This is a genomic window from Brevibacillus sp. FSL K6-0770 (assembly GCF_038000275.1).
In the GTDB taxonomy this organism is placed as follows: domain Bacteria; phylum Bacillota; class Bacilli; order Brevibacillales; family Brevibacillaceae; genus Brevibacillus; species Brevibacillus parabrevis.
In genome coordinates, this window is the sequence record NZ_JBBOBQ010000001.1 from 2,438,540 (window position 1) to 2,553,107 (window position 114,568).

A 114,568-nucleotide genomic window follows, 5' to 3' on the forward strand; every position below is an offset into this window, starting at 1 on the left:
TTGTTTTGATGCTTGTCGGATTCATTTTGATGGAATCGACCTTTGCGAGAATGGATCACAAGACGATTTTTGAAATGAACAAAGAGCAGATGAACCCGGTCGGGACGATGGAAAAAGTGCGGGTAGAATACACGATGCCTGCGATTGTCGCTCCTGCCGATTCCAAAATCGTGCAAGCCGGACCGATGAATCCGTGGTTTGCTGCACCGAGCTGGATGGAAGGAAAAGACGCTGCCCGCAAACTGAATACGATGCTGTGGTCGGTCATCACGGGTGTGATTTTGTACGGCGGACTGCGCCTGATTTTCCGCAAGCGTCTGGGTGCTTTGATCCAGCCTTCTGTAGAAGGAATCGAGCCGGATTTGCTGGATGAGATCAGCTACCGGGCGATCAGCATCGGCTATCCTGTCTTCACGCTCGGTGCTTTGATTTTCGCCATGATCTGGGCACAGGAAGCATGGGGACGATTCTGGGGCTGGGACCCGAAAGAGGTATGGGCATTGATCGTCTGGCTGTTTTACAGCGCGTACCTCCATCTGCGCCTTTCGCGCGGGTGGATCGGCGCGAAATCGGCCTGGATGTCTGTCATCGGATTCGTTATCATTTTAATTACGCTGGTCGTGGTCAACCTGGTCATTGCCGGTTTGCACTCCTATGCAGGCGTGTAACATACCCCTTCAAAAAGCTGGTGATTTTGCCAGCTTTTTGGACTATATTCAAATGAGTACGATAACATGAGGCCAAGAGGTGTTTTTGAATGGAAAAAATGGCACGAATTTTGGTAGTAGACGATGAGGAGCGTATCCGCCGCTTGCTTAAAATGTATCTGGAAAGAGAGAACTTTCTGATTGACGAGGCTGACAACGGCGAGCAAGCAGTAGAAATGGCTGTTGGCAGCGATTACGATATTATTTTGCTCGACTTGATGCTTCCCGGGATGGACGGGATTGAGGTATGCCAGCGCGTGCGCGAGTTCAAGGCGACTCCGATCATCATGCTGACGGCAAAAGGCGAAGAGACAAACCGCGTCCATGGCTTTGAAGCAGGCGTGGATGACTACGTGGTCAAGCCGTTCAGCCCGCGAGAGGTCATGTATCGGGTAAAGGCGATTTTGCGTCGTTCCTCCGCTACCGCCTACCTCAAGACGGAGACGTTCAACAGCCATTCTGTGCTCGTCTTCCCTGAACTGACGATTGACCACGACGCGCACAAAGTCATTGCGAGCGGACAGGAAGTCAGCCTGACGCCGAAAGAGTACGAGCTGTTGCACTATCTCGCTTTGTCGCCGGACAAAGTGTTCACGCGCGAAGAACTGCTCAAAGACGTGTGGCACTACGAATTTTTCGGTGATTTGCGCACGGTGGATACGCACATCAAGCGTCTGCGCGAAAAATTGAACCGGGTTTCTCCGCAAGCGGCCAACATGATCGCCACTGTCTGGGGAGTCGGCTACAAGCTTGAGGTGCCGAAATAAGTGGACGTTATTTTTCGCAGCGTTGTCGGAAAGCTATGGATGACGATTATTGCTTTGTTTGCACTCGTTTTGACGATATTCAGCCTGTTGCTGGTGCAGTCTTTTGACAGCTTCTACAGCAACCGCCAGACGAAAAATCTGCAAGAGTTGGCGGAAGGGCTGTCGACAGGACTGGCGGCCAGCACCGACAAGCGCGGGGCGCTGGAGATGGCTTCGACGTTTAGTCTCGTTCACCATACCGGAATGCTGGTCTTGAACGACCAAGGCCAGGTGATTGGCAAAAGCGAAGGAACGGGCCTGCCGAACATTCCGGTTGAGCAACTGTTGAAAGACCAGACTTTACACCTGGCTGATGCATTGGCTGGCAAGCATCCCGCTCCGCAACGCATTTATTTGCAGGTGGCCTCGAACAACCCGAACGATCACATGAGCAGCGTGCAAATGCTCGCAGTCGCCGTCCCGCTTGAGGAAAGCCCTGGCAAGCAAGGGGCGGTCGTGATGTACCAGGCCATCGAAGACTTTGATGATACCGTAAACGAAGTGAGATTTTTAATTTTTGTCGTCGGAGTTATCGCCTTCGTTGCTACCACCGTGTTTGCTTTCTTCCTGTCGTCGCGGATTACGATTCCGCTGCGGCAAATGAAAGAGACGGCCCATCGGATCGCGGAAGGCGATTTCCATGCGGAAGTTCCGATTAAAACCGCGGATGAGACAGGTGAGCTGGCCGCATCGTTCAATACGATGGCGAGCAAGCTGAACCAGCTGGTCGATGCCTTGTCCAAAGAAAAGGAACAGTTGGCAAGCGTATTGCGCTCGATGGTGGACGGGGTTGTCATGATCGACGCGAACGGGAAGGTTGCGGTGACGAACCCGCCAGCCGAACGCTTTTTGCGGGACTGGGAATATGAACACCAGGACGAGCCTGTGCCGTTGTTTACGTTTTACCAGCAGGTGGTGCAGACAGGGCAGGAGGTCATCGAGGACATTCCTGTCCAAGGGCGCATTTGGGCGTTGGTGATGGTGCCGCTGAATGACCGGGAACAAATCCGCGGGGCGGTTGCGGTGTTGCGCGATATTACCCAGGAGCGCAAGCTGGACAAAATGCGCAACGACTTTGTCGCCAATGTTTCGCACGAGCTGCGTACACCGCTGTCGATGCTGCAAGGCTACAGCGAAGCGATCGTCGACGATATTGCAACGTCGCCTGAAGAGCACAAAGAGCTGGCGCAGATCATTTACGACGAGTCCGTGCGCATGACGAAGCTGGTCAACGAGCTGCTCAGTCTGGCGCGGATGGAAGCGGGACACGTGGAGCTGTTCCAGGAAATGCTGGAGCTGCGCCCGTACATGGAGCGAATCCACCGCAAGTTTACCGGGTTGGCCCGGGAACGCGGAATTACGCTGTTGCTGGAAGTAACGACGACACACACCGATGTGAATATCGATCCGGATCGGATGGAGCAGGTGCTTACCAACCTGATCGACAACGCGCTCAGACACACGCCAAGCGGCGGCAGTGTCACGATTCGCGCTCGCGGAGACAAGACTTTGCTGATCGAGGTCAGCGATACGGGCAGCGGCATCCCGCAAGAGGACTTGCCGTTTGTGTTCGAGCGGTTTTACAAAGCCGACAAGGCGCGTACGCGCGGGCGAGTCGGCGGCACAGGTCTGGGCCTGGCGATTGCGAGAAACATCGTCGAGGCACATGGAGGTACGATTGGCGTGCAAAGCAAATTGGGAGAGGGCACGACATTTACGATTGCCTTGGCGTTGCAGGCGAAAAATAAATAGGAGTGTAGAGAGAAAATGATCAAAACGATCTTGTTTGATGTGGATGGGGTTATGCTCAGCGAAGAACGCTATTTCGATGCTTCCGCTCTCACGGTTTGGGAGCTTTTGTTCAGCCCGCAGTATGCCGGTTTGCAAGGCGAGTCGTTTCATCCGGCGCCAGCGGAAGCGGTTATCCGACGCGTTCGCGAGCAAGTGTTTGTGCAGGATGAAGTGCTGAACTTCATCAAATCTCGTGGCATCAACTCAAACTGGGATATGGTCTTTCTCGCTGTTTCCTACCAGTTGGTCCGATTGATCGAAAGGCTTGTGCCGCATGTGCCGGAAGCGGCAAGTTTGCTTGCTGACGAGCTTGGACGGCAAGAGCTTGCCCGTCTGCGGCAGTGGGCAAACGACTACACTCCTGATTTTGCAGTCGATTACGCAGCAATTCTCCCTGATTTCGCCAAAAGCTCAGCGCAAAAGGCGGATTTGCTGCTGTATGTGAATCAATTGGCAAAAGAGTGCTGCGGGGTCGAGACGGACAAGTTTTCGGCAAACTGCGCGCTGTGGCAGCTAGTGCAGGAAACGTTTCAAGAATGGTACCTTGGCGATGAGCGCGTAGCGGCTTCCATTGGCCGTGAGACGATGCAGCCAGGCAAGAAAGGTTTTTTGACCGACGAGATTCCCATTGTTCCCCCGACAGAGATGGCGGAGCTGTTCCGCGTGTTGAATGAGCGCGGGTACACATTGGGAATTGGCACGGGGCGTCCGACGATTGAGACGCATGTCCCGCTGCGGGCGATGAACCTGCTGGAATGGTTTGATCCGAATCGGGTTGTGACAGCCTCGCATGTTCTCGAAGCAGAAGAGGCACACCCCGACTATGTGCCCTTGTCCAAGCCGCATCCTTTTTCGTACGTAAAAGGCTTGCTCGGTCTGGAGACGCCGCATAGCGATGTGCTTCGTCATCCTCTGCCGATCGAGAATGGAGAGGAAGTATTGGTAGTGGGAGATTCCCTGGCCGATCTGCTGGCGGCGCGCTCCATGGGCTGCCAGTTCGCCGCCACGCTGACGGGATTGTCTGGTCAAAAGGCGCGCAGCAAGTTTGCGGAAGAAAAGGCCGACTACATTTTGGATGACATTCGCGATCTGCTGACGGTCTTGAACGAAAAGTAAATAAGGATGGCTGAGACGGTTTGGCGTAAGCAAGTTGTAACATTGCTCTCTCAACAATCATCCAAAAGGTTCCCATAGAAAAAGACTCCACCGTACTTCATCCCGGTGGAGTCTTTTTGCCATTGCTCAGGAATCAAGCCCAGCGCAACGATGTTAGGCATTGAAAGCGGAAGGCGTGGATGAGAAACGCGTTTTTCATATCCTCACGAACGATAGCTTCATAAGTGCCGTCCTCCCGCGAGTAAAACATGACATCGGTATAATCGCGGTTCTCATCGAAAAACTGGCGAACCTGCTTTAGCCGCGCTCGCATTTCTTCCGATTTTACTTCGATGACATAAGTCGTATCCTGCTGCGAGGCACGTTCCTGAATACTGATCATTTTTTCATCAAATGTGTATTGGAGCAAGCATAGCCCTCCTCACCAAATAAAATAGCGCAAGTAGACGTACAAATGCGAGACGACGATCGACATGATCATCAGCGGGAAAGCCACCTTCATGAAGCTGACAAAGCCGATGTGATGGCCTTCCTTGGCTGCCAGCCCTGCGACGATGACGTTGGCGCTGGCTCCGATGAGCGTTCCGTTTCCACCGAGGCAGGCGCCGAGAGCAAGGCTCCACCAAAGCGGCTCCAGGTTGGTGATGCCCAAAGCGCCCATTTCTTTGATCATCGGGATCATCGTGGCGACAAACGGGATGTTGTCGACAAAAGCGGAGGCAATGGCGCTCATCCACAAAATCAGCAGGGAGGTCTTCAACGAATCGCCGCCTGTCAGCTGGATCGCCTGACTCGCCAGCTTGGCAATCACGCCTGTTTCCACCAGCCCCGACACGAGGACAAACAAGCCGATGAAAAAGAAGATCGTATTCCACTCCACTTTGCTGATCGCTTCCTCCAAGTAATGCTCTCCGGTGATGAGGAGAAGCAGGAAAGCGCCAGTGAGCGCAATCGTGGCCGATTCGAGATGGAGCGCGCCGTGCAGCATGAAGCCGACAATCGTCAGAGCCATTACCGTCAGCGATTTTTTCAGCAAGACCGAATCCGTGATTTCGTCGCGCTCATTGAGCTGCATGATTCGCGCACTCAACTCAGGCGACGTATGTAGTTGCTTGCGATAAATGAACACGAGACACAAGATCGTCAGCGCCATGATGATGACAATGACCGGGCTTAAATTGACGAGAAACGCCATGAAATCCAGTTCTGGAACCGAACTGCCGATCATGATATTGGGCGGGTCACCAATCAATGTCGCTGTACCACCCGCGTTCGATGCGATAATTTCGCTGATCAAAAACGGGATCGGATTCAGTTCCAGCTGTCTGGCGATGCTGAAAGTAACCGGAACGATCAGCAGCACGGTTGTCACGTTGTCCAAAAAGGCGGAAGCAACAGCCGTGATGATGCTCAAGTACACGAGGATGCGAACGGGCTTGCCTTTTGCCAGCTTGGCGGCGCGAATCGCCACGTATTTGAACACCCCGGTTTTAGCCGTCACCGTCACGAGGATCATCATCCCGATCAACAGGCCCAACGTGTTGAAATCAATGTGATGTATCGCTTGCTCCTGCGAGACGATGCCAAACAGAACCATCAAAATCCCGCCGCATATGGCGACGATCGTCCTGTGCAATTTTTCGCTGATAATAAATGCGTAGGTAACTAAAAAGATGCCGATGGCGAACAACGCCTGGTTCGTCATAAGAAACTCCTTTCTTGGTGTAAAATCATCTCGTCCCATTATAGCGCTAACAAAAATAAGGGTAAAGGAAAAGACCCGGCAGATGAATAGCCAGGTCTTTTTGGCGATCAGAAGCAAAAGGGGAGGGCCCCTGTCTACAGTTCGATTTGCGTAACGCTTTTCACTTCAGCCAGCTCGCCCATCGTATCGAGCAGCTCAGGCGTAAGCGGCTTGTCAACGGAGAGCATCATAATCGCATCTCCGCCAATGTCGCGGCGGCCCACTTGCATCGTTGCGATGTTCACGCTGTTTTCGCCCAAAATGGAACCGACGCGTCCGATTACACCAGGGCGGTCGTTGTGGTGAATGTAGAGCAAGTAGCCTTCTGGAGCCACGTCGATCGCAAAGTCGTCGATTTTGACGATGCGCGCGCCGTATCCGTTGAGGCGCGTACCAGCAACGGTGCGAGTTTCCTGCGTCGTTTTCAGGCTGACGGTCAGCAGGTTGGTAAAGCCTTTGTTTTGCGCCGTTTTTTGCTCCGTAACGGTGATGTCCCGGACTTTTGCCAGAAGCGGTGCATTCACGTAGTTTGCAACCTCGCCCAGACGGAAGGACAAAACGCCTTTCAAGACGGTGCGGGTCAGCGGCGAAGTATCCACATCGGTCAGCTCGCCGCTGTACTTGATCGCGACCTCGGAGATCGAGCCAACCGTGACTTGTGCGAGGAAATGCCCCAGCTTTTCGCCCAGTTGGAAGTACGGTTGCACCTTTTCCATGACGTGCGCAGGGATGGACGGCAAGTTCACCGCGTTTTTGAACGGCTCGCCGCGCAGCACCTTCAAGATTTCTTCGGACACATCGACCGCCACGTTTTCTTGCGCTTCGACTGTCGATGCTCCCAGGTGAGGAGTGGTAACGACTTGCGGCAAACCTACGAGCGGGTTGTCTACTGGCGGCTCTTCCTCAAACACGTCCAGGGCGGCTCCGGCAACTTTGCCGCTTGTGATCGCTTCGTACAGCGCCTTTTCGTCGATGATCCCGCCGCGTGCGCAGTTGATCAGGCGGACGCCTTCTTTCATTTTGGCAAATTCGCGCGTGCTGATGATGTGGCGGGTTTCTTTTGTCAATGGGGTATGCACCGTGATGAAATCTGCTTGACGGCAAATGTCATCGACAGTGGCATGGATGACGCCCATTTTTTGCGCGCGTTCCTCGGTCATGAACGGGTCGAAGCCCATGACGCTCATGCCGAATGCTTTGGCGCGCTTGGCAACTTCAGAACCGATCCGGCCCATTCCGACTACGCCGAGCACTTTTTTGTTCAGCTCGACCCCTTGGAAGCTTTTGCGATCCCATGTTCCGTCCACGAGTTTTTTGTGTGCTTGCGGGATGTTGCGGGCGACTGCCATCAGCATGGCAAAGGAATGCTCCGCCGTAGAAATCGTATTGCCGTCCGGGGCATTGATGACCGGAATACCAGCTTGCGTAGCTGCGGCGATATCGATGTTGTCTACGCCGACCCCGGCGCGTCCTACCGCCTTCAAATTTTTTCCGGCCTGGAGAACTTCCGCTGTCACTTGTGTCTGGCTGCGGACGAGCAAAGCGTCGTAATCGCCGATGATTTCCAAAAGCTCGGCAGGGGAGAGGCTGGTTTTGCGGACGACTTCCACGTCCTCGGCGTCCAGCAATTGTTGAATACCAAATTCGCTAAGTGGGTCAGTAATCAGAACTTTATACATGTGCGATGAGCACCTCCTGGGCAGCTTTGACACCGGCACCCAGCTCGACTGGGGCACCGATTTGGTGAAGCGACATTTCAATGGCAGAGATCACTTGCAGAACGTCGAGCGGTTCGCAGTAGCCCATGTGTCCGATGCGGAAAATTTTCCCCTTCATGTGCTGTTGTCCGCCAGCGATGGTGATGTTGTACTGCTTCGTCAATACTTTGCGCAGCGCCTCCGCGTCAAAAGCGCCTTGTGGGTCGCAGGAGGTGACGGTGGCAGCGGCATAGGCGTCTTCGGCCATCAGGTTGACGTTCAGTGCGCGCATGGCAGCGCGGGTCATGTCGCGCATCAGCTCGTGGCGCTTGATGATTGCAGGCAGCCCTTCCTCATCGAGTATATCGAGTACCTCGGCCAGACCAAAAATCAGGGAAACGGCCGGAGTGTACGGTGTTGTCTGATCGGCGAGGCTTTTCCGGTACGCTTTCAGGTCGAGGTAGAAAGCGAGCGGCTTGTTTGCCTCAATGACTTTCCAGGCTCGTTCGCTTGCAGCGAGGAAGGCGAGACCTGTCGGCAGCATGAACGCTTTTTGCGAGCCCGTTACGAGGATGTCGACGCCCCAGGCATCCATTTCGCAAGCCACTGCGCCCAGGCAGCTGACTGCATCTACGATAAACAGGGCATCGGAATGAGTGCGGATCGTTTTCGCCAGCTCGGCAATCGGATTTTGCACCCCGGTAGAAGTCTCACAGTACGTTGCGAAAACAGCTTTTACTTGCGGCTTTTCTTTGAGAAAAGCTTCGACCAGCTCCGGTGTAACAGCTTCGCCCCACGGTACTTCCAGGCGGTGGGCAATCACGCCGTAACGCTCGCATATTTTCGCAAAGCGTTCGCCGAAAGCGCCGCTGATGAGCACGGCAGCTTCATCTCCGGGTTGCAGCGTGTTGACCACGCCTGTCTCCAGCGCGCTGGTTCCGCTGCCTGCGAGGATGTACACGTCTTGGGTCGTGCCGAAATAAGGTTTCAGTCTTTCCGCCGTGCGTGCGAACAGAGCAGAGAATTTGCCGCTGCGGTGTCCAATCATCGGCTGGCTCATCGCCAACTGCACGCGAGGGGGGATGGGGGTAGGGCCTGGAATGCGCAAAATCAATTTGTCAGTGAACATGTCTCTCTCCTCCTAAATAAATCAATAAAAAAACCTCCCGTTCTCACACTGCTCCTATTACAGAACAGTGAGGGACGAGAGGCTTGCTTCGCGGTGCCACCCTCATTCGCTCTTCTTTTCTCAAAAAAGAGCCTTGGCAGGTACATGACCTGTAGAGATAACGGATCTACCGTTCGCGCCTACTTGTGACGACTTCATCGCCTGTTCGACGCAGCAGCTCAGAAGTGCTTATCTGTGGAAGAAACCGCCGATTTGCAGCAATTCATCGGCTCTCTGAGGATTTCTTTGGCACAGCATTTCTTCGTCATCGCTGTTGGTGATGTGGTGTTTCCTAAGATTTGTACTTAAGATATCACGGCAAAATGACAGCGTCAAGCAGAAAAACAAGAAAAAATGAACGATGCCAAGAAAAATAGATTTATCGTTCGTGAATATTAGTTGATTGGAGTGTGTTTAATGGTCAAAAACAACTTAAAACCGAACGTTAAGATATTAGTCTCACAAAAAATGGGAAAAACGCGCGAGAATGTTCGGTTTTTCTGCATGATTTTATCTTACCGAAAAATCAAAAAATAAGAAACGGGAAAATGCCGACTGTCCGTTCAGAATGGCGGAGTAGTGGAAAAAAACTGAAAAACCTCTTACATACAAAGTACGTAAGAGGTTTGGTTGCTGGAATACTATTCCACTTTGATAGAATCGGTCGGGCATCCTTCTGCGGCGTCGCGAACGTCGTCTTGAAGGATATCCGGGATTTCAACGCTGTTTGCGTTGTCATCCAACTTGTTGAACGCAAGGCCCTCGTCGTCGTAATCAAAGACGTCAGGAGCCGTGGCGCCACAAGCACCGCAAGCAATACAAGTGTCTTTATCTACCCATGTAGTCATCGTGGTTTCACCTCCCGTTGCGAAGTGGTACGTCCACTATCATAGACCATTGTATGCTCTTGTTCACAAGATTTCAAGATTGAATCAGTCTAAAAATGTACGACTACTTGTAAAGCGGAATTTCAGGGGTACTTAGGACAGAATAAAGCTTGCCATTCAACTTTTTGAAATCACCAGCATGGACAGCATCTGTGGCGTTCAAAACCTTCACTGCCGCGGCCACGTCCTTGATTCCCAGCGTTTGCGACTCAGTAGAGGCCAGGAGCAGATCCAGACGCGCGGTCAAGTCTTCCGGATTGTAGCTGCCCCATTGTTTGTTCGCCGACATAAACAAAGCAGCCAGATAGGTCCGGTAGTGGAACGGATACTGCTTCCACTGTTCCACAGAAACGGTCGCAGGCGCTGCTTTTGGCATCGGCTTTTTCTCGACGTAGGCCGATTCCCAGGCAGCAACCGAATGGTAGACCATTTCCTGGGCCGTCAGCCAGCTGTTTTGGGCAAGCGTCAAGCCGGAAGCGATGACGGCAGGCGTTGAGGCATTACTATTCTGAGCGGATCGGATATTCTCCATACTATCCAAATAAGCCCGTACACTGTTCGTAAATTGCGTGTGGGCCTGTGCCAGCAGTGGGGAGGTCGGGAGCGGCACGGTTTTGTCCAGGTCTTTGATCGTCTGATCGGCTTGTTTCTCCAATTGCTTGAGCGCATCCGTGCGCGCTTTTTGATCGAGGCTGCCCCAGTTCGCCATCGTTTCGAAATGCGCCTGCTTCAGTTCAAGCACGGGAGCGTAAACCGCATAATAAAACCGGATGAAGTCCTGTTCACTGTAAAGCTTTTGTTCACGCAGCATCTTTTCCTTTTCGGCTTCTTTTTGTTTGGCTTCCATAGCTGCCGCTTGCTCGGCCTCAATGGATGTCTTCATATAATGTGCGCCGAAAAAAAATCCACCAACGGTACATGCAAGTGTTATGATGATCATGTACGCCATCATAAATTCTGACTTTTTCAATCGTTTTGTCATAAAGAAATCCTCCAAATCCAATCCAGTGAAAAGTGTGCAGTCGTTAGGGCCGCAAAAAGAATAAAAGAACAATAGCAAGGAGTACACATGAACAGTCAAAACAGTGTGGCAGAGGAACGAGAGCTTTTATGCGCTGTCGCTCTGAATGCGATGCTTCCTCTGGCGAACGAAAGAACGCTTCAGGCAGCTTACTACATCCTTCGCGGCAGAAAAGCAAACCAGACTCTTCAGGATGTGCATTTGTACAACCTTTATCCGTATTATCGGATGTTTCCCGGTTTTTCAAAAGAGGATTGGGATAAAATTGTTGCAACTTTGTTTCAAAACGACTATTTGCAACCGTGCGAAGGGGAGGGACCAAGTCCCAAACCGACGTTTTTGGTCACGGCGAACGGACGCCAGTTTGCCGAGCATGCTTATGAGAAGTACGGTTTTGCTGTCTGGTTCGCGCCGTTTACCCGCTTTGATTTGGCAGCCCGCATCGAATCGTTCTGGCAGCGGCTGCACTTGCTTGTGCAAACTGTATCGCAATTGCTTGGAAAAGATCTTGGATTCGTGCCGGTCGTGATGGACAAGTCCGTCCAGCAGTGGGTAAAAGAGCAGGTCGGGCCAGCGAGGTTGCGGGAAGCATGGGAAGCGGGGCTGTCAGAGGAGCTTTTCCGCCTGTGGGAGCCGTTGCAGCCGCAAGTGCAGGAATTGTTGGTCGCTCAGCTATCTGGCGTCTCGCAAGTGGGGAAGACGCTCGGACAGCTGGCGAAGCAAAAGCAATCGTCCAAAGTGTATCTCACGCTGCTGTTTCGGTACGGGCTGGCTGCCTCCATTTTGCGACTGAGCGAGGAGAAGCAGGCATTTCCCCTGCTTTCACGGCTCGTCGTCCAGGAAAACAAGCTCGATCCACGGCTGAGCGACAGCGCGGCCCGCACGTATGCTTTGGTCCAGCGAGGAATACACAAAGCAGAGATTGCTGCGCAAAGACAAGTGAAAGAGAGCACCGTCGAGGATCATTTGGTGGAGATCGCCTTGCGCTGCCCGGAGTGGGACGCTGCGGATTACTTGTCTTCGGAAACGCGCGCGGCGATTATGGCCGCCAGCGAGCAGCTACAAACGAGCAGACTCAGACTCATCAAGGATCGTGTCGGCCCGACTGTCAGTTACTTGCAAATCCGGCTGGCTTTGGCCCGCAGGCAGGAGGAGTCGAATGAATAACGAATGGCAGCAGCAGTTGCAACAGCATTTTGGCTACGGGGAATTTCGACCCGGTCAAGAGTCGATCATAAAGAGGGTGCTGGCGGGAAAAAGCGTGCTTGGCCTGATGGCAACGGGCGGCGGAAAATCGGTGACCTATCAGCTTCCCGCGTTGTTGTTGCCGGGTATCACGGTGGTCGTTTCCCCGTTGATCTCGCTGATGGTCGATCAGGTGCAGCAGCTGCGAACGAAAAGAAAAATTCCGGCTGCCTATCTGAACAGCACACAGGAAGCGGCAGAAGCGCGGGAAGTGCTGCAAAAGATCGCGTCCGGCCAGTGCAAGCTGTTGTATATCTCGCCGGAAAAGCTGCAACAGCCGTATGTCCAGCAAGCGCTCAAACGCGCCACTGTCTCCCTTTTTGCCATCGATGAAGCCCACTGCATCTCTGCGTGGGGCCATGATTTTCGCACGGACTACTTGCGCTTGCCTGATACGGTCAAACAACTGGGGAACCCTCCCGTTTTGGCGGTGACCGCGACAGCTACCACTGCGGTACGTGAGGAAATTTGCTCCCTGTTTGGCATTGACCGGGAAAATGTGGTGGTGCAAACGCTCAATCGCGCCAACATTGCCTACGATTTGGCGGAAGTCGGCGGCGAGAGCGAGCGCCGCCAGCTGACCTTTGATCTGATTGACCAGCTTGCGGGGCCGGGGATCGTCTATTGCAGCACGCGCCAGGCGGTAGAGGTGCTCGTGGCAGCTTACCAGCTCGAAGGAAAACGGCACGTAGACGGCTATCACGGCGGCATGAACAGCATGGAGCGAATGCTGATCCAGACGCAGTTTCTGGCGGGAGAGCTGGATGTCATCATCGCCACGAACGCTTTTGGCATGGGCATTGACAAGCCGGACATCCGCTATGTCATTCACTACCAGCTGCCCGCCAGCTTGGAGGCGTATTCGCAGGAAATCGGCAGAATCGGGCGGGATGGCCAGCCTGGCTATGCGATGCTGCTTTACTCCCAGGACGATATCCACCTTCATCAGTACATGCTGGACAAAGAATATCCCACACCCGCGCAGATTCAGCAGTTTTGCCAACTTTACGGTGCGGGAGCGCCTCCCGATCCAAAAGCACTGGCTTCGATTGACATGTCTGAGGAAATGGCAGCGATGCTCACGTTTTATACCGAAAGAGCACTGGTCAAGGCGCAGGTGAGCACGACGACGGAAATGGCGAATCCTGTGCAGGACATTTGGCAGGAGACGGAAAAACGCAAAGCGGTCAAACAGAAAAAGTTGGCTGAGATGAGATCGTACGTACTGACGGATCGTTGTCTGCGCAAGCATTTGAATCAATACTTCGGGGAATCCGACCTCGGCTTTACCCGCTTTTGTTGCTCCCGCTGCGGCTTGCAGCGGGAAAGCTACGAAGGCAGACAGACAGCGCTTTTGCAAAGAGAAGCACAAAACAGTTGGAACTTGCGGCAGGCGTTGGACATGCTTTTGCCGAAAAAATAAGAAGGAGAGATTACGCAAGTGAAAGAAAGTGGGCTAGAGGTGGATGAAGCCACGCTGCGCATGAATCTGTGGCTGACGCAAGGATTGGTCTTGGCAGCAGCGGCGATAAGCAGCTTCTGGGTCCACGGATGGAAAGGCACGCTCGGCCTGTTCAGCTTTCAAGGCTGGCCGGGAATAGGGATTGCGTGCTGTGTAGCAGTAGGCATCGTTGTGCTTAACCTGGTCATGGAGATTTTTTTACCCAAGCGCTGGCAGGACGATGGCAGCTTGAACGAGAAGATTTTTGGAGCCATGTCTCCGGGCATGACCGTCATGATCTGTGTGATCGTCGGATTTGCTGAGGAGTGGCTGTTTCGCGGCGTGATCCAACCGTTTGCCGGAAATGGCTGGACGAGCTTTCTTTTTACGCTCGTGCATGTGCGCTATTTGAAAAAGCCGCTCCTGATCGTAAGCGTATTTGGCACTAGCTGGCTGTTGGGGATGCTGATGGAGCAGCAAATGACAATATGGCCGCCGATTGTCGCCCATATTGTCATTGATGTTTCGCTGGCGTTTTATTTGCAAAGGACACTCAAAAAGGCAAAGGGGGAGGAAGAGTGAATCTGGAAATGAACCAATTGCCGCCTCGACGCTCCCGGCATAATCGGACAAAAACGTCGTCGGTACGGTTTAAAACATGGGTCAAATCAGGACTCTTCGTATTCGGGATTTTGTTTTTCGGATTGATTGGCTTTGAACTGTATAAAGCGAACGTTGCCCGCAGCACAGAAGGAAACACGGAAGCCGTAGAGACACAAGCGGTTAGCGAGAGCGACGAGACGGTGGCGAAGGCGGAAAGCACTCCAACTACATCAGAGAGCGAACCGACTTCGGTTGTTCTTCCGGCTACGCCTGCCGAGACATCAGCAGCAGCCGAGCAAAAAGGGACAGAGGAAGCGACCAGCAAGCCTGCTCCTGCCCCTGTGGAGCCAACTTCGGGCGTTTCTGCCACCCCTGCTCCGGCCACTCCAGTCGCGAGCAGCACTCCGGCAACCACTCCCAAAAAGGAAAACAAGCCCGTTCAGACGCAAGCCAAGCCACCAGCGGCGCCCGCGACGGCAACTCCTGTGCAGAAGCCGGCAGAGACGGCGCAAAAACCGCGAGTCGTCAAGCATGTCGTGCAAAAAGGCGAGACGCTGTTCATGTTGTCTCGCAAGTACTTCGGCAACAATTCCAACGTTTCGCGCATCGCCAGATATAACGGCTTTCATACGCAGGCACAGCTTGTAGAAGGAAAAGTCGTGCTTGTCCCGCTCGCTCCGTAATGGTTTCGGAGCGCAGCGGTTATGCTAATGGCAAACCGTTGGAGCAGTGGGGGACTTGCGATGTACGATACCATCATTGTAGGCGGCGGAATTGCAGGACTCCAGACGGCAATTCAGCTCGCCAGAAGCTTGCGGCGCGTGGTCGTGATCGATGCGCCGGGAGGACGATCAGCAGTCGCCAAAGCCTACCGGAACATCCTCGGATTTTCCGAAGGGGTCAGTGGCGATTTTTTTCGTCAGGAAGGGCAAAAGCACGCGGCCCGGTTTGGTGCCGAGTTCATCGTGGATGAGGTTACAGACCTTTCAGTTGCTGCGAATGGAGAGTTTTTCGTGACAGTCAAGGGTCAGGCCAATAAACTGCGGGCGAAAACGCTGGTCATGGCAACGGGAATGGCCGATCCTTTCCCGGCAATTGCCGAGCTGCGCGACTGTCTTGGGCTATCGGTATTCATTTGCCCGGATTGTGACGGCTATGAATGTGTCGAGCAAACAACAGCGGTTATCGGCGATGGCAAGCACGCTGTCCGGATGGCCGAGGAGCTGTCGTATTACACGCGCAGTCTGCTCGTGATCAACCATGGGGGCAGCGCGGTCAGCGACCAGGAGCATGCCATCCTCAACCGTCTGAAGATCGACTACCATGAAGCGCGGGTCGAACAGTTGGTGCAAGCCGATGGCCTTCTGCAAACCGTGCAGCTTGCTTCCGGCGAAAAGCTGGCTGTGTCACGGGCGTTTTTGGCTTTCCCTGGTGCGACGGCCAAGACCGGACTGTTGCAAGCCTTTTCTGTACATATCGATGAAAAAGGCCACGTAAGAACGAACCCGCGCACAAAGGAGACGGATCATCCCAACGTTTGGGCAGTCGGGGACATCGCTTGCCACTCCCAGCAGGTTGCAATCGCCATGGGAGACGGCGCGCAGGCTGCTATCTGGATTCACAAGCGGCTGCGCGAACAGGAAAACAAGGCGTGAAGCGGACGCAGAAAGACAAACGGCAAAGCGAAGGGGCAACAGGAGAGCGAAAAAGGATTGCGCGAGAACAAACGCCCAAGCATGCGGCGTTTTTTTCTGTTCGGACTAGGCGCGCCCGGAACCCGAACGAGCGGGATTCAATATATATGGGGGGAAGATAAAAATCGGGAGGCTTCGAAAAATCATGCTGGTCATGGGGAGGAGCTTGTTCGTCGGACTTCTGGCATGGCTATTGGGAAGTGCTGCCCAGCAGGTTTTTCCTGCGAAACATTTGCATGCAGAGCGAATCGGGGATTGGGTGTCGATGTTTCTGTTTTCGCCTGTGGAGATCATTCTGTCCGCGCTTTTGTTCATCGGAGCTACTGCCTTGCTGTTCGGGCTGTTGCATTTTCACATCAGCCAGTACCTGTACGGCCGCATGCTGCAAACGGGCTGGCTCCATGGACCGTTATGCTTCTTCTCCTTTTTTGTCCTGCTGATCCAATTTGTCAAAATGCCCGTTCCCACCTTCCTGGCGGCCACAGTCGCGCTCATGATTGGATGGCGATAACGCGAGCAGCTTTTCCTGGGAAAGCGCAGGAAATGACAGGCTGCTACAAAGTTTGCTTTTCAAACGTCCGAATCGACACGTGTGTGCGAAAGTGCACGAAGAGCCGCGTAGAGTGTCAGGTGGCTATGTTCCCGCTACTAAATGTGATATGATAGGACTACCCCGGATTTTCCCAAATGCGAAAAAAATGGTTGAATGCAGCGCAGGCATTCGTCGGAAAATGCGGAGAACTCTTACAGGCTCAGCATCATATTTTGTAGTACGACTGGATGGCGAGGAGGGACAGTCATGCGTGTTGAACGCCTTGGTCAAGACAAAATACGAATCTTTTTAACGTTTGACGACCTAACAGAGCGCGGGATAGAAAAAGAAGACATGTGGCGTGACATTCCTAAAGTTCATGAACTGTTCAACGACATGATGGAGCAGGCTTATCACGAGTTAGGGTTTGAAGTGTCAGGGCCTGTTGCAGTTGAAGTGTTCGCCTTGCCAGCTCAGGGTATGGTCGTGATCGTTACTCGCGGCAAAACAGGCTCAAAGGACGGAAAAGAAGAAGAATTCGAGGACGAGGAAGTATATGAATTAGAAGTCACCCTAGAGGAAAGCGATCTAATCATTTACGCCTTCCGTGACTTTGAGCATATGGTTGAAGCTGCCCACCGTATCAATGCTTTGCTGACCAATGGAGGGGCGGCCTACTTCTACCAGGGGAAATATCATCTGGTGTTAGAAGAGGTGGAATTGGATCAGGAGCGATACCACAAATTGATTGCGATTCTCTCTGAGTACGGGGAAGCGACGCCGACAACGATTTATGTCCTGGAAGAATACGGCAAGGTTGTCGTTGCCGACGATGCTGTCAAGGAAATATGCAGACATTTCACGTGAGACGCAAGGAAATGGTGAAGTGCCTGGGAGAATAAACAGCACCTAGTGGCTACTAGGTGCTTTTGCTGTCTCGATTATTTTCAGACGCCCATGCCTTCGAACAAGTCGGCTTCTTTTTTGTCAGCGGAAACGGAATAGCTAGGCAGATTGTGCCAGGCCAAAATGTAGTGGTTGCTTGGCGGAACCACGTCAAATCCGCCGGAAGGAACACCCGGGAAGACGCGCTCTACCGAGAGGTGCTGCGTTTTGTGCGCACGCAGGGCGGCTGCCACTTGCGGTTTGTACTCGGGAGCGTTGATGATGGTAGTAATGTTCTCGATCGGATCGGAAAACGGCGGCTCGATCGCTCCGAACGGTCCATTGGAAGGGCGTGTCGCGTAGTAGAGCTTGCGCACGCTCGTCTCAGCACCCAACGTCTGGACAGCCTTGGTTGTGGCTTGGGAAATCGCCTGATGGTCCGGGTGTCCCGAGATGCCATGCGGGGCAAACGTAACGAGGACAGCAGGCTGCAATACCTCGATCGCTTGATGAATGCGCTTGACCAGCTCGTCGACGGGCACTGTATTCAACAGCTTATCCTGATAATCCCACAGCTCCACGCTCGCAAGTCCGAGAAGGGAAGCAGCCTCTCGCAATTCCTGCTCGCGGTATGCGGGCAATTGTTCGATGGAGCAAAGCGGGGGATTGCCTGGCTTGCCAGCTTGGCCTCTCGTAGCGCAAAGCAAGTGGCACTCTGCCTTGTTTTCCTGGGTGTATTTGGAAATCGTGATGCCGGACGCGAAGGTTTCGTCGTCTGGATGAGCGTAAACGAACAAAATGTTATTTTTTTTCATAAAAACGCCTCCATGAATAAACTTCCAGAATTACTGTTTCCATTATGACATAAATCGATGGGTTCGGTAATGAAAGTGTGCACTTTGGGAACACTACAACGACCAAGCAGTGTGCGTTTTTAGGGACAGGAAGCCGCGTCCGGGCCATTCGTTTGCTGATACAAGCGGCTGGTAAATAGTTGTATTTATATGCAGGCAAACAGAAGAAAACGTTTTCGAAATGGAAAAAAAACTTTTTTTCGCTTCTCATACCTGATACAAGCGTGTATACTAAAGGCTGCATTGACCGATAACATTTTTGAGGTGGTAAGTAATGGGTAATCAAGACGTGGTAACCGAAAGCACCGAAGGGAAAGAAAAGCAAGAAACATTGAACTTGCTGCACTCGACTCAAACGGTGATCAAGGAAGCACTGGATAAACTAGGTTACCAAGAATCGATGTTTGAACTCTTGAAGGAGCCGCTACGCGTTTTGACCGTACGCATTCCGGTTCGCATGGATAACGGCGAAGTAAAGGTGTTTACGGGCTATCGTGCTCAGCACAACGATGCAGTTGGTCCGACCAAGGGGGGCATTCGTTTCCACCCGGAAGTTACTGAGGATGAAGTTAAAGCACTTTCTATCTGGATGAGCCTCAAAGCCGGTATCGTCGACCTGCCATATGGCGGTGGTAAAGGCGGTATCATTTGCGACCCGCGTGAAATGTCCTTCCGTGAACTGGAAAGACTGAGCCGCGGTTACGTTCGCGCAATCAGCCAACTTGTGGGTCCAACGAAAGACATTCCGGCTCCGGACGTCTTCACGAACTCGCAAATCATGGCATGGATGATGGACGAATATAGCCGTATCCGTGAATTTGACTCGCCTGGTTTCATTACCGGTAAACCGATTGCACTTGGTGGTTCGCATGGACGTGAAACAGCAACAGCCAAAGGGGTTACCATTTGCATTCGCGAAGCAGCAAAACGCCGCAACATCGATGTAAAAGGTGCACGCGTTGTCGTTCAAGGTTTTGGTAACGCTGGTAGCTACCTGGCGAAATTCATGCACGATGCAGGAGCAAAAGTAGTAGGTATCTCCGATGCTTACGGCGCTCTGCATGATCCAAACGGTTTGGATATCGACTATTTGCTCGATCGTCGCGATTCCTTCGGTACCGTAACGAAGTTGTTCAACAACACCATCACGAACAAAGAGCTGCTTGAACTGGATTGCGACATTCTCGTACCAGCGGCTATCGAAAACCAAATCACTGCTGCAAACGCTCACAACATCAAGGCGCAAATCGTCGTAGAAGCGGCTAACGGCCCGACTACACTCGAAGCAACCAAGATTTTGACTGAGCGCGGCATTCTGCTTGTACCAGACGTACTGGCAAGTGCTGGTGGTGTAACCGTTTCTTACTTCGAGTGGGTACAGAACAACCAAGGTTACTACTGGAGCGAAGAAGAAGTAGAAGAGAAATTGGAAAAAGTAATGGTTCGCTCGTTTGAAAGTGTTTATTCCCTGTCGCAAACGCGCCGTGTGGACATGCGCCTTTCCGCTTACATGGTCGGTGCACGCAAAATGGCAGAAGCTTCTCGCTTCCGCGGCTGGGTTTAATCAAACAAACGACCCTCCATATATTGAGAAGAAACAGGCTTCGCCTCATGTGGGCGAAGCCTTTGTTTTTTGGTTGAACAAAAGCGGAAAAGCAATGAAAACCCCCTCCTTGTCGAAGCAAAGAGGGGGTTTGTTCATTTCATTTTTATTGATCAAACAACTTTTGCAGTTCCTGGAAGTCGCGCGTCGTCTGCAAGGTGACGATCAGCTTGAGGCGAGCTTTTTGACCATTCAGACCGTTAGAGAAAATAATGCCCATTTCTTTCAGCTTGCGGCCGCCGCCTTCGTAGTCGTAAATGTCCTGAACTTGTCCATTGTAGCAGCGGGACACGAGCACGATCGGGATTCCGCGATCCAGCAGTTGCTGCAGCGTCGGGATGATCGCTGGCGGTAGATTGCCGAGACCGAATGCTTCGATGACCAATCCGTCAATCGGTTGCTCCAGCAAAAATTGCAGCCAAGCTGGCTCCATGCCGGCAACGGCCTTGATCAGCGGCACATTCGCATCGGCGTGGGTGATGTTGTAATGCTCGCGATCCAATGGAGCGTGATGATACTGCACGCTTTTTTTCGCGATTGTTCCGATCGGGCCGTATTGCGGCGATTGGAATGTGGCGACGTTGCTCGTATGGGTTTTCGTCACATGGCAAGCGGCGTGGATTTCATCGTTGAACACGACAATCACGCCTTTGTTCAGACTGGCTGGATCAGCGGCAGCGCGAACGGAGGAAATCAGATTGACCGGACCGTCAGCGCCAAGCTCGTTGCTGCTGCGCATAGCCCCGGTAACAACGATCGGAACATTGACGGAAAGCGTCAGGTCAAGGAAATACGCTGTCTCTTCCAATGTATCGGTTCCGTGCGTGATGACGACCCCATCATACTGCTCCTGGCGAAATTCTTCTTCGATTTGCAGACGCAAGTCGTTCATGATCTTGGGAGTCATGTGCGGGCTTGGCAAATTCAGTACGTTTTTCATGGTGACGTCCGCGTAACGCTCTAAAAAAGGAAGGATTTTGTTTACAGCTTGGTCATCCAGCGGTTTGACGCCTTCTGTGTCATCTACGGACATGGCGATCGTGCCACCAGTATTGACTACCAATATTTTTTTTGTCATGATCTCTCTCCTGTAGCGGGTTTTCATCAACCATTATTCATGGTACGATGAATAACAGCCTTGTGTAAAGGAGCAATAAAAGATGATCGCAATGATCGGCGCGGCAATTGCCCCCGGTATCGCCATCATGAGTTATTTTTACCTGCGTGACAGTCTCGAACCGGAACCGATTTCCATGGTTATCCGGTCGTTTATCTTTGGGATGCTGCTGGTGATTCCGATTATGGTACTCCAGTACATCATGCAGAATGAATGGAACTGGCGGAGCGGAATTGTCGCGGAAATCATCCAGTCCGCTGTAGTAGAAGAGTTTTTCAAATGGATGGTCATCTTTTTCACAGTCTACAAGCATGTGGAATTTGATGAGCCTTACGATGGAATTGTGTATGCAGTCGCCGTGTCGCTCGGTTTTGCCACTTTGGAAAACTTGTTTTATTTGATCATCAACGGGATGAATATTGCCTTCTGGCGCGCCTTTTTGCCTGTCTCCAGCCACGCGCTTTTCGCTGTATGGATGGGCTATTATTTGGGGCGGGCCAAGTTCTCGCAAAACAGCAAGCAGGAAAAAACGTTTCTCTGGCTGTCCATCGTCCTGCCGATTGGACTTCACGCTTTGTACAACGCCATTTTTCTTTCGATCCAAAACTGGCTGGTAGTCATCGTGCCATTCATGCTGATCCTTTGGTGGCAAGGCTTGAAAAAGGTGCAGCGCGCTCATGAATACGGTTCTAAAAATCTTTCTTCGCGTCCACAATAGACGATAAGGAGGAGACGAGACGTGCTGAAATCCGAACGAGCAAAAGTGACCATTCAATGCAATGTATGTGGAGAAAAATTTACCCTCCGCGGTCGCAGGGGACCAGGCGGGCAAGTGGAAACGGGATTCAAGCAATGCTTGTGCGACAACGACCAGCATTTTCGCATTGACGAATCGTAAAAAACAAATAGCAAGCCAGACAAAAAGACCGATGCCAAGCGTATCGGTCTTTTTGTGCTGGAAGCCTCTGGATTGGCGATTCCTCTCGCATTTTCATGCATAATCCATTCTTCCTCCACTAACACTATGCAAAGATTTCAATTCATGCCAAGGAGGACTTATGCCGTGCAAAAAATCTGGATCGCAGGTGTGCTGATCTTGTTCGTGGTGGCAGGCTTTTGCGGGTACGAGATTTTCTCCAATGAAAACAGCGCGGTGGCCGCACGCGGGACACAGATGGCAGCACCGGCAAAGCAAAGCCAGACAAAGTCCAAAGCGAGCTTTCATCCTTCGCGGATATCGGAGAACGACCTCAAGCTGATGGCGAATGCCGTGTACGGAGAGGCCAGAGGAGAACCGTTTGAAGGCCAGGTGGCGATTGCTGCCGTCATTTTAAACCGCGTCAAAAGCCCGTCCTTTCCCGATACGCCATCGGCTGTCATTTTTGAGCCGCGAGCATTCACGGCAGTGGCGGACGGGCAAATCTGGCTGGCCCCGAACGAGAGTGCGCGCAAGGCTGTCAAAAATGCATTGAACGGGTGGGACCCATCGGGAGGCTGCACCTACTACTTCAACCCGGTAACAGCGACGTCCAAATGGATTTGGAGCAGGCCGCAAGTCAAAAAAATCGGGAAGCATATTTTTTGCAGGTAAAGGCTTTTCAATCAGAATAGAAGGAGTGGCAAGGGATGGTATATGGAGCAACGGCGCGCGTCTTGTTACCCATAGCCTTGGTTGCCTTGGTGGGCGCGGGGATGTGGGGGTACCAGGAGCACAACGAAAAAAACTCGGTTTTGATCAAAGCGGAAAACTCGTATCAGCGGGCTTTTCACGACTTGACTTACCATATCGACAAATTGCATGACGAACTGGGCAAGTCATTGGTCGTCAATTCCCGCCGGCAAATGACGCCGACCTTGACCAACGTTTGGCGACTTGCCTACGCAGCCCAATCGGATGTGGGCCAGCTTCCGCTTACGTTGATGCCTTTCAGCAACACAGAGGAGATGCTTTCGCGTGTAGCCGATTTCTCTTACCGGGTTGCTGTGCGCGATTTGGACAAGGAGCCGCTTAGCGACAAGGAGTACGGCACCTTGAAAAGCTTGCATAAACAAGCCCAGGACATTCAGGACCAGCTTCGCAACGTCCAGGCCAATGTCATCGACAAGCAACTGCGCTGGATGGACGTAGAGACGGCGCTCGCGTCAGACGACAAGAAGTCGGACAACACAATCGTAGACGGATTCCAGACGATCGAGAAAAAAGTGCAGGAGTTTCCGGATTTGGACTGGGGAGTGGGCATCCAGAGCCTGGACAAGAAAAAACAGCAACGAATCCAGGGAATTGACGGCAAGCCCGCCACCGCTGAGGATGCGAAGAAAAGCGCACTGGAATTTTTGCGCATCAACGCGTCTGACGCCAAGGTGGAAGTCGATGAAAACGGAAAAGGACAAACGTACACAGCTTACAGTGTCCGCGTCATTCCGAACGGACAGAAAGCGGCGATCAACCTCGATGTGACCAAACGCGGCGGCAAAGTCGTCTGGATGATGAACGAGCGTGAGATCGGGGAAGAAAAACTCGATATGAAGCAAGCGCAAGAGAGAGGCGAAGAGTTTTTGCGCAAGCATGGCTTCGGGGATATGGTTGTTTCCGAGATCGACAGCTATGACCGCAATGCGCTGTTCACGTTTGTGCCCGTCCAGGATGGCGTGCGCATCTATCCGGATTCCGTGACGATTGAGATCGCGCTGGACAACGGAGAAGTGACCGCATTCAACTCTACGGAATACTTGTTCAATCACAAACAACGCCTGCTGTCCAAGCCGCGTCTGTCCAAAGAAGAGGCGCGCAAAAAAGTAAATCCGAGCGTGAAAGTCACCAGCGAGCGGCTGGCTTTGATCGAAGGGAAAAATGACGGCAAAGAAGTTTTGACCTGGGAGCTGACGGGCAGCTTTGAAGGAAATTCATACATGGTGTACATCAACGCCATGAACGGCGACGAGGAAGAAGTCGTGAAAATGGAGACTGGCACAGACCGGGAGAATCAGCAATAAGCGCGGAAAAATGCAAGGGGAAAGCTGAATTTGACGGCTTTCCCTATTTGCTGATTCGAAAGAAAAGAGTATATAATGAGGGGGTGAGAGGGAAAAGGAGGAACATTTGCTATATGATGCTTCCACGAGTAGGACAAACCATACGACTTCACTTCACGGGTTCCTCTGAAGAAGAAACAGAGTTGGATGCTTTCAAAAGCCGCGTCACCGACTTGACAGAAGAGGTAGCTTCTATCGAATTGCCGACCAGTGAAAACACGGGAAGAACCGGGGTATTTCGGCCCGGCACAAGCTGCCTGGTCTGGTACGTAGGAGAGGACGGCTCTCGCTATGAGTTCCATACCTCCATCGTCGGCAGAGAAAGCGCGCATATCCCGGTGCTGTTGTTGCAATTGCCGAATAAAGAGGAGATTGTGCGCACACAACGGCGCAATTACTTGCGTATCGAAACGACGCTGGACATCGCCGTAAAGCATCAGGACCCGATGCGGCGCTATCATTTTTTGGCGCGAACGATCGACATCAGCGGTGGCGGTCTGTCTTTCAGTTGCGACGAGTCCTATCGTTTGCGGGAAAAGGATTTGCTCCAGGTCTGGATATCGCTGCCTAGCCGAACTGGCCAGGTGCAGCATGCATTTGCCGAACTGGAGGTCGTCAGACAAAAGGCGCCGGAAGAGAAGGGCTTGCATCAGTGGATATCAGGGAAGTTTACGAATATCAGTGAACAGGATCGGGTAAAAGTGGTTAGGGCGTGTTACGAAAGACAGCTAGAGCTTCGCAAAAAAGGCGTCGAGGATTGACGCTTTGCCAAAAGGAAGTGACCCCATTGACCAGTCAGTACGACGAGCGTTTTCGCCGATTTTCCAGACGGGTAGAGAAAGGCATCATGATTGGAATTGTGGCCTGCGCCATCGCGCTGACAGCCGGGGAAATCCTGATACAATACGTTCCTGCTCGCGCTTTTCTGATCGAGACAGAACGCTTGGAAGGCGTGTCAGACAAGCCCTAAAGGTTTGCGCATGCTTCCATACTATGGTACTATTATAGATAACATAGAAAACGGCAACGATCGTTTTCGTAGACCGTTTACGGTCATATGTGTGTTTTTCTCCACATGAATGGGAACAGGCTTCGGGCAGAAGCTTTTCTTGTTTTACTCCCTTTCTGAACTACTGTACATAGCAGGTGAGAAGTGAATGAACATAGCAATTGATGGACCTGCGGGAGCAGGGAAAAGCACCGTCGCACAGAAGGTGGCAGGGCAACTGGAATACGTCTATATCGACACGGGTGCCATGTACCGTGCTCTTGCCTGGGGCGTTTCCCACGAGCAGCTTCCGATCAGCGACGAGTCCGCAGTTTCTGCGCTTTTGAAAAACAACAAGATTGGGCTGGTGCGCCAAGCTGGTCGCCAACGCGTGTTCTGGAATGACATCGACGTAACGGATCAGATTCGTTCCACAGAGGTCAGCCAGTACGCCTCTATTGTAGCGAGCTACGGTCCTGTTCGCGAACAAATGCTGGTACTGCAGAGACAGCTCGCCGAACAAGGGAATGTGGTCATGGACGGCAGAGATATCGGAACACATGTCCTGCCTGATGCCGAGGTGAAAATTTTTCTGACAGCTTCCAGTCGTGAACGAGCAGAGAGACGATGGAAAGAACTGCGTGAAAAAGGAACCGAGACAGACCTTGCCGAGCTGGAAAAAGAAATCGAGGAGCGGGATCGTCGGGATACACAGCGAGAGGTGGCACCGTTGCGCCAGGCGGAAGATGCCGTTTTGGTGGATACAACAGGCATGTCGATTGAGCAGGTGGTTGATCACATCTTGCAAATCTGCGAGCGAACGGGAGAGTCTGCCAAGTGACCTATTACCGTTTATTCCGCGGAATATTCCGCATCATATTTTCGCTTGTCTATCGTTGGCAAGTGATTGGGCGTGAACATATACCTAAGGAAGGCCCGGTGATTTTGTGTGCCAACCACATTTCGCTCTGGGACCCGCCTTTGCTCGGGTCCGGAATTGAACGACAGGTACATTTCATGGCCAAGGAAGAGCTTTTTAAAATCCCGGTATTATCTTTTCTAATCACGAAGTTCGGCGCTTTTCCCGTCAAGAGGGGCGCGGGTGATCGGGCGGCAATCCGCACGACGCTCAAATTGCTCGAAGATGGAAAAATCTTTGGAATTTTCCCTGAGGGAACCCGCAGCAAAACGGGTGAACCGGGAGAAGCGATGTCAGGCGTAGCGATGTTTGCGCTCAAATCGCAAGCCGCGGTCATTCCGGTGGCGATTGTCGGGCCGTATCGCGCTTTTCGTCCGATCAAGATCGTCTACGGAAAGCCGATTGATCTCGCCAGCCTGCGCGAAGCGAAAAGCAGCGCTGAAGTGCTGAAAGAGACGAGCGACCTGATCATGACCCACATCAAAGAATTGCGGAGCCAGCATCTTCCCTAAGTCCGGTATAGAATTGACAAAGGGACGAATACTACAATTGCTGGAACTTACTGGCTATGTCAGTGCTAACTGCCAGCCTTCGGGCGACAGTAAAAAATATACTTGCTCCCGCTTCGTGTAATGTGGTTGCTTACAACCTGTACATAGATGGCCTGGGACTGGATGGTATTCAAGGAGGTTTTTTGGATGATGGATGAAACAAACGTAAGCTTGACGGATGCAACAACCATTTCCGTAGGGGATGTCGTAAAAGCGACGGTAACGAAAGTCGAAGACAAACAGGCTCTTGTGGATGTGGGCTACAAATACGATGGCCTAATTCCGATCAGCGAGCTTTCCCCGCTGCACGTAGAAAAAGTGGCTGACGTCGTTTCGGTTGGCGACACGTTTGAAGTGAAAGTAATCAAGCTCAATGATGAAAAAGAAGAACTCGTCGTGTCCAAAAAAGCTGTCGCGATGGAATCTTCCTGGGCTGATCTGGAGCAAAAAATGCAGGCTGGCACCATCATCGAAGCAACCGTAAAAGAAGTAGTAAAAGGCGGCCTGGTTGTAGATGTAGGCGTTCGCGGCTTCATTCCTGCATCCATGGTAGAGCGTCACTTCGTAGAAGATTTCTCCGATTACAAAGGCAAGTCCCTGACGCTGAAAGTGGTCGAGATGGACAAAGAGAAGAACAAAGTGATTCTCTCCCACAAAGCGGTGCTGGAAGATGAAGCAAAAGCGCAAAAACAGTCCATTCTGGATCAAATCCAAGTAGGTCAAGTGCTGGAAGGAACCGTTCAACGCATGACTGACTTTGGCGTATTCGTGGACATCGGCGGAGTAGACGGTCTGGTGCACGTATCCGAGCTGGCTTGGAACCGCGTTGAAAAACCGTCCGATGTAGTGAAGGAAGGCGACAAAGTACAGGTGAAGGTGCTCAAGATCGACCGTGAAAATGAGCGCATTGGCCTGAGCATCAAGGAAACGCAAGCAGGTCCTTGGGCGAAAGTAGCGGAAGAGTTCAAAGCAGGCTCTGTGGCTACTGGTACGGTTAAACGCCTTGTTTCCTTCGGTGCTTTTGTGGAAGTGGCTCCTGGAATCGAAGGATTGGTTCACATTTCCCAAATCGCGAATCGTCGCGTAAACACTCCTGGCGAGGTGCTCAAAGAAGGTCAGGAAGTGCAAGTGAAGATTCTCGATGTCGTTCCGCAAGAGCAGCGCATCAGCTTGAGCATTCGCGCGGTTGAAGAAGAGCGCGTTGAGCAGGCAGAGCGCGCAAGCAAGCGTGAGCAACAACAATTCACGCAAGAAAACAATCAGCCTATGGGCGTGACGCTTGGTGAACTGTTTGCCGATCTGAAAGACAAGTTCAAGTAAGCGGTATAGACGTGAAATGAGGGGGTACGCTTTTGCGTATCCCTTTTTGCTTGGCTGTCAATCAGAGAGGAAAGATAGTTTGACGGGAGGGATACATGCATGGATCGATCCACACGGAAGCTCGATCATATTCGCAACGCGCTGGCAACGGCTGAAAACGGGACAAACTGCTTCGATGATGTCAGTTTTGTCCCAAACAGTGTGCCGAATACAGGATATGAGGAGACGAAGCTTGCGACGGAGTTTGCCACTTTTCGTCTGCCATCCCCTTTTGTCATTAACGCAATGACGGGGGGAGCCGAGGCGACGACGCCAATCAATCAAAAGCTTGCAATTATTGCCAGAGAACGGCAATTGGCGATGGCTGTCGGTTCGCAAATGGCGGCGCTCCGGGACCCGTCCCTAGCTTCCAGCTATCAGATTGTCCGCAAAGAAAATCCACACGGGATCATCTGGGCCAATGTCGGGGCAGAGGCAACGGTTGAGCAGGCGAAAGCAGCGATTGACATGCTGGAGGCGGACGGCCTGCAAATTCATCTGAATGTGATGCAGGAGCTGTTGATGCCGGAGGGAGATCGCGACTTCCGCGGCTATTTGGAGCGCATTCAAAACATCAGCGAAGCAGTAAACGTCCCGGTCATCGTCAAAGAAGTCGGGTTTGGCATGACAAAGGAAACGATGCGCAAACTGCTGGAAGCCGGAATCCGCAGCATCGATGTCGGCGGAAGGGGCGGAACGAATTTTGCCAAAGTGGAAAACATGCGGAGCAGTCACCCGCTGACCATGTTTGAAGACTGGGGCTTTACGACTGTAGAAAGCTTGCTGGAAGCGGACAGCCACATCCACGCCCAGTCGTCCGTTATGGCGACAGGAGGCATACGCCACGGGCTGGATGCATTCAAGGCAATCAGCTTGGGAGCGAAAGCGGTCGGTGTGGCCGGAGCTTTGCTGCGGTTGATTCATACAAAATCGCTTGCAGAATGCCTGGAGGAAGTGGACGCGTGGCATCATCAGATTCGGGTGGCGATGACGGCGCTAGGGATTGTGCAGCTGGCAGACGCAATCAACGTGCCGCTTTTGGTTACAGGGAAAACAGCAGAGCGCGCCCGTTTGCGGGGAATCGTGCTTGATCAGTTGGCCCAGCGCTAAACACGGACAAGCGGGTGATTCATGAAAGGGGAGCGCTTGAGGCATACTTTGGGGAGACAACCACAATTTTGAGGAGATGAACATGAACGAGGGAACCATTGCGCTTCTCATCCAGTGGTCTCTGCTTTGTCTTGTCTGGATGGGAAGCTTTGACGCGCAGCTGCGGGAAATGAACATGGAAAGAAGACGCGTGCTTGCCGTGCTTTGTGCGTTTCTGATCTGCTCCTTTGTCAGCTGGAAATTGTTCTTCGCTCCCATCCAGGTGAGTCTCAGCGGAACGTTGTTGCCCCTTTTTGCAAGTGTGGTCCTCTACACGCGCCTCCCCAAAGCGACGAGAAGACTGTATGTGGTAGGTGCGTTAGGCATCTCTGTCATGGTCTTTTGGCTGCGCTGGCTGTTTTTTACCGATCCGATCCTGCTGTTTTGGGACGAGCGGGTCATTGTGCCAGGAATTAGTGTTGCGGTTGCCTTTTCCATCAGCAAGCTGAACGCGGCCCGGCTGTTCGCGCTTATGCTTGCGCTACCGATGGCGGATGCTCTCCACACGCTCTATTTTTGGCAAGCTTCTGGCACGTGCAGCCTGGGGACGGATTATGCGCAAGATCTTTTGTGGAGCGGCATCTCCTTGCTGGGGCTGGTCAGTTTGCTCTGGTCTGCCATTCGTCGGCTGTTTGGACGGAGAGAGACAGAGCCTTCCCATTCCGACACAGGCAGGTGATCGCGAGTGTTTAAAGAGCTGTTAGCCAATGAATTTGTCGTTCCTTTGACGATTGGATTCGTCTTCGGAATCATGTGCAGAATCAATTTGCTGCGAACGGATTATCGGCAATATCCGACCTATCCGCACGGAAAAATTATTCATGTTTCGCTCGGCGTAATCGCTTCGGCATTGGGGGCACTGGCTGTTCCAGCCTTGCTCAAGGAAAACTATACGGCCGTTACCTTTTTAACCGTGGCCGCTCAACAGTTCAGGGATGTGCGCAACATGGAGCGCACGACGCTGACGGAAATCGACAAGCAAGAACTGGTGCCGCGCGGCGGGCCGTATATCGAAGGGATCGCCATGGTGTTTGAAGGCCGCAACTACATGGTGATTTTTACGTCGCTGGTGGCGACGACTGCTACGATTTTGTTCAACTGGTGGGGCGGAATCATTGCCGGAGTCATCGCCCTTCTCATCTCGCGCAAGCTGCGTTCGGGAAAGACGCTCTCCCTGATCGCCGAGACGAGTCCGGCAGAGGTGCGGGTGGAAGGAAAGGATTTGTACGTCGGGGATATTTACATCATGAACGTGGGACTGGAAGATGCGCAGAACATCATCCGGGAGCATGGCGTTGGGTTTATTGTGAGTCCAAAAGACGCCAATGCCAAGGTGACGATCGCCCATCCCGGCCAGCGACAGGCGATTTTGCATGATGTCGCCACGCAGCTTGGCGTGTACACCGATACGGGGGAGCCTTCCTTGACCCCACTCGTGAAGCGCGACCTGCAATCAGGGCGGCTCGGCGTATTTTTGCTGCCGCAAGAAAAAGACGCGGAGCATGGCAAACAAGTCATCGATGCCGTGCCGATTTTGGAAAGCGTCTTCCGAATGCCGCAAAAGACCAAATTAGCGAAGAAGGAGCTGTAGACCATGACCGGGACCATTTTGGCCGTGATTACCGTGAACAAGGAGAGAATCGCGGGCGGAGCGCCCATTTTCATCGAGTCTACGCACGAGAGCATGCAGCAAACAGCCTTTACGCTGGAAAAGATTCTGGACGCCATGGTGCATGAGGTGAGCAAGGATACCCTTATCATTGTTCGTCACAAGTAGTGTATGGTATGATTAGCTAGTCAAAACGTAAATGAGAGAGAGTGTTGTTGATTATGGGATTACCTGTGGTAGCCATTGTGGGGAGACCCAACGTGGGGAAGTCCACGATATTTAACAGACTGGTCGGCGAGCGCATCGCGATCGTGGAGGATATGCCGGGAGTAACCCGTGACCGCCTGTACGGCAAAGGAGAATGGTTAACCCATACTTTCCACGTCATTGATACGGGCGGGATTGAGTTTGGCGAGACCGATGAAATTCTCACGCAAATGCGCTATCAGGCTGAGCTGGCGATTGATGAGGCCAACGTCATCATCATGATTACCGACAGCCGAACAGGCGTAACGGACGCTGACCTTGAGCTGGCTCGCATGCTGAACCGTACGGGTAAGCCAGTTGTTCTGGCTGTAAACAAAGCGGACAACCCGGACATGCGTGCCGATATTTACGACTTTTACTCGCTTGGCTTGGGTGAGCCGTTCCCGGTTTCCGGCAGCCATGGTCTCGGCTTGGGCGACATGCTGGAGGAAGTGGTTCGCTTTTTCCCGGCGGAAGACGACGAGGAGCGAAAAGAAGACGTCATCCGCGTGTCGATCATCGGACGTCCGAATGTAGGGAAGTCTTCCTTGACCAACGCCATTTTGGGCGAAGAGCGCGTCATTGTCAGTGATGTCGCAGGTACTACGCGCGATGCGATCGATACTCCGTTTGAGCGGGAAGGTCAAAGCTACGTTCTCGTTGACACGGCGGGTATGCGCAAGCGCGGGAAAGTGTACGAGACGACGGAAAAATACAGCGTCATGCGCGCCATGCGTTCCATCGAGGACAGTGATGTCGTTCTCGTTGTCATCAACGGGGAAGAAGGCATCATCGAGCAAGACAAAAAAATCGCCGGTTATGCCCATGAAGCTGGTCGCGGCGTGATCATCATCGTCAACAAGTGGGATGCCATTGAAAAAGACGACAAAACGATGCAGCGCTTTACCGAGCTGATCCGCGAAGAGTTCAAATACCTCGATTACGCGCCAATCATGTATGTATCAGCCAAATCCAAGCAGCGTGTTCACACGATCCTTCCAAAAGTAAACGAGGTAGCGCAAGCACACTCGATGCGCATTCCGACCTCCGTCCTCAACGATATCGTTACGGATGCAACGATCCGCACGCCGCCGCCATCTGACCGAGGCAAGCGTCTGAAAATCAACTACGCGACGCAAGCGACAGTCAAGCCTCCAACATTCATCCTGTTTGTGAATGATCCGGAGCTTATGCATTTTTCCTATGAGCGCTACATAGAGAACAAAATCCGCGAAGCATTTGTCTTTGAAGGTACTCCTGTTCGGATATGGACGCGGAAAAAAACGTAGGGAGAGGAAACCGCCATGGTGTTATTAGCCTGGGTGCTCAGCTATTTGATCGGCTCAATTAGCTTCAGCTATCTTATTGCCAAAAAAGTTGCAGGAATTGATATTCGCTCACATGGCAGCGGGAACGCAGGGGCGACGAATACGCTTCGCGTGCTGGGGAAAGGTCCGGGTATTGCCGTACTGATCCTTGACGCACTAAAAGGGTTGGCGGCGATGGGAATAACACACCTCATGACAGGTGATGCCGCTGCCTATGCAGTAGCGGGCTTGTTTGTCATCGCGGGGCACAATTGGCCTATCTATTTTGGATTTCGCGGGGGAAAGGGCGTTGCAACTACGCTCGGCGTGGTGCTCGGCTTCTCTCCCCTCGCCTTTTTGATTGCAGCGGTACTGGCTGTGCTGGTTATTGCCATTACCCGTTACGTCTCCCTTGGATCGCTTGTCCTCGTTACGGTAATTCCTATTTCTTTGTACCTGCTGGATAAACCGATTTCCTTTGTTTGGACAAGTTTGGTAATCGCGGTGTTTGCGTATGTTCGCCATTATAACAATATCCAAAATCTTATAGCAGGTACGGAACGGAAGCTGGGAGACAAGTCCAATCGCAAGCTGGGATAGATCTGAATGGGTCTGAATCGTTCTCGCAGAACGAAGGATGGAGGGGGATCTATTGAGAAAAGAGGTTACAGTAGTCGGTGCAGGTAGTTGGGGGACGGCTCTCGCTTCTGTGTTGGCTGAAAACGGCCACCAGGTTCGGCTGTGGGTGCGCGATTCCAAACTGGCTGACGAAGTGAACGCAAAGCACACCAATGCCAAGTATTTGCCTGAAGTGAAGCTCGCCGAAAGCATCGTGGCGACAACGGATCTGGAAGCGGCTGTTTCCGGCAAACCGATTGTTCTCTTGGCAGTGCCTTCGCACGCCATGCGGCAAATTTGCAGGCAGTTGGCACCGTTTTTACATAGCGACACACTTTTGATCCATGCCACAAAAGGCTTTGAGTTGGAAAGTCTGAAACGGATGTCTGAGGTCATCATGGAAGAGGTGCCTCGCGAAATATCTGGACGGCTTGCCGTCTTGTCCGGGCCGAGCCATGCAGAAGAGGTAGTCCGCAGGCAGCCTACTACGGTCGTGGTTGCATCCGAGTCGGAGGACAGCATGCTGCGTGCGCAAGATCTTTTGATGAACGCCAATTTCCGGGTGTACACCAACCCGGACTTGATCGGAGCGGAAATCGCCGGGGCGTTGAAAAACATCATCGCACTCGGAGCGGGCATGTCAGATGGGCTGGGGTTCGGCGACAACGCAAAAGCGGCGCTTTTGACGCGCGGCCTGGCGGAAATCAGTCGCCTCGGCATCAAGCTTGGCGCTATGCCGCTTACTTTCTCCGGGCTGGCTGGGGTCGGTGATTTGATCGTGACGTGCACGAGCCGCCATAGCCGCAACTGGCGCGCAGGCTACATGCTCGGACAAGGCAAAAAGCTCGATGACGTCTTGGCGCAGATGGGCATGGTAGTCGAAGGGGTGCGTACGACACATGCGGCACACGCGCTCGCACAGCGGGAGCAGGTTGAAATGCCGATCACGTCCGTTCTGTACGGCATCTTGTTCGAAGGCAAAGAACCGCGCCAAGGGGTAGAGGAACTGATGGGCAGAGGAAAGACGTTTGAAATGGGCTATCTGAATCCGGATGAGACGCAAGCGTAGCGTTTCACACATTTAGGCTCCTGCACATACGATAGGGTGAAAGCCCAGATGCAGGAGGAGAGCGCAGATGAATAACAATCTTTCCAAGCGTTTTTTGGAGCGTTTGCAGGGAAAAGGCAGCGAGAAGGTCGACGAGGGCAAATTGCGGTCGCTTGCGAGTCAGATGAAGCGCAGCGACTTTGAGGATGAAGCAAAGCTTCGGCAAATTTTGCAGACGCTCGCGACCATGAGCGGCAAACAGCTCAATCCGGAAAAGGAAGACAAGATCATCGAGATGTTCCGCAACAAGGAAATCAATTTGAATGACATGTCATCCTTGTCCAAGCTGCTAAAGTGAGAGAAATGGGCGATTATGCCCGTTACCTGCTGTCAAAAGCATCATACAGTAAAATTAGGAACAATCATGGCTCTACAGGGACATGGCTGACCTACAGATACCAAGAAAAAAAGAGGGATCTCATCCCTCTTTTTTTCGTTGCTTGCTTGAGCCGCTCACCGTCTGGGTCAACAGGTTTTGCACCAATGGAGATTGCAGCAGGCCGAGAATTTGCCCGATGTCAATGTTGCCGAGCGGGTTTCCTGAGCCAGAGCCTGAGGCTGCGCTCGATTCCTGGGGTGTTTCCACTGCTTTGGCTGTTTCTTTGCCCTTTGCATTGTCTCTCGCCGTTTCCACGTTTCCTTTGCGCTTGGTCGAGACTGGTTTTTCGGCAGCAACTTCCGGTTCAGCCGTACGTTTGCCCAGGTTCTCGATGATTTCCATGGCACCGTACAGCGTATCCATCGTTTCTTCCACCTGGCGAATCGTGGTGCTGATCCCTTTGATGTTGTTGCGCATTTTGGAGACGGAGGATCTAAGGTCCACGGCTGGCAAGATTTTTTTCGGGGTAATGGCTAATGAGACGTCGGCCACTTGGTCGCTCAATTTTTTGCTCGGTATGGGAGCGTACGGGTTTCGCCATTTTCGACCATTTACTTTGTTGCTCAACATTCATCCCTCCCATGGGCGGATTCATCAGAATAGTCTATGCGAACGTCCAGATAGAGGTTCACAAGGTCAGACGAGAGCTGGGAAGTATGGTATAATGAAGCAAAAAATGCAAAGGATGCTGCAAGCCAGATGTATATCGATCCTATGACGAAGATGAACATTTCACTACTGGCCATCGGCCTGATGTTCGTCTGCAATTTGTTGATGATCTTTGCCAGAAAAATGACGAATGCGCTTGTCAGATTTCTCGTGAAGACTTGCGCTTTCCTGATGTTAATCGCGGTATTTGTCATGATTTTGATCGTGATTTTTGTGTAAGGGGAGGATAGGGGATGTCTCAGGTAACACTGATCACTCGCTCAGGAACGTATGAAGTGCCTGTGGAGTTGAATGAGACGATCGTTGCGATTGCCAAAAAACATAAAGTTCCGTGGGGGCATGCTTGCCAGAGAGGCGTGTGTGCTCAGTGCCGCACGCAAGTGGTAGAAGGCGCGGAGTACCTGAGCGAGATCACGAGCGAGGAAAAGCTGCGCCTGCGCAAAGCAGAGCGGGCCGAAGGGTTCAGACTTGGCTGCCAAATCAAGATCGTCGGGCAAGGAACGGTGAAGCTGGCCCATCGCCCGTATTGAAAAAGGAGTGACGACATGGGGAAGGTGACTTTTCTTCCCGGCGGTAAAAGCGTGAAAGCGAGGGCGGGCCAATCGCTTGTCAGTGTTGCTGGCAATGCCCGGATCGTGATCCCGCAAAGGTGTGGAGGCCACGCCTCCTGTCTGATGTGCCGTGTCATTGTGGAGAGCGGAGAACTTGCTCCTCCTACCGTGCTGGAGCTGCGCAAAATGCCGGAGCAGGACTTGCGGCAGGGGCTGCGCCTGGCTTGTCAGGCCAAGGCGACAGAGAACGACTGCACGGTCCGAATCCCGGAGAGCCGGTTAAAATCGGTGGTGGCTGCGGCACTTGAGCGACAGCGCTTGGAAAACGAAGAATGAGGGTTTGAGGTGTATACATAAGATGTGGCAATCATGGCGTAAAACTTTCAAGCTGACTATCAGCTTGTGCATGCTTTCTGTTTTGTTGTCCGGATGTTTGTATCCGAACGAGCGGAAGGCGGAAAATCAGGTGCCCAGCTCATTTTTTCTGGAGGCGGCGCAAAAAGGTATCGACGAGTTCAAAAAAGATACCGCTGTGCTCCCGATTGTGACGAAACCGCTGGACACTCCCATTTTTGAGAAATACGAGATTGATTTTCGCAAAATGATTCCCAAGTACATCCCGGATGTGCCTGGAAACGCCTTTGAAAAGGGCGGACTGTACAAATACGTCCTGATTGACGTGGAGACGAAGCCAACCGTCAAGCTCATCCATCTAGGGGCTGTCAGCACGGTTGCCGATGTACAGACGGCTGTAGACCGCTATCGCGGCTATTTTAACAAGCTGCCGGTGCAAGCCGACCTCGGCAACGGCTACTACTCGATCGACCATACGGAGATCGGTGTGAAGGCGTGGCAAGTGCCATCGACCATGGGCAATTATTTGCTGCCGCTGGTCATGAATGCGGATGGGCAAGTAGGAATTGACTACGCGGCAGATATTGCGACGATGCTGCGCGAGAACAAAGCGACTGTCACGCCAAACACAGACCCGAGATACGTCCTGTCGCGCGTATCGATGTTTGTTCCCGCCAAATCGTTCCCGTACGAGTTGGTAGACGGTGAGCCGAGGCTGCTGCAAATCAAATAGCGAACACAAAAAACAACTCTGATCGGAGTTGTTTTTTTGTTCTAGTTGGTCCAGTCGCACATATACTTGTACTGTCCACGAAACTAGTACGAGATTCCCTACGAAAATACTGACGGTCAGGGATAATTCGGAAAATCGGTCATAGTGTAAAAATAGACAAATAGAAGGAGGTCATCGATGGTGGAACGAGTCGACATCTTTAAAGACATTGCCGAACGGACGGGCGGAGACATCTACCTCGGGGTAGTAGGCCCGGTTCGTACGGGAAAGTCGACCTTTATCAAACGGTTTATGGAGCAGGTCGTCATCCCGAATATCCAATCGGAAGCAGAGCGGATCAGAGCGACAGATGAACTGCCGCAGAGTGCTTCTGGCCGAACAATCATGACGACAGAGCCGAAGTTTGTTCCGAACCAAGCCGTAAACGTACATGTGACAGAAGGACTCAGCATCAATGTCCGCCTCGTTGACTGCGTAGGTTATACGGTTCAGGGGGCAAAAGGCTTCGAGGATGACAACGGCCCACGAATGGTGAACACTCCGTGGTATGAGGAGCCAGTGCCATTCGAGGAAGCAGCTGAAGTCGGAACGCGTAAAGTCATCCAGGAGCATTCGACTATCGGAATCGTTGTTACGACAGATGGCAGCATCGCGGAAATTCCGCGTGTAGGATACATTGACGCGGAGGAGCGGGTCGTCAATGAACTGAAGGAAGTGGGCAAACCGTTCGTCATCGTGGTGAACTCGACGCGTCCACGCTCTGACGAGGCGCAAAACCTGCGTTTGCAGCTTCAGGAAAAGTACGACGTGCCAGTAGTGGCCTTGTCTGTCGATCACATGACAGAACAGGAAATCCTCCTCTTGATGCGAGAAGTGCTGTTCGAGTTCCCTGTGCATGAAGTAAACGTGAACCTGCCTAGCTGGGTCATGGTGCTGGAGAACGGCCACTGGCTCCGTCAGAACTATGAAGAAGCCGTACGTGAAACCGTGCAGGATATCCGCCGGTTGCGCGACGTGGACCGCGTCGTCGGCTTCTTCAATGACTATGACTTCGTGGAGCGGGCGTCTCTTGCGGGAATGCACATGGGCCAAGGGATTGCGGAGATCGACCTGTTCGCGCCGGATGAACTGTATGATCGCATCCTGATGGAAATCGTGGGCGTCGAGATCAACGGCAAGGACCATTTGCTGAAGATTATGCAGGAATTTGCCCACGCCAAGCGAGAGTACGACCAGGTAGCGGAAGCCTTGCATATGGTGCGCAGTACGGGCTACGGAATCGCTGCTCCGTCGCTGCATGAGATGACCTTGGACGAACCTGAGCTGATCCGCCAGGGACCGCGTTTTGGCGTCAGACTGAAAGCGACTGCGCCATCCATTCACATGATCCGCGTCGATGTCGAATCGGAATTTGCTCCGATCATCGGGACCGAGAAGCAGAGCGAAGAGCTTGTCCGTTACTTGATGCAGGACTTCGACAAAGATCCGCTGTCGATCTGGAATTCGGACATTTTCGGCAGATCGCTGCACTCGATTGTGCGGGAAGGCATCCAGGCAAAAATTACGATGATGCCGGACAATGCGCGGTATAAATTGCAAGAAACATTGGGGCGGATCATCAACGAAGGCTCCGGCGGTCTGATTGCCATCATACTTTAAGGACTAGGTAAATAGACCTAGACAATTGATTCCAAAAGGGGGCACCCGGCGTGACGGGATGCCTTTTTTTCTTGTATTTCGTTCAATTTCGACAGGAGGGGCTTGAATTTAAGAAATCGGTGTATTACTATAAGCTTGTCAGATCGGTAAATACCACCAATCGTGTATAAAACGCTTCGTTTCGGTTAAGAAAAATAATAGCTAGGACTTGGTGTTCTTTGAGGGGAGGTGAAGAAAATGAACAAAACAGAATTGATTGCAAAAGTGGCTGAAACCACCGAACTCACCAAGAAAGATGCAACTAAAGCAGTTGACGCTGTTCTCGATGCAATTGCTGATGCTTTGAAAACTGGTGATAAAGTCCAACTGATCGGCTTTGGTAACTTCGAAGTTCGTGAGCGCGCGGCTCGTAAAGGTCGTAACCCACAAACAGGTGAAGAGATCGAAATCGCTTCCAGCAAAGTACCTGCGTTTAAACCAGGTAAACAACTCAAAGACTCCATCAAGTAGTTGTTTCTTTTGAGAACGAAGCACTTACATAAAAAAATCCACATTGATGAAATGTGGATTTTTTTTAACGTCCGGGATGCGAACGTTTGTGCACGTGAGGACGGCTGCCCTTTTTGGTTGAAGACAGGCAACAAAGGGCGGACAACTTTGGCTTGGTGTACATACAGTTGTCTTGTCAGATGTTTTTGTTTTTTTGAAATGAGTATGGTAAGATTGGCGTGGGTTCGGCTGCGTACAACGGAGCATGACAAACGGATCTGGTCAGGGCCAGCCGGAGAAGCCGCAAGCTTCGCAAACGGGATGGGCCGCTAGGTAGGAGGTACAAATAATGAACGTTGATTTGGATAAAATTCAACAGGCTGTCCGCATGATTCTGGAGGCGGTCGGAGAAAATCCCGATCGCGAAGGATTGCTGGATACCCCTAAACGCGTCGCAAAAATGTATGCAGAAGTATTCGAGGGCATGCATATCAACGAGGAACAGTACTTTGAGACCGTTTTTAGCGAAGATCACGAAGAAATGGTTTTGGTCAAAGACATTCCTTTTTACTCCATGTGCGAGCATCACCTGGTTCCGTTTTTCGGCAAGGCGCATGTGGCCTACGTTCCACGCGGTGGACGGGTTGTCGGTTTGAGCAAGCTGGCGAGAGCGGTTGAAGCAGTAGCCAAGCGCCCGCAGCTGCAAGAGCGAATTACGACGACGATTGCCGAGTCGATCGTCCGCAAGCTTGACCCTCATGGCGTGATCGTCGTGGTTGAAGCAGAGCATATGTGCATGACCATGCGCGGCGTGAAAAAGCCCGGCTCGAAAACGATCACCTCTGCGGTGCGCGGCATGTTTGAAAAAGATGCGGCGGCGCGTGCAGAAGTATTCAGTCTCATCCGCTCCTGATCGGACAGGCGCTAGGCCTGGGATGAACTGCCAAATCCAGCAATTTTCTATTGACTCTACAGGTAAAATATTGTAAAGTACAGATGTACAGTCGGGATGTGGCGCAGCCCGGTAGCGCGCACCCTTGGGGTGGGTGAGGTCCAGGGTTCGAATCCCTGCATTCCGACCATCTGAATAAAAAACCAGGAAGCCTTTTGCGAGGCTTCTTTTTTTGTTCTTGACAATTGCCATTTTTGCTATTGGCTTCCTGATCTTTCTTTTTTATAATAGTAGGGAGACAAGCAAGGGAAGGGTTGTTTAGTGCCATGAAGGTGCCTGTATCGCTTCAGCCGTATTTACAATCAACACAGCAATCCTATTCAAGCAATCGCGCAGCTTCCTCCTTGTCCTACGGGGAGCAGGATCTCTTTTCTGATGTGTTGCAATCACAGTTGGCGCAAGGACAGCGCGTCATCTCCTCGCAAGAGATTTTGGCCAAGCTCGACGGCAGCAGAGAATGGAAGCTGGCCGCAGACTATGAGTCAGAGTTGAATCCGACGATGGAAAAAGGAGCAGCGGTTGCTCCCGGAGCTATTTTGGAGAAAATTGAACGAACCGCCAAATCGCTTGGCGTCGATCCCGATTTGATCCGGGAAGTCGTCAGAGCCGAGTCGAATTTCAATCCGAATGTCGTGTCCAAAGCGGGTGCCAAAGGTTTGATGCAACTGATGGACAAAACAGCACAGGCGATGAGTGTCCGCAATTCATACGACCCGGATGAAAATCTGGCGGGTGGAACGAAATATTTGAAATCGCTTCTCGACCGCTACGACGGCAATGTCAAGGTGGCGCTGGCGGCGTACAATGCAGGTCCGGGCCGGGTAGGCCGGCTGGGTATCGACAGTGACGAGGAGCTGGAGGCAAAGTACAGCCAGCTGCCTCGGGAAACGCAGAAGTATGTAGCAAAAATCATGGGCCGTTTGGAGACAGACGGGACATCATACTAGACGAGGCGCATCACGCACTGGTCAGGAGGAAACAACTTGTCACAGCCAACAATCAACCAGGACTATTTTGTCGTCAAAGCCAAGGAAAACGGCGTGCATGTCATCGGGCTTACGAGAGGCTCGGACACCCGTTTTCATCACACAGAAAAGCTCGACAAGGGCGAAGTGATGATCTTTCAATTCACGGAGCATACTTCGGCCATCAAAGTTCGGGGAAAAGCCGTCATTTACTCGCAGCACGGTGTTGTCGATACGACAGAATAAACAGCTCCAGCGGAAAAGCAGGCATAGCCTGCTTTTTTTGTTTGTACAATGGTGAAGAGGAGGGATGTCTATGCCGCGCCAACTGCTCATGGCGATCGCTGTTTCCACTTTTCTGGCTCTGATGCTGTCGATGGTCCCGAGTGCTTTATGGAGGCAGGCAGATGTGCCCACTTTTCAGACATCACACCCTGTTCAACTGAGCGAGCGAAATGTCCTGGATTTGTTTACATTGACGCCCACACATTATAAAATGAAGCGTATAAAATGGGAAAATCCGTCGGTTTATGTCGATTTGATCGTGAAACCGGGTGAAAAAGTGGATGAAAGTCAAGTTTATCGTGATTTTTACGGATTGACATACGGCTTGCTAACGCACACGGATAATGTTGGTCAAGTGTATTTCCGTTTGCTGGAAGAAAGCGAACAGCCAAAAGAGTCGAGACTCCTTGTTGCCATTCAAACAACTGGGACGAATTTGAAGTCATTTTCCAAACCGGCGGCGGAGATCGCCGATGTGGATTCGTTTGTGAAAAACACATTTCCCGTGCGAATCGATCCGTATTTTTATGAGAGAATTAGTCCCTGATGGTAGAAGTATGGTATGATAGCAAGGACGGCCTTTTGACCGGATGGTAAAGGTAGACGGAAGTGTACGGAACAGGCAGACATCTTTAGGTTGCGCAGCTTGTGGAGGAGGACGCATGAGCAAAGAACATACCCCCTATGTAGAAGAGGTTCGATCGATCATCGAGCAGATCTACAAGCGAACCACCCATTCCTATGTAGAATATTACGTGGACGTTCCTTCCATGGCGGAGAATCGCCTGGAACTCTTGTATTTGTTTTTGCTGGAGCAAGGCATGACGAAGGAACGGGCATCCATTTTCTGCACAGCGACTGGACTTGTCCAGCTGGGACTGGACATGCATGAAAATGTGGAAAATCAATACGAACATTCCTTGAGCGCAGAGCGAAACAGACAGTTGACTGTGCTCGCCGGAGATTACTACAGCAGCCGCTACTACAACCTGCTGGCGGAAACGGGCGAGATTGAAGCGATTCAAGTGTTGTCCGGAGCCATTCAGCGCGTGAATGAAGCCAAAATGAAGCTGTACATTGCGGGACGCGATTCCAGAAGCTTGTCGGATGAAGGGTACTGGGAATTGCGCAACGCCATCGACACAGGTTTGTACGTAGCAATCGTAGAGAAGTATGCCGATTCGGATGATCGCCGCCGCCTGTGGGTCGATCTGATGAAAGAAACGGCCAAGGTAGAAAGCGTTATCGGAGAGTGGGAGCAAATCAAGTGGCAAGAGCAGGTTCCCTTTGGTTTTGCTCGTTTTTTGCTGCAAAAACCGGGTGCTACGCTTGCCCAGGTACTGTCGGGCGTTGAGATGAAAGCCATGGAAATGATCGGCATGTGCGAGCAAATGGTGCGTTCGCTGCCAGCAGAAACACGCAATGTGCTTGCTTCCATAACAGCTCGTTACTCCCATCGAGTGAATCGCCTGAAACGAGTTATTGAGGAGATGTAGCCTAGTGGACCAGACACAAATGAACGAGAAGGCAAAATACGTTCACTCTGTATTTGAAAGCATCGCGAGCGACTACGACAAAATGAACAATGTCATCAGTTTTGGCAGCCATCTGGCCTGGCGCAACTACACCATGAAGCAGATGAACATTCAACCGGGCCATACCGCATTGGATGTAGCCTGCGGCACGGCGGACTGGACGATCGCGCTTGCCAAAGCGGTGGGGAAAGACGGCCGGGTGGTCGGGCTCGACTTCAGCCAGAACATGCTGGATGTAGGCGCGTACAAGGTGGCGAATGAGGGAGTCAGCAACAACGTCAAGCTGGTGAATGCCGATGCGATGAATTTGCCTTACGAGGATAATACATTCGATTTTGCCACGATCGGGTTTGCCCTGCGCAACGTTCCGGATGTGCAGCAAGTGCTCAATGAAATGGCGCGCGTAGTCAAACCGGGCGGGAAAGTCGTTTCTCTGGAAGTGTCCAAGCCTCCATTCATTCCGTATCGCAAGCTATTTTACTTATACTTCTATAAAATTTTGCCATTGATTGCGAAAATGACCGTGAACAAATACGAGGAATATGCCTGGCTTCCGCACTCGCTGACCAATTTTCCGGACAGTCGTGAGCTTGCCGGGATGTTTAGAAAAGCAGGCTTGGACCCGGTTCAAGTCAAGCTGTTCATGGGCGGCGTATCCGCGCTGCACATTGGCACGAAGCCGTAACCGCCTCGACAACAACGGTATTTTTTCAGTAGATAGGAAGTGTCATAGATGGGTCTACGTAAATTGAAAATCATCTTGGAAATGATAAAATTCGAGCATTCCCTGTTTGCTTTGCCGTTTGCTTTTATGGGGGCGGTTTTGGGAAGTATTGTAGTGGAGAAGGCGTGGCCGACCTGGATGGAGATTTTCTGGGTGACGGTTGCGATGGTCGGGGCGCGCAGTGCAGCAATGTCGTTGAATCGGCTGATTGACCGCGTCATTGACGCCAAAAACCCGCGGACAGCTACACGAGCGATTCCGGCGGGGCTTATTTCCGTCCTGGAAGTTGTTTTGTTTATCGTCGTTTCGTTCGCCGTGCTGTTCATTGCGGCGTTCCAGTTGAACGATTTGGCAGTCAAGCTGTTGCCGCTTGCTGTGTTTGTCCTGGTGCTGTATTCCTACACCAAACGCTTCACCTGGCTGTGCCACTTTGTTTTGGGAGTAGCAATCGGGTTCGGACCGTTGGGAGGATGGGTCGCCACGACAGGCCAGGTAGACGCGGTTGGCTTGCTCCTGTTTGTGTCCGTTCTGTTTTGGACGGCGGGCTTCGATATTATTTACGCCTGCCAGGATGCTGACTTTGACCGCAAGGAAGGGCTGTTTTCCATGCCGAGCCGCTTTGGGGTTGCCAGCGCCTTGGTTGTGGCGAGACTGTGCCACATCATCACTTTTGTTGGACTGATGTCGCTGTATGTAGTGGCTGACTTGTCGATCTGGTTCCTGCTCGGCGTACTCATTTCCGGTGCGATCCTGATCTACGAGCACACGCTGGTGAAGCCGACGGATTTGTCCAAAGTAAACGTTGCGTTTTTCAACATGAACGGCATTTTGAGCGTAGTCATGTTCGTGTTTACTATGATTGATCTGGTGATCGCATGAGCCAACAAAAATGGGTAGTCGGAATTACAGGGGCAAGTGGCGCGATTTACGGTGTGCGTGTGGTGACCGAGCTTTTGCGCGCAGGTCATATCGTTCACTTGATGATTACCGAGGCAGGCTGGCAAGTCTTTCACGATGAGCTGGACTGGCATTCAGACGACCGGGAAGGTTTGCTGCGAGAAAAGCTGCAACAATCCTTCCCGGGAGAGCTGCACTACTGGGGGCTTCGCGATTTCAACTGCCCGGCGGCGAGCGGATCGTATCGCTGCGACGGCATGATCGTGGTTCCGTGCTCGATGGGAACGGTTTCCGGGATTGCACACGGCGCTTCGGGCAATTTGCTGGAACGCGTCGCTGACGTTATGATCAAGGAAGGCAGACGACTGGTCCTCGTTCCGCGGGAGACGCCGCTCAATGCGATCCAGCTGGAAAACATGCTGACATTGAGCAAGCTGGGTGTGCGGATCTTGCCAGCCATGCCTGGTTATTATCAAAAACCGCAAACGATGGATGACTTGATTAATTTTGTCGTGGGGAAAGCTTTGGATGCACTTGATGTACCACATTCGCTGTTTCGGCGTTGGGGGGAATAGACGCATGCAAAAGTCTTTGCGGATCGGGCAAATCTTGTATACCAACGTACTGCCTGTTTACTATTATTTTGAACAAGCAAAATTCGAGGATCGCATCGCGTTCATCCGCCAGGTGCCTGCCCAGTTGAATCTGGCGATGGCCAAAGGCGAGATTGACATGGGGCCGATTTCCTCGTTTAGCTATGCTGAGCATGCCTCCCAATATGTGGCATTGGCAGACCTGTCTGTCAGTGCCAACGGGAGAGTAGGCTCCCTTTTCTTATTCAGCAAAAAGCCGATTGAGCAACTGAACGGGGCCAAAATTGCCCTGACCAACACGTCGGCAACGACAGTGAACTTGCTGAAAATCATTCTCCACAAGTTTTACGATTACGAGATCACCTACGTTACACAAGAGCCGAATCTCGCACACATGCTGCAAGATGCGGATGCTGCCCTGCTCATTGGCGATGATGCGATTACCGCAGAGCGGACAGCTGGTGAGCTGCACGTATACGATCTCGGCGAATTGTGGCACCGCTTCACAGGCTATTCCATGACGTTTGCCATTTGGGCGCTGCGACGCGAGGTGATTGACGAGCATTTTGCGTTGATTGCGGAAGTGCACGCCTCTTTTTTGACGAGCAAGAAGAAGACGAAAGCAAATCCTGGCCCGTTGGTCGATTACGTATGCACGCATTTTGGCGGGACAAAAGAGGAGTGGCTTCGTTACTTCGCGGGACTGCAACACGATTTTGGCGAAGTGCAGCGGGTAGGACTGGAGTATTATTACCGATGCGCGGCAGAGCTGGGGCTTCTTGCGGCACCCGCGACAGTCGAGTTGTGGCAGGCGGATGGCCACAAGACCAATATTACGCTTGCGAGATAGGTGGAACGGATAACGGATGAACCTAGTCGATATTTACTTCAAGATGAAAAAGGATGTCCAGTACATTGAAGATGAGCTGGAAAAATCGATTGATACGGATGTGCGGGAACTGTATCAGTCCTCGACTCATTTGCTTAAAGCTGGGGGAAAGCGCATTCGTCCGGTTTTTGTGCTGCTCGGAGGCAAATGGGGCAAGTACGACGTAAAAGTATTGAAGCATGTAGCTGTGCCGCTTGAGCTGATTCATATGGCTTCGCTGGTGCACGACGACGTCATTGACGACGCCGACAAGCGTCGGGGCAAAGACACGGTGCGCATGAAATGGGACAACAAGGTGGCGATGTACGCAGGCGATTACATTTTCGCCCGTGCGCTTGCAGTCGCTTCCCAATTGCCGAATCCGAAGCTGCACCAGATTTTGTCCAGAGCGATTGTCGAGGTGTGCAAAGGCGAGATCGAGCAAGTCAAGGATTTGAACAACTGGGATCAAAACTTCCGGACGTATTTGCGCAGAATCAAGCGGAAAACGGCGCTGCTCATTGCGATCAGCTGTCAGTTGGGTGCCGTTGCCAGCGGTGCCACTGAAGAGCTGGTACGCAAAATGTACTGGTACGGGTACAACGTGGGGATGGCTTTTCAAATTACCGATGACATTCTCGATTTCACCGGAACGGAGAAGCAGTTGGGAAAACCGGCAGGGAGCGACCTTTTGCATGGAAACATCACGCTGCCAGCCCTTTACACCGCTTTTCATGGCAAGGCGAGCGGACAGTTCCAGGAGTGGATCAAGCAAAATACGTTTTGGGAGCACACGGACGAAGCGATTCGCCTGGTGCGCGCCGACGAAGGAATCGCATTTTCCCAGCGGCTGGCCGAGCGCTATATTGCCCGCGCGCATGCCATTATAAGCGATTTGCCCAATACGCAGGCGAAAACATCGTTGACAGGAATTGCCAATTTTATCGTCGATCGCAAATTTTAATGAGATTTTAACGGTCTGACTGTTGCTTGACCACCCCAGTTTTGATAAAATTTTCGTTGGTGTTGTATACACCAATACATAGCTTTGATGGAGGCATACTTACAATGGAAAAAACATTCCTTATGGTAAAACCTGACGGCGTACAACGTAACCTGATCGGAGAAATCGTATCCCGTTTCGAGAAAAAAGGCTACCAACTCGTTGGCGCTAAGCTGATGACTGTAAGCCGCGAACTGGCTGAAGAACATTATGCTGAGCACAAAGAGCGCCCATTCTTCGGCGAACTGGTTGACTTCATCACTTCCGGTCCTGTATTCGCTATGGTATGGCAAGGTAACAACGTGATCTCCACAGCTCGTGCTATGATGGGCAAAACAAACCCAGTAGATGCAGCTTCCGGCACAATCCGTGGCGATTTCGCTACTTCCGTGGGCATGAACATCATCCACGGTTCCGATTCCCCAGAAAGCGCTGAGCGTGAAATCGGTCTCTGGTTCTCCGCTGAAGAAGTTCTCTCCTTCGAGAAAACAATCCAACGCTGGATCTAAGATATCACCACAAAAACCCCTTTTTGGGGTTTTTTCTTTTTTTCGTCAAAAACTCCCGCGAAATGGATAGGAATTTGGCGAACGATAGCGAAATGATGAACAACAGGTATGAAAGGGGGTACGATTCTGAATGGAAGATAAAGACTTTCTCCAATTTATTGCAAGCGTTAAAAAAATGACCGGAATTGATCTTGCCCTCTACAAGGAAGCACAGATGAAGCGGCGCCTGACTTCGTTGCGGCAAAAGCGGGGCTACGGCACGTTTGTCCAATATTTTGATGCGATTGCAAAGGACAAGGAGCTTTTTTACGAGTTTCTCGATCGGATGACGATCAACGTCTCCGAGTTTTTCCGCAACCCAGGTCGTTGGGAGGTGCTGGAGAACAAAATTTTGCCGCGGCTTGCCAAGCAATCGTCGCGTGTCAAGTGCTGGAGCGCGGCTTGCTCCACTGGCGAAGAACCGTACACGCTCTCCCTGATTTTGCTGCGCAAGCGTCTGGATGCTACGGTGCTGGCATCGGATATCGATGAGGGCGCTTTGTCCAAGGCAAAGCAAGGCGTGTACACAGACCGTTCCTTGCAAGATTGTCCGAAAGAGCTTGTGGACAAATACTTCGTCAAAGACACGCTCAGCTACCGGATTTCCGAAGAGGTGAAAAAGCGTGTCACGTTCAAAAAGCATAACTTGCTGGCGGATACGTTTGATACCCAGTTCGATTTGATCATTTGCCGCAATGTGATGATCTATTTTACAGAGGAAGCCAAGCACGAGCTGTACCACAAATTCAGCCGGGCGCTCAAACCGGGCGGCGTGCTGTTTGTGGGCAGCACGGAGCAAATCTTCCAGCCGCAGCAATACCAGCTGGAGACGGAAGACACATTCTTTTACCGAAAAATGGGATGATTCTCTATGGCCGTGTGTATAACTCTGCTCCTTTTTCCCAAGACTAGGAATACTTACTTTGCCAAGGGAGGCAGCAGATGGATAAGCACAAGGTCATCGAAGCATACCGTCGGGGTTTGATTACGTTGCAAGAATGCGGACAAATACTTGGGGCTGAAAAAACTCAGCTGGATGATTTGATACGTGTGGATCATTCCAGAAGGCCGCTGAGCCCCAATCCATTTTTGATGGTCGATCCTTTCTAGTCAGCGCCATCTGCAAGCGAAGCGCTTCTCCATTGGAGGGGCGTTTTTTCTTCAAGCGAAAGGTTTTCGCGTAGGATTGTACTTTTTGTGTTTCCAGAGCGAGACAGGTATGATATTATAGCGCTTAAAAGTGATAAAGGACAGCGACCCGAACCGGAAGGAACTGGGGACATGAGCTGCCTGGAGGATGGAGGAAGGAAGAGATGCGTTACTTGACAGCGGGGGAGTCCCACGGACCGCAGCTTACAGCGATCATCGAGGGAATCCCAAGCAACTTGCCGATTTCCATTGAGGCAATCAACGAACAGCTGGCGCGCCGCCAAAAAGGTCACGGGCGGGGCCGGAGAATGCAAATTGAAAAGGACCAGGTGAAAATTTTGTCTGGCGTGCGCCACGGGTATACGACAGGAGCACCGATCACGCTGGTTGTTGAAAATAAGGATTGGACGCACTGGCAGACGATCATGAGTGCCGAGCCGGTAGAAGAGGGCGCAGAGGAAAAACGCCGCGTGTCTCGCCCGCGCCCAGGCCATGCTGATTTGAACGGTGCGATTAAATATCATCAACGGGATATGCGAAATATTCTGGAACGTTCCAGCGCCCGCGAAACAACTGTGCGTGTTGCGGTCGGCGCAGTAGCGCGTCAATTGCTCGCCGCTTTTGGCATCCAGATCGGCGGACAAGTGTTGCAGATCAACGATGTCGTGGCAAAACGCCAGGAAGTCAGCCTGGAAGAGCTGATCGCCCGCACGGAAGAATCACCTGTCCGTTGCCTGGACAAAGAAGCGGAGCCGCTTATGATGGCAGCGATCGACAAGGCCAAAGAAGACGGGGATTCTCTCGGCGGCGTGGTTGAAGTCATCGTGGAAGGCGTGCCGATCGGCTTGGGCAGCCACGTGCAATGGGACCGCAAGCTGGACGGACGACTCGCTCAGGCGATCATGAGCATTCAAGCCTTCAAAGGCGTGGAGATCGGAATCGGGTTTGAAGCTGCGGATTTGAAAGGTTCCCAAGTTCATGACGAGATCGTTTGGAACGAGGAAACAGGCTACAGTCGCAAAACAAACCGGGCAGGCGGACTGGAAGGCGGCATGACCACAGGCATGCCTGTCGTTGTCAGAGGTGTGATGAAGCCGATCCCGACGCTGTATAAGCCGCTGATGAGCGTCGATATCGACTCCAGAGAGCCGTTCTCGGCCAGCATCGAGCGCTCCGACAGCTGCGCGGTTCCCGCAGCGAGTGTCGTGGCAGAAGCTGTGGTGGCATGGGAAATCGCCCAAGCGATGTGCGAGAAATTCCCGAGTGATTCCATGGACGACATGATTGAAAACGTGCGTGAATACCGCGCGTACACGGAGAAATTCTAATGGATACCAACAGACTGACAGTAGAGCTGGGAGAGCGTTCCTACGAGATTGTGATCGGTGATTCTCTATTGCAGCAGGTGCCTGGTTTGCTTGCGGAGGCAGGGGTTGTCTCCACAAGCAAACTCATGATTATAACAGATGAGCACGTGGCGGTTCGTTACTTAGAGCCGCTGCGTGATGCTCTGCGCGCTGCCGGATACAACGCGACAGCGAGCGTAGTGGAAGCGGGCGAGCAATCGAAAAGTCTTCCAGTCTATGAGCGGCTGATGACCGAAGCGATTCAAGCGGGATTGGATCGCCAATCTGCGATTCTCGCATTGGGCGGCGGAGTCGTGGGAGATTTGGCTGGCTTCGTGGCGGCTACGTTTATGCGCGGCATTCATTTTGTCCAGTTGCCGACTACTTTGCTTGCCCACGACAGCTCCGTCGGAGGGAAAGTGGCGATCAATCACCCATTGGGGAAAAACTTGATCGGCGCTTTTCATCAGCCTCGCGTCGTGATCTATGACACAAAAGTGCTGCACACTTTGCCCAAGCGTGAAGTGGCTGCCGGCTTTGCCGAGGTAATCAAGCACGCCCTTATTTCCGATGCTTCCTTTGCAGATTGGCTGGAGGAGAACGCCGCAAGCCTGTGGGAGCTTGATTCAGAATTGTTAGGGAAAGCGATTGAAAAAGGCTGCGCAGTGAAGGCTGCGATTGTCTCTGCTGACGAGACGGAGCAGGGCCCGCGGACGCTATTGAATTTGGGGCATACGTTCGGGCATGCGTTTGAAGCGTTGTCAGCTTACTCCACGCTGAATCACGGCGAAGCGATTTCAATCGGGATGTGTCTGGCTGCCAAACTAGCGGAGCGAATCGGTCTTGCGCCAAACGGTGTGTACGACCGCACGAAGCACTTGATTGGTTTGTACCATTTGCCTACGGCTTGGCCAAAAGGACTGCTGCCGCAAGATGTACTCGATGCGATGAAGCGGGACAAGAAGACCGTTGGCGGCAAGCTTGCCCTCGTATTGCCTAGCGCAATCGGGCAGGCGGAGATTGTGAAAAATGTAGACGAACAGCTCATCCTGACAGTAATGAGTGAAGAAGCGGGGGCTTTGTAATGGGAATGCGAGGAATTAGAGGCGCAGTCACGGTGGAAGCCGATACGCGAGACGAGATTGTCTCTTCCACGAAGTGGCTGCTGGAAGAAATGGTTACGCGCAATGAAGTGAATCCTGAAGAGATTGGCAGCATTATCATCACGACGACAGAGGATTTGTGTGCGACATTTCCCGCCCAGGCGGCACGTCTTCTTGAAGGGGAAGCGTGGCAGTATGTTCCCCTGATGTGCGCACGCGAAATTCCTGTACCAGGCAGCTTGCCGCTCTGTATACGTGTCATGATGCATGTCAACACAGAGAAATCGGCAAAAGAGATTCAACACGTCTTCTTGCGGGATGCTGTAAAGCTTCGACCTGATTTGACAAATCGCAGTTGACAATCAGGGCGCTCTCTTTTACCATAAGTGAAACGAGAGCGCCTCGTTTGTTCGTGAAGAGCCAATTCCGGCTGAGATGAGAATGAGTAGAGCAGAGTAGAGATGAGTTAGGTTGAGGAGAGAAGAGCAGGCTGGGTACATATTTATCTACCCGATCCAGTTCTTTTTGCTGGATTTTTTTGTATATTTTTTTCTCCCCCTACCTCTCGCTCTAGACAGCGGGTGGTGAAAAGACGGGTGTCTTCGTCCTTTTCGCTCCCACTAAAAAGGAGATGAGAGTTCCATGTATTTTCCCTCCCTTGCCGAAGTCAAGACCCTTTCGGCGTCGTATTCCCTGATTCCTGTGAGCTTGAAACTTCTGGCTGATCAGGAGACTCCTATCCGTTTGTATCAGAAGATTCGCACCAGCGATTCGTTTTTGCTGGAAAGCGTAGAAGGCGGCGCGCGCTGGGCACGCTTTTCCTTCATCGGGATGAACCCTTTTCAGATCGTGGAAGCAAAAGGAGCAGACATCTCCGTTGTGTCGCGAAGCGGTGAGCGCAAAGCGATGACAGGCAATCCCGTCGACTTTTTGCGCGAGGAGACAGATCGCTTCAAAAGCCCCAAGCTGCCGGGCTTTCCCCGGCTTAGCGGCGGAGCGGTCGGCTTTTTTGGCTACAATACGCTGCGCTATTTTGAAAACCTCCCGGCCCATCGCAAGGAAGCGGTTCAAGCTCCTGACATGCGTTTTCTGTTCGTCGACGAGATGATCGCGTTCGACCACCTGAAACAAGAAATTCAGTTGATCGTGAATTTGCACGTCGAGCCAGGAGATTCGCCAGCCATTATTGACGAAAAATACAGGCTAGTCTGCGAACGGCTGGAGCAATTGGCGGAAAAAGTCACCGCTCCGCTGGAACAGGACAGCCGGATTCAAGTGGCAGTCGATTCGCCCAAACCGCTGCAGGTCGAGCCAAACATGAGCCGCGAGCAATACGAGCGCATGGTCGAACAGGCGAAAGAGTACATCGCCGCAGGAGACATTTTTCAGGTCGTGCTCTCCCAGCGCTTTTCCGTGAAGACCGATGTCGACCCGTTTGCCGTGTACCGGCTGCTGCGTACGCTGAATCCTTCTCCGTACATGTACTACCTCGAATACGCAGGCGAGACGGTGGTCGGAACATCTCCTGAGCTGCTCGTGCGGGTGGAGGATGAAAAAGTCGAGATGCGCCCGATTGCCGGGACGAGAAAAAGAGGCGCGACACCGCAAGAGGACGAGGAGCTGGCCGCAGACCTTTTGGCAGACAAAAAAGAGCGGGCCGAACATTACATGCTGCTCGATTTGGGCCGAAATGACGTCGGCAAAGTCTCCGCGTACGGAAGCGTGCAAGTGGAGGAGGCGCTCGTCATCGAAAATTACTCGCATGTGATGCACATGGTATCGCATGTGACAGGCAAGCTGCGCGAGGGACTGCACGCGTTTGACGCCCTGTTGAGCGCCTTTCCTGCGGGAACTGTCTCAGGCTCGCCGAAGCTGCGGGCGATGGAAATTATAGCCGAGCTGGAACAGGATGAGCGCCATTTGTATGCGGGAGCGATCGGCTACATTTCCTTTGACGGCTCGCTCGACAGTTGCATTACGATTCGCACTTTGTTCTTCCAGGATGGATACGCGCATGTGCAGGCTGGCGCAGGCATCGTGGCGGATTCCATTCCGGCAAGCGAATATCAGGAAACGGTAAACAAGGCGGCCGCGATGATTTCGGCCCTGGAAAAAGCAGAACAGCTATTTGCGCGCAAGGAGGAATTGCTATGCTGACCTATGCACTGGAACAAATTTTGCAAGGAAGCGATTTGACACGAGCAATCGCTGAGGAAGCAATGGGAGAGATCATGGACGGCAAAGCGACTCCTGCCCAGATCGGCGCCTTTTTGGCCAGCATGCGGCTCAAGGGAGAGCAGGTTGAGGAAATTATCGGGTTTGCCCAGGCGATGCGGGCACGAGCGATGCGTTTTCCGATCGATCATCCCGGCTTGGTCGATACGTGCGGCACCGGAGGAGACGGCAGCAACACGTTCAACATCTCGACGGCGAGTGCGATTGTGGCGGCAAGCGATGGCGTGCGGATCGCCAAGCACGGCAATCGTGCCGTATCGAGCAAGAGCGGCAGTGCGGATGTGCTGGAAGCGCTGGGAGTTCCGGTCAACCTGTCGCCAAAAGAGGCTGCGGATTGCTTGCGTGCTACCAATCTGTGCTTCCTGTTTGCCCCGCTGTACCATCAGGCGATGAAGCATGCAGCCGGACCGCGCAAGGAGCTGGCTGTACGCACCGTGTTTAATTTGCTCGGCCCTCTGACCAACCCGGCAAACGCCAGTCACCAACTCATGGGCGTCTACGATGCGAAGCTGCTCCCGACGGTTGCGGCTGTACTGCGAGAGCTGCACGTAGAGCGGGCGCTGGTCGTGGCTGGCTCGGACGGACTCGATGAGCTGACCGTGACGGGAACGAGCCAGATCGCTGAACTGCGAGATGGCCAGATTCGCACGTACGAGATCGATCCCGAGCAGTTCGGATTGCGCCGACACGATAAAGATGCGCTGCGCGGCGGGGATTCGAGCGAAAATGCCGAGATCATTCGCGATGTATTCGCTGGCAAGCGCGGTGCGGCACGCGACATCGTGCTGTTGAATGCAGGAGCGATCCTCTACTTGTCTGATCGCGTGCGTTCCATTGAGGCAGGAGTGATTCGGGCGGCAGAGCTGATCGACGACGGACTGGTCATGCGCAAGCTGGAGCACATCCGGCAAATTGCAGGAGGAATGATTCATGCTTCTTAACATTGTGGAAAAGAAACGCGAAGAAATTGCTCACCTGAAACAAGCGACGACGATCGCAAACTTGCTTGAGCAAGCGAAAAACCAGGATCGTCCGCGCGGCTTCCATCAAGCGCTTGTGCAAAGTTCCCGTCCAGTCAGCGTCATCGCAGAAGTGAAGAAGGCGTCTCCGTCCAAAGGGCTGATTCGCCCGGATTTTGAGCCGCTGCAAATCGCGCAGGCGTATCAAGCTGCCGAAGCAGAATGCTTGTCCGTCTTGACCGACGAGACATTTTTCCAAGGAAGTCTGGCTTATTTGCAAGGCATCCGCGAAGTGGTAAACCGTCCGCTCCTGCGCAAAGATTTTCTCATCGAGGACATCCAGGTCGTGGAAGCGCGGGCAGCGGGCGCGGATTGCATTTTGCTCATCGCGGCGATTCTCGATCACGAGCAACTGCGGCATTTGTATCAAACCGCAGAAGAGCTGGGGATGGACGTGCTCGTCGAAGTGCATGACAAGCCGGAATGCGACCGCGTATTCCGGGCGATCGAACCGAAGCTGCTCGGAATCAACAACCGGAATTTGCGCACATTCGAGACGAATCTCGCTGTGACAGACGAACTGATTGGCGGACTGCCTGCCTCGTTGACAGTCGTGAGCGAAAGCGGCATTTCCAAAGCGGAGGATGTCGAGAAGGTAAGGAGAGCAGGAGCGCGCGCCGTTTTGGTGGGAGAGCATTTCATGCGTCAGCCAGACGTAGCGCAAGCGGTGATCGAGCTGGTTGGAGCGAAAGCGGGGGTGAGTTTGTGACCCGATTAAAAATTTGCGGGATCAAACGCCCGGAAACGCTTGCGCTTTTGAAAGAGCTGGATGTCGACTACGTGGGCCTGGTTTTTGCCCCGAGCAAGCGCAGGATCGACGCACGGACGGCTGGAGAGCTGCTTGCAGCCGTCCCGGCTCATCCGCCAGCGGTGGGCGTGTTCGTCAACCCGACGCTGGACGAGTTGGCGGCGGTGCTGCAGGAAGTGCCGCTCGCTGTCGTGCAGCTGCACGGGCAGGAGACGCCGGAATTTTGCCGTCAAGTGCGGGAACGTTTTTCCGTGGAAGTGTGGAAAGCGCTGGCTGTCGGCGGCGAAGAGGATGCAGCCCGGGCGATTGGAGCGTATCAAGGGATCGTAAGCGCCTTTTTGTTCGATACGTATGACCCTGCCCAAGCCGGGGGAACCGGGAAAAAGTTTTCGTGGGAGCAGATTCCTCTGTTGAAGGCTGCGTGCCAAGCGGCTGATTGCATCATCGCGGGCGGCATTCACGCCGAAAATGTCGGAGAGCTGCTCGAAACGTATCAGGCCCCTGTGATCGATGTGTCCAGCGGAGTGGAAACGGATGGAGAGAAAGACGGAGAAAAGATAAAAAAACTGGTGGAGAGGGTGAAGGCGCATGCCAAGCAATACACAGACAACCGCGCGGGTCGTGCCTGACGAAAATGGACGTTTTGGAGCGTTTGGAGGGAAATTCGTACCGGAAACGTTGATGAACGCTTTGTACGAGCTGGAGACTGCTTTTGAGGAAGCGCGACGTGATCCACAGTTCGTAGCAGAGCTGAATGAGCTGCTGAGCAAATACGCTGGGCGTCCTACGCCGTTGACGTACGCTGAACGGTTGACGCAAGAGCTTGGCGGGGCGCAAATCTACCTCAAGCGCGAAGACCTCAACCATACCGGGGCGCACAAACTGAACAACGCGCTCGGTCAAGCCCTTTTGGCAAAACGGATGGGCAAAAAATCGATTATCGCGGAAACAGGAGCGGGCCAGCACGGTGTCGCGAGCGCTACCGTGGCAGCGAAGCTGGGGCTTTCCTGCAAAGTATTCATGGGCGAGGAAGACATTCGCCGTCAGTCGCTGAACGTGTTTCGCATGAACTTGCTCGGAGCGGAAGTCATTCCGGCGGTATCGGGTTCGCGCACACTCAAAGACGCGACGAATGAAGCGATTCGCCACTGGGTTTCTCACGTAGAGGAAACGTTTTACGTCATCGGATCGGTCGTCGGCCCCCATCCTTATCCGTACATGGTCCGCGAGTTCCAGAAAATCATCGGAGAGGAAACCCGGCGTCAAGTGTTGGAACAGCTCGGCAAATTGCCCGACGAAGTGGTCGCGTGCGTAGGAGGCGGAAGCAATGCGATCGGCATGTTCTATCCGTTCATCCAGGATGAGTCTGTTGCGCTGCGCGGCGTGGAAGCGGCGGGAAAAGGAATCGATACGGACAAACACGCGGCAACCTTGACGCTTGGACGTCCAGGAGTGATTCACGGCTCGCTTACCTACTTGCTGCAAGACGAGCATGGACAGGTGCAAGAAGCGCATTCCATCTCCGCCGGGCTGGATTATCCGGGTGTCGGCCCCGAGCATGCGTATTTGAAAGATACGGACAGAGTGACGTATACGTCTGTCACAGATGCGGAGGCGCTGGCGGCAGTCGAGCTTTTGTGCCGGACGGAAGGCATCATCCCCGCGCTGGAGAGCGCTCATGCGATTGCGGAAGTGATCAAGCGCGCTCCGCAAATGTCTCCTGAGCAAGTGCTGGTCATTTGCCTGTCGGGGCGCGGAGACAAAGACGTGTTGACCATTCAGGAAGCGTTGGCAGAACGGACAGAAGGAGGCGAGGCGTAATGACGGCAGCTACCAATCGAATCGACCGTTTGTTTGCGGATCGCAGTCGCAAGCGTTTTATCCCGTTCATTACGGTGGGCGATCCAACTATCGAAGCGACTTTTCAGCTTGTGACCGCCATGGCGGAGGCCGGAGCCGATGTGATCGAGCTGGGCATACCTTACTCTGACCCGCTGGCAGACGGCCCTACCATTCAGCGAGCTTCCCAGCGCGCACTGGAAAACGGCGTGTCGATTGCAGACGCTTTGCAACTGGTGAGCCGTTTGCGCCAGTCGAAAGTAGAAGCGGGCATCGTGTTGTTCTCCTACTTCAACCCGGTGCTGCAATATGGAGTCGAGCGGTTTTTTGCGGAAATAGCGGCACACGGGGCAGATGGCGTCGTCATTCCCGATTTGCCGATTGAAGAAAACGGCCCTTGCGTTGCGGCGGCGAAGCAAAACGGCCTTCATGTCATTTCGCTGGTCGCGCCGACTTCCGAAGCGCGCATCCAAACGATCGGCGAACAGGCGACAGGCTTTTTGTATTGCGTCTCGTCGCTCGGCGTGACAGGGGCGAGGACGGATTTGCGCGAGGATTTGGCAGACTTTTTGCAGCGGGTGAAGGCGAGTACGAGTGCGCCGACTGCTGTCGGATTCGGCATTTCTACACCAGAGCAGGTGCGGGCCGTGGCTCCTCATGCGGACGGGGTAATCGTGGGCAGTGCGATTGTGCAGCAGATTGAAAACTACGAGAACGAACTGAAAGATCCGGCACGAATGCCAGATGCTGTTGAAAAAATAAAAACGTTTGTACATCAGTTGGCGAGTGCGCTACAATAGTGGGAAAAATGTGACTGGAGTGAACGTGGATGCAACCGAAGCAACGCATACTCAATGCCCCGGTATATCAGCCAGGGAAACCCATTGAAGACGTCAAACGGGAGTTTGGTTTGACAGAAGTGATCAAGCTGGCGTCCAACGAGAATCCTTATGGCTGCTCGCCAAAGGCAAAGGCAGCTATTGCGGAACAACTGGACAATCTCGCTCTTTATCCGGACGGCGCAAGCCTCAACCTGCGCTGGGACTTGGCAGATGCCCTCGGTGTGAAGCCTAGTCAACTGATCTTCGGAAATGGCTCCGATGAAATCTTGTTGATGATCTCTCGCGCTTTCCTGAGCGAAGGCACGAACACCGTCATGGCTACGCCGACGTTCTCCCAATATCGCTCCAATGCGATTATCGAAGGGGCAGAGCTGATCGAGGTTCCGCTCAAGGATGGCGTGCACGATCTGGAAGCGATGGCGGCTGCCATCAACGAGCAGACGAAAGTCGTCTGGGTATGTAATCCGAACAACCCTTCCGGCACGATCGTTACGGCGACAGAGCTGGAAGCGTTCCTGCAAAAAGTGCCGAGCAGCGTTCTCGTCGTCATGGATGAGGCTTATTACGAGTATGTCGTTGATTCCGCGTATCCGCAAACCGTTCCGATGCTGTCCCAGTATCCGAACCTGATCATTTTGCGCACGTTCTCCAAGATTTACGGCTTGGCAACGCTGCGCATCGGCTACGGCATCGCCTCCGAAGAGCTTGTGTCCGCTCTGGAGCACGTCCGCGAGCCGTTCAATACCGGAGCGCTTGGTCAGGTGGCAGCACGTGCGGCCCTGCACGATCAGGAGTTTGTCATCTCTTGCCGCGACCGCAACCGCGAAGGCTTGAAGCAATTGACTGACGCATTCGACGATTGGGGACTTTCCTACTTCCCGACGCAAACCAACTTCATTTTGGTAGACCTGAAAATGGATTCCGATGAAGTATTCAAAAAGCTCTTGATGAACGGAATCATCGTTCGCTCGGGCAATGCGCTCGGCTTCCCTGGATATCAACGGATTACAGTGGGAACAAAAGAACAGAACGAAAAGATTTTGTCTGTGCTAAAAGAAATCGTAACTGGCGCATTGAAATAACGGACACGAGATGCCGGGCGTTCCCCGGCATCTTTGTCTACGCGCATATGAGGAAGGACAGGAAGTGGAGATGAAAAAAGTAACCATCACTGTAATCGGTGTCGGATTGATTGGCGGTTCGATCGCTTTGTCCATGCGACGTGACCCCAATATCCGTGTTGTCGGTTACGATGTACGACAAGAACCATTAGATAAAGCGTTGACACTTGGAGTGATTCACGCTGGAACGACTGATTTGCAAACGGCTGTCCGCGAAGCCAATGTCATTTTCCTCGCAGCCCCCGTCGAGCAAATCGTAGCTACACTGCGCTTGTTGCAAGACATGGAGCTGCAACCAGACGTCATCGTCACAGACGTGGGAAGCACCAAGTCAGGCATTGTCAGACAGGCGGTAGAAGTCATTCCGCCGCATGTGACGTTTATCGGCGGGCATCCGATGGCCGGATCGCACAAATCAGGCGTGGAGGCGGCTTCGGACAGACTGTTGGAAAATGCCTACTACGTTTTGACGCCAGCCCCTGGCACGGCAGCAGAAAAAGTGGAGCGTTTAACCGAGCTTCTCTCCCTCACGCGGGCAAAAGTAGTACAGATGGACGCGGATTCCCACGATCAGGTAGTGGGAGCAGTCAGCCATTTCCCGCATGTCCTGGCATCTGCTCTGGTCAACCTGGTCGCCGGATACGACGAAGAGAACGCGTGGCATGCGCGTCTGGCCGCAGGCGGCTTCCGTGACATTACCCGCATTGCTTCGAGCAATCCGCGCATGTGGCGCGACGTATTGCTGCAAAACCGCGAGCATATTGTGAAGATCGCCAAAGACTGGGCAAAAGCTTTGGAAGATGTCGTCGAGCTTGTGGAAGAAGGCGACCCGGATGGAATCGAGCGGTTCTTCCAGACAGCCCGCGACTTCCGCGACGGTTTGCCTGAGCGCAAAACAGGAGCTTTGCCGCCTTTGAACGATTTGTATATCGACATTCCTGACCATCCAGGGGAGATCGGGCGCATTACGACGTTGCTCGGTGCGAAGCAAATCAACATCACCAACCTGCAAATCAGGGAGACGCGTGAAGATATATACGGTGCGCTGCGCATCACCTTCCATTCCCAGGAGGAGATGGAAAAGGGGGAGGAACTTCTCCGCTTTTTCGATTACAATGTATACAGGCGTACATGAGCCTGGTCGCGCAAACACGCTTTACAACGAAGACGCTTCACAGTATGACTAACGGGTGAAGAGAAAAAGGGGAGTGGCACTGTGCTTCGAGTTCGTCCAGCAAAGAAAATAGCAGGAACCGTACGTGTTCCGGGAGATAAATCCATTTCGCACCGTGCTGTCATGTTCGGAGCCTTGGCAGAAGGCGTTACGACGATCGAAGGCTTCCTGCCTGGCGCGGATTGCCTCAGTACGATCAGTTGCTTCCGCCGCATGGGCATCGAGATCGAGCAGCAGGGTGACAAAGTAACGGTACAAGGCAAAGGCTGGTACGGCTTGCAAGAGCCGATGCAGCATCTGGATGTAGGCAACTCCGGCACCACGATTCGCCTGATGTCCGGCATTTTGGCGACACAGCCGTTTCATACGGTCATGGAAGGCGACGAGTCGATTGCCAAAAGACCGATGCGCCGTGTCATCGGACCGCTGCGCCAGATGGGGGCAAAAATTGACGGCAGAAAAGACGGGGAGTTTACCCCTTTGTCCATTCGCGGCGGCAAGCTGCAAAGCATGGCGTACCAGTCTCCGGTCGCGAGCGCGCAAGTCAAATCGGCGATTTTGCTCGCCGGCTTGCAAGCAGAAGGCGTGACCAGCGTAACCGAGCCGCACTTGTCCCGTGACCATACGGAGCGGATGATGCAAGCGTTTGGCGTTTCTGTCGTTCGCGATGGGCTGACGGTGTCTGTAGAGGGCGGTCAAAAGCTGACCGGACGAGCTATTTCCGTCCCGGGCGACATTTCCTCTGCGGCCTTTTTGATCGCGGCGGTCATGGTAGTGCCAGGCAGTTCGCTTTTGATTGAAAATGTCGGGATCAACCCGAGCCGTACAGGCATCATCGACGTGGTGAAAGCGATGGGCGGAAGCCTGGAGCTGCAAAACGAGCGAATTGTCAACGAAGAGCCGGTCGCCGACCTGCTCGTGACCCATTCGCAGCTGCACGGGATCGAAATCAGCGGGGATATCATCCCGCGACTGATTGACGAGATTCCGGTCATTGCCGTCATGGCTACGCAGGCAATCGGGCAGACGGTCATTCGTGATGCAGAAGAACTGAAAGTAAAAGAAACCGACCGGATCGCTACAGTCGTGAGCCAGCTGTCCAAATTCGGAGGCCGGGTCACGCCGACAGACGACGGAATGATCATCGAAGGACAGACAGCCTTGACAGGGGCGATTATCGACAGCATGGGCGATCACCGTATCGGCATGGCGATGGCGATTGCTGGCCTTGCTGCGACAGGAGAGACGGGGATTGAGAACGAGGAAGCGATCGATGTATCGTTCCCGGGCTTTGAAGAACTGCTGAAAAACATCAGCCAATAAGGGAACCGGAGAGAGAGCCTGCTGTTGACGAGACAGCAGGCTCCTTTCTATATGAGCAATTGGGCCTAAAACAGGAGGAACTGCTCTGACGTTTTTTAGCAAAAATGATTTGACAAGCGCTTACATTCCGTTTATTATAAAAATACAGTATGGTTTCTCTCCACTCCTATCCAATATTATAAAAGCACACATGTGCTACCGCCGTTTGAATGCGCTTACAATCAACGGCGGTCTTTTTTTTTGTGAAAAACGTCTCGACGTTTTTCATGAAACGGGATGTGACCGCTTGCGGTCAACAAAACGGCCATGGCCGTTTTGCATTTTTCCCCTTTTCCGCGCATATGCTCGTACAAATCGCAGTGCGATGCGAGGGTCGGGAGGGGACAAGCATGTCGGAGCAAGGAATGGTCATTCGAGGGGGAGCCGTTGTTACTGCATACGGAATCAAGGAAGCGGATTTGTGGGTGCACGAAGGAAAGATCGTCCGCATCGCCAAAGACACCTTGCCCAAGACGACAGGCGAGACTGCTTTTGCCGAAGTAGACGCGTCCGATATGTATCTTTTGCCTGGCTTTGTCGCACTGCCGACACAATCTTTATATAAAATAAAAGATAGGCACACATACATAGAAGTGATGCAGGGATTTGTCAGGAGCGGCTGCACCAGTTTCGCCGACGTGTTTTTGCACGAAAGCTGGATGAGCAAGCCGCAGATGGAATACCAGCAAACCCGCCATTTCAACAGTCCGCTGGATTACGTCTGGCATGTCGGGATCGGGGCTGACCAGCTACAGGCGAAAACGGTGGCGAGATACGGTGAACATGGCTTGGCGGCCTTTCACGTATCGGTTCGCAGCCCAGAAGAAATTTCCACAATAAAATGGGAAACGCTTTTGCAACTTCATACGTCTAAACAAACGATTCTGCATTTGCACATACAAAATGATGCGTCCGTAAAAAAAGAACAGCGTGATCAAATTCGGCAGCTTTGGCTGGACGCTACTAAATACTGGAAGGTGCGTACCGTCATCGCTGATCCGTCAGTGGCCTTTGAAACAAGAGAACACGATCCGTTTTTGCACATTTTTCGTTTGCCAACAGAAGTGACAGACCGGGCCATTCGCCACATGCACCAGCACTTTTACGACAGTTGGCAAGTCGCTGCTCCCCTTCACGATGTTCGCATTGATTATCGCCGGAGATGGTATTCGCCGGAAAGGTTGCTTTGTCTACTCGTCAGACTTGCTTCGACAAACGTTGCCAAGGCAGTCGGGCTTTATCCGCAAAAAGGGAGCTTGACACCAGGGGCAGACGCTGATATTGTCTTCCTGAAAAAGGAAAACTGGTTGACAAAGTATGATCTTTCCACTATTCTCAATTTTAGCGAAATGCATCTTCCAACATCTGTTATGTCGAACGGTAAATGGTTGTATCGAAACGCGCAGTTTAGCTCGTCTGTTGGGATGGGCAGACGCCTTTTCGACACAAAGCCCTACGCATATGTCATTTAACCCCAAAAATGGGGGTTTTTTCGTGAAGGATTCCCGCAGTCTGACGAGAAAAAGAATCGTAAGGTCGCGCAACTTTTTACATCCCCAGCAGTCTAATGTTACAAAGGCCGCTGAGGGATCGGAATCGCAAGGAGGTAATCCTGATCATGACCGATTCCCAGCTTATCCGAGAAATTAAAGAAGGTAATCTGGAATGCTATGCTGAACTGATTCGTCGATATGAAAAAAAGATCCTCTCATTTGTCACTCATCTTTTGCGTCAGGCACATCTGGAGCATATTGCTGAGGATATTTGTCAGGAGACGTTTTACAAGGCGTATAAGAGCATTCATTCTTTCCGTGATGTAGAAGCAACCTTCTCTACTTGGCTCTATACGATTGCCCGTAACTCTGTACTCAGCGAATTGCGCAAAAGCCGCAACTCCGACGTGTATCTCGATGATACACTGCAAGTGCCGATGGCATCTCCCAAAACTTTGCCCGAGCAGGTTTTGTTGCGCAACGAGCGGGAGAGCATGGTCAGACTGGCTATTAACAACTTGCCGGAGAAGCAGCGCTCAGCCTTGATTTTGCGAGAGTACGAACAAATGGATTACACAGAGATCGCCACGATTCTCGATTTGACCGTCAGCTCCGTGAAATCCTTGCTGTTTCGGGCACGCCAAAGTATAAAAGGCCAGCTGGAAACCTACATCCTGGACCCTCAATTGGATGAAGCTGAAGGGATGAATCGATGATGAAATGTGAAGAAGTTCAGGAAATTCTGCCTGAATACGCCGAAAATCTGTTGTCAGAGGTGACACAACGCCGTGTTGATCACCATATGGCATCGTGTTATGCCTGTCGTGCCGACTATGAAATCTGGTCGGACAGCGGGGAGTGGATGGAAATGGACAAGGAAGAGTACCATTCCGTTACGCCTTCCCGTTCCATTGTTGATGCTGTCATGGCCCGGATTTTGTCCGAGGAGCAATGGGCGATCCCGATTGGCAGAAAAATTTTCAGTGTAACAGCCAGAATGAGACGCATGGGAGCAAGTGTAGCCGTTTTGTTGCTATTGTTGTTTACTTTTACTTTATATGTCAATTCCACTTCCACCGAGCAAGCCAATTCCCTCGTGATCAACGGGGAAGTGATGGCGATGAACACGCCAAAAGCGCAAGTCATCTCCTCTTCCATGCAGACAGACGATGGTACATACGTGGTAGAAGCACAGCCGCTCACTTCGCAAAGTGATGCACTGGCTAGTGCGACCGCCTCGATCGTTCCGCTGGATGGAAAACCGGCAGCAACAGATTCAGCGAAGCCAAACTACCCGATTGTGCTCAGTGTGTTCGGGATTTTGATGACCGTATTGACAATGAGCTGGCTTACACGTGCATAATGGTATATGATCAAGAGAAATGAAAAGACCGTCTTAGGACGGTCTTTTGTGGCTATTCATCCAGAATACGGCCTAAGCATAATACATATGAGGTGAGCACGATGCCAAAAAAATGGCTGTATGTCATAGATGAGGCAATTAAGCGAATTGAGAACGACGAAGTGGAACTGGGTTTGACAGCCTTGCAAAAAGTGCAGGAGCACGGGGCTGACTTGCCTGATGTCATGATGTATTTGGCGGAAGTGTGGTACCGTCTGGGCCATTTGGACGTGGCAGGCAAACTGTTGTCGGAGGTTCTGGAAAACAATCTGCAGCTAGACCCTTCCTTGCGCAGAGAGTGCCAATTGCTGCTTGCCGAAATCGCGCTTGATTCCAGTGATTTTGAAACGGCGCAGCATTTGCTCTACGAGTGCAAAGAATCGGGCTATGACAGCATTCAGCTCGATTTGCTATTGGCAGATTTGTACGCGCTGCAAGATTTGGACGAGGTGGCTGTCAAATATTTGGAGCAGGCCAGACAAAAAGAGCCTGACAATCAGGACATTTTGGCTGCGCTCGGCAACCTGTATTTCCGCATCGGGGAAGATGAAGTAGCGATGCAGCTTCTGGAGCAGGCGGGCAGTGAAAGTCTGGAGCTGCTCTTGACCAAAGGACGCTCGTTGGCGCAAAACGGGCAGTTCGAGCAGGCGTATCAAGTATTCCGCCAGGCGCTTGTGCTCGACCGCTCGCCGGAAGTGCTGTATGGAGCGACACTGATGGCTTTCCACGTGGGACGACTGGAGGAAGCGGTGGAGCTGGTAACCACGCTGCAAGCCATTGACGAAGAGTACGTGGCTTCGTACCCGCTGGCGGCAGACATTTACTTGTCGCTGGGCAAAACCGAGCAAGCTATCGACGCCTTGAAGCAATACGTGACGCTGTCCGGCTTTGACCTCGATCAAATTCGCCGACTGATTGCGCTGTTGACGCAAGCGGGACGATACGACGAAGCGAAAGAATACCAGCAATTGCACGATCAGTGGGATCACGAAACAGAAGAAGAGTAAGCGAAAAAAGCTTCAGCGCATAAAAAAATCGACGAACAGGAAGTCACTCATGTGGCTTCCTGTTTATTTTTCCGCTTATTGGCAAGAATGAGGGATACAAGAAAGCCATCGCAAAGAAGGGATGCACAGATGAACTTGGCTGAGATCTTGGTCTACACCGATATCCGGCAGCTCCATCAGATTGCCAACCACTACGGATGCGAATGCAACCCTCATTCCAAAAACGAATTGATCACTTCTCTCTTGTCCAGTCTGCGTCACCGGTTGACAATCTCTCAGGAAGTAGCGCAGTTGTCTCAAGCCGAAATACACTTTTTGCTGCAGCTTTTGCTCGACAAGCGAACCGTCATGTCGCTGGAGGATTTGCTCGCCAAAGCGGGCGTGGCTCTTTTGGCAGCAAAAGAAAAAAAGCAGGATTCGGCAAGGCAATTTGTCGCGGCGGCGATGAAAAGAGGCTGGATATTTCCTGCCAAAAGCAAAACGGTCGGGCAGTATCAAATCCCGTTGGACATCCGAGAACCTTTCATACAAGCCTGGCTCGATCAGTGGCGCGAGGAGAACGATCTGGTGATCCCCGGCCCGCAGGCGTACAGGGACGAAGGAACGGCTCTTTGCGACGATATCATGCAATTTTTACAATTCCTTCAGCAGGAGCCTGTACCGCTTACGGCTGAGGGAGGCATGTACAAACGGCATCAGCAGCAGTTGTTTCAATTTTTGTACGTGAAGGAAGAGCCGCTTTTGCCGCAAAAATGGCGCTTTGGATACGGGCTGCACTTCGATGTATACCCGGATCGCTTCTCTTTGCTTTACGACTTCTGCTACTACAACAAATGGATGGAGGAGGCGGAGGGGAGAGTAGGCATTACCGAGGCGGGACGGGAGCGGTTGGAACAGCCGTATTCCGATCAGCTTTACCATGATGTGATCCGCTTCTGGATGCGATTGTACAAGCGGGCGATCCCGAATTTGCCGATGCTTGTCCAGTTGATTCCGCTCATCGCCTCTGGCGGCTGGGTGCGGCAGGAATCGCTGCTGCATACGCTGGTTCCCTGGATCAAAGAGTTTTACTACGATGCACCCGCAGATATTTTGATCAATCGAGTCTGCAAAATGATGGTGCATCTCGGATTGCTTCGAGTCGGCCAAGACGAGCATGAACAGTGGTTGTACACTGCCACCTATGCGAGCCAGACTTGGCTTCGAAAATACAACGGCTTTACGGAAACGACTATTTTATTGAAGTGAGGGATGGGTATGGAGTGGCCAAATTTCTATTCCAACGCGTACGGAACGAACAATCAAATGGTGTCCGGGTTGCTGTCCGAGATGGTAATCGACGAGCAAATGCGGCAGTACCGCAAGCGGACGCTGTACCAGGAAATTGACGAGGCGTTGGCTACCAAAAACAAAGAGCTGTTCATCCGCCTGACGGGCGAATTGAAAGAGATCATGGCTTACGAAAAGGCGTAGCTGCCTTGGCCGGAAGCTGTGTTGCGAGACTTTGCCGATTCATGGTACGCTAGTTTCCAGAATCTACACGAGAAGAGGAGACGGCGTTATGCAATGGAATGTAAACGAATTTGAAAATTGGGAGGAGCTGCGACCCTATGTGGATACCGCGCTGCTCCCTCTTTATTTGTACAAGGACGGTATCGGGGTAGAAGAACACGTGCTGCGCATGAACTATTTGCTGAATATAGCGGCAGGCATCGAACAGCGGCTCAAGGGGCGAGTTCTTCTGTTTCCGCTCAGCTATCAGTTTGCAGAAGCGAGTCAAGGCCAGAAGACGCCGCGAGACTTCGCTTTTTCAGTCGGATTGCATTTTTCGCAGGACAAAATTCGCTTGGACGAGCAGGGGCAGGAAGGCTGTCTCATGCTTCCGGTCGGAGAAGAAGATCTGGACTCAGCCTTGCGTTTTGAAGTGACTGTGGATGTTTTGGTCCAGGAAATTATTCGTCTGTGGCAGCGAAAGACGGCGCAATAGAGAAAGCGTTTTCCGGTAATACTACAGGAAAACGGGAGGGACAAGGAGCAAATTTTGACAAAATGGCAACAATCTATCAGCAGGCAGGGGTTGGCTTCTACCATGCCCGCTGGACATTCTTGACATCTTTATAGGCGTTAGCTATGATTGGGATTGACCTAGTGTATATGTATGAAAACGCCATCGTAGCGCTATTTTACAGGATAAGGAGGGAAAAAAGAGATGGGAGACAAACGCGAAATTTCCAGACGTACTTTTTTGAACTACGCTCTGATGGGAACTGGCGGGTTCCTTGCTGCGGGTATGATCACCCCGATGATTCGCTTTGCGGTTGACCCTTTACTGCAGGGACATGCAGGTGGAGATAAAGTAGCAGTTGGTTCTCCAGATGAATTCAGCGCAGTACCTAAGCGCGTTGAATTTAAGGTACATACCAAGGACGGTTGGTATGAATCCGAATCTACGTTGTCTGCATGGGTAACCAAAAACGACAAGGGTGAGATCCTTGCTCTGTCCCCAATCTGTAAGCACTTGGGCTGTACCGTTGACTGGAATACCAGTCCGGAACATCCAGATCAGTATTTCTGTCCATGCCACTTGGGCCGTTACACGATCAACGGTGAACACATCTTGGGTACACCGCCGACAGCATCTCTTGATGAGTACGAAACAGAAGTAAAAGACGGCAAGCTTTATTTGGGTAAGGTAAAGGCAAATCCTCGTCCGGGGGTGAACGGCTAAGATGTTACAAAAAATGTATGATTGGGTCGATGAGCGCCTGAATATCACTCCGATGTGGCGCGACTTGGCCGACCACGAAGTACCTGAGCACGTGAACCCGGCACACCATTTCTCTGCTTTCGTTTACTGCTTTGGGGGCCTAACGTTCTTTATTACGGTTATTCAAATCTTGTCTGGTATGTTTTTGACGATGTACTATGTACCAGACATTATCAACGCCTACGAGTCTGTTAAATACCTCCAGAACGAAGTTGCATTCGGGGTAATCGTACGCGGTATGCATCACTGGGGCGCGAGCTTGGTCATCGTGATGATGTTCCTACATACTTTGCGTGTTTTCTTTACAGGTGCATACAAAAAGCCTCGCGAGCTGAACTGGGTTGTGGGCATGCTGATCTTCTTCGTCATGCTGGGCCTCGGTTTCACAGGCTACCTCTTGCCATGGGACAACACCGCATACTTTGCGACAAAAGTAGGTTTGGAGATTGCAAACTCCGTTCCGCTCATCGGTCCGTATGTAAAAATGTTGCTCACAGGTGGAGACATCGTAGGTGCGCAAACGCTTTCTCGCTTCTTCGCGATTCACGTATTCTTCCTGCCAGGCGCATTGCTCGGCCTGTTGGGCGCTCACTTTGTTATGATCCGTTCGCAAGGTATCTCGGGTCCACTATAATGGGTCTTCGATAAAAAGGAGGAAATAGCATGGCAAAACAAGATAAAGATGCTACCTTCGTCGGAGATTCCCGAGTATCGGCGAAGCGTATCCCTAATATTTCTCCATCCTACTCCGACTTTCCGGGAAAAAATGAGCCGTTCTGGCCTAACTTCCTGCTGAAAGAGTGGATGGTGGCAGCTGTTTGCTTGGTCGGCTTCCTCGTGCTGACGGTTTCTCATCCATCGCCGCTGACTGACAAGGCAAACCCGAATGATACGTCATTCGTTCCGTTGCCAGACTGGTACTTCCTGTTCCTGTACCAAATGCTGAAATACCCTTGGGCTGCGGGAGATTGGGTAGTCCTCGGTACGATCATTATTCCGGGTATCGCCTTTGGCGGACTGATGCTTGCTCCTTGGCTGGATACCAGCAAAGAGCGCCGTCCTTCCAAGCGTCCGGTAGCAACTGGTTTGATGCTGACAGCTCTGGTAGGCGTTTTCTACCTTACGTGGGCTGCGGATCACGAGCACTCCCTGAGCCATCCATCCAGCAAGGATTCTGGTGGCGCTGGTCATGGCTCCAACGCAACGGCTCCGGCACCTGCTGACACCAGCTTTACAGCAGATGCGGTATGGAAAGCTCAAACAAGCTGCATGGGTTGCCACGGCAAAAACATGGAGGGCGGCATGGGTCCAAACCTCCAGAAGATCGGTGAAAAATACGATGCAACGCAGATTGCCGATATCATCAAAAATGGTAAGCCACCTGGAATGCCAGGCGGCATGATCAAGGATGATGCGGAAATCACGAAGTTGGCCGAGTACATGGCAACCTTGAAATAAGCTAATAGAGAAAAAGCTGGCTGACGATGCGGTCAGCTTTTTCTTTAGCGGCGTACACAGCGGGAGACGATAAACATGATCTGGATATGGGAGTGGTTCAAGCATTCTTTGGGGAAAAGATGGTTTCTATGGACGCTGTTTATCGTAAACCTGCTGGGAACTATATACGGATTCATCTGGTATAAAAACCAGCTGGCAGAAACGCCAGCGTACTTGACTCCTTTTGTCCCAGACAGCCCAACAGGTAGTGGCCTTTTTACTTTGGTCATCCTTACCTATTTGTTGGGTCGCCACATCCCGGTACTGGAAGCACTGGCAGGCATCACGAATTTCAAGTATGGTGTATGGGCCGTTTGCATTATCTTGGCGGGTTGGATGATGGGGAATGAAGTACGCTGGACAGATGTGATGTTAATTATTTCACATGCTGGAATGGCGGCTGAATCGGTGCTGTATGCACGCTTTTACAAATTGAGCATCCTGCCAGTGGGGATCGCTGCGCTGTGGACTTTAAACAACGACTTTTTGGATTACGTGATGGATATCCACCCATGGCTGCCGAGTGTGCTTGACCCGTACGATGGTTTCGTCGGGCTGTTTACTGTGCTTCTCAGCCTGGTATCCATATCGGTTATTTGGATTGCAAACAGCAAGCACACGATAAACAAGGTCTAATCTTGTCCTCCTTTCCATAGGCTGTACTAGGGGAAGGAGGTTTTTTGCGTTGAAGAAAAACATCCGGTTTTTACTGTTCTTTTTGGCGATCGGATTGTTTTTGTCCTGGCCGATACACAGTTTGTACTCCAAGCTGAATCAACCGATCGAAGCACAGCAATTAGTGGCTCTGGATCAGATTGCCAATGATTTTTTGAATTACGCAAAAAAAGGGGATATTGAAGGCGCACAAGAGCGGATTGTGCAACTGGCGGAGAAGTTCCCGAACCAGCATTTGACGTCTCCGCTCAAAATCGAGAGCCTGAACGCGGTAACGCAGTCGATTTTGGCGGCGAAAAAAAGCTTTTCTTCTGCCAACGTGAGCGAGCAGCAGCTGTTGTGGCACGCCACGCAAGTTCGGGTAGCGATTGATGCTTTGACGCATGAACATCAGCCGATGTGGCGCAGCTATTATCCCTCTCTTGTCACCCAAGTGCAAAACTTGCAGCAATCTGCGGTAGAGCGTAATTTCACCCAATTTCGCGAGCAGTTCGACGAGAATTATCGGCTGTTTTTGGCGATCAAACCGGGCATGAGCATCCAGCTGCCGGAGGAGCAATTGGCTTCGATTTCCTCGGCTTACGATGTCATTTCCAAAGAGATGAGAAACGCGCAAATGGACTGGCAGCTCATCAGGGAAGCTTTGCGCGATTTGAACGGTTCCATCCAGACGGCATTTGTCGGCGAGGAGAAGAGCACCTTTGCCCGCCTGATGATGCGGCCTGATTCGCCCATGACGATGCTGCTCTCGATTGCGATTGCGCTCGTTGCCGCTTTGGCTTATGTGGCGTGGAAAAAGTACGATGGCGAAATTCGCTCCACCTGAAAATGGAAGGAAGCGTACACAAAAAACCTTGCCCTTATGCTCAGGCAAGGTTTTGTTGCGTTTGAAGCTTTAATCATGCAGCGGCTTTTTATTCTCATCAAGCGTAAAGCCTTCGCCCAGCACCTCGTGCACGTCATTGACGATCACGAAAGCGTGCGGATCAATCTCTTGCACGATGTTTTTAAAGCGCATGACTTCGTTGCGGCTGACGACGACGTAAATCACTTTCTTTTCTTCCCCGGAGTAGGCTCCTTTACCCGCCAGAAGCGTTACGCCACGGCCGAGATCGAGAATTTGCTTCGAGATTTGCTCGGCGTGATTGGAAATGATGGTTAGCGCTTTTCCGGCGTAAGCCCCATCCTGGAAAAAGTCGATGACGCGCGCTGCGATAAATACGACGACGAGCGTGTACATCGCGCTCTCCAGGTTCAAGTAGATGAGCGATGCGCCGATGACGAGGATGTCGCCGAAAAACAGCGTTCTACCCATGCTGACACCCATGTATTTTTGCAGCAAGCGGGCGATGATGTCTACTCCGCCAGTCGTTCCGCCATAGCGGAAAATAATGCCCAAACCGACGCCGACAGCTACACCAGCGTACAGGGAAGCGAGCAGTCGATCTTTCATCACGAGCGGCATGACGCCGTCAAAGACGGAGAGAAAGACGGAAAGGGCGACCGTTCCTAAAATCGTGTAGAAAAAAGACGTGCGGCCGAGAATTTTCCAACCTAACAAAAACAGCGGTACGTTCAAGACGAAGAAGACAATCCCTTGATCTACGACCGGGAACAATAGCTTGATCAAAATGCTAATCCCCGTGATACCGCCCTCGGCAAGATGGTTGGGGATGTTAAAGGCATTAATGCCGAATCCCATGATGGCAGAACCGATAATGATGGCGATGATGCTCTTTAAACGGATGTTCATAGTGTCCTCCTGTTTTGCCGGAGCCGAAATGGATGCTTTTTTGTCCGACATGTTGTGCAGTTGTGCGAGCGAAAACCTTGATGCCTGAGGGTCATACGAAAGCCATTATAAATGACCGATTATTTGATTGTCCATATGTTGGAAGAGGAAGTATTGAGATTTGGCAAACGCAGCCTTTTTGTGTACGATAGGTGAAAGAGAGAAGGATGAAAACAACAAAGGAGTGGGCGAATGGAACGGCAAAAAACGATGCAAGAAATCCAGCAGGAAGTGGACCAATACATATCGCAATTCAAGGAAGGGTATTTTTCACCGCTGTCCATGCTGGCTCGCATGACGGAAGAAGTCGGGGAACTGGCACGGGAGATCAATCATTTTTACGGCGAAAAGCCCAAAAAGAAAGACGAAGGCGAGAAAACGGTCGAAGAAGAACTGGGCGACGTCCTGTTTATTGTGATCTGCTTCGCCAACTCGCTTGGCATTGATTTGCAGGAAGCGTTTGATCGTATTATGCACAAATTCAACACACGCGATAAAGATCGCTGGACAAGAATTGAGGAGAACGATCCGCATGAATAAACAAATACGGGTAGCGGTGGCGGGCGCCAACGGACGCATGGGACAGGAAGTTGTCAAAATGCTGGCGCAGGACGACCAGATGATCTATACCGGCAATCTGGATACGCGCCTTGACGCGGAACAAATTGCCAAACAAATGGAAGAAATGCAGCCTGACGTGCTTGTCGACTTTACGACACCGCATAGCGTGTACAAAAACATGGAGCTGTGTTTGGCACACGGCGTTCGACCTGTGATCGGGACGACCGGGTTGACTCCCGAGCAGTTGCAGGAAATGACCGATCGTTACAAAGAAGCGGGTCTGGGGGCGATCATTGCTCCGAATTTTGCGATTGGGGCCATTCTTTGCATGAAATTTTCCGCGATGGCAGCCAAGTACATGCCGCATGTGGAGATCATCGAACTGCACCACGACCGCAAGCTGGATGCGCCAAGCGGCACAGCACTAAAGACGGCGGAAATGATCGCTGCTGTGCGCCAGGAGCTGAAGCAGGGACACCCGGAAGAAGTGGAGACGATTCCGGGTGCGCGGGGAGCCGAGTACGAAGGTTTCCGCATTCACAGCGTCCGCTTGCCGGGAATGGTTGCTCACCAGGAAGTGCTGTTCGGTGCGACCGGGCAAACGTTGTCGATTCGCCACGATTCCATCAATCGCGAGTCGTTTATGCCAGGCGTCAACTTGGCGATCAAAGCTGTGATGAGCATGTACGGCTTGATTTACGGGCTGGAACATTTGATTGATTAAACGTTTGATTAAAAAAGCGATCTCTATCGAGACATAAGGGAGAGTTTCTCGTGAAAATTGCATTGATAGCGCATGATCGAATGAAAGAAGAGATTGTCCAATTGGCAACGGCCTACGAGTCGATCCTGGCCGAGCATGAGCTGTATGCCACGGGTACGACAGGCGCAAGAATCATGGATGCCACTTCGCTGAAACTCACCAGATTTTTGTCAGGACCTCTGGGAGGCGACCAGCAAATCGGGGCGAAAATTGCCCGAAACGAGATGGACCTGATTATTTTCTTGCGTGATCCGCTTACTTCGCAGCCGCATGAGCCGGACATTATTGCGCTGCTCAGGCTGTGTGATGTGCATAAAATTCCGTTTGCCACCAACCTTGGGTCTGCGGAAATCATGCTCAAGGCGCTGGAGCGCGGGGAGTTGTCCTGGCGCGAGGTGCTGCACGAGGAGAATGAGGCATGAGTTCACTCGACATTTTGGCGATTGGTGCGCATCCTGATGATGTGGAGATCGGCGCGGCGGGGAGCCTGCTTTTGGCGGCGCAATCCGGGAAGCGTACAGCGATTCTCGATCTGACGTACGCCGAGCTGTCGTCGAATGGCACGGTGGAGCGCAGACAACAGGAAGCGGCTGCGGCTGACAAGCTGCTAGGGGTTGCGGCGCGCTACAATTTTGGCTTGCCTGACCGCGGGCTGGAGAGCGTCAGGGAGCAAGCGATCGAGCAGGTCGTGAAGCTGATCCGCGAAACGCGTCCGCGTACAGTGCTCGCTCCGTATTTTTCCGATCGGCATCCCGACCATGAGAGTGTAAGCCGCATCGTGCGGGAAGCTATCTTCAATGCGGGTATCCGCAAGTATTTGCCTGATTCGGAGCTGCCAGCGTATCGCCCTGCTCAATTTCTGTACTATTTTATTAATTCGACGGTCACACCCCAGTTTGTGGTCGACATTACCGCGATCTACCCGCAAAAAATGGAAGTGCTCCGCTGCTACCGCAGTCAATTCGAACTGGAAGAAGGCAGTGTGCAGACTCCGTTGACCAACGGGTATCTGGAATCGGTCGAGTATCGCGAGCGCTTGTTTGGGCAACAAGCAGGCGTGACGTATGCAGAAGGATTTGTCAGTGCTGCGCCTTATGTATTGAACAGCTTGTAAAAAGGGGTGACACCTAAGAAATGAACATTGGGATTACTTGTTACCCATCTTTGGGAGGCTCAGGGGTTGTCGCGACAGAGCTTGGCAAGCTGTTGGCGGAGCGCGGGCATCAGGTGCATTTTATTACCGGCGGGATGCCTTTTCGCCTGGGAGCCTTTCATCCGAATATTTTTTACCACGAAGTAGAAGTGAACCATTATGACGTGTTCAAATATCCGCCGTACGATTTGACGCTGGCAAACCGGATGGCGCAGGTGGCCAAAAATGAAAAGCTGGACTTATTGCACGTACATTATGCCGTGCCACATGCGCTGTGTGCGTTTTTAGCGAAACAAATGGTCGGGGATCATCTGAAAATCGTCACGACTTTGCACGGGACCGATATTACCGTGTTGGGGTATGACTCGAACTTGAGCGACATGATTCGCTTCGGCATTGAGCGCAGCGATCTCGTGACGGCTGTATCCAAAGATTTGATCAAGCAGACAAAAGAGCTTTTGCACGTCGAAAAAGAAATCGTTCCGGTGTACAACTTCGTCGACAAGCGGCGCTACTACCCGAAAGAGGTAGAGCACCTGAAAAAAGTGTTCGCTCCAAACGGGGAGAAAATCCTCATGCACATATCCAACTTCCGTCCGGTCAAGCGCGTTCCGGATGTCATTGACATCTTTGCGCGAGTCAGGCAAGAGATGCCTGCGCGTCTGATCCTGATTGGGGAAGGACCGGAGATGGGGGCCGTCCGCAAGCAAATCGCCGAGCAAGATTTGACAGAGGACGTATGCTTTTTGGGCAAACAGGAGGACGTAGCGGAAGTGTTGTCCATGGCAGACTTGATGCTCTTGCCGTCGGAAAAGGAAAGCTTCGGCCTGGTTGCGCTGGAGGCAATGGCGTGTGGCGTTCCTGTCGTGGCTTCCGTGGCTGGCGGGATTCCCGAAGTGGTTGTCGATGGCGTCAACGGCTTTTTGCGTCCGATCGGAGACGTCGAAGGCATGGCGCAAGCGGCGATTCGTCTGTTGCAAAATGAAGAAATGTATCGCCAGTTTTCCGCGAACAGCATCGAACGCTCCTGCAAAACGTTTTGTCACGAAACGATTGCCTCCGAGTACGAGGCGCTCTACGCCAAGCTGCTCGGATAAGCACTCGATACGGGCAACAACAGCTATTGGCGGGACAATCGGCTTTTCACCAATTGATGCAACTTGGATACAAAAATGAACAGCCCATACAAAAATCTCATGAGTGTCGCCTCCTCATAACATCGGGTGAACCATGCGAGAAAGGGGGGAGCGGTATGACGCTCCATCTGGCAAACCGGGTTCTTGAGACGTTGGAGAATCACGGATTTGAAGCTTACTATGTCGGCGGATGCGTCCGCGATTGGCTGCTGTCTCGGCCCGTGCACGATATAGATATATGTACGAATGCCCATCCTGGCGACGTCATCCGCTTGTTTCCCGATCACGTTCCGACCGGACTCAAGCATGGGACAGTGTCTGTCAGGATCGAGGGGCAATTTTTTGAAGTGACGACTTATCGGACGGAAGGCAAGTATGAAGACTATCGCCGTCCGGCAGACGTCCAGTTCGTGTCCGATCTCAGACTGGATTTGGAGCGCAGGGATTTTACGATGAATGCCATGGCGATGAATCGGATGAAAGAGCTTCAGGACCCGTTTGGCGGTCAGGCAGATATGGCAGCGCGACTGGTCAGGGCCGTGGGACAACCGCTGGAGCGCTTTCGGGAAGATGCGCTGCGATTGCTCCGAGCCGTTCGCTTTGCGGCGCAGCTCGGTTTTGCGATTGAGGCCAGGACGCTTGCTGCCATGAGCGAGACGGCTTCGCTTTTGGCGCATATCGCTGTGGAGCGTGTCCGGGAAGAGCTGAATAAAATGCTCGGCAGCCAAGCCCCGCAAATCGGTTGCGATCTGATCAACGAAACGGAACTGTTTGGCTATTCGCCTGTCTTGCAGCGATTGTTTCGCGATTCGGCTTCCGCATTTTGGCGGAGTGCGCATGTAAACAGTCTGCCGCAAAAATGGGCGCTTCTGTTCTACGCAGCGCAGTTTACCTCCGAGGAAGCGATCGCTGCCTGCCAGCTTTTGCGAATGTCCAAGCGGGAGACGGAAGCAATCGGTTTTTTTGTGGAGCAATTGCGGCATTTGCAACCGGAGTGGGATCAGCCAAAACCGCTTGAGTGGGGGCAGTTGTTGCTCGAAGCAGGCTGGGAAAAATGCGAGCAGCTCGCCCAGCTTTTGCTGGCATGCTGGTGGAATCAGCAGCCGCAAGCCATGCTGGAGAGCCTGTCCGAACAATATCACGCGATGCCGGTCAAAACCATGAAGGAACTTGCGATAACCGGGCTTGATCTGCAACTCGCCCTGCAAAAGAAACCGGGGGAATGGATTGTCCACGTGTTGCGGACGCTGCTGCGGCAAGCGGCCCTGCACGGATTGCCGAACACCCCCCATGATTTGATTGAAGCTGCAAAGAAAGAGGTTGCGCAAGATGAACATTAAACAAGTCATTCTTCAAGCCTTTCGCGATCAGCCGGGACGCTTTATTTCCGGCGAAGAGCTGAGCCAGACGTGCGGCTGTTCGCGAACAGCGGTCTGGAAGCACATCGAGGAGTTGCGGCGGGATGGGTACGAGGTAGAAGCTGTCCGCAAGTCGGGCTATCGCTTGCTTGCAGCGCCTGATCGGCTGTCTGCGGCAGAAATCATGGCGGGGCTGTCTACCGCGCGGATCGGACAGCATGTCATCGCCCATGACGAGGTCGTCTCCACGCAGCCGCTCGCGCACGAGGCTGCGGCAAAAGGCGCACAGGAAGGCACGCTCGTTTTGGCGGAGCAACAGACGGGAGGAAAAGGGCGGCTGGGACGTCCCTGGCACTCTCCGAAAGGGACAGGCATCTGGATGAGCCTGATCGTCCGCCCTGCGATCCCGCTGCCGAAAACGCCGCAGATGACCTTGCTGACAGCGGTGACTGTCGCGAGAACGATTCGCGAGGAAACAGGGCTTCCTGTCAAAATCAAGTGGCCGAACGATATTTTTATCGGGGACAAAAAAGTGTGTGGGGTATTGACCGAGCTGAACGCGGAATCGGATCGCGTCAATTACTTGGTGATCGGCATTGGGCTGAACGCCAACAGTGTACAGGCTGACTTTCCCGAAGAGTTGTTGTCTATCGCGACTTCTTTGCGAATCGAGTCAGGCACTCCGATCAAGCGCGTTTCGTTCATCCAGCGCTTTTGCCAAAACTTCGAGGAAGAGTACGACCATTACTTGCGCGCAGGCTTTGCGCGTGTGAAGCAAGAGTGGGAAGCCAACTCCTATTCGATTGGCCGCTGGGTAACCGTCCAGACGATCTCGCAAAAGCTGGAAGGTCAAGCGATAGGGCTTGATGAGGAAGGCGTGCTCATGGTGGAAGATCAGGCAGGCCAGATCCATAAAGTGTATTCGGCGGACGTCAATTATCGTGCAAATGTGTAGATGATTTGCTATACTCCAAAAGGGAGGCTGTATCTTTTCAAGAACGGTACTCCCGGAGTATTTTTGCAGCAAATGGTGTATAGATAAGGCAAATACGCAAGGACAAAAATCTGCTCAGAGCCTTTGTGGACCGAGACAGAAGGAATCCGTTCAAGACAAGTATGTCTCTTTGGCATGGACAACCTTCTCCCTTTTATGAGCGAGAAGGTTTTTTTATTCCTCTCTATCCACGAAGCTTGGCGCGAAAGAGGAGAAGACGCAAATGACAAAACAAGTCACGACTTCGGACATCCGCAAAAAGAAAGAAGCGGGCATTCCCATCACGATGGTGACAGCTTACGATTTTCCATCGGCAAAGCTGGTAGAGGACGCTGGCGCGGACATGATTCTCGTTGGCGACTCGCTCGGCATGGTCGTGCTTGGCTACGACTCCACGCTGCCTGTGACGATGGACGATATGGTCCACCATACGAAGGCGGTGACAAGAGCGGCCAAACGCGCTTTTGTCGTTTCGGACATGCCGTTTCTCAGCTATCACGGCACGATCGAAGAAGCGGTGAAAAATGCGGGAAGACTAATGCAGGAGGGACTCGCCAGAGCAGTCAAGCTGGAGGGCGGAAGCGAGCTTGCGCCTCTGATCACCCGATTGGTTCAGGCAGGCATTCCGGTAGTGGGACATATCGGCCTGACTCCGCAGTCGGTTCATCAGCTTGGCGGTTATAAAGTGCAGGGACGCGATCTGGAAGCGGCAAAAAAATTGCTGGATGACGCATTGGCTTTGCAGCAAGCTGGCGCTTTTGCGATTGTGCTGGAATGCGTGCCGCAAGAGGTAGCCAAAATGATTGCCCAAAAGCTGGAGATTGCCGTAATCGGCATCGGCGCTGGGGCAGACTGTGATGGACAAGTGCTCGTGTTCCACGATCTGGTTGGTTACGCTTCCCAATTGACGCCGAAATTCGTCAAGCGCTACGCTGACATCGGCACATCCATTCGCGAGGCAGTCGCCACGTACGTCAAAGAAGTCGAGCTTCGTCACTTTCCGGGGCCTGATCACGTGTTTCGTGCATCGGAAGAGACGATCAAGGAGCTGTACGGAGAAGGAGTGACCCAATCATGATTCAAACGATGCAGCAGCTATCCACAATCGAGGATGTGCGCGTTCAAATACAAGCAGCACGGCGGCAAGGCAAGACAATCGGCTTTGTGCCCACGATGGGCTTTTTGCATGAAGGACACCTCAGTCTGGTCAAGGCAGCGAGAGAAAAGTGCGACCTCGTCGTCATGAGCATTTTTGTCAATCCGCTGCAATTTGGCCCGAATGAAGATTTTGAACGGTATCCGCGCGATATCGAGCGTGACAGCCGGATGGCGTCTGAAGCGGGAGTCGATCTGCTGTTCACACCAACTGTCGAAGAAATGTATCCCAAGCCGATCTTGACGACGGTATCGGTAGCGAACGTCACGACACCTTTGTGCGGCGCTTCTCGGCCGGGGCATTTTGACGGAGTGTCGACGGTGGTCTTGAAGCTGTTCTCCATCGTCCAGCCTGACTATGCGTTTTTCGGTCAAAAAGATGCGCAGCAAGTAGCCGTGGTCACGCAAATGGTCAAAGACTTGTCCGTTCCGGTAGAGGTAGTGCCATGCCCGATCGTTCGGGAAGCCGATGGACTGGCGATGAGCTCGCGCAATGTGTATTTGTCCGCAGAAGAACGCTCACAGGCACTCATCCTGTCGCAAAGCTTGCAGCAGGCAGCAGAGTGGCTCGCAGAGGGCAAGCCGCTTGCCGAGATCAAAGAGCGTATCGAGCAAATGATTGCAGCAAAACCGCTGGCAGATATCGACTATATCCAAATTTTGGGTTATCCTGATTTGGAGCCAATCGAAAAAGAGACATCCGGACAAGACATTATCGTGGCGCTTGCTGTCCGTTTTGGCAAGACACGTTTGATTGACAACCTGATCGCGTCTGTCCGTTAATCATACGTGGTAAGCGAAAAAGTTCCATAAGGATGACAAGGGAGGTAATGCCTGTGTTTCGCACTATGATGAAAGCGAAAATCCATCGCGCAACAGTGACAGAAGCGAACCTCAACTACGTGGGGAGCATCACGATCGACAAAAATATTTTGGATGCGCTCGATATTTTGCCCAATGAAAAAGTGCAAATCGTGAACAACAACAACGGGGCGCGTCTGGAAACGTATGTGATTGAAGGAGCGCCAGGAAGTGGCGTAATTTGCCTGAATGGCGCAGCAGCCCGTCTCGTTCAGGAAGGCGATATCGTGATCATTATCGCCTACGCCATGATGACCGATGAGCAAGCTCGTACGTACAAGCCAAAAGTGGCGATCATGGACGAGAAGAACCGGATCAAGGAAATGCTTGGCGAGGAAGTACACGCGACGATCCTGTAGACAAAGCATTTGCCTTTGGCTTTGCGCATAGAGCCACCTGCCTTGTGAGACAATGAAACTACTCATGCCTCACAGGGGGGTGGCTTTTTCGTGAAGATCGAAGACTGGTTTCAGACGTTGCGCACAAAAGCACAGACGATAGAGGAACGGTGGCAGGAAGCATCGGAGCAGGAAAGGCTTCAATTAGCGGATCAACTGTTTTACTTGCGGCAGGTCAGCGATACGGTCGTCGATTTGTGGCTGCAATTTGAAGAGAAGCTGTCCAACGCGATCCGGCACATCAAGCAAATGGAAGGGCAGCTGCCGACAGAGACGCAAGAGGAAAAGGCCAAGCCCGTTTCCTTAAAAAAAGAACCGTTAGCGACGGACCATAAACAGGATGGCCAAAAAGGGACGGCAAGCGAGTCAAAATCCGAGCCGAAATTCGAAGCCAAAGCCGACAAACTGCCGCAAGCGATGCACGCTTACGAGCCTGTATTTCGCCGCGGAGAAGGATTTTACCATCTGCGCATGTTTCAGGACGCGAAAAAGTGTTTTGCCGAGCTGGTGAAAGAAGCGCCGGACTGGGAAAGCGGTCGGCTGTATTACGCTTACAGCCTGTTGTTTTGCGACGACAAGGAAATGGCTTTTCGCGAGTTTCGGCTGTTGGGAAAATCGGCAAGCTCGCCTGCGATCGTGGCGATCAGCAGCAATGCCATCGGCTGCATATTAGCGGAGGAGAAGCAGTGGCTGGAGGCCGTGCAAGCTTTTAAAACCTCGCTGGAAGTAAAGCCTGAGCAGGAGGAAGCCAAGTACAACCTCGCTCTCTGCTACTTGATGGACGGCGATGCCCAGGAAGCGCTCGATGAGATCGAATGTTATTTGCAAAAGCACGAGCAAGATTGGGAGGCGCAGCTGTTATGGCTTCGCGCCGCCAAATTGCTGATGCAGATGGACGAGACGGCAGAGCTTGTTGCCCCATCGAGCCTGACTTTGCCCAACCGCGAGCTCGATAACGAGACGTTGCAGGAAATGGCTCATTTGTACGAAGCTGTGGGCAATTACCACCGGGCACAAGTGTGCTATCATTTTTTGACGGAACGGTTGCCCAAGGAAGGCTGGACGTGGCACGGGCTGGCATGGAACACCTGGCTGATCGCCGGGAGCAAACGAGCGCTGACGCTTGTGAAAAAAGCGATCAGTCTGGCGCCAGAGCAGGATGATTTTGTGTTCAGCTACGGCTGGATGCAGCTGTTTGATGGCAATATCCCGGGGGCCATCGCAGCGTTTCGCGGCATTTTGGCAAAAAACAGCGAAAACCGCCTGGGGCAGTCCGGAATGATCTCCGCTTTTGAAAAAGTCGGAGAGACGCTGGAAGCGAAGCGGTTGGCCAAGCTGTTTCTGGATGATGCGGACCCGTATATCCGTTCTCTTGGGTACTTCCACTTGGGGAGACTGGCGATGGTGGAGGAAAACTGGCGGCTGGCTGAGCAGTATTTCCAGCGAACGTTGCCTCACGCAGACCAGTTTCGGGAAATCCCGCTTTACTTGCAGCTGTGCGCGAGCAAGCTCGGCGCAGAAGCTGTGCAAAACGAGCTTGTGCAGCCGTAATTGCAGTCGGAAGCAGGAATATTTCCCACTGTTGCCGAATGTGAATGAGTGCGGATGACAGGTTCCGCCCAGGTTACGAGGTGACAACGCTTGAATCGATTACTGGTAGTAGACTTTGAAACGACGGGGAGCCATCCGCGGCAGGGAGACAGCATTATTCAGATCGGCGCTGTGGCGATCGACGACGGGCAGATCACAGAATGCTTCTCGACCCTGATTCATCCCGGACAGGACATCCCCCCTTTTATTACGCAACTGACAGGGATCACCAATGAAATGGTGGCTGACGCGCCTACTTTGGAAGAGGTGTTCCCGACATTTTTGCGCTTATTGGATGGACGAGCTTTTGTTGCCCATAATGCAAGCTTTGATCTCCAATTTTTACAAGAAGCCCTGCTGAGCCAGGGCTATTATGCGTTTGACGGATATGTGCTCGACACAGTCGAGTTGTCCCGCTTGCTTTTGCCGATGCAAAACAGCTACAGGCTTGGGGAACTGGCGTCGGAGCTTGCGATCGAGCATGACAATCCTCACCAGGCCGACAGTGACGCGCTGGCAACCGCCCAGCTCTTCTTGCACTTGCTCGATATTTTGCAGCAGTTGCCGCTCGTGACGATTCAACGACTGCAAATGCTCGTATCGTCGTTTCGTTCGGACATCGCGACACTTTTGCGGCAAATGGAAATGGAAAAGCTGGCGGAGCTGCCACAACTGGGCGACGAGCCAGCACGGCAAGCTTCACCGCTGTGGGATATATACCGCCAACTGGCTTTGAAAAAGCGCGAGGAAAAGCTGAAGGCGAGTTTCCAGCGCCCGCAGACGGAACGGAGCTACGGAAAAGCGTTCAGCGAGCAGCTGGAAGAAATGCTGAACGAAAAAGGCCAGATGCATGCCAGCATGAGCGGCTACCAGCGCCGGGAAGCACAGGAAGCGATGATGCACGCTGTCTTCGACGCCATGCAGGAGGGCACGCACCTTTTGGTGGAGGCAGGGACAGGCACAGGGAAGTCGCTGGCGTACTTGCTGCCCGGGATCATTTGGGCGTATCAAAATCAACAGCAGCTTGTAGTGAGCACGAACACGATTCAACTGCAAGAGCAGCTGTTCCATAAAGAGATCGCCACGTTGCAGCAGACACTTCCTTTTGCTTTTACGGCGTCGACGTTGAAAGGCCGGGGCAACTATTTGTGCCTGCGCAAATTCGAGATGGCATTGGAGGAGCCGGTAGAGGGCAGCAACCAGGAGATGCGGCTGGCAAAAGGTCAGCTTCTCACGTGGCTAACGCAGACCGAAACGGGCGATGTGGAGGAGCTGAGCCTGCCTCCGAGCGGACAGCTTTTCTGGCAGCAGGTGAAAAGCGATACAAGCTCTTGCTTGAACCGGGCCTGTCCGTGGTTTAGCCGCTGCTATTATTTTCAGGCGAAAGACCGGGCAAAAGAAGCAGATGTGCTCATCGTCAACCACGCTCTCTTCATCAGCGACTTGCAGGCAGAGAACCGGATTCTCCCGCCGTACGAGGTCGCGATTCTCGACGAGGCACACCATCTGGAAGATGCCGCGACACAGCACTTGGGCAAGCAGCTGACAACGACACAGGTGATGTTTTTGCTTGACCGCGCTTCTGTCGAGGAGGGGGGAGCGATTGCACGCTTTGCCGAGGAAATGCAAAGCTGGCAGCCGTCTGTCCAGGAAGAGCTGAACACGGTTCTTCTGGAGTGCAAGAAGCTGTCTGCGTCTTTGCGCGACAAGGCTCAGCAATGGACGCAGTTTCTGTACGCATGGGCTTCCGAGCGCGCCGAGGAGACGACAGATGCAGGCAGGGAGACGGTGCGGTATCGGGTAGCTTCTTTCACGGGAAAACAAGAAAAAATTCGCAAGGTGACGAAAAAGCTGATCGACGCCATGACAGACTTCGCTTCCAGACTGGAACAGATGCTGAAACTGGTTCCCGTTCCCCAAGAGGAGAAGCCGCCCTTCCTCATCCGCAGCTTGCAGACGGATTTGTTCGGGCTGGTGAAGGAATGGCAAAATGTGATGGAGCTATTGCATTTCTTTTTGCAAGAGCAAGATCCGAACTACGTCTACTGGATGGAGGTCGAGTCGCGCACGGCCCGCAAGCAGGTGCACTTGTCTGCGGCGTTGCTCGATGTCGCGGATTCGCTTGCCGAGCCGCTTTTTTCCCAGAAGCGCAGCCTGATCATGACTTCCGCTACGCTGACGGTCAAAAACAGCTTTTCTTACGTCATGAGCCGCTTTGGCCTCGACAAGCTGCCTGCCGAGCGGGTACGCACGCTGTCGCTGCCATCGCCGTTCCATTACGAAGAGCAGGGGCTGCTATTGATTCCTTCCGATTTTCCGGCGCCGGGAAAAGAAAACGACCAGACGTATCTCGAAGCGATCATCCAAGGCTGTGTAGACGTGGTTGTGGCGTCAAAAGGCAGGACGCTGATTTTGTTCACCTCGCATTCGATGTTGCGGCTGGTGTATCAAGCCATGAAAGAGCGTCTGGCCGGGGAACCGGAGCCGTACACGCTGTTTGGACACGGCATTGACAGCAACAACCGCAGCAAGCTGGTCAGTCTGTTTCGTTCGATGGAACGAAGCGTTTTGCTTGGCACGAGCAGCTTCTGGGAGGGCGTGGACATCCAAGGAGAGTGGCTGAGCAGTCTGGTTATCATCAAGCTGCCGTTCACGCCGCCCAACCACCCGGTTTACCAGGGACGCGCGGAAGCTTTGAAAGCAGACGGAAAAAACGCATTCATGTCGCTGGCGCTGCCGCAAGCCGTCATTTTGTTCAAGCAAGGAGTCGGACGGTTGATTCGTCACCATTTGGACCGGGGCGTTGTGGTCGTGTTCGATACGCGTGTGGTCGAATCCCGCTACGGCCGTTCCTTTTTGCAATCGCTCCCGCCGTTTCAGGTGGAGACAGGCTCCTGGCCGACGCTGCGCGAGCGAATTGAACCGTTCTTACGTATGCAATCCCTGCCAGATTCATAAAATGAAGCAATAGTCTAGCAGGGATTTAGGTGATAAAATAAATGTTATGGAAAAAAAAGTGGGCCTGGCTGCTTCTCGTCGCATGTGTGGCATTGCTATGTTCATGCTCCATCGATACCCATTTGCAGGAAGCCGTTAAGGTGGACGACCCGTTTGCAACCGAGAACGAAGCGGAGTTTACGGGTCTTGTCATCACTTACTGGGCGCTTCCTCATGGAGAAAGCACCTTGGTGCGGATGCCGAGCGGGAAAACCATGCTGATTGATACGGGCAGCGCGGAGGATTGGCCAGCTTTGGCCGCGCATCTTTCCGCTGCGAAGTTGACGCGCCTGGACTATCTGGTCTTGACGAACGATCAGCCTGAACATGCAGGAGGATTCCCTTTTTTACACCAGCAAATCATCATTGATTCCGTCATTGTGCCCAAGCTGATTGCGCCTTCGATCCGCCAGTTCGTTCCGTACGACAAGATCGCGAAGCAAAGAGAACTCGAGGAGAACCAGGAGCTGATTCTCGACACCGACATCACGATGGATGTACTGCTGCCCAGCGAGCCGCTGTTTTTGTCGCCGCAAAACAATTCGCTCGTTTTTGCGCTGACGCATGATCAGTTGCGGTTTTTGTTTGTGAGCGGCATCAACGAACAGGCCGAGGAGCGCTTGCTCGCCCGCCATCCCGAGCAGTTGAAGTCGGCTGTGCTGAAAGTGGGAGACCAGGGCAGCAATCAAGGAACTTCGCAGCCTTTTCTCTCCCGGGTTGATCCTCAGGTCGCCATCATCCAGAGCAATACAGAGCGCGACATGCAAAAAGAGGGCAAGACCGAGGTGCTGGAGCGGTTGGGCGAGTCGTGGGCGGAGACGTATATGACGGGCCGGGACGGATCGATCACGATCTTGTCCAACGGGAAAGATTACAGGGTATTCAAGCAAAAGAAATAGGGGGGAAGACCGAGCGTGGCTAAACACGAAAAGATTTCGGAAGCGGTCGTCCGCCGCCTGCCGATTTATCTGCGTTACCTCAGCTATTTGCAGCAAAACGAGGTAACTACTGTTTCCTCCCAGCAAATGGGCAAAAACTTGGATGTGAATCCGGCCCAAATCCGAAAAGACCTGGCAACATTCGGCGATTTCGGGAAAAAAGGAATTGGCTATGACGTCAATTACTTGGTGGAAAAAATTCGCCAGATTTTGAAGCTGACGGATGAGATACGCGTCGCGCTCGTTGGAGCAGGCCATTTGGGCCATGCGATCAGCAACTACAACGCTTATTTGAAAGATAACATGCGGATTGCGGCCATTTTTGACAATGATCCCGGCAAGCTGGGAAAAGAAGTGGCGGGCATCCCGATTCAGCCATTGAATGAGCTGGCGGACACGATTGCGCAAAGACAAATCAAGCTGGCGATTATCACCGTGCCCGCACCGGCTGCGCAATCCGTATGTGATCAGTTGACTCAAGCGGGTATCAAGGGAATCCTCAATTTTGCTCCTACGACAATTCGCGCGAAAAAGGATGTGCGCATCCACTATGCGGATGTGACTTCCAATTTGCAGAGCCTGGCCTACTACTTAACGTAAGAATGGAGTGTAGTCATGAAAAAGACCATCCTCATCCACGCAACAGTGATTACGGTAAATGAACAAAACGAGGTTATCCACGATGGAGCTGTCGCGTTCGAAGGCGACAAAATCACATATGTAGGCCCTACCCCTGAAGACCTTTCCGATGCAGGCTACGATGAAGTCATCGACCAAAAAGGCGACTTCATCCTGCCTGGTTTGATCAATACACACGGACACGCGGGCATGTCGCTTTTGCGTGGCTATGCGGACGATTTGCCGTTGCAACAATGGCTGGAAGAGAAAATGTGGCCGCTGGAAGCGCAATTTACCGCTGATTCTGTCAAATGGGGAACCCAACTGTCCCTGATTGAAATGATCCGTACCGGAACCACGACATTCGTCGATATGTACGATCATATGGACGAAGTAGCCAAGGCAGTCGATGCATCCGGCATGCGTGCCCGCCTGTGCCGCGGCATGATCGGTCTGTGCTCCGAGGAAGAAAGACAGACCAAGCTGCGCGATGCGACCGCTTTTGCCAAAGAATGGCACAACCAGGCGGATGGCCGTATCACCGTAATGATGGCACCGCATGCACCGTATACGTGCTCGCCTGAGTTTATCAGCCAAATTATTGAAAAAGCGGACGAGCTGTCTTTGCCGCTGCATATCCACATGTCTGAAACGGCATGGGAAGTGGGGCAAAACGAGAAAGATTACGGTTTGCGTCCAGTCGCTCACCTGGAAAAGCTGGGCATGTTCAACCGCCCTACACTGGTTGCCCACGCCGTGCATTTGACGGATGAAGAGATTGACATTTTGGCAAAATATCAAGTGAAAGTTTCCCATAACGTCGTCAGCAACCTGAAGCTGGCAAGCGGGGTAGCACCTGTACCGAAAATGCTGGCAAAAGGCGTGAGCGTTTCGCTCGGAACAGACAGCTCGGCGAGCAACAACAACCTCAACCTGTTTGAAGAACTGAAACTCGCAGCGATTTTGCACAAAGGCGTGAACAACGACCCGGTAGCCGTTCCGGCTGAAGAGGCGCTGCGCATGGCTACTCGCTACGGGGCAGACGGTGTGTTCCAGGCTGATACGCTCGGCAGCATTGAAGTAGGCAAAAAGGCTGACCTGATCGTTCTCGACAGCCACCAGGCGCATTTCCATCCTGCGCATGAGCCGATTTCCCATGTCGTGTATGCGGCAAACGGCCGTGATGTCAAAGACACAATCGTTGCGGGCAAGTTCCTGATGCGCAACCACAAGCTGCTCACCATCGACGAAGAGCGTGCCATCTACGAAGCCAATCGCGTATTCGCTGCGCTGAAACGGTAAAAGGCTCCTGTCTGGTGTGGGACAGGAGTAAGGGAGTGTAGGTGTAGGTAGGGGAATTTGGGTATTACATCGTGCCGTGCTCATTTTCGCCACAGCTCTGTCAGGGGATGATGGCGAAAATGCAGTGTGGGTGTGTGCGACAGTTGACGCAAGGGAGAAGACAGTCCAGCCCAGGAGACGCGGTATTCTTGTAGCAAAAACCCAAGTATGTCAGGAGATGCGTTTTGTTGCGGCGACTTCACGCGCTCACCTCCTTGCGGGTGTATAAGTAGTATGACCGCTTGGCCCCGAGCTATGATTAGCAAGTTTTCCGTGCCGTTCTAAAACCTTCCCGTATAGCATAGGCTATGACAAAAATGGGACAGGGGGAACGCCAGATGTACGTCCGGCCCAAACAGCTGTGGTGGCTGATCCCGATCTTTCTCGGCCTGTTTGGCCTCGGGATGGCGCTCGGCTCTTTTGGTTTGTGGAACCGTTCAGCTGCCGATGCCGGGAATGAACAGGGCTTGATTGGCAAACGAGAGGCGTATGCCGTGCCGCAACTTTTGGAACAGCTGACTCGGTCAGAGGAGCGCTCGTTTCTCGTTTACATGCAGGACCAAGCGCTGAATGGCCGCTATCGGCATGAGACATTCAGCCTGGACGGAGAAATCGGCGGGTACAAGCTGGCCATCAGCCGTAACCAGGAGCAGCCGGTTACCGTAACAATAGACGGACAAGTTCAGGATCATGCAGCACTCCCTTACGCCCTGTTTACGCCGTATGAACACGCTGTCCTGTTGCAAAGCGTGCTGTCATCGGTCGAGCCGCAGACGATCGCCGATACTTCGGGAAGCGACTGGAGCGGTTATCGTCTCACGGTGCCGCCGGAAAAAGTGACATCCTTGTTGGCGATGTGGCTCGGGCCGTCCTTTCCGATCGCTGATATTACCCCTGAGCTTGCCAAAGGGATCAACATCGAATATCAGCTCTGGTATGAGCCTGACACAGGCGCGCTTCGCCAACTGGAGCTGGAAATGCAAATCAGAACCGTGGCGGGGATCAAACAGGACCAGCTTCGTTTCCGATTGTAATGTCAACCGCATAAAGGAGTTACCAAAAACGTGTTAGTGAGAATTATCGTGGGAGTAATCGCCGCGCTGTTGTTGACAATCGCGGGATTCGCCTATCATTTGACTGCTTCCGTAGCAGGAGAGCGCACGCAATTCGATGCGACCGTACGTGAGTGGGTGCAGACGAGGACGACGATTGCCGAAATCGAATCCATCGACGAATATCGCGGTACGGAAAGCTATGCCGTGGTGATCGGGAAGAACAAAGCCGGTACGCCTGTAGTAGCCTGGATGACCGCAGACAAAGTATCGTTTGATCGCATGGATCTTGCCGTTCCGCGCAAAAATGTGGAGGATGCGGTAAACAAGGCTTTTCCGAAGTCCGAGATTACCCATATCGTGCCCGGACTTGAAAAGGACAAGAAGTTTTGGGAAGTGACCGTGAAGGATGCAAACGGTCGCTATCATTACTTGCACTATGACTTGTTCAGTGGCGCCCTGCTCGCTTCTTATGTATTGTCGCCTACCTGATTGCTTGTTTTGACCCAGAGGGTATATACGCTCGTGACAGGTCTTTTCCTTGTTGGAAAAGGCCTGTTTGGCATGCCACCCAACATCTGTATAAAAAATTGATATACTCATGTGATATACTGGGTTCGTTGACAAGAGAGAAAATGAGAACGCGATATGGGGGGACTAGCTGTGCAGTTGAAAAAAAGTGCAATCGGGTTGTCCTTGCTGGCGACACTGGCTCTCCTGTTTGGAGGATGGTTCTTGTATCAGAAGATGGAGATTGAAGAGCCGATCCGTACAGAAGTCAGCCAGATGCAATCAGCTACACTCAGTAATTTCCATGTAGGCAAAGATAAAATTCAAATAGATGTAAAAGTGACGAATCCGCAGGCATTTCCGGCGGAGTATCGCGATCTGGTTGCGCGAACGAAAAAGATTGCGGGCGACAAGCAAGTCGCTATCGTGGTAGCGAATCAGTCAGAGGCTATGACAGAGGTTTGGAAAAGCGGCCAGTTTATTTTCACCGAAGCGCTGGACTTGCATCAATACAGCCGCATTCCTGCCTTGATTGCGGAGTGGAAACAGACGAACAAGCTCGATGCGGCAGATGCTTTTATGGATGACGCAAACATCTACGTTTATTTGAAAAAAGGAACGGAGGACTTTTATACGATTGTTCCCCGTTCCGAGGCAAAAGAGGTGACGGCTCGTGGGTAAAGAGGTACTGATCGGCGTCGTTCCTGCGATACTCGTTTTTCTTGTGTTTCTGGGCGTGAATATCACACCGTTTATTTTGTTCGCCGCCGTGCTGGGGGCGATTTATTTCCTCGTCATCCGTCAGCAAAACGGTCAGGGCGGCAATGTGGCGCTCGGCGGCAAACGGAAGCAGAACAAGCACGAGATTCCCAAGTCGGACGTGCAGTTTGCCGATATCGGCGGTCAGGAACGCGCCAAAAAAGAGCTGAAAGAATCGCTTGATTTTCTCGTCTACAAAGACAAGATTGAGCAATACGGCATTCGTCCGATCAAAGGCGTGCTGCTGACCGGGCCTCCTGGTACCGGGAAGACGTTGATGGCAAAAGCGGCAGCGAACTACACCAACTCTGCCTTTGTCGCGGCTTCCGGCTCGCAATTCGTGGAGATGTATGTAGGTGTCGGAGCGCAGCGTGTCCGTGAGCTGTTTAAAGAGGCGAAGACGATGGCCGAGAAAAACGGACAGGACAGCGCGATTATTTTTATCGATGAGATTGATGTTGTCGGCGGAAAAAGGGACGGGCAGCAACAACGGGAGTACGACCAAACGTTGAACCAGCTGCTGACCGAGATGGATGGCGTAGCGACGAGCGAGAAACCGCGCATTTTGGTCATGGCGGCAACGAACCGCAAAGACATGCTGGATGCCGCGTTGCTTCGACCAGGACGTTTTGACCGGCACATTACGGTAGATTTGCCTGACAAGCCTGCGCGCGAGCAGATTTTGACCATCCATACAGCAAACAAGCCGCTGGGCGCGGATGTGGTGTTGGAAAAGGTGGCGCAGGAGACGTTCGGCTTCTCGGGAGCGCAGTTGGAAAGTGTCGCGAACGAGGCAGCGATTTACGCCATGCGCGACAAAAGCGACAAGATCATGGCCAAGCATTTTGCTTACGCCGTAGACAAGGTCATGCTCGGAGAAAAAGTCGACCGCCAGGCTTCCGAGGAAGAGAAAAAGCGCGTCGCCTTGCATGAATTGGGACATGCGATCATCAGTGAGGTCGTGCGTCCGGGTTCTGTCTCGCAAGTAACGCTCAGCCCGCGCGGCAAAGCGCTCGGCTACGTTCGGCAAAATCCGATGGAAGACCGCTATTTGTACACAAGGGACGCTTTGGAGAAACAGATCATGGTCAGCCTCGCCGGAGCAGTAGCAGAGGAAATCTACTACGGCGGCCGCAGTACCGGCTCCAAAAACGACTTCGAGCAAGCGCTGGGCATGTCTCAGGAAATCGTGTCAAGCGGGATGTCGGACCTCGGGATTGTCCATCTGCAATACGTAGACAAAACGAGGATTCACGATGAGGTAGAGCGACTCTTGTCCCGTTTGCTGGAGGAGACGCACCGCTTGCTTCGCCAGTATGATGCGGTGTTCCAGACTGGTCTGGGCACGCTGCTGGAAGCAGAAGTGCTGCAAGGAGATGAATTTAGGGCGCTCTTGTCCCAAACGAGACAGGAAGCGGCTGTATCGTAATCAAATCGCGACGAAAAACCTGCTAGACAGCAACTGATGTTGGCCTGGCAGGTTTTTTTGCGTGGGGGAAAACTTGTGAACGGGCGAAACAAATTTTGCGTTGCGGTGCCAAATGCCTATAGGGTTGAATATCCTACAGAATGATCCGGGAATGACATCAGGAGGCAAGGAGACTCTATGGCAAACGCGAACCGAAAAAAAATGAGCAGAGGTCTGTCCAAAACGTTCAGGCAAACCTTGCATGAAATTCCGCTTATGCAAACATCTTCTACATCGGAGCAGGATTGGATGGCTGATCTGGAGCTGGAACTGCTGGAGTCCGCTGTCAACAGCCCCAAGCCAAGCTCCCATGCACCGACAAGCCCGATACAACAACCATTGCAGAAAATGCCCAAGCAGGGTGTGTCGTCCAACCAGACGACTTTTTCCAAGATCATCAAAGATCGCAATGATGACCGGGTGCAATCGTTTGTTTATACCGATGATTTGACGGATCAGTCTGTCACTACGGAAAAAATCGCCAACCGCGCTGTCGACTCGTCCAAAATCAAGCCGGGAACGATTGATACGTCGCTGTTGAAGGACTACGCCGTCGACAGCAACAAGCTGGCAGACAAAAGCGTCACTTCAAACAAAATCGCTCCGTACGCGATCCTCGGAGAGCATCTGGGACGGCATGTGGTCACCAGCGAAAATGTGCAGGACCATTCCATTACCGGGCAAAAGCTTGTCAACAACAGTATTACGTCCGACAAATTGGCTGACAAGACCATTGATTCCATGAAGTTTGCGGAGTCTGCGATCCAGACGAAGCACATCCAGGATCAGGCGATTACGAATGAGCTGCTTCAAGATCAGTCTGTCACATCGGACAAAATCAAGATGGGCAGCATTCAGACTCGCAACCTAGCCAACTATGTGATCAACTCCGTCAAGCTGGAGGACGGCGCGGTCACGACCGACAAAATCCGGGATGGGGCCGTGACTTCCACCAAGCTGGAGGAGGATTCGATCGAGTCCCAGCATATTCGCGAGGGAGCGATTTTGCATCATCATCTGGCCGAGAACAGCGTAGACGGCGGGCATCTTTCGGCGGGCTGCGTCACGGATCAGCACATCGCTTTTCATTCCATTTACAGCCAGCATTTGCAGCCGGAAGCGGTCACAAGCGATAAAATCAGTCCTTACGCCGTCCTCACCGAACATCTGGATCACGCCAGCGTCACTTCGGAAAAAGTGGCAAAAGAGTCGATCGCAAGCGTCCACGTGCAAGCAAGCAGTATTCAAACGACGCATCTTCAAGATGGACTCGTCACGACCAGAAAAATCGGGGAGCAACAGGTCACGGCAGCCAAGCTGGCGGACAAAGCCGTCACGCTCGACAAATTGGCCAATCGCAGCGTAGGCGAGCAGCAATTGGTGGAGGAGAGCGTCAACAGCAGGCATTTGGCTGACGGGGCTGTTCGTGCGGAGAAAATCGCGCGGCGCTCAATCGAGGAGCAGCATATCGGTGAACGCGTCATCGGCAGCAGTCATCTGCGGGAATATGCGATCCAGACGCAGCATTTGCACGATCATGTAGTGACGACGTCAAAACTCGCTCCCGAGTCTGTTTCGACCGACAAAGTGACGGATTTGAGCATTACCGCAAACAAACTGGCCGATTCGGCGGTTACGTCTCCCAAGCTGGCGACAGAGGCCATCAAGACAAGGCACTTGGGCAAAGGAGCCGTCACTGGCGAAAAAATCGGCGAAAAAGCGGTGACCGCCCAGCATCTTGCCAATCAATCCGTGCAGCACGAACATATCCAGCCCAAGTCCATCTCCAAAGAAAAGCTGCAAGAGAATAGCGTCACACGCGAAAAACTGGCGGATCACGCTGTCGACGGAAGCAAGCTCGAAATGCATGCGATTACAGGCATACATGTGGAAAAGAGCAGCTTGAGCGGTGACCATCTCGTCAAGGGAACACTCACGGGCGAGCATCTTGCCGTCAACTCCATCGAAAGTCAGCACCTGCAAACAAATACGGTAACGGAAGAAAAGCTGGCCGATCATGCCGTTAGCGGAGCGAAAATAGCGCCGAGAACCGTCACGGCAGAGCATCTGGCTGACAAGTCGATTACGCGGGAGAAGCTGGCTTTTCAAACGGTTGAGACGAATGTTCAGCTGGGCACGACGCTTCAGCAGTTTGGCTTTGTCCCATTCCGCATCCCGGCGCAAAGCCAGACGGCAGACGTCACGGTCCGCTTGCCCACTCCCTATGCAGACGTCCATTATTGCCTGGTTGCGATGACGAATCAGGTCGGGGTGTCCGTGTCGCTCAAATACACCAAACGCACCTCGGCTGTGCTTACCGTCTTTCGTCAGGAAACCGGGCAGGAAGACAGCGGCGTTTTGCAGTGGATCGCCATTGGCGAAAAAGGCGAGCAGGTGCATGACGAGGTGACAGCCCTGCATCATGAGCAGCAAGAGGATGACGACTTGGGGGAAGAATGGGAAGAGGGCGAGTACGAAGCAGATGAAGATTCCGGCGAGGAAAAAGCAGCGGATGAGCATGAAACATTCCGTGATGAGGACGATTTACGTTCCTGAGCAATGAGAAACAAGAAGCGAGGGGCCGTTGGTGGGAAGTGCAGTCGGCTTCCTCGCTTTTTGTTAACATAATTATATTATGGTAACCATCCGTTCAAGGGAGTCTTTGATTGAATTTGCCTGCCCCCAATAGTATAATTGTTGGGTACACTTAGTCTGTTGTGTGGCATGGTAAATGGAGGGAATTATTCGATGTTGACGACGATTGCCCAAGTAGGGCAGCATGTTGGACAAGAAGTACGCATTGGATGCTGGCTGTACAACAAGCGCAGCAGCGGGAAAATTCAATTTCTGCAGCTTCGCGACGGGTCCGGCTTCATTCAGGGCGTAGTAGTGAAAGCAGAAGTAGCGGAAAACGTTTGGGAAAATGCATCCCAACTGACTCAGGAAAGCTCTTTATACATAACCGGCGTCGTTCGCGCAGATGATCGTGCACCAAGCGGTTACGAACTGACGGTAACAGGCGTTGAAATCATTCAGATCGCCCAGGAATATCCGATCTCCCTGAAGGAGCACGGTGTAGACTTCCTGATGGATCATCGCCACCTGTGGCTGCGCACTCCGCGCCAGCGTGCGGTTATGGCGATTCGTTCCGAAGTGATTCGCGCTGTATACGAGTATTTCCATGAAAACGGATTTGTGAAAGTAGACCCGCCAATCCTGACACCGACTTCAGCAGAAGGAACAACGAACCTGTTCCATACCAAATATTTTGATGAAGACGCGTATTTGTCCCAATCCGGTCAGCTCTATATGGAAGCGGCCGCTATGGCATTGGGCCGCGTCTATTCCTTCGGTCCGACCTTCCGTGCAGAGAAATCGAAAACGCGTCGTCACTTGATCGAGTTTTGGATGATCGAGCCGGAGATGGCTTTCGTCGATCACGAGGAAAACTTGCGCATTCAGGAAGCTTTTGTGTCCCATGTGGTGCAATCCGTCCTGAAAAACTGCCAGCGCGAACTGAAAACGCTGGAGCGCGATACAACCAAACTGCAAAACGTAACGGGTTCTTTCCCGCGCATCACGTATGACGATGCGATCAAGCTGTTGCAGGAAAAAGGCAGCGAGATCAAGTGGGGCGACGATTTCGGAGCGCCAGACGAGACATTGATTGCGGACCATTTCGACAAGCCTGTGTTCATCACGCACTATCCGACCGAGATCAAGGCATTCTACATGAAGCCGCATCCTGAGCGTCCGGAAGTAGTGCTGTGCGCAGACATGATCGCGCCGGAAGGCTATGGCGAAATCATCGGCGGCAGCCAGCGCATCGACGATCCGGAGCTGTTGGAAAAACGGTTTGCCGAGCACGAGCTGTCCGAGGAAGCGTATCGCTGGTACTTGGACCTGCGCAAATACGGAACCGTTCCTCACTCCGGCTTCGGTCTGGGGCTTGAGCGGACAGTTGCCTGGATTTGCGGTCTGGATCACGTGCGTGAAACGATTCCGTTCCCGCGTATGCTCTATCGTCTCTATCCGTAAGTTCGTGTTTCTCATACACCCTGTTGCGAGAGGGCAGCAGGGTGTTCCTATTGTGTGACAGCGCGTTTTACGCACTTCCTTGTTAATCCAACCCAGAGGTGAACATGCGTTATGGATTCCCATATATTGCAATTGTTGCAAGAAGGTGCAACATCCGTCTCCAACCTTCTTCTAAAGATGTACAAACGAATGTCTCTGGCAGACGACGAAATGATGCTGCTCATTCATCTGCTTTCTTTTCAGCAGGAAGGGAATCGCTTTCCGACCTTGACCGAGCTGGAGGAGCGCATGTCCATGTCCAGCATGAGATTGATCCAATCGCTGCAAAAGCTGCTGAAGGAAGACTGGATCAGCATTGACGAATTTATCGATCCGCAGACGGGAATGCGCCATGAGCAGTACAATTTGACTCCTTTGTATAAAAAGCTGTATCAGACCTGGCGCGAGCAGCAAGCTGATCCGCGGATGATGGAGCCGTTCATGGAGGCTGCTGCGACATTGGATGCAGAGCCGGTTGCGATTTATTCCCGTTTTGAGCAGGCGTTTGGTCGACCTTTGTCTCCTTTTGAGTTGGAGAGTATCCACATGTGGACAGAGCAGGACGGTTACCAGGAAGAGCTGATCCTAACAGCATTGCGTGAGGCCGCAACGGTAGGCAAGCTTCATATTCGCTACATCGACAGAATCCTTTTGGAGTGGCAAAAGCAGCAAATTACCACGGTAGAGCAAGCCCGCTTGTACAGTTTGAATTTTCGCCGCCAAAATCAGTCCAAAGATTATCGACAGCCGCTTTGATGCTACCAATCAAAGCGGTTTTTTCTATTGTCTGTCTCCTTTGTACACGTACCCATTTTCCGCGTTTGTCATAGCATATTACGTAGAAGCACGTTGCAGGAGGGAAGGCTTATGGAAAAGCGGAAAAAAGGGGATTTGCCCCACTGGGTAACACCAGGCGTTTTTTCGGGGCATTTTGTCGTCGATGAAGCGGTGGAGCGCATCTCGATTGTGAAACCCGTGGAAAAAGCCCAGGAGGCCGTGATCGAGCAAGTTCCAAAACAGCCGGCAGACGAAAAGCCGGATGAGGAAAAACAACTGGTGCTTGAGCCTACATTCGAAATTATTATGCGAGAAACCGACGTGGCGACGAGCGAACAGCTGGAAAAGCTGGAGCAGGAAGTGGCAGCACTGAAGGAATCGCTTGCGGCATGGGAAAAACGCTGGAAAAAGGCAGAGGAGGAACAGTCCAAAGAGAGACAGCATCTGTATCAGGTGGTTCTGTCCTTGAAAAAGGAGTGGGAGAGCGAGCGGAATGAACATCGCCATAATTAGCCCGGGGCCATTTTCCGTACCACCCGTCAAAGGAAGCTCGGTGGAGCACGATATCGACGAAGTGACCAAAATGATCGATCCCGAGCACAAAGTGACGATCTACACCCGGCGCTGCGCGACTTACCCCAAGTCGACGGTAGAGGAAAACCGCGAGTTCATCCGTTTTTCCTACGATGGCCCAGGTCCTTATTTGCGAAAGATCATCAAGCATATCCGCAAGCACAAGCCGGATGTCATTTTGGTGGAAAATCGGCCGATTTACGTGTTGCAGCTCAAGAGGCATTTTCCAAAGATTCCGGTCTTTGTCAATATGCATTCCCATGTGTACGGATCGCCGGGCATGATCAGCAAGGAAAAAATGAAGCGTGTCGTTCGCCTGGCGTCCGGCTTTATTACGAACAGCGAATTTTTGCGGCAACATTTTATCAAGTCATGCAAAATTCCCGCGGAAAAAATTCATGCGGTTCATCTCGGAGTGGATGTGTCGCCTTACCAGGTGGCAAAGCTGCATTACACGATCAAAAAGCTGCGCAAGCAAGTCGGTTTGTCGCCGGATGACCGCGTGCTTTTTTACGCGGGCAGGCTGATGCGCGGCAAAGGCGTCCATATTCTGATCAAAGCGTTTCACCAGGTCAGCAAGCAAGACCCACGCGCACGGCTGGTCATCGTCGGAGGCACAGGCTACGGCAGCAATCGCCTGAATCCGTATGTGCGGGAACTGAAAAGGCTGGCGAAACCGCTCGGTGACAAAGTCCGCTTCGTCAATTTTGTCCCCAGTGCCCAAATGCCGCTTTACTATCAGATTGGCGACGTGGTAGCGACTCCGTCGATTTGGAAAGAGGCATTTTGCCGCGTCAATCTGGAGGCGATGGCTTCGAGCAAGCCAGTGATTTCCACGACGCGCGGCGGGATCAAAGAGGTTGTCACCCATCAGGGCAGCGGCTTCTTGATTCCTCCCAAAGATTGGGAAAAAGAATTGCCAGCGGTTTGGGAGCTTTTGTGGAGCGCGCCCTATGTTCGGACGGAAATGGGGAAACAGGCGCTGCTGCGTGCCAAGCAGTTTTCCTGGTACGCGACGGCGCAAGGCTACCTGCGCGTCTTTGAGAATGCAGTCGGAAAGCGCCAAAAAGAAAAGCTTCCGCTCCTCAAAACCGGATAACTTTTTTTCGGGCATCGCTAGGTTTATGCCCTTTCTTCAAGGAGAATGGACGTCTGCCCTGTCCAGATATCACGAGACGCATACCTTATAAGTATCGCAGAGCACAACTGGGGAGTGATACTTGTGAAAGGGTTAATCTTGTGTGCTGGACGTGGTACGCGACTGCACCCGTTCTCCTATTCGCAACCAAAAACCCTCCTCCCTGTGGCCAATCATCCGGTATTACACTACTGCATCAGCAAACTGCGTGAAGTGGGTGTGCAAGAGATCGGAATTGTCATACACCCTTCCCAAGTGCAGATTCCTCCTTTGGTGGGCAATGGTAGTCAATTTGGGGCTACCATTACTTTTATCGAGCAGGAGGTGCCGCTTGGAATCGCACATGCTGTCCATTTAGCGCAACCGTTCTTGCAAGACGAACCGTTTATTTTGTTACTTGGTGACAACTTGTTGATGGATTCGCTGCACGGGCTCATGCGTGCGTTTACCAGTGATAATTCAGACGGTGCTGTGATGCTAAGTGAAGTGGAGAGACCACAGGATTATGGGATTGCCGAAGTACAGGAAGGGCGTCTGGTCTCGGTCGAGGAAAAACCCCGCCAGCCGAAGAGTAATCTGGCTGTCATTGGCGCATACCTGTTTACCCCACCCATTTTTGAGTCGATTGCTACACTACAGCCATCCGCCCGTGGTGAATACGAGATCACGGATGCGATCCAGTCCATGATTGACCGCGGTTTCCATATCGCGCACGCCCTTACAAGCGGCAAGTATTCAGATGTCGGAACGATTGACCGTTGGCTGGAGGCCAACCGCTGGATGCTGGCAAAAGATTTGGGCAACACTCATCGGGTTGGCGAAGGGTCAATCGTCACAAATTGCGAGATCGTCGGGCCTGTGTTGATCGGCGAGGGCTGTCATATCGAAAACTGCCGATTGGGACCGTACGTATCGATCCAAAACGGGGTACATCTGCAAAATTGCGCCCATATCGAAAATAGTATTATGTTGGAAAACAGTTCGCTTATGGATGTCGCTTGGAGCATTACGGACAGTGTATTCGGGCGTTCCTCCCATCTGGTCGGGCAGTCAACGGATACGAGCGGGGTCTTTATTTTGAGCGACAAGTCATCGATTCGCATTCCAGCTGTGAAGAGGGAGGACACATGAACCCAACTTTTACTGTGGTCATCCCGACGTACAATCGTGCCAAGTTCATCCGCAAAGCAATCAACAGCGTCTTGAAGCAGACGTCAAAAGACTGGAAGCTGCTGATTATCGATGATGCATCGACTGACAAGACGCGCAAAAAGGTCGAAAAGTATTTGTACCATCCCAACATCATGTACTACCGGATGGAGAAAAACTCAGGCATCGGCAAAGTGATGAATCAGGCTTTGTCGATGGTTGATACTCCGTACTTGTTGCAGCTGGATTCGGACGATTGGCTGCCCAAACGGACGCTGGCGGTCATCAAAAGGTACATTCGCAAAAGCAAGAAAAGCACCGCGCTTTACTACGGGAACGTGAAAATTTGGCGCGTGCGGCGCGGGAAGTATTACAATCCGTTTCTCGTCAAGCACAAGCATTTTCGCAACAAATACCAATTTTTGAAATACAATCGCTGGATGGTCGCGCCGCGCTGCTACCGGGTCGAAGCGCTTCACGAAGTAGGGGGCTGGGACACCTCTGACAAATACGAAGGCCGCATCATGGAAGATCGCCGCATCATTTTGCGGCTGATCGAAAAATACCGCGTCCGCTTTATTAACAAGAAGCTGTACAACCGGACGAAACACAGAGGGCAGCTGACCGACAATAAAATGAAGCGCAGACGGAATCATTTGCGCAAAAAGACGTTCAAATACTACCTCAAGCGTTGGGGCAAAAAGTACAAAGCTGTCTACGGCTACAAGGACGGATATCTCGTGATCAAAAGGTTGAAGAAAGTGAGGCGGCGGAAGCGATGACAAAAGCGCTTGTCACCGGTTGTGCTGGTTTTATCGGGTCACATTTGACTCAGCGCTTGCTAAATGACGGGGTGACAGTGATCGGCATCGATGGCTTCGTCGACAACTACGACGTTGCTGCCAAGCTTCGCAATCTCGCTGAGATCGGAAGCCATCCCGCCTTTACTTTTCATTCAACCATGTTGCAGGCAGAGCGTTGGAACGATTGGTTGGACCAAGTCGATGTCGTCTATCACCTGGCTGCGCTGCCCGGCGTGCGGAACAGCTGGGGCAAGGCATTCTCCGAGTACGTCAGCCACAATATTTTGGCGACCCAACTGCTGCTGGAGGCATGCCTGCAAAGACCGAAACCGCCTGTCATCGTAGTCTCTTCCTCCTCATCTGTATACGGAACGATGCAAGGGACGCTGACGGACGAATCCGCTCCGCTGCGTCCCGTATCGCCTTATGGGGTGACGAAGGAAGCGATGGAGCAGGTTTGTTCCGTCTATGTGAAAGCGTTCGGTTTGCCGATTACGATGTTGCGCTACTTTACCGTATACGGCCCGAGGCAGCGGCCGGATATGGCGTTTCACCGCTTTTTCCGGCAGATGATGAAGGGAGATCCTGTCGTCATTTATGGAGATGGCCAGCAATCGCGGGACTTCACCTACGTAACCGATGCAGTAGAGGCGAACATACTCGCTGGCCGCCACGCTGCGCCCGGCGAGATTTTCAATGTAGGCGGCAACCGCGAAATCAAGCTGATCGATGTCCTTACCATCATGGGCACGCTCTTGAACACGACGCCCAACATCCGGTTTCAGCCTGGTCCGGCCGGTGATTCGCAGCGGACTTGCGCAGATATACGGCTTGCCGAGCAACGGTTGGGCTATCGTCCGCAAGTTTCCCTGGAAGAAGGGCTGCGCCGACAGTTGGCGGATATGCGTTTCCAACTGAGGAGCTAAAACTCGAAAATAGGAGGCCAGTTGCATGCATCGGGTCCTCGTCTATCGGAGAAAATTTCTGCCCAGAAGTGAAACCTTCATCTACGAGCAGCTGCTTGGACATCAGAGAGTCAAACCTGTCGTCTTGACCAGGCAGCGGCCGTTCAATCGCAAACAGTTCCCGTATGCGCCTGTCTATGTGCGAAATTCCATGGCAGGACTCTCCGGGTGGATGAAGCGCAAAAAAATCAAATGCTTGCATGCCCGCTTTGGTCCCGCTGGCCTGGAGCTTCTTCCCTACGCGCGAAAAGCGGGGTTGCCGCTGATCACTTCTTTTCACGGCTTCGATGCGACCAAGCGCGTACGGGAAAATCCGGGCTATCGTCGTTCGCTCAAGCGCCTGTTCAAAAAGGGCAAGGCGTTTACGGTCGTCAGCAACCATATGAAAAAGCGTCTGATCCGCCTGGGCTGTTCGGGTGACAAAATCACACTGATTCGCTCGGGGATCGACTTGCGCAAATTCCCGATGCTGCCACCGCAGCCTGTTCAGAACGGCGAGTATCGCCTGCTCAGCGTCGGCCGCCTGACGGAGAAGAAAGGCATGGACACATTGATCAAGGCGTTTGTGCAAGTGCACGAAAAGCATCCGCGAGCCAAGCTGATCATCGTCGGGGATGGCGACGAAAAGAAAAAACTGCGGCGCATGATCAAAAAATACAAGCTGGGCAAGCAAGTCGTGCTCAAGGGAGCCTTGCCGCATCAGGACGTGCAGCGCGAACTGGCGAGATGCCACTTGTTTGTCATCGCCTGCAAAACGGCTCGCAACGGCGACCAGGAAGGGATTCCGAACGTGCTGATGGAAGCGATGGCTTCCGGCCGCCCGGTTGTTTCCACCTACCATTCCGGGATTCCCGAGCTGATCGAGCACGGAGAGTCGGGCTATCTCGTGCCGGAGCGTTCGCCTGCGAAGCTCGGCAGAATGATCAACCATGTCCTCGCCTCCGAGCACGAGTGGCCGGAAATGACCGCCCGAGCCAGGATGAAGGTGGAGAAAAACCACGATGTTTCCAAACAGCGACTGAAGCTGGAAGAACTGTATTTGCGCGTGATGAAAAAATGATGAGGTGAAGCAATGAAAGTTGCCGTGATCGGTACCGGCTATGTAGGTTTGACGACTGCCGTTTCCCTTGCCATGAACGGCCATCATGTGATCGGGATTGATCTTGTCGAAGCGAAGATTGTCAAATTGCGGCAAGGCATCTCTCCGATCTATGAGCCGGGATTGGAGGAAGCGCTGCGACAAGTGCTTGCAGCAGGTACCCTGGCTTTTTCCACGCAGCTGTCGGAAGCGAAAGACGCGGATGTTTTTTTCGTCTGCGTAGGGACTCCCGAAGCGGATGACGGAACCGCTGATTTGACTTACTTGTACAGCGCGGTAGCAGCGATCAAAGAAGTGCACAACTCAGCTTTGCAAAAACGGGTTGTGGTGATCAAAAGTACGGTGCCAGTAGGGACCGGAGACAAAGTGGCCGACCTGCTTGACGGCTGCCAGGAACTGTCTGTCGCGTCCAACCCGGAGTTTTTGCGGGAAGGGAGCGCCTTGCTGGATGCCATCGAGCCTTCGCGAATTGTCATCGGCGTGAGCGATCCGTCGACGGGGGAAGTGATGGAACAACTGTACAAAGGCGTGAATGCCCCGCGCGTGGTGACGACCAGGGCGAATGCGGAGCTGATCAAGTACGCTTCCAACGCCTTTTTGGCGACACGCATCTCGTTCATGAATGAGCTGGCGAGACTGAGCACGGCACTGGGTACAGATATCGCCACGATCGCGCACGGGATGGGGCTCGACAGCAGGATTGGCCCGGAATTTTTGCGGGCGGGTGTCGGCTACGGCGGCTCCTGTTTTCCGAAAGACACGATCGCTTTGCTGCAACTGGCAGCCCAGAACGGCATCTCGCTTTCGATTCTGGAAAAAGTACGGGAGGTCAACGCCACACAGCCCGTGTGGTTTTTGCAGCAGTTGCAAAAGCTCGTGCCGGATTGTCGCGGCAAACGGATTGCCGTACTGGGGCTGGCGTTCAAACCGGATACGGACGACATCCGGGAGGCTCCGTCTCTTTCCATTTTGCATGAGCTGACAGAGCAGGGAGCTGCCGTCTTTGCCTATGATCCGGTTGCCGAAGACGCTGTGAAGCAATCTTTTCCGAATGTGACCTATACGAAGACAGCCGAAGAAGCGTTAGCGGGCGCCGATGCTGCGCTTTTGGTCACCGAGTGGAAAGAGTGCGTGCAGCTAGATTGGGAGCGAATCCGCCAGAGCATGGCTCAGCCCGTGCTGCTCGACGGACGCAACGCCTGGCCTGCCCAGACCGTCAAGCAAGCAGGCTTTACGTATATCGGGGTAGGAAAAAGCTGACTTTTCCTTGGGAAAGCTCAGCTTTTTTCTTTTGGCTGGCAACTTGGCGCAAGTGCAGGCTAATGATTTGAACAAGTTGGCATAATACGGTAGGATAGTCACATATGGATGATTTGACCATCTAGCGCAAATTACGAGGGAGTGATCACGGTGAACAAAAGCAAAACACTGCCAAAACGCAGTGACGTCCCCGCTGAATACAAATGGCGGTTGGAGGATATTTACCCAACCGACGCGGATTGGGAAAAAGATGTGCAAAAGGCGAAACAACTCACCGAGCAAGTTGCTGCCTTGAAAGGGACGCTGGCCCAGTCCGGGGAGCAGCTGCTCGCAGCATTGACGCTTCAGGACGAGCTGACGAAGACGCTCGATACGGTGTACGTCTACGCTCGCATGCGCCGTGACGAGGATAACGCAAACAGCACGTACCAGGGACTGACTGATCGTGCTACCAGCCTGAGCACGCAAGTATACGGTGCGCTCGCTTACATACAGCCGGAGATTTTGACCATCCCGACGGACAAGTTGGAAGCGTGGATCAACGACACAGAAGGTTTGGCGCACTACCGGATTTTGCTGGACGAGATTACGCGCTTCAAGCCGCATACGCTTTCCTCGGAGGAAGAGGCGCTCCTGGCGAACATGAGCGAACTGGCTTCGGCTCCTTCGAAAATTTTTGGCATGCTGAACAACGCCGACATGAAGTTCCCGATGATTACGGACGAAAACGGCGAAGAAGTCGAACTGACAAAAGGTCGCTACACGCAGTTCATGGAGAGCAAGGACAGACGCGTGCGCAAGGAAGCTTTTGAAGCGCTGTACACTACGTACGGCAAGTTTCGCAATACGATTGCCGCATCGCTGACCTCGGCGATCAAGGGCGATGTGTTTTACGCCCGGACGCGCAAATATCCGTCCGCCTTGTATGCGGCCCTGTTCGCGGACAACGTGGACTTGTCTGTGTACGACAACCTGATTTCGACGATTCACGAGCACTTGCCGCTGATGCACAAATACATCGCGCTGCGCAAAAAACTGCTCGGGGTCGACGAGCTGCACATGTACGATTTGTACGTGCCGATCGTGCCCGAGGTAGACATGAAAATCCCGTACGATCAGGCGGTCGCAACGATCAAGGAGGCGCTCCATCCACTCGGCGAGGAGTACGGTCGCGTGCTGGCGGAAGGCTTCTCCAACGGCTGGATCGACGTGCATGAAAACGAAGGCAAGACGAGCGGGGCGTACTCATGGGGAGCATTCACGACCCATCCGTACGTGCTCATGAACTACCAGGACAACGTGAACAACATGTTTACGCTGGCGCACGAAATGGGGCATGCCCTGCACAGCTACCACTCCAATCAGGCCCAGCCATACACGTATGCCGATTACAAGATTTTCGTGGCGGAAGTAGCTTCCACGCTCAACGAAGCCCTGCTGATGCACCACCTGCTCAAGACCACGACAGACAAGAAGCAGCGTCTGTACTTGATCAACTACTATCTGGAGCAATTCCGCGGCACGGTTTTCCGTCAGACGATGTTCGCCGAGTTCGAGAAAATCGTCCATGCCAAAGAAGAGCAGGGCGAACCGCTGACAGCCGACTCGCTCAGTGCGATCTACCGTGAGCTGAACGTCGCTTACCACGGACCAGACATGGTTGTAGATAAAGAAGTAGATTTGGAGTGGGCGCGCATTCCTCACTTCTATCGCAATTTTTATGTCTACAAGTACGCCACGGGCTTCTCGGCGGCGACTTCCTTGTCCAAGCAGATTTTGGAGGAAGGACAGCCAGCTGTTGACCGCTACTTGGAGTTCCTCAAGGGCGGCAGCTCCGACTATCCGCTCAACCTGCTGAAAAAGGCGGGCGTCGACATGACCTCTCCCGCCCCGGTTGCAGAAGCGTTGAGTGTTTTCAAAGAGTTGCTGGACGAAATGGAGCAGCTCTTAAACGAGAAGTAAAGCGATGCTAAAAAAGCAGTCAAGTAATTCTACTTGGCTGCTTTTTCCTGTTTTAGATTTTTTCTGCTGAAAGCCCAAAAAACGGTAACGGTCTTCTATGTTGTTCGTATATACTTATGAAACTGGTAGGGATTATGTCCTCCTCCGCCTTGGGACGGAGACGAAATTCCAACCGCTGACTGTTTTGCAGCGAAGGTAAAAACTGGCACAATTACGCAAGGGGAACAGATTGTGAAAATTTGGAGGAATCATTGTGAAAAAACGGGCATCGATCATCATCGCCTCTCTATTGCTGGTTACGGCTGGTTGCGGAGGCCCAGCACCAGAGCCTCCAACGCAGGCTGAGGCAAAAGCGAAAGTCGTTGAAGTGGTTACGGTTCAAAAAGCTGCACAGCCAGTCGTGCTGCGTGTTACCGGAATGGTAGAGGCGAAGCGTGACGCCGTACTGCCTTTTGGCACGGGAGGAACGATTTCATCCATCCCGGTAAGCAAAGGGATGAAGATCGCGCAAGGCCAGCTGTTGGCAACGCTTGACTCGCGTTACTACCAAAAGGAAGTAGAAGCAGCCGCAAGCCAGGTGGAAGAGGCAGCGGCGCGCAAAAACAAAGCATTGAAGGGAGCAACTGCCGAGGCGATTGAACAGCAACGACTGCAAGTACAAAGTGCCCAAAGCCGTCTGGAAAAAGCAAAGCAGGACCTGACAGCAGGCGAAAAGCTGTTTGCTGGCGGAGCTATTTCACAGACCGAAATAAATGACTTGAAACGCGCCCTGACTCAAGCGGAAATTTCTGCGCGAGACGCACAACTGTCCCTCACCGAATTGCAACGCGGTGCGCAGCCAGAGGACATCGCCATGGCCAACGCATCGATCAAATCGGCAGCCGGACAGGTTGAGCGGGCGAAAAAGAGTCTGGATGATGCGAAAATTCATGCTCCTTTTGCCGGAACGGTCGTGGATGTATACAAACAAACAGGCGAACAGGCTTCGCCAGGCGATCAAATCATTCATCTGGTGGACTTGAGCGAAGTGAAAGTCACTCTTGATATTACCAATGATCTCATCAGTCAATTCCAGGAAAAAACGAAGGTGCAGGCTGTATCCGATGACGGCAAACAAAGCCAGGGAACGATTACTTTTGTCTCCCCGGTCGTGAGCAAGGAAACAGGCAAGTATCGGGTGGAAGTAACGATCCCGAATGCAGATGGATTCTGGCGCGGCGGAATGGCTGCAACGATTGAGGCTCCGCGCAAAGTGAACGGATTTTTGGTGCCGCTGGAAAGTGTCGGAGTTAACTCTACAGAGCACTATGTCATGGCGGTGGAAGATGGCCTTACTGTGAAGAAGGAAGTGAAGACCGGACAGATCGTCGACGATCAAATCGAGATTCTCTCAGGCGTCAAAGAAGGCGACCAGCTTTTGCGCAGCGGCATTACTTTCTACGTCGAGGGGCAAAAAGTAGAGGCGAAGGGAGAATAGTAGCATGGAAAAGTTGATTCTCTTTTTGCTGAAACGACGCCTGATTGTGTACTTGTTTACGTTTTTGCTCGTGCTTGCTGGCTTGGGCTCGCTGTTCAGCTTCAATGTCGAGCTGCTTCCGAAAACAAACTTCCCATCGATCTTCGTCAATGTATCGGGTGGGGCACTTCCCCCGGAAGAGATGGAAGAGAAGGTAACGAAGAACATCGAGCAAAATATCAAGTCAATTGCAAACATTAAAGAATACTCTTCTACTACAGGTACAGGTTACGCCAATATTACGATTATCGCCTTGGAAGGCAAAGGGGAACAAGTTAAGCAAGATGTGCAAAATACCGTTAACCGGCTGCGCAACGGCTTCCCGAAAGCGATTGACACGGTCAGCGTAACCCAGAACAGCTTCGGGGACGATCAAATGATCGACTACGCGCTTGTGGGAGCCGATCCGAAAGCGATGCTGAGCCTGGCAAAAACAACGCTCAAAGACCGGATCGAAGAAGTGCCAGGCGTAAAAGAAGTGTCTGTATCAGATCGCAGCTTTGAGAACAAAATCGCGATCACTTTGCGCCCTGAGAGACTGAACGCCTACCGCACAACGCCATCCGAGGTTGTTTCCCAGCTACAGGAAACGAACTGGAAGCAGGCGATCGGCACGCTCGAAAACACGGGCTTTGACACGGTCATCATGATCGACAACAGCTTCCATTCTGTACAGGAAATGAATGTGCTGCCGATCAACACGCCAAACGGAACCGTCACGCTGGAGCAATTGGCGACTGTGGAAGACATGCGCGGAAAAGTGAAAGACTCGGTAGCGCTGACTGATGGCATGGTATTCGTACACCTTAGCGTGTCGCGCTCAGACGGTTACGATCTGATTACTACCCAGCGCAATGTCGAGCAACTCATCAAGCAGATCAATACGGAAGCCGATGGAAAATATCAAATAAAAGTCATGTTTGAGGCTGCTTCCTTCATCGAGCATGCGGTATCGAACCTCAGCCGCGATGTGGCCATTGGTGGGGCATTGGCGATCATCATCCTGTTTGTGTTCTTGCGCAACTGGAGGGTGACGCTCGTCATCGCAACGACATTGCCATTGTCAGCTCTCATGACCTTTATCGCCATGAAAATGGCTGGCTACAACATCGACATGGTCAGCTTGCTCTCGATGAGCTTGTCGGTCGGCTTGATTGTCGACGCCGCGATCGTCGTACTGGAGAGCATCTATCATTTCCGTGAAAAAGGCGAGCAGCTGAAACAGGCGATCATCAAAGGAACGAAAGAGGTACTGACGCCTGTATTTACTTCGCAGCTTACGATCATCGTCGTATTTTTGCCGCTCGTTTTTGCAGACTTTGCCGATTGGCTCAAACCGATCATGGCGACGATTGCCTTTACCGTATCGGCTGCCATCATCGCTTCGACCATTGCCGCGTTCTTTTTCGTACCCGTGTTTTCCGATCGCTTTTTGCAGAAAGATAAAAAGGTCTCGCTGGAGGGCGAAGGAAAAGAACACGCTGTCAATCGGTTGTTCAACGGGCTGTTGAATATGGCTTTGCGCCACCGGGTCAAGACGATTATCGTGGCGGTGCTCATGCTTGTCGCCGTAACTTTCCTTACCCCTTTTGTGAAGATGGGGAACGGACTCGATCCGAACGAAAACTTTATTTTTGCCACGCTGAAGATGCCGACGGGTTCAACGCTGGAACGCACGCAAAAAGCTGCGGTGGTCGGAGAAGAAGCACTGCGGGGCATTCCCGAAGTAAAAGACGTCTTCTTCATAGCGTCCAAAAGTGATTCGGACATCTTCATCTCACTCGTGCCGAAGTCGCAACGCAATCGTACCAAGGAAGCTTTGACGGCTGATATCAACGAGCGCCTGAATGCGATTCCAGGCATTGAGTCCATCTCCATGTCTTTCGGACAACAAGGTGGATCAGCCCCGGTTCAGCTCAACATCACCGGGGACGATATGGAGCAAATGCGCAAGATCGCCACGGAGCTTGAGGGCATGCTGTCCACGATCAATGGCGTAACGAATATTCGCAACGATTTCAAAGAAGGAAAAGAAAAAGTAACGCTGATTCCGAAGCAAGATGCACTGGCCAGACTGAACGTTGACCATCGCTCCTTGCTCCAGCAACTGAGCGTTCTGATTGGCAACCAGCACATTACGTCCATCACAAAAGATGGCATCGATGTGGATGTGGTCGCCAAAATGCCGGACAACTGGCTGAAGCATCCAGAGCAGCTCAAGGGGATTACGGTAACATCCGAGAAGGGGGCACAAGTGCCGCTTGCTGACCTCGTAGATTGGGTCTACAGCAAATCGCCGATTACGCTTACACATCAAAAAGGCGAACGGATCATCAGTGTGTCCGCAGAGCTGTTGGGAAGCGATTTGGGTACGGTTGGACGTGAAATCAACGAGAAGCTGCCGGGCATGGTCATTCCAGAGGGATACAAAGTGGAAATTGCCGGCCAGTTGAAAGAACAAAGCGCCAACATGACACAAGGGATTCTTGTTTTCCTCGGCGTTCTTGCGCTGATCTATGTCATCATGGTCGCCCAGTTCGGCCGACTGTCGCAGCCGTTCATCATTATGCTGACAATTCCGATGGCACTGGTTGGCGTGGTACTTGGCTTCGTGCTCACGCAACGAACGTTTGGCGAGATGGCGATGATCGGGATTATTATGCTGGTCGGTATCGTGGTCTCCAACGCGATCTTGCTGATCGACCGGATCAACCTGCTGCGCGGTCGCGGCATGGCTACGGCAGAAGCGATCGTGCAAGGAACGAAAGACCGCGTGCGTCCGGTTATCATGACGAAGCTGACAGCAATCCTGGGGATGCTGCCGATGGGATTGGCAATGGCGGAAGGCTCCGACATGGAAGCTCCGCTTGCGACAGCCGTTATTGCCGGCTTGATTTTCCATACGATGGTTACCTTGATCCTCGTGCCTGTGCTGTACTCTTTGTTCGAAGGGGCAAAAGAAAAACGCCTGGCTCGCAAGGCAGCGCGTCAAGCGAAACGGGAAGCCAAGCGTTTGGCGAAACAAAACAAAAACAGCGAGGTTTCCAAAACCGAGCTGTAGCACGATGCAGTCAGACTGCTTCGCTTGCCGCAAGCAAGCGGGGCACATCTGATCGGCGAAGTGCGTTCCAATACGATAGCGAAAAGAAGAGAAGGGAAGGTGTGCTTTTGCCCCTTCTCTTTGCTTTTCGTTCGTCAGAAAGTTCTGTAGAATAGAAACTAAGGAAGATACATACGCACCGCGAAAGGAGTCTGACTATGGATCTGCAACTGAAGGGTAAGACAGCTCTTGTGCTTGCGTCGACAAAAGGGCTGGGAAAAGCGACAGCGCTTTGCCTCGCTCACGAGGGAGCAAACGTAACGATTTGCGGCAGAGACGAAGGCGCTCTGGAAGCTGTTCGCGCCGAGATTGAACAGGCAACAGGAAAAGCTCCGCTTGCCGTGGTCGTCGATGTGACCAAGCCGGAAGATATCGAGCGGGTTGTGCAGGCGACCGTCAGCGAGTTTGGCAGCGTGGATATTTTAATCAACAATTCAGGCGGGCCTGCCGCGGGCAAGTTTGACCAGTTGACGGACGAGCAGTGGATTTCCGCCTTTGAGCTGAACTTGCTGAGCTATGTCCGGGCGATCCGCGCCGTTTTGCCGCATATGCGCGCCAACCAGTTTGGGCGCATCGTCAACTTTGCCTCTTCTTCGTTCAAGCAGCCGTTGGAAAACTTGATTTTGTCCAACACGTTCCGCACGGGCGTTTTGGGCTTGGCGAAAACGTTGTCTTCCGAGCTGGGGCCGGACGGCATTTTGATTAACACAATCGGCCCGGGACGAATCGCCACAGACCGCGTGCAGCAACTGGACGGACTAAGCGCGAATGCAAACGGCGTTACGGCAGATGAAGTCCGCGCAAACTGGGAGCAGCAAATTCCGCTTGGCAGGTACGGTCACCCGGATGAATTTGCCCGCACGGTGACTTTTTTGGCGTCGCCAGCCAACAGCTATGTCACCGGACAATCGTTTCTCGTTGACGGCGGCCTGGTCCGGGCGATCTAGGGCACTATTTCCCATTCAAAGGAGGAAAGAAAATGAGCAAAGAAAGCTCGTTTGACATCGTATCCAAGGTGGACTTGTCGGAAGTGAACAACGCCATCCAGACGGCTTTGAAGGAAATCGAGAATCGCTTTGATTTCAAAGGGAGCAAAAGCAGCATCTCATTGGAAAAGGAAGAGCTTGTCCTCATCTCGGATGACGAATTTAAGCTCGGCCAGGTCAAAGACATTTTGCTCGGCAAGCTGGTCAAGCGCGACGTCCCGATCAAAAACTTGGACTATCAAAAAGTGGAGCCGGCAGCGGGCGGGACGGTTCGGCAGCGCGTGAAGCTGGTGCAAGGAATCGACAAGGAAAACGCCAAAAAGATCAACAGCATCATTAAAGACGCAGGGTTGAAGGTGAAAACGCAAGTGCAGGACGATCAAATCCGCGTGACCGGAAAAAGCCGGGATGAACTGCAACAGATCATTCAGGCGATCCGCAAGGCAGATTTGGCGCTCGACGTGCAATTTATCAACTACCGCTGATTGCTAGAAAAGTTTTGCGTCTAACTCTCTTTGCTCTCGCATATGCATGTACAAATAAGTGACAAGCACTTGCGAAAGGGAGAGTAGAGACATGAAGGTCTTTATTATCAGTATGCGCAATCTCATTTTGGGCGGGATCGTCTTCGTAGTTGTTTTGGTGGCGGGAATCGTGCTATTGGTCAAAGACCCGTTGCACGTCTCTGACTCCTATCGACCAGGTGACACGAGTGTGCCGACTACCACGGCCAAAACTCCGGTGAGCCAGCCGACCGATGCCGCCAAGCCGTCATTGAACATGGATATTTCCGTGGACGGGACGACAGCAGAAGTGTCGCTTTTGACGCAAAACTTCGAGTTCGTTCAGGAGAGCAGCGAGCTTGGGCAAACCCCGGTGTTTGGCAAAGGCCACGCCCATCTGTACCTCGATGGAGAATCCAAAGGAATGATCTACCATCCGGAGTTCATGCTGAAAAAGCTGCCAAAAGGCGAGCACGAAATCCGCGTGGAGCTGAATTACAGCAACCATCTGCCCTACAAGGTAGAAGCGACGCAAAAAATTGTGGTGAAATAAGCGAAAAGCGTTCCGATGAGGGCGCTTTTCTTTTTTCTGTTCGGAAGGAATATGATGGAAAAGAACGAATCCTAGTTGATAAAGATGGAATAGTCTGAATGTTTTTGGGGGTGCTTGCATGCTGCGGATGATTACGATTGGCAACTTGCTGGATGAGACAACCAGACTTTATCAGGATAAGGAAGCGCTAGTCTACCATGAACGATCGTTGCGTTATTCGTTTGCCGAGTTTCAGGAAGTGTGCAACCAGGCGGCAAGGGGATTTATGTCGCTCGGCATTCAAAAAGGGGAGAACATCGCGATCTGGGCGACAAATGTGCCGGAATGGGTGATTTCCCAGTTTGGAACGGCCAAGATGGGCGGAGTGCTTGTGACGGTGAATACAAGCTACCGCGTCCATGAGCTGGAGTATTTGCTGCGGCAGTCTGAATCGACGACACTGCTGCTCATCGACGGGTATCGGGACGCGAATTACCTCGACATGATCAAGGAAATTTGTCCCGAGCTGGAGACGTGTGAGCCGGGCGCTCTCCAGTCGAAGCGGCTTCCCCATTTGCGCAATGTCATCTACTTGGGCGAGGAGCGGCAGCCGGGGATGTTTTTATGGGCAGATTTGCTCGCGCGGGCCGAGCTGGTCAGCGAGGAAGAACGGCGTTTGCGGCAAGAGTCGCTTTCGCCCGACGACGTTATCAACATGCAATATACGTCAGGGACGACTGGCTTCCCCAAAGGAGTCATGCTGTCGCATGTGAACATCGTCAACAACGCCATCAAGGTAGCGGAATGTCAAGGGCTCGGCATCGAAGACCGGGTGTGCATCCCCGTGCCGTTTTTTCACTGCTTTGGCTGCGTGATGGGCACGCTTGCCTGCGTTGCCACGGGAGCGGCGATGGTCCCGGTCACCGCCTTCGATCCCGGATTGGTGCTCTCGATTGTCGAAGCCGAACGATGCACGGCGCTGTACGGAGTGCCGACCATGTTCATCGCCGAGCTGAACCATCCGTCTTTTGCCGAGCGCGATCTCAGTTCGCTGCGCACGGGCATTATGGCGGGTTCTCTTTGCCCGATCGAGGTAATGAAAAACGTAGTGGACAAAATGGGCATCCGCGACATCACGATCGCCTATGGACAGACGGAAGCTTCCCCGGTCATCACCCAGACGCGGCCGGAAGATTCCATCGAGCGCAAGGTATCCACCGTAGGCAGGCTGCACGAAGGAGTGGAAGCGAAGGTCATCGACCCAGCGACGGGAGAGACGCTGCCTCCTGGCGTCCAGGGCGAGCTGTGTACACGCGGATATTTGGTGATGAAAGGGTATTACAATATGCCGGATCAAACCGCGAAGGCGATCGATGAAGAGGGCTGGCTGCATACGGGAGATTTGGCGACGGTCGACGAGGAAGGCTACTACCGGATCACAGGCAGATTGAAGGATATGATCATTCGCGGCGGGGAAAATATTTATCCGCGTGAGGTCGAGGAGTTTCTGTACACGCATCCGAAAATACTGGACGTGCAAATCGTCGGTGTTCCAGACGCCAAATACGGAGAGCAGGTGCTGGCCTGCATTCGGGTAAAACCGGGCGAGACGCTGACAGAGGAGGAAGTGTTGGCGTACTGCGAAGGCAAAATTGCCCGTTTCAAAACGCCGCGCTACATCCAGTTCGTCGTCGAATACCCGATGACAGCGTCAGGCAAAATTCAAAAGTTCAAGCTGCGTGAACAGGCGCTGGCATCGTTTGATCTTGCCGATTCGGCCCGGAACGAGCTTGCCTGAGCAACGAATAAGTGGTGAAAAGAAGCGCCGGGGGATGCTGTCCTGGCGTTTTTTTGTTCCGGTCAGGCTGGTGATCCGGAAGCATAGCCGCTTTGTGCCGACCGGACAGCCGATCCAGTAGCGGTACCGCTTCGTTCCGTCAGCAGTGGAGAAAATGCAGCTTCCAGTTCCGCAACACCGCTTGTCGTCTCTGTAGCTTGGCGGGAAAGCGAACGCACCTTCCAGGAAAACTTTTCTCCGTTACAAAAATGGTTTAAAAAGGAATTTTTCAACCTTTACAACCTGGCAACTCTTTACTATTATGAGTGGAAATGCGAGGAGAGAGGGGAAACGCACAATGGAAGTCCGCCGATTGGGGCCAGAAGATGCAGAAGCTTTTGTAAAAGTAAGATTGGAAGGGTTGCAAACCGACCCGGATGCATTCGGTGCTACGTATGAAGAAGATGCGGCACGGCCTATGGCGGAGTGGAAGGAGCGGCTGTCTCAGGGACCACAAGGCGACAGCGGTTATTTTGGCGCTTTCGTCGCAGGGGAACTGGTAGGGATCATCGGCTATTTCCGCCATCGCGGCATCAAGGCGCGGCATAAGGCAGCGGTCGTGTCCATGTACGTCCGGGAAGCGCATCGCGGGACAGGTGTCGCGCAAGCGTTGATGCACGAAGAGCTGGCGTATTTGAAAGCGCGCGGAGACATTAGCCAGGTTCAGCTTGCGGTTGTGACGAGCAACCCTGGGGCTGTACGTTTTTACGAGAAAATGGGTTTTGTGCCGTACGGTTATGAAAAACAAGCTTTGAAGGTAGGGGAGCGCTACGTCGACGAGACGCTGATGTACGTACTCTTGCATGAGTAGTGGCTACCGCTTGAAAACGAACGCTTGACCAGACGAAAAAGCGAAGGCATGTGTGGCAGCATGCCTTCGCTTCTGTATGGAAAAACATGTTTCGAGCAAAAAGATTAACGATTTGCTTCGTAGGCAGCGATTTTGTCCTCGTATTGCAGCGTAATTCCGATGTCGTCGAGGCCGTTCAACAGGCAGTAGCGGCGGTACGGGTCCACCTCGAACGGATAGGACAAACCATCGCTGTCGCGCACGACTTGCTGTTCG

General features: G+C 52.6%; 119 protein-coding genes, 1 tRNA gene, 1 pseudogene and 1 other annotated feature (2 of these 122 cut by a window edge). Of the genes and pseudogenes, 110 read left to right on the forward strand and 11 right to left on the reverse strand.

From position 1 onward, the window contains the following. The 4 genes from ccsA to NST23_RS11970 all read left to right on the forward strand — a co-directional run. Nucleotides 1-668, forward strand: the 3' portion of a protein-coding gene (ccsA, locus tag NST23_RS11955; RefSeq protein ID WP_122963618.1) for a cytochrome c biogenesis protein CcsA. 562 nt of this gene lie to the left of the window's left edge; the window shows 668 of its 1,230 coding nt (coding positions 563-1,230); its start codon lies off the left edge, out of view; the stop codon is at nt 666-668. Between the two features lie 89 nt (nt 669-757). Beyond that, nucleotides 758-1,474 (forward strand): response regulator transcription factor, encoded by a 717-nt coding sequence (locus NST23_RS11960; protein WP_012686105.1) that lies wholly within the window; start codon nt 758-760, stop codon nt 1,472-1,474. After that, on the forward strand, nt 1,475-3,265 hold the full coding sequence (locus NST23_RS11965; protein ID WP_340963718.1) for an ATP-binding protein: 1,791 nt from the start codon (nt 1,475-1,477) through the stop codon (nt 3,263-3,265). Nucleotides 3,266-3,280: 15 nt separating this feature from the next. Beyond that, complete coding sequence (locus NST23_RS11970; RefSeq protein ID WP_340963720.1) at nt 3,281-4,420, forward strand: HAD family hydrolase; 1,140 nt, start codon at nt 3,281-3,283, stop codon at nt 4,418-4,420. 133 nt (nt 4,421-4,553) lie between these two features. Here NST23_RS11970 and NST23_RS11975 read toward each other — a convergent pair whose 3' ends face one another. The 6 genes from NST23_RS11975 to NST23_RS12000 all read right to left on the reverse strand — a co-directional run bounded on the left by NST23_RS11975 (nt 4,554) and on the right by NST23_RS12000 (nt 10,898). Then, nucleotides 4,554-4,829 (reverse strand): hypothetical protein, encoded by a 276-nt coding sequence (locus tag NST23_RS11975; RefSeq protein WP_122963615.1) that lies wholly within the window; start codon nt 4,827-4,829, stop codon nt 4,554-4,556. A gap of 12 nt (nt 4,830-4,841) precedes the next feature. Continuing rightward, nucleotides 4,842-6,125: an ArsB/NhaD family transporter gene (locus NST23_RS11980; RefSeq protein WP_173598784.1), complete on the reverse strand. Its 1,284-nt coding sequence runs from the start codon at nt 6,123-6,125 to the stop codon at nt 4,842-4,844. 134 nt (nt 6,126-6,259) lie between these two features. Beyond that, nucleotides 6,260-7,843: a phosphoglycerate dehydrogenase gene (gene serA / locus NST23_RS11985; RefSeq protein WP_122963613.1), complete on the reverse strand. Its 1,584-nt coding sequence runs from the start codon at nt 7,841-7,843 to the stop codon at nt 6,260-6,262. Continuing rightward, nucleotides 7,836-8,990, reverse strand: coding sequence for a pyridoxal-phosphate-dependent aminotransferase family protein (locus NST23_RS11990; RefSeq protein WP_274875232.1), 1,155 nt, complete (start codon nt 8,988-8,990; stop codon nt 7,836-7,838). The genes serA and NST23_RS11990 overlap by 8 nt, the downstream gene beginning before the upstream one ends. A gap of 67 nt (nt 8,991-9,057) precedes the next feature. Further along, nucleotides 9,058-9,307 (reverse strand) — a binding site (T-box leader). Between the two features lie 363 nt (nt 9,308-9,670). Next, a complete protein-coding gene (locus NST23_RS11995) occupies nt 9,671-9,877 on the reverse strand; it encodes a ferredoxin (RefSeq protein WP_031305339.1) in 207 nt (68 codons plus the stop codon). Between the two features lie 103 nt (nt 9,878-9,980). Beyond that, nucleotides 9,981-10,898: a hypothetical protein gene (locus tag NST23_RS12000; protein ID WP_122963611.1), complete on the reverse strand. Its 918-nt coding sequence runs from the start codon at nt 10,896-10,898 to the stop codon at nt 9,981-9,983. A gap of 87 nt (nt 10,899-10,985) precedes the next feature. Between NST23_RS12000 and NST23_RS12005 the strand changes: the two genes are divergently transcribed. The 7 genes from NST23_RS12005 (at nt 10,986) to NST23_RS12035 (ending at nt 17,319) form a co-directional block, all read left to right on the forward strand. Beyond that, nucleotides 10,986-12,104, forward strand: a complete 1,119-nt coding sequence (locus NST23_RS12005; protein WP_173595796.1) for a helix-turn-helix domain-containing protein — start codon at nt 10,986-10,988, stop codon at nt 12,102-12,104. Then, nucleotides 12,097-13,605, forward strand: coding sequence for a RecQ family ATP-dependent DNA helicase (locus tag NST23_RS12010; protein WP_340963723.1), 1,509 nt, complete (start codon nt 12,097-12,099; stop codon nt 13,603-13,605). Before NST23_RS12005 ends, NST23_RS12010 begins: the two co-directional genes overlap by 8 nt. 18 nt (nt 13,606-13,623) lie before the next feature. Continuing rightward, nucleotides 13,624-14,205, forward strand: coding sequence for a CPBP family intramembrane glutamic endopeptidase (locus tag NST23_RS12015; RefSeq protein WP_122963608.1), 582 nt, complete (start codon nt 13,624-13,626; stop codon nt 14,203-14,205). Then, nucleotides 14,202-14,909 (forward strand): LysM peptidoglycan-binding domain-containing protein, encoded by a 708-nt coding sequence (locus tag NST23_RS12020; protein ID WP_173595798.1) that lies wholly within the window; start codon nt 14,202-14,204, stop codon nt 14,907-14,909. The genes NST23_RS12015 and NST23_RS12020 overlap by 4 nt, the downstream gene beginning before the upstream one ends. 60 nt (nt 14,910-14,969) lie before the next feature. Then, nucleotides 14,970-15,881: an NAD(P)/FAD-dependent oxidoreductase gene (locus NST23_RS12025; protein ID WP_173595799.1), complete on the forward strand. Its 912-nt coding sequence runs from the start codon at nt 14,970-14,972 to the stop codon at nt 15,879-15,881. A gap of 184 nt (nt 15,882-16,065) precedes the next feature. Beyond that, nucleotides 16,066-16,431, forward strand: coding sequence for a hypothetical protein (locus NST23_RS12030; RefSeq protein ID WP_173595800.1), 366 nt, complete (start codon nt 16,066-16,068; stop codon nt 16,429-16,431). A gap of 288 nt (nt 16,432-16,719) precedes the next feature. Next, on the forward strand, nt 16,720-17,319 hold the full coding sequence (locus NST23_RS12035; protein ID WP_122963604.1) for a genetic competence negative regulator: 600 nt from the start codon (nt 16,720-16,722) through the stop codon (nt 17,317-17,319). 80 nt (nt 17,320-17,399) lie between these two features. Here NST23_RS12035 and NST23_RS12040 read toward each other — a convergent pair whose 3' ends face one another. Next, on the reverse strand, nt 17,400-18,152 hold the full coding sequence (locus NST23_RS12040) for a PIG-L deacetylase family protein (RefSeq protein WP_340963726.1): 753 nt from the start codon (nt 18,150-18,152) through the stop codon (nt 17,400-17,402). A gap of 313 nt (nt 18,153-18,465) precedes the next feature. Between NST23_RS12040 and NST23_RS12045 the strand changes: the two genes are divergently transcribed. Further along, nucleotides 18,466-19,755 (forward strand): Glu/Leu/Phe/Val family dehydrogenase, encoded by a 1,290-nt coding sequence (locus NST23_RS12045; RefSeq protein WP_063226919.1) that lies wholly within the window; start codon nt 18,466-18,468, stop codon nt 19,753-19,755. A gap of 145 nt (nt 19,756-19,900) precedes the next feature. Here the strand turns inward: NST23_RS12045 and NST23_RS12050 are convergent, their stop codons facing one another. Then, entirely contained in the window at nt 19,901-20,872 is a 972-nt protein-coding gene (locus tag NST23_RS12050; protein WP_122963602.1) for an asparaginase, read from the reverse strand. An 82-nt stretch (nt 20,873-20,954) separates the two neighbouring features. On the opposite strand from NST23_RS12050, the gene prsW reads away from it, so the two are divergent. The 17 genes and pseudogenes from prsW (at nt 20,955) to NST23_RS12135 (ending at nt 34,096) form a co-directional block, all read left to right on the forward strand. Further along, nucleotides 20,955-21,629, forward strand: coding sequence for a glutamic-type intramembrane protease PrsW (gene prsW / locus NST23_RS12055; RefSeq protein ID WP_063226921.1), 675 nt, complete (start codon nt 20,955-20,957; stop codon nt 21,627-21,629). Between the two features lie 21 nt (nt 21,630-21,650). After that, nucleotides 21,651-21,809, forward strand: coding sequence for a hypothetical protein (locus NST23_RS12060; protein WP_340963729.1), 159 nt, complete (start codon nt 21,651-21,653; stop codon nt 21,807-21,809). Nucleotides 21,810-21,904: 95 nt separating this feature from the next. Continuing rightward, a pseudogene (locus tag NST23_RS12065) lies at nt 21,905-22,502 on the forward strand (cell wall hydrolase). A gap of 35 nt (nt 22,503-22,537) precedes the next feature. Beyond that, entirely contained in the window at nt 22,538-23,905 is a 1,368-nt protein-coding gene (gene ypeB / locus NST23_RS12070; RefSeq protein WP_122963600.1) for a germination protein YpeB, read from the forward strand. A 113-nt stretch (nt 23,906-24,018) separates the two neighbouring features. Further along, entirely contained in the window at nt 24,019-24,705 is a 687-nt protein-coding gene (locus NST23_RS12075; protein WP_122963599.1) for a flagellar brake protein, read from the forward strand. A gap of 17 nt (nt 24,706-24,722) precedes the next feature. Beyond that, on the forward strand, nt 24,723-24,914 hold the full coding sequence (locus NST23_RS12080; protein WP_229049950.1) for a hypothetical protein: 192 nt from the start codon (nt 24,723-24,725) through the stop codon (nt 24,912-24,914). 187 nt (nt 24,915-25,101) lie between these two features. Then, nucleotides 25,102-25,773, forward strand: a complete 672-nt coding sequence (cmk, locus tag NST23_RS12085) for a (d)CMP kinase (RefSeq protein WP_063226926.1) — start codon at nt 25,102-25,104, stop codon at nt 25,771-25,773. Further along, nucleotides 25,770-26,363 carry a lysophospholipid acyltransferase family protein gene (locus tag NST23_RS12090; protein WP_063226927.1) on the forward strand — a complete coding sequence of 198 codons (594 nt, stop codon included), beginning with the start codon at nt 25,770-25,772 and terminating at the stop codon, nt 26,361-26,363. Before cmk ends, NST23_RS12090 begins: the two co-directional genes overlap by 4 nt. Nucleotides 26,364-26,549: 186 nt before the next feature. Further along, nucleotides 26,550-27,722, forward strand: coding sequence for a 30S ribosomal protein S1 (gene rpsA, locus NST23_RS12095; protein ID WP_122963597.1), 1,173 nt, complete (start codon nt 26,550-26,552; stop codon nt 27,720-27,722). A 99-nt stretch (nt 27,723-27,821) separates the two neighbouring features. Further along, nucleotides 27,822-28,871 (forward strand): type 2 isopentenyl-diphosphate Delta-isomerase, encoded by a 1,050-nt coding sequence (fni, locus tag NST23_RS12100; RefSeq protein WP_280648304.1) that lies wholly within the window; start codon nt 27,822-27,824, stop codon nt 28,869-28,871. 82 nt (nt 28,872-28,953) lie between these two features. Beyond that, entirely contained in the window at nt 28,954-29,589 is a 636-nt protein-coding gene (locus NST23_RS12105) for a YphA family membrane protein (protein ID WP_063226930.1), read from the forward strand. Between the two features lie 6 nt (nt 29,590-29,595). After that, a complete protein-coding gene (locus NST23_RS12110) occupies nt 29,596-30,501 on the forward strand; it encodes a YIEGIA family protein (protein WP_122963595.1) in 906 nt (301 codons plus the stop codon). 3 nt (nt 30,502-30,504) lie between these two features. Next, nucleotides 30,505-30,687, forward strand: coding sequence for a capping complex subunit for YIEGIA (locus NST23_RS12115; protein WP_122963594.1), 183 nt, complete (start codon nt 30,505-30,507; stop codon nt 30,685-30,687). A 53-nt stretch (nt 30,688-30,740) separates the two neighbouring features. Continuing rightward, entirely contained in the window at nt 30,741-32,054 is a 1,314-nt protein-coding gene (gene der / locus NST23_RS12120) for a ribosome biogenesis GTPase Der (RefSeq protein WP_122963593.1), read from the forward strand. Nucleotides 32,055-32,069: 15 nt separating this feature from the next. Continuing rightward, nucleotides 32,070-32,672, forward strand: coding sequence for a glycerol-3-phosphate 1-O-acyltransferase PlsY (gene plsY, locus NST23_RS12125; protein ID WP_063226933.1), 603 nt, complete (start codon nt 32,070-32,072; stop codon nt 32,670-32,672). A gap of 37 nt (nt 32,673-32,709) precedes the next feature. Next, a complete protein-coding gene (locus NST23_RS12130; RefSeq protein ID WP_242771752.1) occupies nt 32,710-33,759 on the forward strand; it encodes an NAD(P)H-dependent glycerol-3-phosphate dehydrogenase in 1,050 nt (349 codons plus the stop codon). A gap of 67 nt (nt 33,760-33,826) precedes the next feature. Then, complete coding sequence (locus NST23_RS12135; RefSeq protein WP_122963591.1) at nt 33,827-34,096, forward strand: stage VI sporulation protein F; 270 nt, start codon at nt 33,827-33,829, stop codon at nt 34,094-34,096. A 120-nt stretch (nt 34,097-34,216) separates the two neighbouring features. Here the strand turns inward: NST23_RS12135 and NST23_RS12140 are convergent, their stop codons facing one another. After that, nucleotides 34,217-34,747 carry a hypothetical protein gene (locus NST23_RS12140; RefSeq protein WP_242771750.1) on the reverse strand — a complete coding sequence of 177 codons (531 nt, stop codon included), beginning with the start codon at nt 34,745-34,747 and terminating at the stop codon, nt 34,217-34,219. A 129-nt stretch (nt 34,748-34,876) separates the two neighbouring features. Between NST23_RS12140 and NST23_RS12145 the strand changes: the two genes are divergently transcribed. From NST23_RS12145 to NST23_RS12360, 44 genes are all read left to right on the forward strand, one after another. Further along, complete coding sequence (locus NST23_RS12145; protein WP_063226937.1) at nt 34,877-35,065, forward strand: DUF2768 family protein; 189 nt, start codon at nt 34,877-34,879, stop codon at nt 35,063-35,065. 14 nt (nt 35,066-35,079) lie between these two features. Beyond that, nucleotides 35,080-35,376 carry a 2Fe-2S iron-sulfur cluster-binding protein gene (locus tag NST23_RS12150; protein WP_122963589.1) on the forward strand — a complete coding sequence of 99 codons (297 nt, stop codon included), beginning with the start codon at nt 35,080-35,082 and terminating at the stop codon, nt 35,374-35,376. A 15-nt stretch (nt 35,377-35,391) separates the two neighbouring features. Continuing rightward, nucleotides 35,392-35,733, forward strand: a complete 342-nt coding sequence (locus NST23_RS12155) for a 2Fe-2S iron-sulfur cluster-binding protein (RefSeq protein ID WP_063226939.1) — start codon at nt 35,392-35,394, stop codon at nt 35,731-35,733. Nucleotides 35,734-35,755: 22 nt separating this feature from the next. Beyond that, on the forward strand, nt 35,756-36,484 hold the full coding sequence (locus NST23_RS12160) for a hypothetical protein (protein ID WP_173598794.1): 729 nt from the start codon (nt 35,756-35,758) through the stop codon (nt 36,482-36,484). 180 nt (nt 36,485-36,664) lie between these two features. After that, the gene (spoIVA, locus tag NST23_RS12165; protein WP_063227114.1) at nt 36,665-38,143 is read left to right on the forward strand and encodes a stage IV sporulation protein A; all 1,479 of its coding nucleotides are present in this window, start codon (nt 36,665-36,667) and stop codon (nt 38,141-38,143) included. 237 nt (nt 38,144-38,380) lie between these two features. Further along, a complete protein-coding gene (locus tag NST23_RS12170; protein ID WP_005831316.1) occupies nt 38,381-38,653 on the forward strand; it encodes an HU family DNA-binding protein in 273 nt (90 codons plus the stop codon). 325 nt (nt 38,654-38,978) lie between these two features. Next, entirely contained in the window at nt 38,979-39,545 is a 567-nt protein-coding gene (gene folE / locus NST23_RS12175) for a GTP cyclohydrolase I FolE (RefSeq protein WP_173595995.1), read from the forward strand. Nucleotides 39,546-39,637: 92 nt separating this feature from the next. Continuing rightward, a tRNA-Pro gene (locus NST23_RS12180) sits at nt 39,638-39,714 on the forward strand. Nucleotides 39,715-39,850: 136 nt separating this feature from the next. After that, on the forward strand, nt 39,851-40,531 hold the full coding sequence (locus NST23_RS12185; protein WP_173595807.1) for a lytic transglycosylase domain-containing protein: 681 nt from the start codon (nt 39,851-39,853) through the stop codon (nt 40,529-40,531). Nucleotides 40,532-40,567: 36 nt separating this feature from the next. Then, a complete protein-coding gene (mtrB, locus tag NST23_RS12190) occupies nt 40,568-40,795 on the forward strand; it encodes a trp RNA-binding attenuation protein MtrB (RefSeq protein WP_063226943.1) in 228 nt (75 codons plus the stop codon). A 70-nt stretch (nt 40,796-40,865) separates the two neighbouring features. Then, complete coding sequence (locus NST23_RS12195; protein WP_173595808.1) at nt 40,866-41,381, forward strand: hypothetical protein; 516 nt, start codon at nt 40,866-40,868, stop codon at nt 41,379-41,381. A gap of 115 nt (nt 41,382-41,496) precedes the next feature. After that, nucleotides 41,497-42,330 carry a heptaprenyl diphosphate synthase component 1 gene (locus NST23_RS12200; protein WP_173595809.1) on the forward strand — a complete coding sequence of 278 codons (834 nt, stop codon included), beginning with the start codon at nt 41,497-41,499 and terminating at the stop codon, nt 42,328-42,330. A gap of 4 nt (nt 42,331-42,334) precedes the next feature. Further along, complete coding sequence (locus NST23_RS12205) at nt 42,335-43,054, forward strand: demethylmenaquinone methyltransferase (protein ID WP_122963583.1); 720 nt, start codon at nt 42,335-42,337, stop codon at nt 43,052-43,054. 48 nt (nt 43,055-43,102) lie between these two features. Continuing rightward, nucleotides 43,103-43,972, forward strand: coding sequence for a UbiA-like polyprenyltransferase (locus NST23_RS12210; protein WP_122963582.1), 870 nt, complete (start codon nt 43,103-43,105; stop codon nt 43,970-43,972). Next, nucleotides 43,969-44,565, forward strand: a complete 597-nt coding sequence (locus NST23_RS12215) for a UbiX family flavin prenyltransferase (protein ID WP_122963581.1) — start codon at nt 43,969-43,971, stop codon at nt 44,563-44,565. The genes NST23_RS12210 and NST23_RS12215 overlap by 4 nt, the downstream gene beginning before the upstream one ends. A gap of 4 nt (nt 44,566-44,569) precedes the next feature. After that, the gene (locus NST23_RS12220; protein ID WP_122963580.1) at nt 44,570-45,433 is read left to right on the forward strand and encodes a menaquinone biosynthesis protein; all 864 of its coding nucleotides are present in this window, start codon (nt 44,570-44,572) and stop codon (nt 45,431-45,433) included. A 16-nt stretch (nt 45,434-45,449) separates the two neighbouring features. Continuing rightward, nucleotides 45,450-46,415, forward strand: coding sequence for a polyprenyl synthetase family protein (locus NST23_RS12225; RefSeq protein WP_281868438.1), 966 nt, complete (start codon nt 45,450-45,452; stop codon nt 46,413-46,415). A 104-nt stretch (nt 46,416-46,519) separates the two neighbouring features. Further along, nucleotides 46,520-46,963, forward strand: coding sequence for a nucleoside-diphosphate kinase (ndk, locus tag NST23_RS12230; RefSeq protein ID WP_063226951.1), 444 nt, complete (start codon nt 46,520-46,522; stop codon nt 46,961-46,963). Nucleotides 46,964-47,093: 130 nt separating this feature from the next. Beyond that, entirely contained in the window at nt 47,094-47,867 is a 774-nt protein-coding gene (locus NST23_RS12235; protein WP_122963578.1) for a CheR family methyltransferase, read from the forward strand. A gap of 77 nt (nt 47,868-47,944) precedes the next feature. Continuing rightward, entirely contained in the window at nt 47,945-48,112 is a 168-nt protein-coding gene (locus tag NST23_RS12240) for a hypothetical protein (RefSeq protein ID WP_007785434.1), read from the forward strand. Between the two features lie 203 nt (nt 48,113-48,315). After that, nucleotides 48,316-49,479, forward strand: coding sequence for a chorismate synthase (aroC, locus tag NST23_RS12245; RefSeq protein WP_122963577.1), 1,164 nt, complete (start codon nt 48,316-48,318; stop codon nt 49,477-49,479). Continuing rightward, entirely contained in the window at nt 49,479-50,582 is a 1,104-nt protein-coding gene (aroB, locus tag NST23_RS12250; protein WP_340963732.1) for a 3-dehydroquinate synthase, read from the forward strand. The genes aroC and aroB overlap by 1 nt, the downstream gene beginning before the upstream one ends. Continuing rightward, entirely contained in the window at nt 50,582-50,959 is a 378-nt protein-coding gene (gene aroH / locus NST23_RS12255) for a chorismate mutase (RefSeq protein WP_122963575.1), read from the forward strand. The genes aroB and aroH overlap by 1 nt, the downstream gene beginning before the upstream one ends. Before the next feature lie 283 nt (nt 50,960-51,242). Further along, nucleotides 51,243-52,757 carry an anthranilate synthase component I gene (gene trpE, locus NST23_RS12260; protein ID WP_122963574.1) on the forward strand — a complete coding sequence of 505 codons (1,515 nt, stop codon included), beginning with the start codon at nt 51,243-51,245 and terminating at the stop codon, nt 52,755-52,757. Continuing rightward, the gene (gene trpD, locus NST23_RS12265) at nt 52,751-53,776 is read left to right on the forward strand and encodes an anthranilate phosphoribosyltransferase (RefSeq protein ID WP_328140513.1); all 1,026 of its coding nucleotides are present in this window, start codon (nt 52,751-52,753) and stop codon (nt 53,774-53,776) included. The genes trpE and trpD overlap by 7 nt, the downstream gene beginning before the upstream one ends. After that, nucleotides 53,766-54,563, forward strand: coding sequence for an indole-3-glycerol phosphate synthase TrpC (gene trpC / locus NST23_RS12270; RefSeq protein ID WP_340963734.1), 798 nt, complete (start codon nt 53,766-53,768; stop codon nt 54,561-54,563). Before trpD ends, trpC begins: the two co-directional genes overlap by 11 nt. Next, nucleotides 54,560-55,231: a phosphoribosylanthranilate isomerase gene (locus NST23_RS12275; RefSeq protein WP_173595815.1), complete on the forward strand. Its 672-nt coding sequence runs from the start codon at nt 54,560-54,562 to the stop codon at nt 55,229-55,231. Before trpC ends, NST23_RS12275 begins: the two co-directional genes overlap by 4 nt. Next, entirely contained in the window at nt 55,191-56,423 is a 1,233-nt protein-coding gene (gene trpB / locus NST23_RS12280; protein ID WP_122963570.1) for a tryptophan synthase subunit beta, read from the forward strand. The genes NST23_RS12275 and trpB overlap by 41 nt, the downstream gene beginning before the upstream one ends. Then, nucleotides 56,423-57,241, forward strand: coding sequence for a tryptophan synthase subunit alpha (gene trpA / locus NST23_RS12285; protein ID WP_242771743.1), 819 nt, complete (start codon nt 56,423-56,425; stop codon nt 57,239-57,241). The genes trpB and trpA overlap by 1 nt, the downstream gene beginning before the upstream one ends. A 29-nt stretch (nt 57,242-57,270) precedes the next feature. After that, nucleotides 57,271-58,365 carry a histidinol-phosphate transaminase gene (hisC, locus tag NST23_RS12290; protein WP_122963568.1) on the forward strand — a complete coding sequence of 365 codons (1,095 nt, stop codon included), beginning with the start codon at nt 57,271-57,273 and terminating at the stop codon, nt 58,363-58,365. A gap of 70 nt (nt 58,366-58,435) precedes the next feature. Beyond that, nucleotides 58,436-59,539 (forward strand): prephenate dehydrogenase, encoded by a 1,104-nt coding sequence (locus tag NST23_RS12295; protein WP_122963657.1) that lies wholly within the window; start codon nt 58,436-58,438, stop codon nt 59,537-59,539. Nucleotides 59,540-59,620: 81 nt separating this feature from the next. After that, nucleotides 59,621-60,901, forward strand: a complete 1,281-nt coding sequence (gene aroA, locus NST23_RS12300; RefSeq protein ID WP_340963736.1) for a 3-phosphoshikimate 1-carboxyvinyltransferase — start codon at nt 59,621-59,623, stop codon at nt 60,899-60,901. 389 nt (nt 60,902-61,290) lie between these two features. Further along, entirely contained in the window at nt 61,291-62,412 is a 1,122-nt protein-coding gene (locus tag NST23_RS12305) for an amidohydrolase family protein (protein WP_122963656.1), read from the forward strand. Between the two features lie 146 nt (nt 62,413-62,558). After that, nucleotides 62,559-63,149, forward strand: a complete 591-nt coding sequence (locus tag NST23_RS12310) for an RNA polymerase sigma factor (RefSeq protein WP_063226965.1) — start codon at nt 62,559-62,561, stop codon at nt 63,147-63,149. Then, entirely contained in the window at nt 63,146-63,796 is a 651-nt protein-coding gene (locus NST23_RS12315) for a zf-HC2 domain-containing protein (protein ID WP_122963566.1), read from the forward strand. The genes NST23_RS12310 and NST23_RS12315 overlap by 4 nt, the downstream gene beginning before the upstream one ends. A 101-nt stretch (nt 63,797-63,897) precedes the next feature. After that, nucleotides 63,898-64,842: a tetratricopeptide repeat protein gene (locus tag NST23_RS12320; protein WP_328140506.1), complete on the forward strand. Its 945-nt coding sequence runs from the start codon at nt 63,898-63,900 to the stop codon at nt 64,840-64,842. 129 nt (nt 64,843-64,971) lie between these two features. Continuing rightward, nucleotides 64,972-66,090, forward strand: a complete 1,119-nt coding sequence (locus tag NST23_RS12325; RefSeq protein WP_122963564.1) for a hypothetical protein — start codon at nt 64,972-64,974, stop codon at nt 66,088-66,090. Between the two features lie 9 nt (nt 66,091-66,099). Continuing rightward, nucleotides 66,100-66,315 carry an IDEAL domain-containing protein gene (locus tag NST23_RS12330; RefSeq protein ID WP_063226969.1) on the forward strand — a complete coding sequence of 72 codons (216 nt, stop codon included), beginning with the start codon at nt 66,100-66,102 and terminating at the stop codon, nt 66,313-66,315. Between the two features lie 88 nt (nt 66,316-66,403). Beyond that, complete coding sequence (locus NST23_RS12335) at nt 66,404-66,829, forward strand: DUF2487 family protein (RefSeq protein ID WP_173595817.1); 426 nt, start codon at nt 66,404-66,406, stop codon at nt 66,827-66,829. A gap of 222 nt (nt 66,830-67,051) precedes the next feature. Then, the gene (locus NST23_RS12340) at nt 67,052-67,570 is read left to right on the forward strand and encodes a ubiquinol-cytochrome c reductase iron-sulfur subunit (RefSeq protein ID WP_063226971.1); all 519 of its coding nucleotides are present in this window, start codon (nt 67,052-67,054) and stop codon (nt 67,568-67,570) included. A 1-nt stretch (nt 67,571) separates the two neighbouring features. Further along, nucleotides 67,572-68,243, forward strand: coding sequence for a menaquinol-cytochrome c reductase cytochrome b subunit (gene qcrB, locus NST23_RS12345; protein WP_049740092.1), 672 nt, complete (start codon nt 67,572-67,574; stop codon nt 68,241-68,243). Nucleotides 68,244-68,272: 29 nt separating this feature from the next. Further along, entirely contained in the window at nt 68,273-69,067 is a 795-nt protein-coding gene (locus NST23_RS12350; RefSeq protein WP_063226972.1) for a menaquinol-cytochrome c reductase cytochrome b/c subunit, read from the forward strand. Between the two features lie 75 nt (nt 69,068-69,142). Then, the gene (locus tag NST23_RS12355) at nt 69,143-69,742 is read left to right on the forward strand and encodes a DUF1405 domain-containing protein (protein WP_063226973.1); all 600 of its coding nucleotides are present in this window, start codon (nt 69,143-69,145) and stop codon (nt 69,740-69,742) included. Nucleotides 69,743-69,791: 49 nt separating this feature from the next. Then, the gene (locus NST23_RS12360; RefSeq protein WP_122963561.1) at nt 69,792-70,607 is read left to right on the forward strand and encodes a sporulation protein YpjB; all 816 of its coding nucleotides are present in this window, start codon (nt 69,792-69,794) and stop codon (nt 70,605-70,607) included. Between the two features lie 69 nt (nt 70,608-70,676). On the opposite strand, the gene NST23_RS12365 is transcribed toward NST23_RS12360, so the two are convergent. Further along, nucleotides 70,677-71,534, reverse strand: a complete 858-nt coding sequence (locus tag NST23_RS12365) for a YitT family protein (protein WP_063226975.1) — start codon at nt 71,532-71,534, stop codon at nt 70,677-70,679. A gap of 231 nt (nt 71,535-71,765) precedes the next feature. Here NST23_RS12365 and NST23_RS12370 point away from each other — a divergent pair, with 231 nt between their 5' ends. The 37 genes from NST23_RS12370 to NST23_RS12550 all read left to right on the forward strand — a co-directional run bounded on the left by NST23_RS12370 (nt 71,766) and on the right by NST23_RS12550 (nt 114,313). Continuing rightward, nucleotides 71,766-72,113, forward strand: a complete 348-nt coding sequence (locus NST23_RS12370) for a nucleotide pyrophosphohydrolase (RefSeq protein WP_122963560.1) — start codon at nt 71,766-71,768, stop codon at nt 72,111-72,113. After that, entirely contained in the window at nt 72,106-72,858 is a 753-nt protein-coding gene (gene dapB / locus NST23_RS12375; RefSeq protein ID WP_122963559.1) for a 4-hydroxy-tetrahydrodipicolinate reductase, read from the forward strand. The genes NST23_RS12370 and dapB overlap by 8 nt, the downstream gene beginning before the upstream one ends. Nucleotides 72,859-72,908: 50 nt before the next feature. After that, nucleotides 72,909-73,319 (forward strand): methylglyoxal synthase, encoded by a 411-nt coding sequence (locus NST23_RS12380; RefSeq protein WP_063226978.1) that lies wholly within the window; start codon nt 72,909-72,911, stop codon nt 73,317-73,319. Continuing rightward, complete coding sequence (gene bshB1 / locus NST23_RS12385) at nt 73,316-74,011, forward strand: bacillithiol biosynthesis deacetylase BshB1 (protein WP_173595818.1); 696 nt, start codon at nt 73,316-73,318, stop codon at nt 74,009-74,011. The genes NST23_RS12380 and bshB1 overlap by 4 nt, the downstream gene beginning before the upstream one ends. 20 nt (nt 74,012-74,031) lie before the next feature. Then, nucleotides 74,032-75,147 (forward strand): N-acetyl-alpha-D-glucosaminyl L-malate synthase BshA, encoded by a 1,116-nt coding sequence (gene bshA, locus NST23_RS12390; RefSeq protein ID WP_122963557.1) that lies wholly within the window; start codon nt 74,032-74,034, stop codon nt 75,145-75,147. 155 nt (nt 75,148-75,302) lie between these two features. Further along, nucleotides 75,303-76,526: a CCA tRNA nucleotidyltransferase gene (locus tag NST23_RS12395; RefSeq protein WP_309539073.1), complete on the forward strand. Its 1,224-nt coding sequence runs from the start codon at nt 75,303-75,305 to the stop codon at nt 76,524-76,526. Next, nucleotides 76,516-77,499, forward strand: a complete 984-nt coding sequence (locus NST23_RS12400; protein ID WP_340963738.1) for a biotin--[acetyl-CoA-carboxylase] ligase — start codon at nt 76,516-76,518, stop codon at nt 77,497-77,499. Before NST23_RS12395 ends, NST23_RS12400 begins: the two co-directional genes overlap by 11 nt. Nucleotides 77,500-77,761: 262 nt before the next feature. After that, nucleotides 77,762-78,616, forward strand: a complete 855-nt coding sequence (gene panB / locus NST23_RS12405; protein ID WP_122963554.1) for a 3-methyl-2-oxobutanoate hydroxymethyltransferase — start codon at nt 77,762-77,764, stop codon at nt 78,614-78,616. Then, nucleotides 78,613-79,476, forward strand: coding sequence for a pantoate--beta-alanine ligase (gene panC / locus NST23_RS12410; RefSeq protein ID WP_122963553.1), 864 nt, complete (start codon nt 78,613-78,615; stop codon nt 79,474-79,476). Before panB ends, panC begins: the two co-directional genes overlap by 4 nt. Before the next feature lie 53 nt (nt 79,477-79,529). Beyond that, entirely contained in the window at nt 79,530-79,913 is a 384-nt protein-coding gene (gene panD / locus NST23_RS12415) for an aspartate 1-decarboxylase (RefSeq protein ID WP_122963551.1), read from the forward strand. A 90-nt stretch (nt 79,914-80,003) separates the two neighbouring features. Continuing rightward, the gene (locus NST23_RS12420; RefSeq protein ID WP_122963550.1) at nt 80,004-81,503 is read left to right on the forward strand and encodes a tetratricopeptide repeat protein; all 1,500 of its coding nucleotides are present in this window, start codon (nt 80,004-80,006) and stop codon (nt 81,501-81,503) included. A 90-nt stretch (nt 81,504-81,593) separates the two neighbouring features. Further along, a complete protein-coding gene (dinG, locus tag NST23_RS12425) occupies nt 81,594-84,500 on the forward strand; it encodes an ATP-dependent DNA helicase DinG (RefSeq protein WP_122963549.1) in 2,907 nt (968 codons plus the stop codon). Nucleotides 84,501-84,541: 41 nt separating this feature from the next. Continuing rightward, nucleotides 84,542-85,438, forward strand: coding sequence for a ComEC/Rec2 family competence protein (locus NST23_RS12430; protein WP_122963547.1), 897 nt, complete (start codon nt 84,542-84,544; stop codon nt 85,436-85,438). 15 nt (nt 85,439-85,453) lie between these two features. Then, nucleotides 85,454-86,077: a redox-sensing transcriptional repressor Rex gene (locus NST23_RS12435; protein WP_122963546.1), complete on the forward strand. Its 624-nt coding sequence runs from the start codon at nt 85,454-85,456 to the stop codon at nt 86,075-86,077. A gap of 15 nt (nt 86,078-86,092) precedes the next feature. Beyond that, entirely contained in the window at nt 86,093-87,397 is a 1,305-nt protein-coding gene (locus NST23_RS12440) for an amidohydrolase (RefSeq protein ID WP_063226990.1), read from the forward strand. A 377-nt stretch (nt 87,398-87,774) separates the two neighbouring features. Continuing rightward, complete coding sequence (locus NST23_RS12445) at nt 87,775-88,470, forward strand: hypothetical protein (protein WP_340963741.1); 696 nt, start codon at nt 87,775-87,777, stop codon at nt 88,468-88,470. A gap of 30 nt (nt 88,471-88,500) precedes the next feature. Beyond that, the gene (locus tag NST23_RS12450) at nt 88,501-88,980 is read left to right on the forward strand and encodes a cell wall elongation regulator TseB-like domain-containing protein (RefSeq protein ID WP_122963544.1); all 480 of its coding nucleotides are present in this window, start codon (nt 88,501-88,503) and stop codon (nt 88,978-88,980) included. A 171-nt stretch (nt 88,981-89,151) separates the two neighbouring features. Further along, nucleotides 89,152-89,679 carry a hypothetical protein gene (locus tag NST23_RS12455; RefSeq protein ID WP_287103266.1) on the forward strand — a complete coding sequence of 176 codons (528 nt, stop codon included), beginning with the start codon at nt 89,152-89,154 and terminating at the stop codon, nt 89,677-89,679. Continuing rightward, a complete protein-coding gene (locus NST23_RS12460) occupies nt 89,672-91,186 on the forward strand; it encodes an AAA family ATPase (protein ID WP_122963542.1) in 1,515 nt (504 codons plus the stop codon). The genes NST23_RS12455 and NST23_RS12460 overlap by 8 nt, the downstream gene beginning before the upstream one ends. 177 nt (nt 91,187-91,363) lie before the next feature. Next, a complete protein-coding gene (locus tag NST23_RS12465) occupies nt 91,364-93,781 on the forward strand; it encodes a WIAG-tail domain (protein WP_254223179.1) in 2,418 nt (805 codons plus the stop codon). A 192-nt stretch (nt 93,782-93,973) separates the two neighbouring features. Beyond that, complete coding sequence (gene asnS / locus NST23_RS12470) at nt 93,974-95,263, forward strand: asparagine--tRNA ligase (RefSeq protein ID WP_122963540.1); 1,290 nt, start codon at nt 93,974-93,976, stop codon at nt 95,261-95,263. Nucleotides 95,264-95,374: 111 nt separating this feature from the next. Further along, complete coding sequence (locus NST23_RS12475) at nt 95,375-96,058, forward strand: DnaD domain-containing protein (protein WP_063226996.1); 684 nt, start codon at nt 95,375-95,377, stop codon at nt 96,056-96,058. 111 nt (nt 96,059-96,169) lie between these two features. Continuing rightward, on the forward strand, nt 96,170-96,592 hold the full coding sequence (locus tag NST23_RS12480) for a hypothetical protein (RefSeq protein ID WP_122963539.1): 423 nt from the start codon (nt 96,170-96,172) through the stop codon (nt 96,590-96,592). Beyond that, nucleotides 96,573-97,751: a glycosyltransferase family 4 protein gene (locus tag NST23_RS12485; protein WP_122963538.1), complete on the forward strand. Its 1,179-nt coding sequence runs from the start codon at nt 96,573-96,575 to the stop codon at nt 97,749-97,751. Before NST23_RS12480 ends, NST23_RS12485 begins: the two co-directional genes overlap by 20 nt. A gap of 123 nt (nt 97,752-97,874) precedes the next feature. Then, nucleotides 97,875-98,921: a glucose-1-phosphate thymidylyltransferase gene (locus NST23_RS12490; protein ID WP_122963655.1), complete on the forward strand. Its 1,047-nt coding sequence runs from the start codon at nt 97,875-97,877 to the stop codon at nt 98,919-98,921. Then, nucleotides 98,918-99,721: a glycosyltransferase family 2 protein gene (locus NST23_RS12495; RefSeq protein WP_063226999.1), complete on the forward strand. Its 804-nt coding sequence runs from the start codon at nt 98,918-98,920 to the stop codon at nt 99,719-99,721. The genes NST23_RS12490 and NST23_RS12495 overlap by 4 nt, the downstream gene beginning before the upstream one ends. Next, the gene (locus NST23_RS12500) at nt 99,718-100,668 is read left to right on the forward strand and encodes an NAD-dependent epimerase/dehydratase family protein (RefSeq protein ID WP_122963537.1); all 951 of its coding nucleotides are present in this window, start codon (nt 99,718-99,720) and stop codon (nt 100,666-100,668) included. The genes NST23_RS12495 and NST23_RS12500 overlap by 4 nt, the downstream gene beginning before the upstream one ends. 25 nt (nt 100,669-100,693) lie before the next feature. Beyond that, entirely contained in the window at nt 100,694-101,767 is a 1,074-nt protein-coding gene (locus NST23_RS12505) for a glycosyltransferase (RefSeq protein WP_173595823.1), read from the forward strand. A 12-nt stretch (nt 101,768-101,779) separates the two neighbouring features. After that, a complete protein-coding gene (locus NST23_RS12510; protein ID WP_122963535.1) occupies nt 101,780-103,066 on the forward strand; it encodes a UDP-glucose dehydrogenase family protein in 1,287 nt (428 codons plus the stop codon). Nucleotides 103,067-103,216: 150 nt separating this feature from the next. Then, nucleotides 103,217-105,028 (forward strand): oligoendopeptidase F, encoded by a 1,812-nt coding sequence (gene pepF, locus NST23_RS12515; protein WP_173595824.1) that lies wholly within the window; start codon nt 103,217-103,219, stop codon nt 105,026-105,028. A gap of 253 nt (nt 105,029-105,281) precedes the next feature. Beyond that, on the forward strand, nt 105,282-106,505 hold the full coding sequence (locus NST23_RS12520) for an efflux RND transporter periplasmic adaptor subunit (RefSeq protein WP_173595825.1): 1,224 nt from the start codon (nt 105,282-105,284) through the stop codon (nt 106,503-106,505). 4 nt (nt 106,506-106,509) lie between these two features. Beyond that, nucleotides 106,510-109,605, forward strand: coding sequence for an efflux RND transporter permease subunit (locus tag NST23_RS12525; protein ID WP_173595826.1), 3,096 nt, complete (start codon nt 106,510-106,512; stop codon nt 109,603-109,605). Between the two features lie 197 nt (nt 109,606-109,802). After that, complete coding sequence (locus tag NST23_RS12530; protein ID WP_217021777.1) at nt 109,803-110,591, forward strand: SDR family oxidoreductase; 789 nt, start codon at nt 109,803-109,805, stop codon at nt 110,589-110,591. A gap of 32 nt (nt 110,592-110,623) precedes the next feature. Further along, the gene (locus NST23_RS12535) at nt 110,624-111,115 is read left to right on the forward strand and encodes a YajQ family cyclic di-GMP-binding protein (RefSeq protein ID WP_063227007.1); all 492 of its coding nucleotides are present in this window, start codon (nt 110,624-110,626) and stop codon (nt 111,113-111,115) included. 91 nt (nt 111,116-111,206) lie between these two features. Further along, nucleotides 111,207-111,686 carry a hypothetical protein gene (locus NST23_RS12540; protein ID WP_340963744.1) on the forward strand — a complete coding sequence of 160 codons (480 nt, stop codon included), beginning with the start codon at nt 111,207-111,209 and terminating at the stop codon, nt 111,684-111,686. Between the two features lie 118 nt (nt 111,687-111,804). Next, nucleotides 111,805-113,463, forward strand: a complete 1,659-nt coding sequence (locus NST23_RS12545) for an AMP-binding protein (RefSeq protein WP_340963747.1) — start codon at nt 111,805-111,807, stop codon at nt 113,461-113,463. 337 nt (nt 113,464-113,800) lie between these two features. Beyond that, nucleotides 113,801-114,313, forward strand: coding sequence for a GNAT family N-acetyltransferase (locus NST23_RS12550; protein ID WP_173595829.1), 513 nt, complete (start codon nt 113,801-113,803; stop codon nt 114,311-114,313). A 104-nt stretch (nt 114,314-114,417) separates the two neighbouring features. On the opposite strand, the gene leuD is transcribed toward NST23_RS12550, so the two are convergent. Next, nucleotides 114,418-114,568 carry the 3' end of a 3-isopropylmalate dehydratase small subunit gene (gene leuD / locus NST23_RS12555; protein ID WP_122963521.1) on the reverse strand. It continues 434 nt past the right edge of the window, so 151 of the gene's 585 nt are visible here — the last part of the coding sequence; the start codon falls outside the window, past its right edge — the gene reads right to left on this strand; its stop codon occupies nt 114,418-114,420.

Excerpts from the sequence above, each read along its gene's own strand:
- NST23_RS11960 (WP_012686105.1), top strand. The coding sequence starts at position 758 with ATGGAAAAAATGGCACGAATTTTGGTAGTAGACGATGAGGAGCGTATC.
- NST23_RS11970 (WP_340963720.1), top strand. The coding sequence starts at position 3,281 with ATGATCAAAACGATCTTGTTTGATGTGGATGGGGTTATGCTCAGCGAA.
- NST23_RS11980 (WP_173598784.1), bottom strand. The coding sequence starts at position 6,125 with ATGACGAACCAGGCGTTGTTCGCCATCGGCATCTTTTTAGTTACCTAC.
- serA (WP_122963613.1), bottom strand. The coding sequence starts at position 7,843 with ATGTATAAAGTTCTGATTACTGACCCACTTAGCGAATTTGGTATTCAA.
- NST23_RS11990 (WP_274875232.1), bottom strand. The coding sequence starts at position 8,990 with ATGTTCACTGACAAATTGATTTTGCGCATTCCAGGCCCTACCCCCATC.
- NST23_RS11995 (WP_031305339.1), bottom strand. The coding sequence starts at position 9,877 with ATGACTACATGGGTAGATAAAGACACTTGTATTGCTTGCGGTGCTTGT.
- NST23_RS12000 (WP_122963611.1), bottom strand. The coding sequence starts at position 10,898 with ATGACAAAACGATTGAAAAAGTCAGAATTTATGATGGCGTACATGATC.
- NST23_RS12005 (WP_173595796.1), top strand. The coding sequence starts at position 10,986 with ATGAACAGTCAAAACAGTGTGGCAGAGGAACGAGAGCTTTTATGCGCT.
- NST23_RS12010 (WP_340963723.1), top strand. The coding sequence starts at position 12,097 with ATGAATAACGAATGGCAGCAGCAGTTGCAACAGCATTTTGGCTACGGG.
- NST23_RS12025 (WP_173595799.1), top strand. The coding sequence starts at position 14,970 with ATGTACGATACCATCATTGTAGGCGGCGGAATTGCAGGACTCCAGACG.
- NST23_RS12030 (WP_173595800.1), top strand. The coding sequence starts at position 16,066 with ATGCTGGTCATGGGGAGGAGCTTGTTCGTCGGACTTCTGGCATGGCTA.
- NST23_RS12035 (WP_122963604.1), top strand. The coding sequence starts at position 16,720 with ATGCGTGTTGAACGCCTTGGTCAAGACAAAATACGAATCTTTTTAACG.
- NST23_RS12040 (WP_340963726.1), bottom strand. The coding sequence starts at position 18,152 with ATGAAAAAAAATAACATTTTGTTCGTTTACGCTCATCCAGACGACGAA.
- NST23_RS12045 (WP_063226919.1), top strand. The coding sequence starts at position 18,466 with ATGGGTAATCAAGACGTGGTAACCGAAAGCACCGAAGGGAAAGAAAAG.
- NST23_RS12050 (WP_122963602.1), bottom strand. The coding sequence starts at position 20,872 with ATGACAAAAAAAATATTGGTAGTCAATACTGGTGGCACGATCGCCATG.
- prsW (WP_063226921.1), top strand. The coding sequence starts at position 20,955 with ATGATCGCAATGATCGGCGCGGCAATTGCCCCCGGTATCGCCATCATG.
- ypeB (WP_122963600.1), top strand. The coding sequence starts at position 22,538 with ATGGTATATGGAGCAACGGCGCGCGTCTTGTTACCCATAGCCTTGGTT.
- NST23_RS12075 (WP_122963599.1), top strand. The coding sequence starts at position 24,019 with ATGATGCTTCCACGAGTAGGACAAACCATACGACTTCACTTCACGGGT.
- cmk (WP_063226926.1), top strand. The coding sequence starts at position 25,102 with ATGAACATAGCAATTGATGGACCTGCGGGAGCAGGGAAAAGCACCGTC.
- rpsA (WP_122963597.1), top strand. The coding sequence starts at position 26,550 with ATGATGGATGAAACAAACGTAAGCTTGACGGATGCAACAACCATTTCC.
- fni (WP_280648304.1), top strand. The coding sequence starts at position 27,822 with ATGGATCGATCCACACGGAAGCTCGATCATATTCGCAACGCGCTGGCA.
- NST23_RS12105 (WP_063226930.1), top strand. The coding sequence starts at position 28,954 with ATGAACGAGGGAACCATTGCGCTTCTCATCCAGTGGTCTCTGCTTTGT.
- NST23_RS12115 (WP_122963594.1), top strand. The coding sequence starts at position 30,505 with ATGACCGGGACCATTTTGGCCGTGATTACCGTGAACAAGGAGAGAATC.
- der (WP_122963593.1), top strand. The coding sequence starts at position 30,741 with ATGGGATTACCTGTGGTAGCCATTGTGGGGAGACCCAACGTGGGGAAG.
- plsY (WP_063226933.1), top strand. The coding sequence starts at position 32,070 with ATGGTGTTATTAGCCTGGGTGCTCAGCTATTTGATCGGCTCAATTAGC.
- NST23_RS12130 (WP_242771752.1), top strand. The coding sequence starts at position 32,710 with ATGGAGGGGGATCTATTGAGAAAAGAGGTTACAGTAGTCGGTGCAGGT.
- NST23_RS12135 (WP_122963591.1), top strand. The coding sequence starts at position 33,827 with ATGAATAACAATCTTTCCAAGCGTTTTTTGGAGCGTTTGCAGGGAAAA.
- NST23_RS12140 (WP_242771750.1), bottom strand. The coding sequence starts at position 34,747 with ATGTTGAGCAACAAAGTAAATGGTCGAAAATGGCGAAACCCGTACGCT.
- NST23_RS12145 (WP_063226937.1), top strand. The coding sequence starts at position 34,877 with ATGTATATCGATCCTATGACGAAGATGAACATTTCACTACTGGCCATC.
- NST23_RS12150 (WP_122963589.1), top strand. The coding sequence starts at position 35,080 with ATGTCTCAGGTAACACTGATCACTCGCTCAGGAACGTATGAAGTGCCT.
- NST23_RS12155 (WP_063226939.1), top strand. The coding sequence starts at position 35,392 with ATGGGGAAGGTGACTTTTCTTCCCGGCGGTAAAAGCGTGAAAGCGAGG.
- NST23_RS12160 (WP_173598794.1), top strand. The coding sequence starts at position 35,756 with ATGTGGCAATCATGGCGTAAAACTTTCAAGCTGACTATCAGCTTGTGC.
- NST23_RS12170 (WP_005831316.1), top strand. The coding sequence starts at position 38,381 with ATGAACAAAACAGAATTGATTGCAAAAGTGGCTGAAACCACCGAACTC.
- NST23_RS12185 (WP_173595807.1), top strand. The coding sequence starts at position 39,851 with ATGAAGGTGCCTGTATCGCTTCAGCCGTATTTACAATCAACACAGCAA.
- NST23_RS12195 (WP_173595808.1), top strand. The coding sequence starts at position 40,866 with ATGCCGCGCCAACTGCTCATGGCGATCGCTGTTTCCACTTTTCTGGCT.
- NST23_RS12200 (WP_173595809.1), top strand. The coding sequence starts at position 41,497 with ATGAGCAAAGAACATACCCCCTATGTAGAAGAGGTTCGATCGATCATC.
- NST23_RS12210 (WP_122963582.1), top strand. The coding sequence starts at position 43,103 with ATGGGTCTACGTAAATTGAAAATCATCTTGGAAATGATAAAATTCGAG.
- NST23_RS12215 (WP_122963581.1), top strand. The coding sequence starts at position 43,969 with ATGAGCCAACAAAAATGGGTAGTCGGAATTACAGGGGCAAGTGGCGCG.
- NST23_RS12220 (WP_122963580.1), top strand. The coding sequence starts at position 44,570 with ATGCAAAAGTCTTTGCGGATCGGGCAAATCTTGTATACCAACGTACTG.
- NST23_RS12225 (WP_281868438.1), top strand. The coding sequence starts at position 45,450 with ATGAACCTAGTCGATATTTACTTCAAGATGAAAAAGGATGTCCAGTAC.
- ndk (WP_063226951.1), top strand. The coding sequence starts at position 46,520 with ATGGAAAAAACATTCCTTATGGTAAAACCTGACGGCGTACAACGTAAC.
- NST23_RS12235 (WP_122963578.1), top strand. The coding sequence starts at position 47,094 with ATGGAAGATAAAGACTTTCTCCAATTTATTGCAAGCGTTAAAAAAATG.
- NST23_RS12240 (WP_007785434.1), top strand. The coding sequence starts at position 47,945 with ATGGATAAGCACAAGGTCATCGAAGCATACCGTCGGGGTTTGATTACG.
- aroC (WP_122963577.1), top strand. The coding sequence starts at position 48,316 with ATGCGTTACTTGACAGCGGGGGAGTCCCACGGACCGCAGCTTACAGCG.
- aroB (WP_340963732.1), top strand. The coding sequence starts at position 49,479 with ATGGATACCAACAGACTGACAGTAGAGCTGGGAGAGCGTTCCTACGAG.
- aroH (WP_122963575.1), top strand. The coding sequence starts at position 50,582 with ATGGGAATGCGAGGAATTAGAGGCGCAGTCACGGTGGAAGCCGATACG.
- trpE (WP_122963574.1), top strand. The coding sequence starts at position 51,243 with ATGTATTTTCCCTCCCTTGCCGAAGTCAAGACCCTTTCGGCGTCGTAT.
- trpD (WP_328140513.1), top strand. The coding sequence starts at position 52,751 with ATGCTGACCTATGCACTGGAACAAATTTTGCAAGGAAGCGATTTGACA.
- trpC (WP_340963734.1), top strand. The coding sequence starts at position 53,766 with ATGCTTCTTAACATTGTGGAAAAGAAACGCGAAGAAATTGCTCACCTG.
- trpB (WP_122963570.1), top strand. The coding sequence starts at position 55,191 with ATGCCAAGCAATACACAGACAACCGCGCGGGTCGTGCCTGACGAAAAT.
- trpA (WP_242771743.1), top strand. The coding sequence starts at position 56,423 with ATGACGGCAGCTACCAATCGAATCGACCGTTTGTTTGCGGATCGCAGT.
- hisC (WP_122963568.1), top strand. The coding sequence starts at position 57,271 with ATGCAACCGAAGCAACGCATACTCAATGCCCCGGTATATCAGCCAGGG.
- NST23_RS12295 (WP_122963657.1), top strand. The coding sequence starts at position 58,436 with ATGAAAAAAGTAACCATCACTGTAATCGGTGTCGGATTGATTGGCGGT.
- NST23_RS12305 (WP_122963656.1), top strand. The coding sequence starts at position 61,291 with ATGTCGGAGCAAGGAATGGTCATTCGAGGGGGAGCCGTTGTTACTGCA.
- NST23_RS12310 (WP_063226965.1), top strand. The coding sequence starts at position 62,559 with ATGACCGATTCCCAGCTTATCCGAGAAATTAAAGAAGGTAATCTGGAA.
- NST23_RS12315 (WP_122963566.1), top strand. The coding sequence starts at position 63,146 with ATGATGAAATGTGAAGAAGTTCAGGAAATTCTGCCTGAATACGCCGAA.
- NST23_RS12320 (WP_328140506.1), top strand. The coding sequence starts at position 63,898 with ATGCCAAAAAAATGGCTGTATGTCATAGATGAGGCAATTAAGCGAATT.
- NST23_RS12325 (WP_122963564.1), top strand. The coding sequence starts at position 64,972 with ATGAACTTGGCTGAGATCTTGGTCTACACCGATATCCGGCAGCTCCAT.
- NST23_RS12330 (WP_063226969.1), top strand. The coding sequence starts at position 66,100 with ATGGAGTGGCCAAATTTCTATTCCAACGCGTACGGAACGAACAATCAA.
- NST23_RS12335 (WP_173595817.1), top strand. The coding sequence starts at position 66,404 with ATGCAATGGAATGTAAACGAATTTGAAAATTGGGAGGAGCTGCGACCC.
- NST23_RS12340 (WP_063226971.1), top strand. The coding sequence starts at position 67,052 with ATGGGAGACAAACGCGAAATTTCCAGACGTACTTTTTTGAACTACGCT.
- qcrB (WP_049740092.1), top strand. The coding sequence starts at position 67,572 with ATGTTACAAAAAATGTATGATTGGGTCGATGAGCGCCTGAATATCACT.
- NST23_RS12350 (WP_063226972.1), top strand. The coding sequence starts at position 68,273 with ATGGCAAAACAAGATAAAGATGCTACCTTCGTCGGAGATTCCCGAGTA.
- NST23_RS12355 (WP_063226973.1), top strand. The coding sequence starts at position 69,143 with ATGATCTGGATATGGGAGTGGTTCAAGCATTCTTTGGGGAAAAGATGG.
- NST23_RS12365 (WP_063226975.1), bottom strand. The coding sequence starts at position 71,534 with ATGAACATCCGTTTAAAGAGCATCATCGCCATCATTATCGGTTCTGCC.
- NST23_RS12370 (WP_122963560.1), top strand. The coding sequence starts at position 71,766 with ATGGAACGGCAAAAAACGATGCAAGAAATCCAGCAGGAAGTGGACCAA.
- dapB (WP_122963559.1), top strand. The coding sequence starts at position 72,106 with ATGAATAAACAAATACGGGTAGCGGTGGCGGGCGCCAACGGACGCATG.
- bshB1 (WP_173595818.1), top strand. The coding sequence starts at position 73,316 with ATGAGTTCACTCGACATTTTGGCGATTGGTGCGCATCCTGATGATGTG.
- bshA (WP_122963557.1), top strand. The coding sequence starts at position 74,032 with ATGAACATTGGGATTACTTGTTACCCATCTTTGGGAGGCTCAGGGGTT.
- NST23_RS12395 (WP_309539073.1), top strand. The coding sequence starts at position 75,303 with ATGACGCTCCATCTGGCAAACCGGGTTCTTGAGACGTTGGAGAATCAC.
- NST23_RS12400 (WP_340963738.1), top strand. The coding sequence starts at position 76,516 with ATGAACATTAAACAAGTCATTCTTCAAGCCTTTCGCGATCAGCCGGGA.
- panB (WP_122963554.1), top strand. The coding sequence starts at position 77,762 with ATGACAAAACAAGTCACGACTTCGGACATCCGCAAAAAGAAAGAAGCG.
- panC (WP_122963553.1), top strand. The coding sequence starts at position 78,613 with ATGATTCAAACGATGCAGCAGCTATCCACAATCGAGGATGTGCGCGTT.
- NST23_RS12430 (WP_122963547.1), top strand. The coding sequence starts at position 84,542 with ATGTTATGGAAAAAAAAGTGGGCCTGGCTGCTTCTCGTCGCATGTGTG.
- NST23_RS12440 (WP_063226990.1), top strand. The coding sequence starts at position 86,093 with ATGAAAAAGACCATCCTCATCCACGCAACAGTGATTACGGTAAATGAA.
- NST23_RS12445 (WP_340963741.1), top strand. The coding sequence starts at position 87,775 with ATGTACGTCCGGCCCAAACAGCTGTGGTGGCTGATCCCGATCTTTCTC.
- NST23_RS12465 (WP_254223179.1), top strand. The coding sequence starts at position 91,364 with ATGGCAAACGCGAACCGAAAAAAAATGAGCAGAGGTCTGTCCAAAACG.
- asnS (WP_122963540.1), top strand. The coding sequence starts at position 93,974 with ATGTTGACGACGATTGCCCAAGTAGGGCAGCATGTTGGACAAGAAGTA.
- NST23_RS12475 (WP_063226996.1), top strand. The coding sequence starts at position 95,375 with ATGGATTCCCATATATTGCAATTGTTGCAAGAAGGTGCAACATCCGTC.
- NST23_RS12480 (WP_122963539.1), top strand. The coding sequence starts at position 96,170 with ATGGAAAAGCGGAAAAAAGGGGATTTGCCCCACTGGGTAACACCAGGC.
- NST23_RS12485 (WP_122963538.1), top strand. The coding sequence starts at position 96,573 with ATGAACATCGCCATAATTAGCCCGGGGCCATTTTCCGTACCACCCGTC.
- NST23_RS12495 (WP_063226999.1), top strand. The coding sequence starts at position 98,918 with ATGAACCCAACTTTTACTGTGGTCATCCCGACGTACAATCGTGCCAAG.
- NST23_RS12500 (WP_122963537.1), top strand. The coding sequence starts at position 99,718 with ATGACAAAAGCGCTTGTCACCGGTTGTGCTGGTTTTATCGGGTCACAT.
- NST23_RS12505 (WP_173595823.1), top strand. The coding sequence starts at position 100,694 with ATGCATCGGGTCCTCGTCTATCGGAGAAAATTTCTGCCCAGAAGTGAA.
- NST23_RS12510 (WP_122963535.1), top strand. The coding sequence starts at position 101,780 with ATGAAAGTTGCCGTGATCGGTACCGGCTATGTAGGTTTGACGACTGCC.
- NST23_RS12525 (WP_173595826.1), top strand. The coding sequence starts at position 106,510 with ATGGAAAAGTTGATTCTCTTTTTGCTGAAACGACGCCTGATTGTGTAC.
- NST23_RS12530 (WP_217021777.1), top strand. The coding sequence starts at position 109,803 with ATGGATCTGCAACTGAAGGGTAAGACAGCTCTTGTGCTTGCGTCGACA.
- NST23_RS12535 (WP_063227007.1), top strand. The coding sequence starts at position 110,624 with ATGAGCAAAGAAAGCTCGTTTGACATCGTATCCAAGGTGGACTTGTCG.
- NST23_RS12540 (WP_340963744.1), top strand. The coding sequence starts at position 111,207 with ATGAAGGTCTTTATTATCAGTATGCGCAATCTCATTTTGGGCGGGATC.
- NST23_RS12545 (WP_340963747.1), top strand. The coding sequence starts at position 111,805 with ATGCTGCGGATGATTACGATTGGCAACTTGCTGGATGAGACAACCAGA.
- NST23_RS12550 (WP_173595829.1), top strand. The coding sequence starts at position 113,801 with ATGGAAGTCCGCCGATTGGGGCCAGAAGATGCAGAAGCTTTTGTAAAA.